The 87,129-nt window shown below is 67.8% G+C and carries 66 protein-coding genes (1 of these 66 only partly in view); 25 read left to right on the top strand and 41 right to left on the bottom strand.

The genetic code is table 11. From position 1 onward, the window contains the following. The 3 genes from G4D83_RS25160 to G4D83_RS45635 form a co-directional block, all read left to right on the top strand. A partial coding sequence (locus tag G4D83_RS25160; RefSeq protein ID WP_163867352.1) for a non-ribosomal peptide synthetase occupies positions 1–15,143 on the top strand: 15,143 nt, incomplete at its 5' end. 258 nt (positions 15,144–15,401) lie between these two features. Continuing rightward, positions 15,402–16,328 (top strand): CARDB domain-containing protein, encoded by a 927-nt coding sequence (locus G4D83_RS25155; RefSeq protein WP_163867351.1) that lies wholly within the window; start codon positions 15,402–15,404, stop codon positions 16,326–16,328. A gap of 437 nt (positions 16,329–16,765) precedes the next feature. Continuing rightward, positions 16,766–18,280, top strand: coding sequence for a polyadenylate binding domain-containing protein (locus G4D83_RS45635; RefSeq protein ID WP_205522707.1), 1,515 nt, complete (start codon positions 16,766–16,768; stop codon positions 18,278–18,280). A gap of 183 nt (positions 18,281–18,463) precedes the next feature. Here the strand turns inward: G4D83_RS45635 and G4D83_RS25145 are convergent, their stop codons facing one another. The 3 genes from G4D83_RS25145 to G4D83_RS25135 all read right to left on the bottom strand — a co-directional run bounded on the left by G4D83_RS25145 (position 18,464) and on the right by G4D83_RS25135 (position 21,178). After that, positions 18,464–19,789, bottom strand: coding sequence for a PQQ-dependent sugar dehydrogenase (locus G4D83_RS25145; protein ID WP_163867350.1), 1,326 nt, complete (start codon positions 19,787–19,789; stop codon positions 18,464–18,466). A gap of 193 nt (positions 19,790–19,982) precedes the next feature. Continuing rightward, positions 19,983–20,348 carry a hypothetical protein gene (locus G4D83_RS25140; RefSeq protein ID WP_163867349.1) on the bottom strand — a complete coding sequence of 122 codons (366 nt, stop codon included), beginning with the start codon at positions 20,346–20,348 and terminating at the stop codon, positions 19,983–19,985. A gap of 17 nt (positions 20,349–20,365) precedes the next feature. Next, positions 20,366–21,178 carry a DUF2092 domain-containing protein gene (locus G4D83_RS25135; protein ID WP_163867348.1) on the bottom strand — a complete coding sequence of 271 codons (813 nt, stop codon included), beginning with the start codon at positions 21,176–21,178 and terminating at the stop codon, positions 20,366–20,368. A gap of 424 nt (positions 21,179–21,602) precedes the next feature. On the opposite strand from G4D83_RS25135, the gene G4D83_RS25130 reads away from it, so the two are divergent. The 4 genes from G4D83_RS25130 to G4D83_RS25115 all read left to right on the top strand — a co-directional run bounded on the left by G4D83_RS25130 (position 21,603) and on the right by G4D83_RS25115 (position 26,959). Then, entirely contained in the window at positions 21,603–21,773 is a 171-nt protein-coding gene (locus tag G4D83_RS25130; protein ID WP_163867347.1) for a hypothetical protein, read from the top strand. Between the two features lie 146 nt (positions 21,774–21,919). Beyond that, the gene (locus G4D83_RS25125; RefSeq protein WP_163867346.1) at positions 21,920–23,086 is read left to right on the top strand and encodes an aminopeptidase; all 1,167 of its coding nucleotides are present in this window, start codon (positions 21,920–21,922) and stop codon (positions 23,084–23,086) included. Continuing rightward, positions 23,083–24,348 (top strand): MFS transporter, encoded by a 1,266-nt coding sequence (locus G4D83_RS25120; RefSeq protein WP_255203278.1) that lies wholly within the window; start codon positions 23,083–23,085, stop codon positions 24,346–24,348. Before G4D83_RS25125 ends, G4D83_RS25120 begins: the two co-directional genes overlap by 4 nt. 22 nt (positions 24,349–24,370) lie before the next feature. Beyond that, a complete protein-coding gene (locus tag G4D83_RS25115) occupies positions 24,371–26,959 on the top strand; it encodes a M16 family metallopeptidase (protein ID WP_163867344.1) in 2,589 nt (862 codons plus the stop codon). 67 nt (positions 26,960–27,026) lie between these two features. Here G4D83_RS25115 and G4D83_RS25110 read toward each other — a convergent pair whose 3' ends face one another. The 7 genes from G4D83_RS25110 to G4D83_RS25080 all read right to left on the bottom strand — a co-directional run bounded on the left by G4D83_RS25110 (position 27,027) and on the right by G4D83_RS25080 (position 33,485). Then, positions 27,027–28,415: an MATE family efflux transporter gene (locus G4D83_RS25110; RefSeq protein ID WP_163867343.1), complete on the bottom strand. Its 1,389-nt coding sequence runs from the start codon at positions 28,413–28,415 to the stop codon at positions 27,027–27,029. 156 nt (positions 28,416–28,571) lie between these two features. Further along, positions 28,572–29,390: a DedA family protein gene (locus G4D83_RS25105; RefSeq protein ID WP_163867342.1), complete on the bottom strand. Its 819-nt coding sequence runs from the start codon at positions 29,388–29,390 to the stop codon at positions 28,572–28,574. A 16-nt stretch (positions 29,391–29,406) separates the two neighbouring features. Beyond that, positions 29,407–30,426: a hypothetical protein gene (locus G4D83_RS25100; protein ID WP_163867341.1), complete on the bottom strand. Its 1,020-nt coding sequence runs from the start codon at positions 30,424–30,426 to the stop codon at positions 29,407–29,409. Between the two features lie 27 nt (positions 30,427–30,453). Continuing rightward, positions 30,454–30,924, bottom strand: a complete 471-nt coding sequence (locus G4D83_RS25095) for a cyclic nucleotide-binding domain-containing protein (RefSeq protein ID WP_163867340.1) — start codon at positions 30,922–30,924, stop codon at positions 30,454–30,456. A 37-nt stretch (positions 30,925–30,961) separates the two neighbouring features. Continuing rightward, positions 30,962–31,477: a gamma carbonic anhydrase family protein gene (locus tag G4D83_RS25090; RefSeq protein ID WP_163867339.1), complete on the bottom strand. Its 516-nt coding sequence runs from the start codon at positions 31,475–31,477 to the stop codon at positions 30,962–30,964. Between the two features lie 27 nt (positions 31,478–31,504). Next, on the bottom strand, positions 31,505–32,893 hold the full coding sequence (gene miaB / locus G4D83_RS25085; RefSeq protein ID WP_163867338.1) for a tRNA (N6-isopentenyl adenosine(37)-C2)-methylthiotransferase MiaB: 1,389 nt from the start codon (positions 32,891–32,893) through the stop codon (positions 31,505–31,507). Between the two features lie 73 nt (positions 32,894–32,966). Further along, entirely contained in the window at positions 32,967–33,485 is a 519-nt protein-coding gene (locus G4D83_RS25080) for a hypothetical protein (protein ID WP_163867337.1), read from the bottom strand. Positions 33,486–33,670: 185 nt separating this feature from the next. Here G4D83_RS25080 and G4D83_RS25075 point away from each other — a divergent pair, with 185 nt between their 5' ends. The 3 genes from G4D83_RS25075 to G4D83_RS25065 all read left to right on the top strand — a co-directional run bounded on the left by G4D83_RS25075 (position 33,671) and on the right by G4D83_RS25065 (position 36,296). After that, complete coding sequence (locus tag G4D83_RS25075; protein WP_163867336.1) at positions 33,671–34,300, top strand: glutathione S-transferase family protein; 630 nt, start codon at positions 33,671–33,673, stop codon at positions 34,298–34,300. Positions 34,301–34,479: 179 nt separating this feature from the next. Further along, positions 34,480–34,752, top strand: a complete 273-nt coding sequence (locus G4D83_RS25070; protein WP_163867335.1) for a hypothetical protein — start codon at positions 34,480–34,482, stop codon at positions 34,750–34,752. A gap of 227 nt (positions 34,753–34,979) precedes the next feature. Then, positions 34,980–36,296 carry a DUF1254 domain-containing protein gene (locus G4D83_RS25065; RefSeq protein ID WP_163867334.1) on the top strand — a complete coding sequence of 439 codons (1,317 nt, stop codon included), beginning with the start codon at positions 34,980–34,982 and terminating at the stop codon, positions 36,294–36,296. A 79-nt stretch (positions 36,297–36,375) separates the two neighbouring features. On the opposite strand, the gene G4D83_RS25060 is transcribed toward G4D83_RS25065, so the two are convergent. After that, the gene (locus G4D83_RS25060) at positions 36,376–36,681 is read right to left on the bottom strand and encodes a hypothetical protein (RefSeq protein WP_163867333.1); all 306 of its coding nucleotides are present in this window, start codon (positions 36,679–36,681) and stop codon (positions 36,376–36,378) included. Positions 36,682–36,952: 271 nt separating this feature from the next. On the opposite strand from G4D83_RS25060, the gene G4D83_RS25055 reads away from it, so the two are divergent. Then, on the top strand, positions 36,953–37,381 hold the full coding sequence (locus tag G4D83_RS25055) for a YciI family protein (protein ID WP_163867332.1): 429 nt from the start codon (positions 36,953–36,955) through the stop codon (positions 37,379–37,381). A 60-nt stretch (positions 37,382–37,441) separates the two neighbouring features. Here the strand turns inward: G4D83_RS25055 and G4D83_RS25050 are convergent, their stop codons facing one another. Beyond that, positions 37,442–39,634 (bottom strand): RCC1 domain-containing protein, encoded by a 2,193-nt coding sequence (locus tag G4D83_RS25050; RefSeq protein WP_163867331.1) that lies wholly within the window; start codon positions 39,632–39,634, stop codon positions 37,442–37,444. Positions 39,635–39,870: 236 nt separating this feature from the next. Further along, on the bottom strand, positions 39,871–40,788 hold the full coding sequence (locus G4D83_RS25045) for a cytochrome P450 (protein WP_240356560.1): 918 nt from the start codon (positions 40,786–40,788) through the stop codon (positions 39,871–39,873). 41 nt (positions 40,789–40,829) lie between these two features. Between G4D83_RS25045 and G4D83_RS25040 the strand changes: the two genes are divergently transcribed. Next, positions 40,830–41,777, top strand: coding sequence for a terpene synthase family protein (locus tag G4D83_RS25040; RefSeq protein ID WP_163867330.1), 948 nt, complete (start codon positions 40,830–40,832; stop codon positions 41,775–41,777). A gap of 141 nt (positions 41,778–41,918) precedes the next feature. Here the strand turns inward: G4D83_RS25040 and G4D83_RS25035 are convergent, their stop codons facing one another. After that, positions 41,919–44,087: a hypothetical protein gene (locus tag G4D83_RS25035; RefSeq protein WP_163867329.1), complete on the bottom strand. Its 2,169-nt coding sequence runs from the start codon at positions 44,085–44,087 to the stop codon at positions 41,919–41,921. Further along, complete coding sequence (locus G4D83_RS25030) at positions 44,087–44,446, bottom strand: hypothetical protein (RefSeq protein ID WP_163867328.1); 360 nt, start codon at positions 44,444–44,446, stop codon at positions 44,087–44,089. The genes G4D83_RS25035 and G4D83_RS25030 overlap by 1 nt, the downstream gene beginning before the upstream one ends. A 252-nt stretch (positions 44,447–44,698) precedes the next feature. Between G4D83_RS25030 and G4D83_RS25025 the strand changes: the two genes are divergently transcribed. Then, on the top strand, positions 44,699–45,796 hold the full coding sequence (locus G4D83_RS25025; RefSeq protein ID WP_163867327.1) for a helix-turn-helix transcriptional regulator: 1,098 nt from the start codon (positions 44,699–44,701) through the stop codon (positions 45,794–45,796). A 120-nt stretch (positions 45,797–45,916) separates the two neighbouring features. Here the strand turns inward: G4D83_RS25025 and G4D83_RS25020 are convergent, their stop codons facing one another. Further along, entirely contained in the window at positions 45,917–46,627 is a 711-nt protein-coding gene (locus tag G4D83_RS25020; RefSeq protein ID WP_240356558.1) for an iron-containing redox enzyme family protein, read from the bottom strand. Between the two features lie 79 nt (positions 46,628–46,706). Then, positions 46,707–47,519, bottom strand: a complete 813-nt coding sequence (locus tag G4D83_RS25015) for a GNAT family N-acetyltransferase (protein WP_163867325.1) — start codon at positions 47,517–47,519, stop codon at positions 46,707–46,709. A gap of 156 nt (positions 47,520–47,675) precedes the next feature. Here G4D83_RS25015 and G4D83_RS25010 point away from each other — a divergent pair, with 156 nt between their 5' ends. Together G4D83_RS25010 and G4D83_RS25005 are read left to right on the top strand one after the other, a co-directional pair. Next, positions 47,676–47,972: a hypothetical protein gene (locus tag G4D83_RS25010; RefSeq protein ID WP_163867324.1), complete on the top strand. Its 297-nt coding sequence runs from the start codon at positions 47,676–47,678 to the stop codon at positions 47,970–47,972. A gap of 256 nt (positions 47,973–48,228) precedes the next feature. After that, on the top strand, positions 48,229–49,638 hold the full coding sequence (locus tag G4D83_RS25005) for a hypothetical protein (RefSeq protein ID WP_163867323.1): 1,410 nt from the start codon (positions 48,229–48,231) through the stop codon (positions 49,636–49,638). Between the two features lie 108 nt (positions 49,639–49,746). On the opposite strand, the gene G4D83_RS25000 is transcribed toward G4D83_RS25005, so the two are convergent. Continuing rightward, on the bottom strand, positions 49,747–50,817 hold the full coding sequence (locus tag G4D83_RS25000; protein ID WP_163867322.1) for a hypothetical protein: 1,071 nt from the start codon (positions 50,815–50,817) through the stop codon (positions 49,747–49,749). 229 nt (positions 50,818–51,046) lie between these two features. Between G4D83_RS25000 and G4D83_RS24995 the strand changes: the two genes are divergently transcribed. Together G4D83_RS24995 and G4D83_RS24990 are read left to right on the top strand one after the other, a co-directional pair. Next, positions 51,047–53,728, top strand: coding sequence for an ELWxxDGT repeat protein (locus tag G4D83_RS24995; protein WP_163867321.1), 2,682 nt, complete (start codon positions 51,047–51,049; stop codon positions 53,726–53,728). Then, the gene (locus G4D83_RS24990) at positions 53,725–54,867 is read left to right on the top strand and encodes an alpha/beta hydrolase (RefSeq protein ID WP_163867320.1); all 1,143 of its coding nucleotides are present in this window, start codon (positions 53,725–53,727) and stop codon (positions 54,865–54,867) included. Before G4D83_RS24995 ends, G4D83_RS24990 begins: the two co-directional genes overlap by 4 nt. 124 nt (positions 54,868–54,991) lie before the next feature. On the opposite strand, the gene G4D83_RS24985 is transcribed toward G4D83_RS24990, so the two are convergent. Beyond that, a complete protein-coding gene (locus G4D83_RS24985) occupies positions 54,992–57,691 on the bottom strand; it encodes a phosphodiester glycosidase family protein (protein ID WP_163867319.1) in 2,700 nt (899 codons plus the stop codon). Between the two features lie 306 nt (positions 57,692–57,997). Between G4D83_RS24985 and G4D83_RS24980 the strand changes: the two genes are divergently transcribed. The 4 genes from G4D83_RS24980 (at position 57,998) to G4D83_RS24965 (ending at position 61,728) form a co-directional block, all read left to right on the top strand. Continuing rightward, positions 57,998–59,563 (top strand): carboxypeptidase-like regulatory domain-containing protein, encoded by a 1,566-nt coding sequence (locus G4D83_RS24980; RefSeq protein ID WP_163867318.1) that lies wholly within the window; start codon positions 57,998–58,000, stop codon positions 59,561–59,563. Between the two features lie 113 nt (positions 59,564–59,676). After that, positions 59,677–60,120, top strand: coding sequence for a hypothetical protein (locus G4D83_RS24975; RefSeq protein WP_163867317.1), 444 nt, complete (start codon positions 59,677–59,679; stop codon positions 60,118–60,120). A gap of 109 nt (positions 60,121–60,229) precedes the next feature. Further along, positions 60,230–61,246, top strand: a complete 1,017-nt coding sequence (locus tag G4D83_RS24970) for an alcohol dehydrogenase (RefSeq protein WP_163867316.1) — start codon at positions 60,230–60,232, stop codon at positions 61,244–61,246. 122 nt (positions 61,247–61,368) lie between these two features. Further along, positions 61,369–61,728: a DUF1428 domain-containing protein gene (locus tag G4D83_RS24965; protein WP_163867315.1), complete on the top strand. Its 360-nt coding sequence runs from the start codon at positions 61,369–61,371 to the stop codon at positions 61,726–61,728. A 103-nt stretch (positions 61,729–61,831) separates the two neighbouring features. On the opposite strand, the gene G4D83_RS24960 is transcribed toward G4D83_RS24965, so the two are convergent. The 6 genes from G4D83_RS24960 to G4D83_RS24935 form a co-directional block, all read right to left on the bottom strand. Then, complete coding sequence (locus tag G4D83_RS24960) at positions 61,832–63,229, bottom strand: VWA domain-containing protein (RefSeq protein WP_163867314.1); 1,398 nt, start codon at positions 63,227–63,229, stop codon at positions 61,832–61,834. Next, the gene (locus tag G4D83_RS24955) at positions 63,229–64,539 is read right to left on the bottom strand and encodes a class I SAM-dependent RNA methyltransferase (RefSeq protein ID WP_163867313.1); all 1,311 of its coding nucleotides are present in this window, start codon (positions 64,537–64,539) and stop codon (positions 63,229–63,231) included. The genes G4D83_RS24960 and G4D83_RS24955 overlap by 1 nt, the downstream gene beginning before the upstream one ends. Before the next feature lie 36 nt (positions 64,540–64,575). After that, positions 64,576–64,959, bottom strand: coding sequence for a TIGR02266 family protein (locus tag G4D83_RS24950; protein WP_163867312.1), 384 nt, complete (start codon positions 64,957–64,959; stop codon positions 64,576–64,578). A 68-nt stretch (positions 64,960–65,027) separates the two neighbouring features. Beyond that, positions 65,028–65,684, bottom strand: coding sequence for a CoA transferase subunit B (locus G4D83_RS24945; RefSeq protein WP_141644398.1), 657 nt, complete (start codon positions 65,682–65,684; stop codon positions 65,028–65,030). Positions 65,685–65,691: 7 nt separating this feature from the next. Next, positions 65,692–66,390, bottom strand: coding sequence for a CoA transferase subunit A (locus G4D83_RS24940; protein ID WP_163867311.1), 699 nt, complete (start codon positions 66,388–66,390; stop codon positions 65,692–65,694). A gap of 79 nt (positions 66,391–66,469) precedes the next feature. After that, positions 66,470–67,651 (bottom strand): thiolase family protein, encoded by a 1,182-nt coding sequence (locus G4D83_RS24935; RefSeq protein WP_163867310.1) that lies wholly within the window; start codon positions 67,649–67,651, stop codon positions 66,470–66,472. A 266-nt stretch (positions 67,652–67,917) separates the two neighbouring features. Between G4D83_RS24935 and G4D83_RS24930 the strand changes: the two genes are divergently transcribed. Both G4D83_RS24930 and G4D83_RS24925 read left to right on the top strand, forming a co-directional pair. Continuing rightward, entirely contained in the window at positions 67,918–68,496 is a 579-nt protein-coding gene (locus G4D83_RS24930) for a TetR/AcrR family transcriptional regulator (RefSeq protein WP_163867309.1), read from the top strand. Between the two features lie 2 nt (positions 68,497–68,498). Beyond that, positions 68,499–69,356: an N-acyl homoserine lactonase family protein gene (locus tag G4D83_RS24925; RefSeq protein ID WP_163867308.1), complete on the top strand. Its 858-nt coding sequence runs from the start codon at positions 68,499–68,501 to the stop codon at positions 69,354–69,356. 75 nt (positions 69,357–69,431) lie between these two features. Here G4D83_RS24925 and G4D83_RS24920 read toward each other — a convergent pair whose 3' ends face one another. Further along, positions 69,432–71,144, bottom strand: coding sequence for a 30S ribosomal protein S1 (locus G4D83_RS24920; protein ID WP_141644393.1), 1,713 nt, complete (start codon positions 71,142–71,144; stop codon positions 69,432–69,434). A gap of 690 nt (positions 71,145–71,834) precedes the next feature. Here G4D83_RS24920 and G4D83_RS24915 point away from each other — a divergent pair. Next, on the top strand, positions 71,835–74,033 hold the full coding sequence (locus G4D83_RS24915) for an HNH endonuclease family protein (RefSeq protein ID WP_163867307.1): 2,199 nt from the start codon (positions 71,835–71,837) through the stop codon (positions 74,031–74,033). Positions 74,034–74,054: 21 nt separating this feature from the next. Beyond that, positions 74,055–74,696 (top strand): hypothetical protein, encoded by a 642-nt coding sequence (locus G4D83_RS24910; RefSeq protein WP_163867306.1) that lies wholly within the window; start codon positions 74,055–74,057, stop codon positions 74,694–74,696. Between the two features lie 23 nt (positions 74,697–74,719). Here G4D83_RS24910 and G4D83_RS24905 read toward each other — a convergent pair whose 3' ends face one another. From G4D83_RS24905 to sppA, 15 genes are all read right to left on the bottom strand, one after another. After that, positions 74,720–75,754, bottom strand: coding sequence for an NADP-dependent oxidoreductase (locus G4D83_RS24905; protein ID WP_163867305.1), 1,035 nt, complete (start codon positions 75,752–75,754; stop codon positions 74,720–74,722). Positions 75,755–75,915: 161 nt separating this feature from the next. Continuing rightward, on the bottom strand, positions 75,916–76,512 hold the full coding sequence (locus G4D83_RS24900; RefSeq protein WP_163867304.1) for a TetR/AcrR family transcriptional regulator: 597 nt from the start codon (positions 76,510–76,512) through the stop codon (positions 75,916–75,918). Between the two features lie 52 nt (positions 76,513–76,564). Further along, positions 76,565–76,972, bottom strand: coding sequence for a hypothetical protein (locus G4D83_RS24895; protein ID WP_163867303.1), 408 nt, complete (start codon positions 76,970–76,972; stop codon positions 76,565–76,567). Positions 76,973–77,018: 46 nt separating this feature from the next. Next, entirely contained in the window at positions 77,019–78,164 is a 1,146-nt protein-coding gene (locus tag G4D83_RS24890) for an acyl-CoA dehydrogenase family protein (protein WP_163867302.1), read from the bottom strand. A gap of 10 nt (positions 78,165–78,174) precedes the next feature. Beyond that, on the bottom strand, positions 78,175–78,621 hold the full coding sequence (locus G4D83_RS24885; RefSeq protein ID WP_163867301.1) for an AgmX/PglI C-terminal domain-containing protein: 447 nt from the start codon (positions 78,619–78,621) through the stop codon (positions 78,175–78,177). Positions 78,622–78,626: 5 nt separating this feature from the next. Beyond that, positions 78,627–79,769, bottom strand: a complete 1,143-nt coding sequence (locus G4D83_RS24880) for an acyl-CoA dehydrogenase (protein ID WP_163867300.1) — start codon at positions 79,767–79,769, stop codon at positions 78,627–78,629. Next, positions 79,766–80,530, bottom strand: coding sequence for a hypothetical protein (locus G4D83_RS24875; RefSeq protein WP_240356554.1), 765 nt, complete (start codon positions 80,528–80,530; stop codon positions 79,766–79,768). Before G4D83_RS24875 ends, G4D83_RS24880 begins: the two co-directional genes overlap by 4 nt. A 1-nt stretch (position 80,531) precedes the next feature. Further along, positions 80,532–81,311 carry an enoyl-CoA hydratase/isomerase family protein gene (locus tag G4D83_RS24870; protein ID WP_163867299.1) on the bottom strand — a complete coding sequence of 260 codons (780 nt, stop codon included), beginning with the start codon at positions 81,309–81,311 and terminating at the stop codon, positions 80,532–80,534. A gap of 27 nt (positions 81,312–81,338) precedes the next feature. Next, positions 81,339–82,187 (bottom strand): 3-hydroxyacyl-CoA dehydrogenase family protein, encoded by an 849-nt coding sequence (locus tag G4D83_RS24865; RefSeq protein ID WP_046713803.1) that lies wholly within the window; start codon positions 82,185–82,187, stop codon positions 81,339–81,341. Between the two features lie 69 nt (positions 82,188–82,256). Next, a complete protein-coding gene (locus G4D83_RS24860) occupies positions 82,257–82,694 on the bottom strand; it encodes a hypothetical protein (protein ID WP_176438003.1) in 438 nt (145 codons plus the stop codon). Between the two features lie 2 nt (positions 82,695–82,696). Beyond that, positions 82,697–83,212 (bottom strand): hypothetical protein, encoded by a 516-nt coding sequence (locus tag G4D83_RS24855; protein WP_163867298.1) that lies wholly within the window; start codon positions 83,210–83,212, stop codon positions 82,697–82,699. A 21-nt stretch (positions 83,213–83,233) separates the two neighbouring features. Further along, positions 83,234–84,322 carry an Mrp/NBP35 family ATP-binding protein gene (locus G4D83_RS24850; protein ID WP_163867297.1) on the bottom strand — a complete coding sequence of 363 codons (1,089 nt, stop codon included), beginning with the start codon at positions 84,320–84,322 and terminating at the stop codon, positions 83,234–83,236. 205 nt (positions 84,323–84,527) lie between these two features. Then, positions 84,528–85,130 (bottom strand): hypothetical protein, encoded by a 603-nt coding sequence (locus tag G4D83_RS24845; protein ID WP_163867296.1) that lies wholly within the window; start codon positions 85,128–85,130, stop codon positions 84,528–84,530. A gap of 119 nt (positions 85,131–85,249) precedes the next feature. Further along, positions 85,250–86,575, bottom strand: a complete 1,326-nt coding sequence (locus tag G4D83_RS24840) for an AlbA family DNA-binding domain-containing protein (RefSeq protein ID WP_163867295.1) — start codon at positions 86,573–86,575, stop codon at positions 85,250–85,252. Positions 86,576–86,665: 90 nt separating this feature from the next. Continuing rightward, positions 86,666–87,129, bottom strand: the end of a protein-coding gene (sppA, locus tag G4D83_RS24835) for a signal peptide peptidase SppA (RefSeq protein WP_163867294.1). Its footprint extends 1,333 nt past the window's final position; the window shows 464 of its 1,797 coding nt (coding positions 1,334–1,797); the start codon falls outside the window, past its right edge; it ends in the stop codon at positions 86,666–86,668.

Below are 87,129 nucleotides of genomic sequence, written 5' to 3'. Positions count from 1 at the left end.
TCCTCAAGTCCGGCGCCGCCTACGTCCCCCTGGACCCGGCCTACCCCCGCGAGCGCCTCGCTGGAATGCTGGAGGACGCCGACGCTCCCGTCCTCGTCACCCACGAGCACCTCAAAGCCGTCCTCCCGCCTCACGCCTCTCGCGTGCTGTGCCTCGACTCCGACTCGGCCGCCCTCTCTCGCCAGCCCACCACGACTCCTCCGCCCCTGGCCGGCGCTGACTCCCTCGCCTACGTCATCTTCACCTCGGGCTCCACTGGCCGCCCCAAGGGCGCCATCAATGCCCACTCCGGCATCGTCAACCGCCTGCTGTGGATGCAGCAGCAGTACGAGTTGACGGCTTCAGACACCGTCCTTCAGAAGACTCCCTTCTCCTTCGACGTCTCCGTCTGGGAGTTCTTCTGGCCCCTCATCACTGGGGCGCGACTCGTCCTCGCGAAGCCCGGTGGACACCAGGACCCCGCCTACCTCGTCCGCCTCATCGCCGAGCAGCGCGTCTCCACCGCCCACTTCGTCCCCTCCATGCTCCGCGCCTTCCTGGAGGAGCCGGGCATTGAGAAGCTCTCCGGACTGCGTCGAGTCGTGTGCAGTGGTGAGGCCCTCACCGCCGACCTCGTAGCCCGGGCCCATGCGCGCCTGCCGGCTTCCGCCGAGGTCCACAACCTCTACGGCCCCACCGAGGCCGCCGTCGACGTCTCCTTCTTCCACTGCGCTCGCGGCTCCTCCCTCTCCTCCGTCCCCATCGGCAGGCCCGTCGCCAACACCCGCCTCTACGTCCTCGACTCCCACGGACAGCCCACTCCCATTGGCGTCCCAGGGGAGCTCTTCATCGGCGGCGTCCAGGTGGGCCTCGGCTACTGGCGCAGGCCCCAGCTCACCGCCGAGCGCTTCATCCCCGACGCCTTCTCCGACTCGCCCGAGGCTCGCCTCTACCGCACCGGGGACGTCGCTCGCTGGCTCCCCGACGGCACCCTGGAGTACCTCGGCCGCTCCGACTTCCAGGTGAAGCTGCGCGGCTTCCGCATCGAACTCGGTGACATCGAGGCCGCGCTCCTCTCTCACCCCTCCGTCCGTGACGCCGTCGTCCTTGTTCGCGAGGACTCTCCCGGTGACCAGCGCCTCGTCGCCTACGTCACTGGAGACGCGGAGCCGCTGAACGCGGCCCTGCTCAAGGCCCACCTCCAGCCGCGCCTGCCCGAGTACATGGTGCCCTCGGCCTTCACGCACCTGGGCGTGTTGCCGCTGTCGCCCAGCGGCAAGGTGGACCGCAAGGCGCTCCCCGCTCCGGAGGCTCCCGTCGCACAGCCCGGCCGGTACGTCGCGCCTCGGACGCCTCTTGAAGAGACCCTCGCCACCCTCTTCGCGCAGGTGCTCGGCATCGAGCGCATCGGGATTCACGAGGGATTCTTCGAGATGGGCGGCCACTCGCTGCTCGCCACGCAGGTGGTCGTCCGCGTCCGGGCCGCGCTCGGTCTGGAGCTTCCCCTGCGCACGCTGTTCGAGGCCCCCTCCGTGGCCGCGCTCGCGGCGCGACTGGATGCCCGTTCCCAGGGCTCCAAGCCCGGAGAGGAGCTACCGCCCCTGGTCCGCGTGGACCGCACGGGACGACTCCGGCTCTCCTTCGCGCAGCAGCGCCTCTGGCTCATCAGCCAGTTCGCCGGCGCGGTCAGCGCGTACAACATCCCGCTCGCCCTGAAGCTGGAGGGTGAGCTCGACCTCTCCGCGCTCCAGCGTGGCTTCGACGCGCTGATGGAGCGTCACGAGGCCATGCGCACCACGTTCCGCGTGGACAACGATGAACCCATCCAGGTCATCCACCCGCCCTTCCCGCTCCCGTTCCAGTTCGTCGACCTCACGTCCATCACCGACGCCGAGGCGCGCCAGACGGAGTCCGTGCGACTGGCCCTGGAAGAAGCGCGACGTCCGTTCGACCTGCTCAGCGGCCCCCTGGCCCGCGCGCTCCTGCTGAAGCTGGGCGAGTCCGAGCACGCGCTGGTGCTCAACATGCACCACATCGTCTCCGACGGTTGGTCCACGGGCGTCCTCGTCCGCGAGATGGCCGCGCTCTACGCGGCCTTCCATGCGGAGCGTCCGTCCCCGTTGCCCGAGCTGTCGGTGCAGTACGCCGACTACGCCGCATGGCAGCGCGCCTGGCTCCAGGGGCCGGTGCTGGAGAAGCAGGTCGGCTACTGGCGCGAGAAGCTCGCGGGCGCGCCGACGCACCTGGACCTGCCCACGGACAAACCCCGTCCACCGCAGCAGACCTTCCAGGGCGCCGCGGCGCTGATGCACCTGCCCCTCCCGCTCACGGAGGCGCTGGAGTCCTTCGCACGCCAGGAAGGTGCGACTCCGTTCATGGTGTTGCTCGCGGCGTTCCAGCTCGTCCTGCATCGGCACTCCGGTCAGGACGACATCGTGGTCGGCTCGCCCATCGCCGGCCGGCGGCTGACGGAGTCCGAGGACCTCATCGGCTACTTCGCGAACACCCTGGTGCTGCGCACGCGAATCCAGCCCCAGGCCACGTTCCGCGAGCTGCTGAAGCAGGTCCGGGACACGACGTTGGAGGCCTTCGAGCACCAGGACGTCCCCTTCGAGAAGCTGGTGGAGGAGCTTCACCCCGCGCGTGACGCCAGTCGCACGCCGCTGTTCCAGGTCTCCTTCACGCTGCACAACGCGCCCCTGCCGACCCTGTCCCTGCCAGGACTGTCGCTGCGGCCCATGGACCACCACCACGGCGTCATCCGCTTCGACCTGGAGCTGTCCTTCCACCGCGAGGAGACCGGCTTCCGGGGTGGCATCAACTACGCCACCGCCCTGTTCGACCCGGACACCGTGGAGGCGATGGCCAGCCACCTGCGAGTGCTGCTGGAAGAGGTCATCACCGCGCCGGAGTTGCCCCTCACCCAGGTCTCGATGCTCACGGCCGAGGAGCGTCGTCGCGTGTTGGTGGAGTGGAACGACACCGCCGTGCCCACGCCCCGGCCCGCGTCGATTCACGAGGGCTTCGCCCGACAGGTGGCGAGCACACCCGATGCCGTGGCCATCAAGTACGCCGCGGGGCAGCTCACCTATGCGGCGCTGGCCTCGCGAGCCCACCAGCTCGCCCACCATCTCCACGGCATGGGCGTTCGGCCCGGAGCGCGCGTGGGCCTGTGCGTGGAGCGCTCGCCCGAGCTCATCATCGGAATGCTCGGCATCCTTCAGGCTGGCGCGGCCTACGTACCGCTGGACCCCACCTATCCGGCCGAGCGCCTCACGCACATCGTCCGTGAAGCCGGCGTCAGCGTGCTCCTCACCCAGGAGCACATCGCGAACGAACTGCCCGAGCTGGGCTGCCTGCCTGTCCTCCTGGACGCGGAGTGGAGCCACATCGCGACGCGGCCGACGTCCGCGCTCGCGAGCACCGTGGGCGAGGAGCACCTGGCCTACGTGATGTTCACCTCGGGAAGCACGGGCACGCCCAAGGGCGTCTGCGTGCCCCACCGGGGCGTGCTGCGACTGGTGCAAGGCAACACGTTCATGCGCTTCGGTCCCCGGGAGGTCTTCCTCCAGCTCGCGCCCGTGGCGTTCGATGCCTCCACCCTGGAGATCTGGGGCGCGCTGCTCAACGGTGGCCGGCTGGTGCTCGCGCCGCCGAAGGCGCAGTCGCTCGAAGCGCTGGGGGCGCTGCTGAAGGACTCCGGCGTCACCGCGCTGTGGCTGACGGCGGCCCTGTTCGACCAGGTGGTGCAGCATCAGGGCGAGGCCCTGGCGGGCGTGCGACAGGTGCTCGCGGGCGGCGATGTACTGCCAGTGCAGCGAGTGAGAGAGCACCTCGCGCGGCTGTCTCCCGAGGCCGTGCTCATCAATGGCTACGGCCCCACGGAGAACACGACCTTCTCCGCCACGCACACGTTGAGGGCCGGGGACTCACCCGAGCGCTCGGTCCCCATCGGCCGACCCCTGTCGGCTTCGACGACGTACGTGCTGAACGAGACCTTCCAGCCCGTGCCGCCAGGAGTCCCGGGAGAGTTGTTCGTCGGAGGCGACGGCCTCGCCTGGGGTTACCTCAACCGCCCGGACCTGACGGCCGAGCGCTTCGTCCCGCATCCCTTCGCCACCACTCCGGGCGCGCGGCTGTACCGCACCGGAGACAAGGTGCGCTGGCGCGCGGACGGCATGTTGGAGTTCCTGGGCCGCGTCGACTTCCAGGTGAAGATTCGCGGCTTCCGCATCGAGCCCGGCGAGGTGGAGGAGACGCTGCGGCGCTTCGCCGGCATGCGAGAGGTCATCGTCGTGGCTCGCGAGGACGTCCCCGGTGACAAGCGGCTCGTCGCCTACGTCGTGCCGGAGGTCGCGGGCGTGGACCTGGCGGCGCTGAAGACCTTCGTCCAGCGCCAGCTCCCCGAGTACATGGTGCCCTCGGCGTTCGTCGAGCTGGCCGCCCTGCCCCTCTCGGCCAACGGCAAGGTGGACCGCAAGGCCCTGCCCCTGCCGGAGCAGCCCGTCACGACGGCCGAGGACGCGGCGCCGCGAAGCCCGCTGGAGGCGCGGCTCGCGGCCATCTGGGCGGAAGTCCTGCACCTCGACACCGTGGGCATCCACGATGACTTCTTCGAGCTGGGAGGCCACTCGCTCCTGGCGACGCAGGTGGTGTCGCGAATCCGCGCCACGCTGGGCGTGGAGCTCCCGCTGGGCGAGCTGTTCGGCGCGTCCACGGTGGCGACCCTGGCCGCGCGGCTCGGCTCGGCCACGGGAGTGAAGGCCCCCGCCCTCACGCGAGTGCCGCGCACCACGGACCTGCCGCTGTCGTTCGCCCAGCAGCGCCTGTGGTTCATCGACCAGCTCGAGCCCGGGTCCACGCTGTACAACAACCCGTTCCCGCTGCGCCTGGAGGGCACGCTGGATGAGCGCGCCCTCCGGCGCACCTTCGACGAGCTGGTCCGGCGCCACGAGTCGCTGCGCACCACGTTCCGCTCCGAGGCGGGACAGCCCGTCCAGAAGATCCACCCCGCGACCTTCGTGCCCGTGCAGAAGGTGGACCTGTCGCGCATCGACGAGGAGGACCTGCGCACCGCGGAGGCCTACCGGCTGGTGAACGAAGAGGCCCGTCGTCCATTCGACCTGGCCCGGGGCCCGCTGCTGCGGACGCTGCTGCTGAAGCTCCGGCCCCAGGAGCACATCCTGGTGCTCCACGTGCACCACATCGTCTCGGACGGCTGGTCGCTCGGCGTGTTCGTGCGCGAGCTGACGGCGCTGTACGAGGCCTTCCGTCGGGGCCTGCCATCGCCGCTGCCGGAGCTGTCCATCCAGTACGCGGACTACGCCGTGTGGCAGCGCTCGTGGCTGCGAGGCGACACGCTCAAGGCGCAGGTCGGATGGTGGAAGCAGCAGTTGGAGGGCGCGCCCTTCGCGCTGGACATGCCCACGGACAAGCCGCGTCCGGCCGTGTTCAATCACCGGGGCGCCGTCCTCGACGTGCGCATTCCGCTGAAGCTCTCCCAGGCGGTGGAGGCGCTGGCGAACAAGGAAGGCGCCACGCCTTTCATGGTGTTGCTGGCGACGTTCCAGACGTTGCTCTACCGGTACTCGGGGCAGGACGACATCCTCGTCGGCTCGCCCATCGCCAACCGCAACGTGGGAGATACGGAGGGGCTGATCGGCTTCTTCGTGAACACGATGGTGCTGCGCGCGAGCTTCGGCCCGAAGCAGTGCTTCCGCGAGATGCTGGCGCAGGTGCGCGACAGGACGCTGGGCGCGTACGAGCACCAGGGCGTCCCGTTCGAGAAGGTCGTCGAGGAGCTGACGCCTCAGCGCGACGCGAGCCGCACGCCGCTGTTCCAGGCCATGTTCACGCTCCAGAACGCGCCCCTGCCGGAGATCGTCCTGCCGGAGCTGTCCGTGTCGGCGGCGGACATCGACGACACGGGCCTCGCCATGTTCGAGCTGGGCTTGGACCTGTTCCGCGCCCCCGAGGGCTTCGGCGGAGCGTTCAGCTACAGCACCGACCTCTACGAGCGAGCGACCCTGGAGCGTTTCTCCGCGCACTTCCTGCTGCTGCTGCGCGCCATCATCGCGTCGCCGGAGACGCCGCTGGCGGAGCTGCCGTTGTTGCCACCGGAGGAGCGCCAGCAGTTGCTCCTGGAGTGGACGGGAGAGCGCGAGGACCTGCCCGCGGATGCGCGCATCCACGCGCTCATCGAGGCGCAGGTGGCCAGGACGCCGGACGCGACGGCGGTGGTATCGGGCGAGGACTCCGTCACCTATCGCGAGCTGGACGCCCGGGCCTCGCGACTGGCGCGGAGGCTGCGCGAGCTGGGTATCGGCCTGGAGGCGCGCGTCGCAGTGTGCATGGAGCGCTCGGTGGAGTTGCTGGTGTCGCTGCTGGGGGTGCTCAAGGCCGGCGGCGCCTACGTGCCGTTGGACCCGGAGTACCCGGCGGAGCGACTGGCCTTCATGTTGGAGGACAGCGGCGCGCGAGTCGTGGTGTCGCGCGGACTGGTGCGCGAGAAGCTGGGAGACGCGGCCGGGCGCATCTGGCTGGACGTGGACACGGTGCCTCGTGACGGTGACGTGGCTCCCCTCACCGTGGACGTGCCTCCAGAGGCGGCGGCGTACGTGCTGTACACGTCCGGCTCGACGGGGCGACCCAAGGGCGTGGTGGTGCAGCACCGCTCGCTGGTGAACTTCACGCAAGCGGCGTGGAAGACCTATCCCGTGGAGCCGGGCGACCGGATGCTCCAGTTCGCGTCCATCAGTTGGGACACGAGCGCGGAGGAGATCTACCCCTGCCTCACGCGAGGCGGGACGCTGGTGCTGCGCACCCCGGACATGCTGGACGCGCCGGAGGTGTTCCTCGCGAAGTGCGAGGCGGCGGGCGTGACGCAGCTCAACCTGCCCACGGCCTTCTGGCACGAAATCACCGCGAGCCTGGAGGAAGGCCGCGCCCACCTGCCGATCCAACTCAAGTGGGTGGTGATGGGTGGCGAGCGCGCGGCCCCCGAGCGGGTCGCCGCGTGGCGGCGCACCGTGGGCACGGCCATTCCCCTGCGCAACACCTACGGGTTGACCGAGGTGACGGCGGTGGCCACCGCTGTGGACCTGATGTCCATCGCGTCCTCCCAGGGCGCACAGGAAGTGCCCATCGGTCGGCCGCTGACGAACGTGACGACGTACGTGCTCGACAGTGCCTTCGTGCCCGCACCGACGGGCGTGGTGGGCGAGCTGTACATCGGCGGCGAGGGCGTCGCGCGGGGCTACCTGGGACGCGCGGACCTGACGGCGGAGCGCTTCATCCCCAGTCCCTTCGGACAGGGAGCGCGGATCTACCGCACGGGCGACAAGGCCCGCTGGAGACGGGACGGAGGCCTGGAGTACCTGGGCCGAGGCGACACGCAGGTGAAGCTGCGCGGCGTCCGCATCGAGCTGGGTGAAATCGAGGCCGCGCTCCGCGCTGTCCCGGAGGTCCGGGACGCGGTGGTGCAGGTGCGAGAGGACGTCCCCGGCGACAAGCGCCTGGTGGCGTATGTGGTGCCCGCCGGAGCGACACCGGAGGCGATGCCGGAACTGGACGTGCTGGCCCTGCATGACCACCTCCAGCGACACCTGCCCCCGTACATGGTGCCGGCGGCCTTCGTGCCGCTCGCGGTGCTGCCGCTCACGCCCAACGGCAAGGTGGACCGCAAGGCCCTGCCCGCGCCGGACGCGAACCTCCATCGCGTCACGCGAGAGTTCGAGCCGCCCGCGACGCCCACGGAGGAGCGACTGGCGGAGCTGTGGCGCGAGCTGCTGCGAGTCCCGACGGTGGGCCGCCGCGACAACTTCTTCGAGCTGGGAGGCCACTCGCTGATGGCCACGCGGCTGGTGGCGCGCGTCCGCGAGGACTTCAACGTGGAGCTGGGGCTGCGAGCGTTCTTCGAGGCCCCCACGCTGGCGGGACTCGCGGAGCGCCTCTCCGGAGCGACGTCGAGCACGTCCCTGCCCGAGCTGGGAAGACATCGCGGACAAGGCCCCGTGCCCCTGTCCTTCGCGCAACAGCGCCTGTGGTTCCTGGACCAGCTCCAGCCGGGCACGTCGCTCTACAACATGCCCGTGGCGCTGCGCCTGTCCGGACGCGTGGAGCACACCGCGTTCGGCCGGGCCGTGGATGAGCTGGTGCGCCGCCATGAGACGCTGCGAACCACGTTCCACGCGGTGGCGGGAGAGCCTCATCAAGTCATCCACCCCGCCCTGCCCGGAAACCTCCGGGTGGTGGACCTCACGAGCAGGTCCGCCGAGCAGCGGTCGGAAGAGACGACGCGGCTCGCGATGGAGGACGCGACGCTTCCGTTCGACCTCGCCTCGGGTCCGCTCATGCGCACCACGCTGGTGGTGCTGGAGCCGGACGAGCACGTGCTGCTCTTGTGCATGCACCACACCATCTCCGACGGCTGGTCCCAGACGGTGCTGGTGCGCGAGCTGGTCCAGCTCTACGAGACGTTCCGCCACGGCCTCCCATCGCCGCTGCCGGAGCTGCCGATGCAGTACGGGGACTACGCCCGCTGGCAGCGCGACTGGCTCCAGGGAGAGACGCTCCAGACGCAGCTCGACTGGTGGAAGGGACAACTGGCGGGAGCGCCCGGAACCATCGACCTGCTCACCGACAAGCCTCGCCCGGCGGTGCTCTCGCACCAGGGCGCGAGCGTTCCCCTGAACATGTCACGCGCGCTCAGCGACGCGCTGGAGGCCCTGGCGCGCCGTGAACGCGTCACGCCCTTCATGTTGTTGATGGCCGGGTTCCAGACGCTGTTGCACCGGTACTCGGGGCAGGACGACATCCTCGTCGGCTCGCTCATCGCGGGGCGACACCACGCCCGGACGGAGGGCCTCATCGGCTTCTTCGTCAACACGCTGGTGCTGCGCGCCCGCTTCGCGCCGGACCTCACGTTCCGGCGCCTGCTGGCCCAGGTCCGCGACATGACGCTCGGGGCCTACGAGCACCAGGACATCCCCTTCGAGCGCCTGGTGGAGGCGCTTCAGCCAACGCGTGACTTGAGCCGCACGCCGCTGTTCCAGTCCCTCTTCGTCTTGCAGAACACGCCGACCGCGGAGATGGCGCTGCCGGAGCTGACGCTGCGGAGCGTGGACGTGGAGCACACCGTGAGCCGCTTCGAGCTGGAGCTGGCCCTGGTCCGGTCGCCAGAGGGCTACATCGGAGGCCTCTCCTACAAGACGGAGCTGTTCGAGCGCTCGACCGTCGAGCGCCTCGGGGCACACCTGCTGCGCTTGCTGGAAGCGGCCGTCGCCGAAGCGGACGCGCCACTGTCCACCCTGTCGTTGATGACGGAGGCGGAGCGCCAGCGAGTCCTCGTCGAGTGGAATGACACCCGCGCGGCCTACCCCTCCGAAGCCACCCTGCCCCAGTTGTTCTCCGAGCAGGTCAAGCGGACGCCCGAGGCCATCGCCCTCCAGTTCGAGGGCCAGCGCCTCACCTACGCGGAGCTCGACGCACGCTCGAACCAGCTCGCTCGGCATCTGCTGTCCCTGGGGCTGGGTCAGGAGCCGCGCCTCGCCGTGTGCATCCCGCGCGGCCTTGAGCTTTACGTGGCGCTGCTCGGCATCCTCAAGGCGGGCGGCTGCTACGTCCCGCTCGACGCGGCCCATCCGCCGCGGCGAATCGCCTTCATGCTGGAGGACTCCAGCGTCGCCGGGGTCCTCACCGTGAGCGCGGTCCAGGGCGTGCTGCCCTCGGGCGCGTGGCCCGTGGTGGCGCTCGACACCGACGCGGTCCGCATCGCGAGCCAGTCCACGGAGCCGCTCTCCGTGCCGCTCGGCTCGGACAACCTCGCGTACGTCACGTACACGTCGGGCTCCACGGGAACGCCCAAGGGCGTGGCCATCACCCACCGGGGTGTGCTGCGCCTCGTCTTCGGCATGGGCTTCGCGTCCCGCGAACCGGGTGAGGTCATCCTCCAGGTGGCGCCGCTGACGTTCGACCCCACCGCGTTGGAGATCTGGAGCGCGCTGCTCACGGGTGCCCGGCTCGCCGTGTACCCGCCGAGCACCCCGGAGGTGACGGAGCTGGCCCGGGTCATCGACGAGCACCGTGTCACCACCGCGCTGCTGGCGACCGCCCTCTTCGACGTCATGCAGCAGCACGAGCCGGAGGCCCTGTCCCGACTGCCCCGGCTGTGGGTGGGTGGCGACGTGCTGCCCGTCCCCACGGCTCGCGAGCGGTTGGCGCGAGGGCTCGCGCTCACCAACGCGTACGGCCCCACGGAAGTCACCGTGGTGACGACGCAGCAGGCGCTGTCACCCGGCAAGGTCCAGGGCGACTCGGTCCCCATCGGCAGGCCCATTCCGAACACCCAGGTCTACGTCCTGGATGCATCGCTGCGGCCTGTCCCGGTGGGCGTGCCCGGAGAGCTGTTCATCGGAGGCCCTGGCCTCGCGCGGGGCTACCAGGGACGTCCGGCGCTCACCGCCGAGCGCTTCGTTCCGCATCCCTTCGCCACCATGCCGGGCGAGCGCCTCTACCGCACGGGAGACCGCGTGTGCTGGACGGAGGACGGCGCGCTGCGCTTCCTCGGACGCATCGACCTCCAGGTGAAGGTGCGCGGCTTCCGCATCGAGCTGGGAGAAGTCGAGTCCGCGCTGCGCACGCATCCCGAGGTGCGAGAGGCGGCCGTCATCGTCCGGGAAGACATGCCGGGCGACAAGCGCCTGGTCGCCTACGTCGTCACGACTGACGGCAAGGCCCCCACGGGCGAGGACCCGAGAGCGTGGCTGCGGCAGCGGCTGCCCGAGTACATGGTGCCCGCGCACGTCATGTACCTGTCCGCGCTGCCGCAGACGACGCACGGCAAGGTGGACCGCAAGGCCCTCCCGGTGCCGGACGCGTCGGGCTTCGACACGGGGCGGCCCCACGAGGCGCCCGCGACGCCCTTCGAGTCGAAACTGGCCGAGCTGTGGACGGAGCTGCTCCAGGTCCCCCGCGTGGGCCGTCACGACAGCTTCTTCGAGTTGGGTGGCCACTCGTTGATGGCGACGCGACTGGTGGCGCGCATCCGCGCGGACCTGGGACTGGAGCTGGGCGTCCGAGCCCTCTTCGAGTCCCCCACCCTGGCGGGCCTCGCGGAGCGGCTCCAGCAAGGGCTGTCCACGGAACACAAGCGGATGGTGCTGCCGCCGCTGGTGCCCGTGCCGCGCGAAGGGCCGCTGCCGCTGTCCTTCGCCCAGCAGCGACTGTGGTTCCTGGACCAGCTCCAGCCGGGACAGGCGCACTACAACATCCCCTGGGCGCTGAAGCTCCAGGGCGCGGTGAACCTGGCCTCGCTCCAGCAGGCCTTCGACGCGCTGGTGCGGCGTCACGAGTCACTGCGCACCACGTTCCGCATGGAAGGCGGCGAGCCACGACAGGTCATCCACCCGGCGGTGAGCCAGTCGTTCCACACGGTGGACCTGACGACGCTGTCTCCCGAGCAGCGTGAAGCCGAGGTGCTCCGCCTCTCCACGGAGGACGCGCTCCGGCCGTTCGACCTGGCCACGGGGCCCCTGCTGCGAGTCACCGTGCTGCACGTCACCGGGACGGAACACGTCCTGCTCGTGTGCATGCACCACATCGTCTCGGACGGCTGGTCCATGGGTGTGCTGGTGCGCGAGCTGACCCAGCTCTACGAGGCCTTCCAGCGAGGAGCCCCGTCGCCGTTGCCTGAGATGCCGGTGCAGTACGCGGACTACGCGGTGTGGCAGCGTGGCTGGCTCAAGGGTGAGGCCCTGAGCGAGCAGCTCGGGTGGTGGAAGCGTCACCTCGATGGCGTTGCCCCCGCGCTGGAGCTGCCCACGGACAGGCCCCGTCCAGCGGTCCTCTCGACGCAGGGCGGACTGGCGTCCTTGAGACTGTCTCCCGCGCTGAGCGATGCGGTGGACACGGCGACCCGGCAGGAGAAGGTCACCCCCTTCATGTTGTTGCTGGCCGCGTTCCAGGCCCTGCTCCAGCGGTACTCGGGGCAGGACGACGTGGTGGTCGGCTCGCCCATCGCGGGGCGGCGTCATGCACGGACGGAAGGCCTGCTGGGCGTGTTCATCAACACCCTGGCGCTGCGCGCGCGCTTCACGCCGGAGCTGACGTTCCGAGGCCTGCTGGCCCAGGTGCGTGACACCACACTGGGGGCCTACGAACATCAGGACCTCCCCTTCGAGCGATTGGTGGAGGAGCTGCAGCCCGCCAGGGACTTGGGCCGCACGCCCCTGTTCCAGGCCATGTTCGTGCTGCAGGACACGCCGACTCCGGAGCTCGCGCTGTCGGACCTGACACTCAAGAACGTGGACGTGGAGCACAGCTCGACCAAGTTCGAGCTCAACCTCCACATGACCCGCGCCGCCGACGGCTACCAGGGCGGACTCGCCTTCAGCACGGACTTGTTCGAACCGGCCACGGCCGAGCGCCTGCTGCATCACTTCCAGCACCTGCTGGAGCGCGCGCTCGCAACGCCGGATGCACCGCTGGCAACCCTCTCGTTGCTCACGGACGAAGAGCGGAAGCGACTGCTCCCGAATGCCGTCAACGAGACGGCCCGGCCGGGACTGCCCTTCCCTCGACTCTTCGAGCAACAGGCGGCGCGGACGCCCGAGGCCCCAGCGCTTCGTTGCGAGGACCAGGAGTGGAGCTACCGCCAGCTCGACCAGCGCGCCAACCAGCTCGCGCATCACCTGCGTGCGTTGGGCGCCGGGCCGGATGTGCCCGTGGCCCTGTGCCTGGAACGAGGTGTGGAAGTGGTCGCCGCGCTGCTCGCGGTCCACAAGGCGGGAGCAGCCTACGTCCCGCTGGAGCCGTCACAGCCCGCGGCGCGACTGCGCGGGCTGGTGGAGGAAGTGTCGGCGCCCATTGTCGTGACGGAGGCGCGCCACGCGGGCGCCTTCGACGGACTCGCGGTCCGGTGTGTGCGGATGGATGCGGACGCGGCGGTGCTCGCGAACGAGCCCCTTCATGCAACGGGAGTGGAGGCCGGTCCGGAACACCTGGCCTACGTGCTCTTCACGTCGGGCAGCACGGGGCGGCCCAAGGGTGTGGCGGTGCCGCATGGCCAGCTCATGAGCTACGTGCACGCGGCCATCGAGCGACTGCGGCTGACCGAGTGCGCGAGCTTCGCGATGGTCTCCACCTTCGCCGCCGACCTGGGCAACACGGTGTTGTTCCCCGCGCTCGTCACGGGTGGGCTGCTGCACGTGTTGACACAGGAGCGGGCGCGGAGTCCGGAGGGAGTGGCCGAGTACTTCCAGCGCCACGCGGTGGACTCCATGAAGGTCGTCCCGTCGCATCTGGCCGCGCTGCTCACGGCGCCGGAGCCCCGATGCGTGCTGCCACGCAAGCGACTGGTGCTGGGCGGAGAGTCGTCCTCGTGGGCGCTCTTGGAGAAGGTCCATGCGCTCGCGCCGGAGTGCGAGGTCTTCAATCACTACGGGCCGACGGAGACGACGGTGGGAGTCCTCGCGGGGCGGGTGGAGCTGCCGCCCGGTGACCATGCTCCCGCGCAGGTCCCGCTCGGTCGGGCCCTGGGACAGACGCGCCTGTACGTGCTCGACGCGGCCCTGCGACCCCTTCCCGTGGGGATGCCCGGCGAGCTGTACGTGGGAGGGCCCCAGGTGGCCCGAGGCTACTTCGGGCGTCCGGACCTGACGGCGGAGCGCTTCCTCGCGGACCCGTTCAGCACGGCGAGCGAGGCGCGCATGTACCGCACGGGAGACCGGGTGCGCTGGCTCGCGGATGGGCGCATGGAGTTCATCGGACGCATGGACTTCCAGGTGAAGGTGCGCGGCTTCCGGGTAGAACCCGGTGAGGTCGCCGCGGTGCTCCGCGAGCACGAGTCCCTGCGAGACGCCGTCGTGGTGGCACGAGACGATGGCGCGGGAGACCGGAGGCTCGTGGCCTACGTCGTGGCCTCCACGCCGTCCGCACCGGATGCGATGACGCTGAGGACATGGCTCCAGCAGCGCCTGCCCGAGTACATGGTGCCGTCCGCCTTCGTCGCCCTGCCCGCCCTGCCCCTGACGCTCAACGGCAAGGTGGACACGAGGGCCCTGCCAGAGCCGTCCCTCGACGCCACTGGAACGGAAGCCACGCTCCCGCCGAGGACATCGCTGGAGTTGAGGCTGGTGCGCATCTGGGAAGAGGTGCTCGGAGTCCGCGCCGTCGGAGTCCGCGCCAGCTTCTTCGAGCTGGGTGGCCACTCGCTGATGGCCGTGCGCCTCATGGCGGCGGTGAGCGAGGCGGTGGGCCGTCCGGTTCCGCTGGCCGCGCTCTTCCAAGCGCCCACTGTGGAGCAGCTCGCGGTGCTGCTCAGCGGCAACGCCCCGCTCACCCCGTCCACGCTGGTGCCCTTCGGTGCCCTGCGTCCGGATGGGAAGACGCCGTTCTTCTGCGTGCACCCGGTGGGAGGCAACGTCCTCGCCTACGCCGAGCTGGCCCGCCGACTCGGAGCGGACCGTCCCTTCATCGGCCTCCAGGCGCGAGGTGTGAATGGAGAGGCCACACCGCGAGGCTCCGTCGAGGAGATGGCGCGGGCCTACGTGGAGGCGATGCGTGAGGTCCAACCCTCGGGGCCCTATCTGCTGGGAGGCTGGTCGCTCGGCGGCGTCATCGCCTACGAGATGACCCAGCAGCTCCGCGCGCGGGGAGAACAGGTGGAGCTGCTCGCGCTCATCGACAGCTACGCCCCGGACGTGACGCGGGCCCAGGAGCCGTCGGAGCTGGACCGGTTGCAGATGGTCGGCCTGTTCGCGAGGGACTTGCTCGGGGCCTCGCTGACGAACCTGGAACTCGACTTCGAAGCGCTCGCCACGATGGAGCCGGACGCGGCCCTGGAGCACCTGCTCGCGGCGAGCACGCGCGCGGGAGTCCTGCCGCCCGGAACGGACCCCGAGCAACTGAAGGCACTGCTGCGGGTCTTCGAGGCGAACCTGGGTGCCGCGCGTCGCTACGTGGCGAAGCCCCTGTCCACGCGCGCGCTGCTGTTCAAGGCGACCGAACACGACGCGGACCTGCCCGCGGATGGAGGATGGTCCTCTCTCATCGGAGTGGGGCTGCGGCGGCTCGCAGTGCAGGGAGACCACTACGGCCTGCTGCGTGAGCCCGGCGTGCACACGCTGGCCGCGCAACTGAAGGAAGCGCTGAAGTCGTCGCGCTGAGCAGGAACGCGAGGTGGCTGCCGTGACGCGGACGAGAAGGTCCGACGCGGCAGCCACTCGCGCCGGCAGGACGTGCCCCCGGGAGCCTTGTCGCTCGGCTCCTAAGCGAGCGCGGCGCCTCCGGTGAAGACTCCCAGACCCGGGCACAAGCCCTGACAGACAAACTCCCCAAAGCCAATGTCAGTCAAAACTTCCACCAGCAAATACCAGACACCCGAGTCTTGATTTGTCAGAAATGGAAAGAATATCCTTTCCATCATGACCCAATCAAAAGCGCTGGCGGCATCGCTGCTTGCACTGTCCTTGTTCGCGGCAAGCCCGGCCCTGGCCCAGGTGCAGGTCCTCAGCATGACCGCGCCCACGACCATTCCCAATCCCTACAACATCTTCACGATCAACTACACATTGACTGGGAGCAAGTTTGGTCTGGCCACTGCCCAGATCAGGTTCTACCTCTCGACCACCCGGACGGGGACCGGCAGCCGGGTGCAGTTGCACTCGGGGCAGATCCTCCTCGGCTCCGCGGGTGGTGGGCTCTATCGCCCGCCGGCTGGAACCCAGTCGATCTCATTCATGCGCGCGACCGTGGACTTTGGCGCACAGCCGGTACTGGATGCCATTGCGGCGGGATGCCAGCCGGAGGGCTGGTTCATTCAGGCAGAGGTGGACTACGGCATCGTGCAGGGCGATGACACCCTGATTGGCACCACCAAGCCGCCTGACTTCACCTTCACGGGCGGAACGCTGAGCCCCGCGACGATCCAGCCTGGGGGGACCACGAACTTCTCGTTCGATCTGTACTCGCGGTGCCCCGCCAATTCGGCTTCGACTGTCGGCGTCTTCCTGGCTGATGCCAACTATCAACTGCTGAGCTACCTCGGCGGGATTCCCATCACCGCGGGTTCTGGAACCTGGTCCCTGCCCGCCACCCCTCTCACCTTCTCTCCCGCCATTGCCACGGGTTCCTACACAATCATCCTGCTGGCGGACGTGGATGGAGTGGTTCCCGAGAGCAACGAGAACAACAATGCCGGCGCTTTCTCCCTGGAGATCGTCCCCGCCCCGCTCTCCACCCTGGCCGACGACACCACCCCGCTGACGACGGACGTCGCGGTTCCCGTCGACACGGAAGTGCGAGCCGCCCACGGGGCCGCTGGAGTGGACGGCTACCTCCAGGCGCGCTGAGCGTCACCCCAGTCCAGGCCGCGCTCCCCAAGTGAATCGGTCCTTGGGGAGCGCGAACCCTGCCGTGCTGGGCGGGAACCTCTTCAGCGATGGGAGACCTTGAGCAGCCTGCCGTTGATGGTGGCGGTCAGCAGGTAGAGGGCACCTTCTCCGTCACGAGCATGTGCGCCGGGCAGAAAGGCGATGGCCCAGGGAGTCCTGAAGCCGGATGCAGTCTCGGGTCACGGGTGTGCGCCGTGCGCTGATGACTGGAGCCAGTCCCCTGATGACTGCAGTCATCGGCTGGGGGCCCGAGTGGAACGCTCTGCTCCAGTAAAGTCGCGGGGTTGCGGGTCCGGGATGGCTGGCATTCGCGCTGCAATGAGGGAGAGCACGGGCGAGACGACGAACTCCTCGCCGCGGCGGTCCCCCATCGCTTTCCTGAAACAGGTGATCCCATGGTCAAGCTCAAGCCCTCGTCCCTCTCCTCCCCGAAGCTGAACAAGAACCCGGCGGACTCCACCTCGGTCACCCCGCCGAAGAAGACGCCCTCCTCGGTTCCCACGCAGCAGGACGTGAAGTTCCGCAACCCCACGAATGCGCCCTCGCAGTCGCAGCGGCCGACGGATGGGTTCGATGGCAGGAACCCCGCGGCCGGCGGTCGTGGCACGCGCGCGCTGGATGCGCTCTCGAACGTGTCGGGGGCCGTCACGCCCGCGATGGAGACGTTCGCGAACGTGTCGGGGGCCGCCCTGCCCGCGATGCAGGCGTTCTCGCCCATGATGGGCGGAGGACTGCCCGCCATGGGAGGCGCGCTCTCGCCCATGATGGCCGGGGGCCAGCCCGCGATGCAGGCGTTCTCGCCCATGATGGGCGGAGGACTGCCGTCGATGGAGCAGTTCTCGCCCATGAACGCGCCCATGCCGAGGGGCCTGCCCTCGATGGACGGGCTCCCGCAGGATCTCGGGTTCCCCACCGCGCCGCCGATGATGACGCGGGACATGCTGGAGGGCATGCAGGTGCCCTCGCTGCCGGGCCCCGTCGACTTCGCGCCCCGTGGGCTGCCCTCGCAGCTCCAGGACTTCGCTCCGCTGCCGTCGCAGCTCCAGGACTTCGCTCCGCCGTCCTCGCTCCAGGGGCCCGTCAACCCCGCGCCGCGCGGGCTGCCCCCGCAGTTGAGGGACTTCGCGCCGGCCCGTGAGGCCACGCCACTCGCCGCGCCGCAGGCCGAGCCGGAGTCCTCGGGCATCCCGAGCGCCAATGACAAGCGCCCGGCCGGGGACAAGCGCTCGGCGGCGCAGATCGTCGACGACTCGCCCGCGCTGAAGAACCTGGGCCGTCAGAAGGACATCAAGTTCGACCAGCTCTGCAAGCAGACGGGCATCGACCCCAAGCTGGACCTGAAGGACGCGAAGCAGAACCCGGACGCGGTGTTCCGCCTGGCCAAGGTGCTGGAGTTCATCGACAGCGCGAAGGCGTCGAACGGTGGGGACCGGGACAGCAAGGTGAAGAACGGCCAGGGTGACGGCAACATCGAGGGCATCACGAAGAGCGGTGATGCGCGGCACGGCACCGAGGCCGGAATGGTGAAGGACTTCGCCGAGCAGGGTTACTCGTTCCTGGGCGAGCAGCAGCTTCCGACGACGAAGGACACGCACGTCAAGGCGGACGGGAGCAACAAGGACAACTTCCAGTGGGCCGCGGGTGAGGCGGGCAAGCACCTGTGGTTCCTGCCGGCGGTGAGCAACGTGCTGACGGGCATCGGCGACTCGGAGGGTGGCGTGAAGGGCGTCTTCGAGGGCGCGGCCAAGGGCTACGTCAACACGCTGAAGGGCGCCGCGGAGGGTGTCCTCGGGGCCGTCACGACGGGCCGAGTGAACCCGGCCTCGCTCCTGCTCGGTGGCGCGGCGGGCGCGCTGGCCAACACGGAGGCCGCTCCGCAGGTGGTGAAGGACATCGCCGGCATGCTGTGAGCTTGAATCGAAGTGGGTGACCCGAGCGGGGGAGCTGCTCGGTAGAGGGGCCCTCGGAGCAACCTTGCGGCGGCAGGGAAGCTCCGAGGGCTTTTCTATTCGACCGTTCCACCACGACAGGCCGCGCTCCCCAAGGACCCAGTCACTTGGGGAGCGCCAATCATGCCGTGGTGAGCGGGAACCTCAGCGCGGTGTGACCTTGAGCAGCTTGCCGTTGGTGGCGTCGGTCAGCAGGTAGAGGGCGCCATCGGGCCCCTGCACCACCTCGCGGATGCGCTCGGCGCGGTCCTTGAGCAGGTGCTCCTCGCCCACGACGAGGTCATTGCGCACCATGAGCCGCACCAGGGCCTGGCTGACCAGTCCTCCCACGAAGATGTCGTTGCGCCACTCGGGGAACAAGGTCCCCGTGTAGATGGCCATCCCCGAGGGGGCAATCACCGGGTCCCAGTAGTACACGGGCTGCTCCATGCCCGGGCCCTGGGGGCTGTCGTGGATCGGCGCGCCGCTGTACTCCTCGCCATACCCGATGGTGGGCCAGCCGTAGTCCTTGCCCTTCTCGGGCCGGTTGAGCTCGTCGCCCCCCTTTGGCCCCATCTCCACCGTCCACAGCCGGTTCTGGCTGTCGAGCGCCGCCGACAAGACATTGCGGTGGCCCACCGACCAGATTTCGGGCTTCGCGCCCGCGGTGTTCACGTATGGGTTGTCCTGGGGCACGGAGCCGTCGGGATTGATGCGGACCACCTTGCCGAAGTGGCTCTTCACGTCCCGCGCCTGCACCCGGCCCGCGAGGATGGAGCGCTCTCCGAGCGTGACGAACAGCTTGCCGTCGGGGGTGAACACCAGCCGTCCGCCCGAGTGCAGCGTCGACTCGAGCGTGGGCATCATGCGGAAGATGACCTGAACCTCCTCCACGCGAGGCTGCGCGCCATCCACGAGCTGCGCGCGCGCCACCGCCAGTCCGTTGCCGCCCGTGCGTGGCTCGGCATAGGTCCAGTAGATGAGTTTGCTTTGCGCGTAGTCGGGACCGACTTCCACGTCGAGCAACCCGCCCTGGCCACGGGCATCCACGGCGGGCAGCCCCGCGACGGCGGGCGACTTCGCGCCCTGCGGAGTGACGATGTAGAGCGAGCCGGTGGCCTTCTCCGTCACCAGCATGCGCTGGTCGGGCAGGAAGGCGATGGCCCAGGGGTTCCTGAAGCCGGATGCAATCTCAGTGACCTGGATTGCCGTCTGCGATTGGATGGCCGGGGCGCGTGTCTGCTGGGGGAAGGCCGGAGAGAACTCGGGCACGTTGGGCGGGCCCTGCGGAACGGGGGGGCCGCTGGGAAGAACGCCCGCGTCTTCGGGCGGGACACCCGCGTCTTCCGGCGGGACACCCGCGTCCTCCGGCGGGACACCCGCATCCTGCCGCGGGACGCCCGAGTCTGGGGGCGTCGGCGTGGGGTCGGGGTCATCGCTGCAACCGACGAGGAGGGCTGCGACGATGAGGGGCATCGACAGGACTCGCATGCGACTCTCTCCTGGGGGAATGAGGGGGAGGAGAAGTTGCTGTCATGCGTCCTGACGCGCAAGTCTCGTCGCGGGAAGGCCGCGATTCAGCCCGAGACCGTGCGGCGCCGGGCATCCGACGGTGGAAAGTTACGCTGCTCACGGCCCGTCCCGCCACCCGAGGGTTTCACTGCCCCCCTTCGCGAACTGGAGGTCACCTCGGCGGGTTCACCACGAGGTAGGAGACCTCGGTGCCGGAGTAGCGAGGCTGGTACCAGGTGCCTCCGCAGTTCTGGTACGTGACGCCGCCGACCACCGCCGTTGAACACGACGGAGGAAGCGAGCGAGTCACTGAGCCGATGGCAGCCGCGGTCGCCGTCACGGCGGCGGCCGTCGCCACCGGGTGATAGTTCCGGTCGACATCCACGTCGATGTCCCGGTGCACGTCGACATTCCGGTTGACGTTGTTGTTGACGTGGGTCGTCGTCGTGGTGCGGACCTCACGCGCCTCGGCGCTCCCGGCGAGCAGTCCGAAGCCGAGGACGACCGCGAGGGTCTTCAGGGTTGAAAAGGGGCTCATGGGTTCACGCTCCTTGCTCACGGGCTTCTTCCGGGATTCGACGGGCCTGTATCGAATTGAATCCGGTGGGAATCCTTCGGGGGGTTGAACGCAAACACGGCATTGTTGACATTGGGCTTCAGGTTCCAATCGAGGACCGCGACGTGCTGCGGCTGCGCGGGGTCCTGGGTATTCGTGATGACGAGCTTCCGGGGCAGGGGCTTGTCCCCCTTCTCGATCCACACCTGCCAGTCCACGCCTTGCTGCTTGAAGGCGTACTGCTCGGTCTCCACCCCGTCGATGGTCGCGGGACCCACGTCGATGGCCGACTGGATGTCCTTGATGCCGCTCTTGTCCGTCCCCCAGTAGAAGAGGTCGACCAGGGGAATCTCGACGTCGTAGCGATGCTCGGCGGTGGCGATGGTCTCCGCCAGCGTGGGAGGCGCATCGAACGAAGCGTAGTAGCCGCCCTTCGGACCGTTCACCGTGAAGGTCTTCCCGTCATAGAAGAGCTGGCGCTGCTTGCGGTCAGACTTGATGTCGACCCTGAGCTTGTCGGGGCGGCGCGCCCGAATCTCGGCTTCCGACGACAGTTGGATTTTCTGACCACTGACCAGGACCTCGTCCGTGGTCGTCTCCGCCGTAATCGCGAACGCAGGCAGGCTCCGCAGGAAGCCGCCCATCTTCTCCAAGGCCTTGATGGCCTGGGGGTCGACCGCGGGCGCCTTCTGCTCCCCCGCCGCTGCCTGCCCTGGCGCCGCGAGCGCGGGCGAGAGACCACTCACCAGTCCGCCCGCGCAGAGCGCCAGCGAAAGCAGCCGCTTCCTCGAGCCCATGTTTCGAAGCCCCATGCCGAACTCCTCCCCTATGGATGTCCAGAACTCATCTTCTTCATGAACTTGGAGATGCGTGGGGCATGAGCAAGTCCAGGCGGGCCTTGCTCACTTCAGGCAGCCACCCCTGGAGCAAGCCCCCGCCGCGCACGCCTGCCTACGGCCTCGTGATGCGGAAATCCCTATCACGGAAATCCGCTACGGCAGCGAGCATCGCCCAAACAAAGCACGACACACCTCGACAAATCACAATGGCACCATGTTCAGCCACGAACGGCGCAAGCGCGCCACGCCACTGAAGCTCAAGAACCCCAAGGCCGGACACTGTCCGAAATCCACAACAAGCAATGCGCTCACAACAGGGCGCATGGCCCGAAAAGACAATTGTGATAGCAATTAAGGGCGCCAATTCAGGCGTGACCGACATGCCGGGAGGTTGCACATGGAAAATTCGAACCGTGATGAGATCCTTGCGCAGACCCTGATGGAGATGCAGAGCGCGGAGCCGGAAGGCTTCGAGAATTCCGGGCTGAACTCATGCAACCAGAGCGGCGCCCATGTCGAACACACCATCGGCATGTGGGACATCTGGAGCACCGGACAGAATAACTGATCGTCCCTCCGCAGGACCTTGCACATACCTGTCCCAGGCACGGATGGTGGCCTGGGACAGGCGTAAGGATTGCGCAGTTCATTCGGCGTGAAGTGAACCATGGGCAATCTCAACCTGCTGCCGCAGCACGTCAAGGGAGTCGCGAGATGAGCAAAGTGGACGAGCGAGTCTGGGCTGGCATTGATGTCCTGCTTGGCGATTATGCGCGCCTCATGCCCGAGGACCAGGTCCTCGTGGCGTACACGCCCGAGAGTCGCGAGTCCGCCGCATGGATTGCCACGGCGTTGAGGATGCGTGGGATGGAGGCCTGCCTGTTGGGGATGCGGCCCCGGCCCCTCAAGGACGAGACGTTCGCGGAGCGGCTGGACGCGGCGCTTCCGCATCCCGAGCGCCTCCGAGGCAAGCTCATCCTCATCACCGTCGAGCGCGACTCGATGTCGCACATGCAAATCATCCGAGATGCCCTGATGCGCTACGACCTGGACAAGTGGCTGGTGGTCCGAATCATCAATGCCTCCCAGGAGTTCTTCATCAAGGCGCTGAACGTCAAATCCGGGACCCTGTCGGAAATCAATTCCGGCCTGCTGGACAGGTTCATGAAGGCGCGTGAACTGAGGGTGAAGACGCCCTCGGGAACAGACCTGCGCATCGGTCTCGACTCCGACCGGTACCGGTGGATCAGCAACCGCGGCGTGTGGCGGCCCGGGAGTTTCCTCATCCTTCCCGCGGGAGAGGTGGCTACATTTCCCAGCACGGTGGATGGGGTCCTGGTCGCGGACGGGGCCTTCAACGTCAACGCCATGACCCCAGTTGATGCACGCCTGGCCAAGAACCCCATCCGCATCCGCATCAAGGACGGCCAGGCCGTCGACCACGAGTGCAACAGTCCGGAAGTGAGCCGCCTGGTGGAGGCGGTCTTCGCCCAACCCCACTCCCGGCGTGTGGGCGAGGTGGGTTTTGGAACGAATGGCGGACTGGGCGACTTCATCCCCATGAACTCGCACCTCAACGAACGCCAGCCAGGCGTGCATCTTGGCTTTGGCCAGCACAACCAAAGCATCCATGTCATGGACTATTTCTCGCCCATCCACATGGACCTCATCTCCCCTGGAGGCCATGTCTGGGTGGATGATGATCCGGTGCCGCTGGACCTGCTGAAGCTCACCCCCTCGCAGTTGCCCCATCCCAGGTTGGTCTTCAACGAGGACATCGACGGAAACTGCTGCGGGTTGACCGGCGAAGATGAGCTGCGCGAGCTGTGCCCGCTGCCGGTGCGCGAGAAGGCCGTCCCCCGGACACAGCAGGCAGGATGAGCCTGGGCCCTCCGCCCGATCTCTGGCGCAACGCCCCCTTTCTGCGGCTTTGGGCGGCGCAGACGGTCTCCTTGTCGGGTTCAGCGGTGACGAAGGTGGCGCTGCCGCTCGTCGCGGTGACCCTCCTCAACCTCACGCCCCATCAGATGGGGTTGTTGCTGGCCGTGGAGATTGCTCCGACGTTGCTGCTGCGGCTCCCCGCGGCGGCATGGGCGGATGCGAGCTCGCGCCATGTGCCCGTCATGGCGGCGTGCAACCTGCTGAGCGGCCTGCTCATCACCGCCATTCCGGTGCTCTGGTGGATGGGCCTGCTGAGCTTCGGGGTGCTCCTGGGGACGGCCTTCTGCCTGACGTCTGTCAGCGCCATTGGTGGGATGTTCGCGGCCCCCCTCCTCTCGGCCGTGGTGGGAGATGGGCAGTTGGTGGAGGCCAACGGCCGGTTTGGCGTGACGCGCAATCTGGCCGACGTCTCGGGGCGCAGCCTGGGGGGCGTGCTGGTCTCCGTGCTCTCCGCGCCGGTGGCGCTGTTCGTGGATGCGGCCTCCTTCATGGTGGCCGCGGGCCTGACGATGGCCGTGCGTGTCCCCAGGAAGCCACGACATGACCTGGCGAGGGACACGGCGAGCGTGAAGGGGCTCACCCTGGGTTTCTCCTTGTTGCTCCAGCGGCCCTTCCTGGGCCTGGGGCTCGGCATCGTCGGGTATCTCTGTCTGGCCAACGGCGTGGTCTCCGCCTTGCTGGTCCTCTTCATGTCCGAGCACCTGGGCATGTCGCCGTCGCTCATCGGACCCATCCTGGGGGTGGGTTCCGTGGGGGGCATCATCGCCAGCCTCCTCGTGGGGGCCTTCCACCGTCGCCTGGGCGCCCAAAGGACCTTGGCGATGGCAGTGGCCACGCTCACCGGCTCGTTCGCGCTGCTGCCGCTGGCCCGGCCCGGGGCGCTGGGGCTGCTGGCCTGTCTGAACTACGAGTTGATGGGCAGCTTCGGCGCCTCGCTGCTCCTCATCACGCTCTTCGCGGAGGTCCCCCGGCAGGTCCCCTCCAATGCCCTCGCCCGCGTCATGGCCGTCGTCAGCCTGATGCCCGAGGTCTCGACGATGCTGGGCGCAATCCTGGGGGGAACGCTCGGGGCGTCTCTGGGCGTCCCCCGGACCTTCGCGGTGAGCTTCGTCTTCGCGCTGCTGTCGGGAACCGCGCTCGTGCTGGGGCTCGCGTGGCGTCGTCGCCTGGTGCTCAAGCGGCAGGCCATGGTGGGAGGTTAGGACCCTGACGGCACAAACCTACATGCTGGACAATGGGCTCACCGTCGTCTTCGAGCCACGACACACCACCCGCGCTGTCGCGTTCCAGGTCTGGGTCCGGGCTGGCAGCGCGGATGAGCGCCCTGACCAATTGGGCCTGGCCCACCTGCATGAACACATGCTCTTCAAGGGCACGGCGCGGCGGGCACCAGGGGAACTCGCCCGGGAGGTAGAAGCCCATGGCGGGCGAATCAACGCCTGGACGAGCTACGACCAGACCGTCTTCCATGTCGTCATCGCCAGCCGGTTCGCCCGGCTTGGGCTGGACATCCTCGCGGATGCGGTGCGCGGCTCCTCATTCGATGCGGGTGAGCTGGTGCGTGAAATCGAGGTGGTGTGCGAGGAGATCAAACGCAACGACGACCTTCCCGCGCGGCGTGCCTCGCGGCAGTTCTTCGAAGCGGCCTACGCTCAGCACCCCTACGGCCGCCCCGTGATTGGCACCGCCGCGAGCGTGCGCGGCTTCACCCGGGAGCAGGTGCTCGAATTCTACGCGCGGCACTACACCCCGCGGAATCTGGTGCTCAGCGTGGCGGGTGATTTCGACGAATCACAGCTGCGGGAATGGGTGGACGAGTTTTGGGGGGGTGACTGGGGCCAGCCCTGTTCGGAGCCGGTGCGGCGCCCCGTGGAGCCGGAGCGCACCGCGCCACGGGTGTGCCTGCGAGAAGATGGTGCGAAGGAGGCGTGGCTGCACCTGGGCTTCTCCATCCCGGACATCTCGCATCCGGACGTGCCGGCGCTGAACGTGCTCGCGCTGCTGACGGGACTGGGGGAGCGCTCGCGGGTCATCCGGGAGTGGAAACACAAACGGGGGCTCGTCAGGGCGTTGGAGTCCTCGGCCTACACACCGTTGGACCCTGGCCTCTTCTCCCTTCGGTTCACGCTCGCGCCAGACACGCTGGTGGAGGCGCTGGCGGAGGAACTGCGAGTGCTGGGCCGTCTGCGCGCGGAACTGGTGCCCACCGAGGAGCTGCTGCTGTTGCAGACCCACTTCGAAGCACGGGCCGTCCAACAGCGCGAGGAGGTGCAGGAGCTGGCGCGGCGGCTGGGCTACTACCAGTTCATGCAAGGAGGCCTGGAGGCGGAGGCGCGCTACCAGGAAGCCATCGCTCGGCTCACCCCGGAGCGTTTACAAGAGGTGGCGGAACACTATCTGCGCTTCGACCGGGCGATTCTCACCGGGCTTCTCCCCGAGCGTCGCGGTTTCCCTGCCGCGAAGGCGGAGACGTTGCTGATGCGGGCCGCGCGTGAATGCACCCCACTCGCACGCGCACCCGTCTCCCAGCTTGGGAAGCCAGCGCCGTCGACCCGACCCCTTCCCTGGAAAACGGCCGTGACGGCGCGAGCGGTGGTGGAGGCCCGGCTGCCGTCCGGGGCGCGGGTGTTGGTGCAGCAAACGCGTGCGGTGCCGCTCGTCGCGATGCGAGCAGCCTTCCCGGGTGGCGTGCGTTACGAGACCGCGGAGACCAACGGGCTGACAGCCCTGCTCTGCCGGTGCCTCACCCGTGGCACCGCCACTCGCGACGCGGAGGCCATTGCCCAGCAGATCACCACCATGGCGGGCTCGCTCCAAGGTGCTCAAGGGCGCAACCTGGTGGAGCTTCGCGGCGAGTTCCTGTCACGCCACTTCCAACCCGCGTTCCGACTCTTCGCGGACTGCCTGCGCGCCCCGCTGTTTTCCGAGCACGCGGTGACTCGCGAACGCGAGAACATGTCGAGGGAGCTGGGTGTTCGCGAGGGAAATCCCGAGGGACGGGTGTTCGATGCCCTCGCGAGCACCCTCTACCGCACGCATCCCTACCGGCTGCCGGTATTGGGAGCGCGAACCGCGGTGGAGCGGCTGGGGCCCGAAATGCTGCGCGCCTGGCACGCGGCATACATGACACCCGCGCAGATGGTGCTGAGCGTGGTGGGAGACGTATGTGCGGATGAGGTCCTGGCTCAGGCACACGAGCTCTTCGGTGAAGCCCCGGCAGGAATGGCCGCGCCACCTTCCGTGGCTCCAGAGGCGCTGCCCGAGTCGCCGCGCGAGCACAGGCAGGTGCTCGCGCGCGCATTGACCCATCTGGCGTTGGGATTCCATGGGGCACGAGTGACCGACTCATGGCGCCACCCCCTGAAGGTGCTCAGCACCCTGCTCTCGGGACAAGGCGGCCGGCTGTTTCATGAACTGCGCGACACGCGCGCCCTGGCCTACAGCGTGAACAGCCACAGCGTGGAAGGCGTGGACCCGGGCTACTTCGCCATCTCTTTGGGGACGAGCCCAGAGAAGGCGACATCCGCGCTGGCGGTCATCCGCTCCGAGCTTGAGCGGGTGAGGGACGAACGGGTGAGCGAGAAAGAGCTCGAGCGGGCGCACCAGCACCTCATCGGGGTCCATGAACTGGGGCTCCAGCGCAATGCGGCCCGCGCGGCGATGCTGGCAATGGATGGATGCCTCGGCGTCGGCCAGGAGAACTTCCAGCACTATGCGCAGCGGGTCTCCGAGGTCACGGCCGAGCACGTGCGTGACGTGGCCCAGCGAGTCATCGACTTCGAACGCAGCTCGCTGGCGATGATGGGGCCCTGACGCGCTCCGTCCCAGTCTTCTAGAGGCAAGGAGCCCATCCGCATCACGGAGGGCTCCTCGCACGGGCCTACGCGCTCACGACCGCCACGACAGCGGGAGCATCCACCGGGTCGACCAGGGACTTCTGCTCCCACGCCCTGCTCTTCCAGCGAATCCACATGGAGATGCCTCGCAGCCATTCATCGGCTGCAACCGCCAGCCACACGCCGGCGAGCCCCAGGTTCAGCTTGAAGACCAGCACGTACCCCAGGGGCAGGCTCATGCAGACCATGGACAAGAAGCCCATGTAGACGGTGAACGGAGCATCTCCCGCGGACCGCAGCGCGTTCACCAGCACCAGGTTGAAGGAGCGCCCCGTCTCCAACAGGAGCCCCAGGACGATGACCTGGGACGTGAGCCGGACGATGTCCCCGTCATGGGTGAACAACCCCACCAGCGGCGCGCGGACCAGGATGGCCACCACGTCCACGACGACGGTGATGGCCACGGCCCACTTCAGGCTCTGGAGCACGCGGCGGTACGCCTCGTCCGCCTGCCCCGCGCCCACCAGCCGGCCCACGATGATGGCCGTGCCCATGCCGACGGCGAGGCTGAACAGGAAGATGTATTGGGAAATCGCATTCGCGTACTGCCGAGAGGCCAGCGCCGTGGGCCCCAGGAACGTCACGTAGTACAGGAACACCGCCTGGCAGCACTGGTAAGTCCCCTGCTCCACGGCGGAGGGAACGCCCACCCGGAAGATCTTCCGGAGCGTGTCCCGGGTGAATGTCACGTAGTCACGCGCGCGCATCTTCACGTCCATCACCCGGTACAACAGCCAGGCGAACACGACGAGCGCCACCGCGCGACTGCCCACCGTGGAGATGGCCGCGCCGGCCACTTCCAGTCGAGGAAACCCGAGCATCCCGAAGATGAGCAGCGCATTGCCGCCCACGTGCAGCGCGTTCATCCCCAGCGCGATGAACATCGACTCGCGCGTGAAGCCATAGGTGCGAATCAGGCTGGAGCACACGTTGATGAGCGCCTGGAGGAAGATGAACCCTCCGGCGATTCCCATGTACGTCCGAGCATGCTCCAGCACGATTCCGTGCAGGTTCATCCGCGACAGCAGCGCATCCCCGAACAGCAGCAACCCCGCGCTGACCGTCACGCCGAGCAGCAGATTCAGGGTGATGGCCACCGCGGAGATGCGCGCGGCCTCCGCTGAGCGACGCGCGCCCAGGTACTGGGACACGACGACGGAGGCGCCGTTGCTCACCACCTCCATGATGAGGATGCAGATGAACAGGTACTGATTGACGACCCCCACTGCGGAGACCGCGTCGTCGGACACACCGCTGAGCATCAGCGTGTCCGCCGTGCCCATCGCCATGAAGAGGAGGAGCTCCAGGAAGATCGGCCAGGTCAGCCGAAACAACCCCATCCGGGTGGGGCCCTGCTCAATCGTGTCTGACATGGTTCGCCGCGCTGAACGCGGGCGAGGGACTAACAGCCGCCGCACCGCGTCGCCAGCCCCTTCGAACCTGCCTGCCACACACTCAACGAGCCTCGCGGCTCCTATGAGTTCAAATGACAGACCGACGCACGTGACGGACGCGTCACGCGCGCCCCCTCAGTGCTTCATCAGCTCGCGCGAGGAGGCCGTCACCGGCGACTTCTCGGAGGAGGTGGAGCTCACCTTGAACAGCGGCTCGGAACCACCCTTCACGTTGTTGCGAGCCGCGGTCGCCTCGGAGGAGGACTCGTCGGAGGAGGAGTTCGACGGAGTCGACACGGGCGTGAAGGGCGCCTCGCTGGCCTGGGCCTTCTTCGCCGCCGCGCGGCTGCGACGCCACAGGAAGTAGCCGATGGCGGCCACCGCGAGCACGCCCATGACGGCGTACTGGCCTTCCTTGAACTTGGAGATGAGCACGTCCAGTTCGCCACCGAAGTGGAAGCCGAGCCACACGAAGACGGGCGCGGACAGCAGCGCCGCCAGCCCATCCCAGAAGATGAACTGCCAGTAGGGCATGCCCACCGAGCCCGCGGTGAAGTACGTCACCGCGCGCACGCCCGGCATGAAGCGCGCGATGCAGACAATCTTCTGTCCGTGGCGCGTGAAGAGCCCTTCCACCCGGGCACGCTTCTCCGGCGTGACGATGCGCGCGAAGAAGCCCCCACCCTTGCCGTCACTGCCGCGCCCCAGCTTCCCGCCCAGCCGACGGCCGGCGAGGAAGATGAGGCTGTCACCCACGAGGATGCCGGCGAAGCCCACCGCCATCATCACCGGAAGGCTCGCGGCGCCCTTGTGCGCCAGGAAGCCACCCAGGATGAGCGAGATGTCCTCCGGCAACGGGACCCCCAGGCCACAGGCCACGAGGATGCCGAACACGGTGGCGTAGGCGATGAAGCCCTGTGAGTCGCCAAGCAGTTGGGTGAGAAGGTCTTGCACGCGTTGTCCCGTCCGTTCACTTCCGAGGGGCTTGCCAGGTCACCGCCCGAGCCAGCCCATCCAGCGCCCACACATCAACCGGGCGCGCGTCCTCAAAACTCCGCGACAGGGTCTTCAACCCGAAGTACCCCTCGCGACTGGCGTCCTCGTAGGCCCCCGCCGGTGCCCCCGTCGCCGTCAGGGCCAGCGCACGGCTCAGCAGCGCCACCCCATAGTCGTCGACCGTCCCCTCACCCGCCCCCCTCGCCCGCGCGTCCTTCAGCGCCGCCGCTCCGCCCGCCCAGCGAGCACCCAGGCGGCCGGCCAGGCGCGCGGACAACACCCCCCGCGCCAGCGCTCTCACCACGGGCTCGGCCTGGGGGGCTCGCGTCGCGGGCCCCACCACAATCACCCACCCATGCCCCGTGTCCACCGCTCGCACGCTTCCTTCGGATTCGAGCAGATTAACCACCACCCGAGGGGGCGGCTCACCTTCCCGTAGGCCCAGAAGTCGGGCCGCCTGTTGGAAGGGGGCATCCAGCAGGGGCAGCCAGGCGCGCTGCTCTGTCCGGAAGTCGGGCAGCGTCTCCGCCCGGAGCGCGGCCACCGGCCACTCGCGCTCCGCCCGGGCCAGGAGCGCCTCCAGCCCCACCAGCTCCCCGGCGGGACCTGGGACGTCGGGGCCGCCGAGGAGGCGCGCCAGGTAGACCTCCACGGGCTCCGGGTGCGCGGCGAAGAAGGCTCGCGCCGCCAGGAGGACTTCCGGGGGCGCCGTGGCCAGCCGCTCGCGGACGAGGGTGCGCGCGCGCCCGTAGCGGTAGGTGGGCACGGGGTGGGCCCGCTCCACGGGGCCCGCGTCGTAGCCCGCGCGGTTCAGCAGGGCGAACAGGGTGAAGACGCGAACATCCGCGCGCACTTCCACGCCGCCCGGGGTGTACTGGTTGGCGAACCAGTCGTCCTCGGAGGCGATGGAACCCTGGGAGGTCGACCCGGCGTACGCGGGGGCCGACGCATGGACCCCGAGCAGTAGGAGGACGGCCAGGTGGGGGGCGCGCATACCGGGCCCCACGCTACCACGGGCCTCTCAGGCGGCCGGAGCCTTTCCGATGAGGGTCCGAATCATGTCCCGGTTGTCTCGGGCCTTCTGGCCGAAGAAGCCGACGATGCCCATCAGCAGCTTCACGCAGGCCTGGGGCTTGGTGGCCAGGAGCTTCTGGAAGTCCGAGGAGCGAATCTCCAGCGCGGAGACATCCGTGACGGCGGTGGCGGTGCACAGCCGCTCGCCCTTCTGAACCAGCGCCAGCTCTCCCAGGGGCTCGCCGGTGCCCACTTCGCCCAGCGACACGTCCTCGCCCGAGGGATTCCGGGCGCTCAGACGCACCGTGCCCTCACCGACGATGAGGAGCGACTCCCCCGTCTTGCCCTCGGTGAAGAGCGCGGTGCCCTTCGGGAAGGCCCGGGGCACCGCCACGCCCGCGAAGATCTGGATGCCGGTGTCGGTGAAGCCCTTGAAGAGGGGGCACGCCTTGAGGGTGTTCGCAGGCACGAGAGCCATGGGGCGGGTCCTAACACGGCGCGCGAGGGCCGGCGAGTCAGCGGCTGGAGCGGTACTCGTTGGCCAGCTCCACATAGTGGTGGGCCGACATCAGGAGGAACTCGCGCTCCGCCTCCGTGAGCAGCCGCTTCACCTTGCCGGGTGAGCCCATCACCATGGAGCCGGGCGGCACCTTCGTCCCGGGCGTCAACAGCGTCCCCGCGCCGATGATGCAGTCATCCCCTACTTCCACCTCGTCCAGGAGGATGGAGCCCATCCCCACGAGCACGCGGTTGCCCACGGTACAGCCGTGCAGCACCACGTGATGCCCCACCGTCACGTCGTCGCCGATGAGGGTGCTCGACCTGCCTCCGGTGACGTGGAGCAGGGACAGGTCTTGAAGGTTGGTGCGCTGGCCCACGCGGATGGGATTCACGTCGCCGCGCAGCACCGTGTTGAGCCAGATGGAGGACCCCTCCCCCAGCTCCACGTCCCCCACCACCTGGGCGGAGTCATCCACGAAGCAGCTCGGGTGGATGCGGGGGGACACCCCGCGGAACGACCTCAGCGCCATGCGGACACCTCTTGCGTGCGCGAGCCCTCAGGCCTCGGCGACGACATGGAACGGCGAGACGGGCGGCGCCACGGGCAGCGGCTCCACGGTGGGGAGCTGCAGCACCGCGAGCTGCTTGCCGGAGAGCTGGTTGGGCGTGGAGCGGTCCACCTTCACCGTCACGAAGGCTCCGGTGGGCGCGTCGCCCTCGAAGTTGACGGTGCGGTTCTCCGGCGTGCGGCCGAAGCGCTTGGCGGCGTCGTAGCGCGAGTGGCCCTCCACCATCACCTCCACCACCGAGTCGACGAGGGCCGCGGTCGTCTCCGCGCTGATGCGGCGCTGCAGCTTCTGCAGGCGCTCCAGGCGGGCGATCTTCACCTCGTGCGGAATGGGGCCCCAGTCCTTCTCGCGCAGCGCCGCGCCCGTCTTGGGGCGGGGGCTGTAGATGAAGGAGAACTGGTTGTCGAAGCGGACCTCCTCGGTCAGCTTCATCGTCATCTCGAAGTCCTCCTCGGTCTCCCCGGGGAAGCCCACGATGATGTCGGTGGTGACGGCGATGCCCGGCCGCGCCTCGCGCAGCTTGTTGAGCCGCTCCATGTACTGCACCACGGTGTAGTCGCGGCGCATCATCTTCAGGATGCGGTCGCTCCCGCACTGCACGGGCAGGTGGAAGTGCGGAGCAATCTTGGGCTGCGTGCGGAACGCCTCAATCAGCTCGTCGGACAGGTCATGCGGGTGGCTGGTGGTGAAGCGCACGCGCTCGATGCCCGGCACCTCCGCGGTGCGCAGGAGCAGTTGGGCGAAGGACACGCCGCCCAGGTACGAGTTCACGTTCTGGCCGATGAGCGTCACCTCGCGCACGCCGACCTTCGCCAGCGAGTCCACCTCCAGGAGGACCTCCGGGAAGGCGCGGCTGACTTCACGGCCGCGCGTGTGCGGGACGACGCAGAACGAGCAGACGTTGTCGCAGCCCTTCATCACCGTGACGAACTCGGTGACCTTGCCGCGGGACGTCTCCGGGTCCGCGCGCGGGAAGACGTACTCCTCCGAGTCCACGAAGGCCGTCTCGACGACGCGCTCCCGATCCGCCTCCACGCGGCCGATGATGTCAGGCAGGCGGGCGATGTTGTCGGGGCCGAAGACGAAGTCCAGGTACGGCACCTTCTTGATGAGGCGGTCCTTCTCCTGCTGGGCCACGCAGCCGCCCACGCCGATGAGCGCGCCGCGACTGGCCTTCACCGGCTTGTAGCGGCCCAGGGCGGACAGCATCTTGTCCTCGGCCTTCTCGCGGATGGAGCAGGTGTTGAGGATGATGAGGTCCGCGTTTTCCGGCACCGGCGTCGGCTCGTAGGACATCTTCGCCAGCACCTCGCTCATGCGGAGCGAGTCGTTGACGTTCATCTGGCAGCCGAAGGTGTGGATGAAGTAGCGCTTCATTGGGATTCTCTGAGCAAGAACGTGCCCTTATGCGACGGCCGGGCACGGAAATCAACCGAAGCGGGGGCGGCGGTCATCCCTGGCTGAGCAGGCCGGTCATCCGGGTGTGGAGGTCCAGGAGGGAGGCCTCGCGTTCCCGGAGGAGCGCCAGGGTGGCCTCGCCATAGCGGCGGCCCAGGGCCACCGTCTCCCGCTCCTGCTTGCCCAGCTCGTCCCGGACGCGGGTGCGCAGCTCCTCCGACGTGTCCGAGGCTGCCTCGAGTTGACGCAGCTTGTCGTCCAGCCTCCGGGCGGTCCACCGGCGGCCACCGAAGGCGCGCAGCATGGCGATGCCCTGCTCCAGGGCCCGGGCCTCCAGGCCCGAGGCAGTCTGGGCCAGGGCGTGGGCACGGGCCAGGTTCTCCGCCCCCCGATCCGAGCCGGCATGGGACAGGAAGGCCTCCTGGTAGCGCACCAGGGCGTCGAGCAGGGCGCCGTCCACGGGCGGCATGGCCATGCGGAGGGTCCGGTCGTCCGCCGCGGAGAGGTTGATGCCCCTCTCGCGGTTGGGGACGTCCTGGTAGCCGTGGTCGTCGAAGAGTGAGGGGGCCATGGGACTCCTGGGGAAAGGCCAGGGATGTGTAACAGGGCCCGCCCCCTCACGGTAGGGCTCGCGGCTCCCCTCCCCACGGGGATTCCCATTCAAGGACAACACGGGGCCCGAACATACCTGACAGGCCGCTGTCACCCCGGGGAGGCAGGTTCGCTCCTCCTCTGCGCGGTCCAGGAGAACGCTCCATGAAGCTCTACTTCCACCCCTTGTCCGGAAACTCGCGCCGAGCCCTGCTCGTCGCCACCCACCTCGACGTCCCTCTCGAGCGCATCGTGGTGGACCTGCCAAAGGGCGAGCAGCGCGCGACGCCGCACCTGGGCCGCAATCCCAACGGGCTCGTTCCCGTCCTCGATGACGATGGATTCCTGCTCTGGGAGTCGCGCGCCATCATGCAGTACCTGGCCGAGATGACGCCGGGACAAACCCTGCTCCCCGCGGATGCGCGGGGGCGCGCTGACGTGACTCGCTGGCTCTTCTGGTGCTCGGGCCACATGGCGCAGGCATGCACCATCCTGGTCTTCGAGAACTTCGTGAAGGCGGTATCGGGCCGTGGGCCGCCGAACCCCGCCGAGGTCGCACGGGGCGAGGCGCTCTTCGCGCAGCACGCACGCGTCCTGGACGAGCACCTCGCGGGCAAGACGTGGGTCTCACAGGAACGCCTCACGCTCGCCGACTTTTCGTTGGCCGCGGCGTTTGCCCTCGCCGGACCGGCGCGCCTGCCACTCGGGGAGTATGCGAACCTCCGGACCTGGCTCGGCCGCGTGCAGGAGCTCGAGGCGTGGAAGCGCACCGCTCCGCAAATGCCGCCATCCTGAACGACGAGAGGGCGCGATGGCCAGACGGCGGGCACTTCATCCGATAAGCGATGCGGCGACAACGCCATCGACGCGCACCTCGTTGTTCTGTCCGCGATGCCTGCTAGCCTTTGCGCGCGGTCCTCATGCGTGCGGACCCGACAAGGAGCGTTCCGATGAAGGCGGCTTGGAGTGTCGCAATGGCCCTGACGGTGGGGCTCGTCGTGGGATGTGGTGCTGGTGCGATGGAGAAGGACCCCGGTGTGGAGGAGGCGCTCGCCACGTCGGAGTCCGAACTCGCCGTCTGTGGCGATGGGGTCTGCGAGCCCATCGAGCGACTGCGCTGTCCGGCGGACTGTCCTTCCGGCGAGTACTGCGGGAACAGGGCGTGCTGCCCTGGTGAAACGACACAGAACTGCCCCGAGGACTGCACCCAGGGAAACCCGGGCCAGTTCTGCTACCGATCATTCTGAGCCACCCCTCGCGAAGCGGCTTGCCGCGATGGCGAACCAGAACGACGACCGCTCGACGATGGGCGGTCTTCGTTACGGAGCGATGATCGTCCAAGCTGCCCTTGCTCCTCGAAGTATGGACTGACAGGATGCCCTGCCAAAGCAGGCGGCGTATTGACGTCGCTGGCAGGTTTGAGCTTGGGCTGTCGGCAACAGCCCCACCCCATCATTCCGAGTCCAAAAATACCATGGCACCTCTGCCTCTCGACGAAGCGCGGGCGTACGCGTACCAGGCCTTCATGTACGGTTACCCGCTGGCCGAGAACTACTCCATCCTGTGGCAGAGCACACTCGCCATCCAGCAGCAATTCAATACGTTCTACGGCAAGGCGCAGCTCACGACTCCCGCCGATACCACCGTCGTCACTCCCAACAATGACACGGCGTACTCGCAAGGCTGGCTTGACCTGGGCGCCGAGCCGCTCGTGCTGCAGGTGCCGGCGGTGCCCCAGGATCCACCGCGGTACTATAGTTTCCAGATCATCGATGCCTGCACCAACAACGTTGGCTACATCGGGACGTTGACGACCGGCGCGGCGGCGGGCAACTACGTGCTCGCGCCCCCCGGGATGGTGCCAGCCAGCGTCCCGAACGCAACGGTGATCCCTGTCCCGAGTCGCTACATCTTCCTGCTCGGGCGCACGCAGATGTTGGGTCCCAACGACGTCCCGGCGACCCAGGCGATCATGGATGAATACGCGCTGGTCCCGCTGTCCCGGTTCCTCGGCCAGCCAGCGCCCCCACCCGCGCCCGCGACGCCCTTCCTGCCGGTGGCCCCCTCGTTCCTCACGACACTGTCGTTCTTCCAGTACCTCAACCTGGCGCTGACCTTCCAGACGCCGCCGGCCGGGGATGCGCCGCTCCTCGAGCGCTTCGCGCGCATCGGCGTGGGGCCTGGCCTGCCCTTCAATCCGTCCACGCTCGATCCGGAACTGGCCGGTGCGCTCCAGCGCGGGATCCTCGAGGCCAGCAAGGCCATCACACACAAGGCCCAGGGGGGCGCGGTCGAGAACGGCTGGAACCTCCCGGAGGTGAACCTCCCCTACTTCGGCACGGACTGGTGGACCGACTATGACTTCCGGTCGCTGACGGCACGGGCGGGGATCTACGCGAACTCGCCCTCGGAGGCGATCTACTACCGCGCCTACCAGGACACGAACTCGCAGCCGCTCTCCGGCGCAAACCAGTACACGGTGACGTTCCCCGCCGGCCAGCTTCCCCCTGCCGCGGCCTTCTGGTCGTTGACCATGTACGGGGCGAATCAATTCCTGGTCCCCAACAGCATTGATCGTTACTCGCTCGGGACCCAGTCGAACCTGAGCGTCGCCGCCGACGGCTCCGTGACGATCTACATCCAGGCCAACGCCCCCACGGCCGCTGAGATGCCGAATTGGTTGCCCTCACCCCTGAGTGGCTCGTTCTACGTCGTGCTTCGCATCTACGGCCCGGAGAACACGTCCTACATCGCGCCGGGTCTGGCGCAGGTCGGCGGTTCCGGTTCGTGACGGTCGTCCTCCCGAGCGCCCATCGAGGGCGCTCGGGAGGGTGTGCCTCTGGTGACACCCAGGCGAGGTGGATGCCGCGTTACAAGGCCAGGGCGGGCAGACACTCCGTGATGGCGAGGAGGTTCACCCCACAGTTCACCAGACAGGGAACGAGGCTTGCCGCCGGAGCACTCGTCACACACAGCCCCACGCACGCACGTGCCGCCTGCGTCCCAGGGTTCAGACACGCGATGAACTCCTCGACCCCGGCAGCCTCGACGCCCGGAGCTTCAACAGGCGGCGCCTGCTCAGGAGTGGCGACCTCGCCGGCCGGTTCCATGGGGCCACAGCCCACGGCCGCCATCAACATGAACGCTCCAGCCAACCGCTTCATCGGATTCATCATGATGATACCTCCAGGTGTTGCATTGGAGAGCATCTCAGCTCAGCGGGTCACTCGATACCGGACTTCGGTACAAGGAGGCGTATCCATGGGGCGCCTGTCATTCCTTCATCTGAGATGAATCATCGGTGCGGGCCTCTTGCATGTATTCAGCGGTGGCTCCCTCCACCCGCATGCCCGCCCGCACATTTGATCGTGTCGAACCTCCGCACGGTCATTCGTCGTATGGAGGGATGGAGCCACGCCTCGCATCCCCACCCCAGGAGTCACCCGCATGCGCTTCATGCTCATCCCCCGCCCTTCCACGCCGGAGCCCACGCCCCAGGACGCCGCCTTCGACGAGGCAGTCTTCATCGCGCAGATGAAGTTCAACGAGGAGATGCACAAGGCCGGCGTGCTCATCGCCTCCGAGGGCCTCAGCCCGGCCCCAGGCGCGCACGTCGTCTTCAAGGACGGAAAGACCAGCGTGAGGGACGGCCCCTACGCGGAGACGAAGGAGCTCATCGGCGGCTTCTACGTGCTGGAGGTGGCGTCGAAGGAGGAGGCCATCGAATGGGCCCGTCGCTATCCGGGCGGCATGGGCAATGACGACGTGATGGAGGTCCGGCCCCTCACCGACACCGGGGACATCCCGCCGGAGCTGGTGGCGCTCATCGAGAAGGTAGCCCCCACCTGGAGCCGGACCTTCAAGAAGTCGCCGTGACGCGGCCTGCTGTCCATGAGCCACGGACAGCAGGACCCCAGGGTGCTGCCCGTCAGCGCGTCACGGCAACTGAGTGAGGCCGGGGACGAGCTTGTCGAGCGGCTCGCCATACCCCAACTGTCCATCCGAGTTGCTGCCCCAGGCCCACGCGGTGCCGTCCGGCAGGAGGGCCAGCATGTGCTCCCTGCCCGCGGCGAGGGCCATCACGCCCGTGGTGATTCCCTGGACGAGGACGGGGGCGAAGCGGGACGCCGTGGTGCCGTCACCGAGCTGTCCCCGTTGGTTGGAGCCGGCCGCCCACACGCGGCCGTCGGTGGTCGTCGCCATGCCCAGGCCGGGGCCGGAGACCACGTCGAGCAGTCCGGTGACACTCATGGGGACCGGGAGCAGGTCCTCGCTCTCGACACTGCCCATCCCGGCGCCTTGGTAATCCAGCCCCCAGGCCCATCCGCTGCCGTCGGACTTCACGGCCATGGCGTGAGAGTCGCCCACCGCGATGGCAATGACATCCGTGAGCGTCTGGACCTGGACGGGGGTGTGTCTGTTTTCAGTGGTGCCGTCGCCGAGCTGCCCATCCGCGTTCTGTCCCCAGGCCCACACGGTGCCGTCATGGCGGAGGGCGAGCGAGAGTCCGGTCGCGGAGATCACCTTCACGACGCCGTCCAGGTTCAGGACCTTGACGGGAGTCGCGCTGGCCTGGGTCGTGCCATCGCCCAGGTTGCCCGCGCCGTTCTGCCCCCAGGCCCAGACCGTCCCGTCATCGGCGCGCACCAGGGCGTGGCTCCAGCTCACGGAGATGGCGACGATGGACGGCAGCCCTTCCACCACTTGAGGGACATCCCGTCCCTGTCCCCATGCCCAGACCGAACCATCATGCCGCAACGCGAGCGAGGAGCCCCCTCCCGCGCTGATGGCGACGACGCCGTCGAGCTCCGGGACTCGAGCGGGAAGCGGCCGTGTCGTCCGCGTTCCATCACCCAGTTGCCCGGACTCGTTCTTCCCCCAGGCCCAGACCGTTCCATCATGGTGGAGCAGCAGTGAGTGCATGTCGCCCGCCGCCACGGAGAGCGCCCCCGTCAACCCACCCTGCACGGGCGCGGGAACCGCATTGAGCGTGACGACTCCGTTCGCGAGCTGGCCATCGCGGTTGTTGCCCCAGCCCCAGATGGAGCCATCCGAGCGCAGGGCCAGCACGTAATCATGGCCCGCGGCGACCGCCGAGACGCCCGTGAGCCCTGGCACCTGGCTGGGCGTCGAGCGGAACTGCTTGGTGCCGTCACCCATCTGGCCCGCCTCGTTGCCGCCCCAGCTCCACACCGTGCCATCGGCCTTGATGACCTTTCCGGAGGAGGCGCTGCTCATGACGATGTCGATACAACCCGTCAGTCCCTCGATTCGGGTCGGCGTGGTGACGAGCCCTCCGAGCAGTGCGTCCGAGCCCCAACCCCAGACACTCCCATCCGAACGGATGGCGAACACGCTGGAGGCTCCCGCCGACGCGGCGACGACCCCCGTCAGGCCAGGGACAGGGATGGGGACGGTGCTGTTGGAGAACGTGCCGTCACCGAGCTGTCCCGCGTGGTTCATGCCCCAGACCCACAGGGTGCCATCCGAGCGGATGGCGAGCGAGGTGTCAGCGCTCGTCGCGACGGCCACGATGCCGGACAGCCCCGGGAGCTGACGAGGCGTCGTGCGAGAGGTGGTCGTTCCATCTCCGAGCTGGCCACGGAAGTTGTCTCCCCAGGCCCAGACGGTGCCGTCGGTCTTCGTCGCGAGGGTGTGGTTGAAGCCCGCCGCCACGGAGTTGACCCCGCTGAGCCCTGGGACGAGGACTGGCGCGGCGCGGGTGCTCTGGGTGCCATCACCCAACTGCCCCCGCCCGTTGGCGCCCCAGGTCCAGACCGTGCCGTTGGAGCGGAGCGCGACGGAGTGGCTCCGGCCTGCCGCCACCGCCGTCACGGCCACCAATCCCTGGGCCTGGACGGGAGTCGAGCTGCTGATGAAGCCACCCGTGCCGAGCTGCCCTGACCTGTTGTCTCCCGCTGTCCACACCGTCCCATCCGAGCGGATGGCCAGGGAGTGCTGCACCCCCGTGGCGATGCGTGCCCGTGGCCGGGTCCGCGCCACCGCCAGGGACTGGAGTTCTTCTGTTTCCGACGACACGGCCGCGGGCTGACCACAACCCGCGCCCAGAATGAGTCCCACCAGCAAGGACAGGACTCCGCCCCACTTCGATACCGCATGGTTTTTCATGTGTGTTTGTCTCCGTGTGCTTCGGGGAGACCGACGCCGGGTGCGTCCATGGATTCAACACATGACAGACAATAAGCGCGATTCACACGCGGCGACCTCATGAGCAGCCATTGTGTGGCAGCCCGGCCACATCGAGTCACGGCGCCCGCACCTCGCGGTGTCTCCATTCAGCCTCGGTCCTCTCGGAGGCGCGCTGGGCACAGGGCTTGCCTTGCTGTCGGGATCCGCGTCGCGAGTCAGACTGGAAACAGCTCGACGGGCAGCGTCCGCGGTCCACGAGCGACAAGCGAGGGGAGCCAATCGATGCGCTCCGTCCGCACTTCCACCCGACCCACCTGGGAGACCCACTCCTCGAGGGCGACTCGCGCCTCCAGTCGCGCGAGCATCACCCCCAGGCAGAAGTGGGGGCCATGACCAAAGGTGAGGTGCGACGGCCCCTCGCGCCCCAGGATGAAGCGGTCCCCGTCCGGGAAGTACTTCTCATCGCGCGCCGCGGAGGCCAACGATACCAGGACCAGGCTTCCCCCGGGCACCTCCACTCCATCCACCATCGCGTCCTGAAGGCACACGCGCATCGTGGCCGCCGCGACGGGCTCGTAGCGCAGGGTCTCCTCGATGAAGCGGGGAATCAGCGCGCGATTCTCTCGCAGGCGGGGGAGCAGCTCCGGATGCATGGCGAACACCCGCGCGCTCTGGCTGATGAGGTGGGTCGTCGTCTCCAGACCCGCCAGGAACAGCATGAAGAGGAAGCCCATCAGCTCCCGCTCCGTCAGCACCTCCCCCTCCACCCGCGCGCCGAGGAGCTGGCTCGCCATGTCGTCCCCCGGCGACCGCCGCCGGTCGGCCAGCATCTCCTTGAAATACTGCTCCATCTCCTCGACGGTGCGACGGCACTCCTCCTTCCGCTGGGTGTCGTCGGGACGCACGGCGCTGAGGGACATGAGGTCGTGGGTCCAGCGCTTGAAGTGCTGCTCCAGGGAGGCGTCCAACCCGAGGATCCATCCCATGATGGTGGTGGGAATGGGCCTGGCGAAGGCGTCCACGAAGTCCACCCTCCTCTGCTCCATCATCCGGGCCACGAGTCCCCGGGCCACGGCGCGGATGCGCGGCTCGAACCGCGCCAGCGTCGCGGGCGTGAAGGCACGGCTGACCAGCGCCCGCAGTCGTCCGTGCGCGGGCGGGTCCAGGAAGAGGCATGACGATGCTGGGCTGGGCCAGCCAGCAGGGGCTCATCCTCACGGCGAAACATCGGGCCCGGGTGGAGCGGGCGAAGTATGCGTCATTCTCGGGCCGCAGCTTTCCCCATGCGGGGCCGGAGTTGCTCCAGGCCCTCACGGACTTCACCGCATGGCTGTTCATCATCGACGACCACGCCGTGGACCGGGTGGATCCGCTCAACGAAGCCACCCTGTCGCAGCTCACCGCCGTCCTGGACGTCCTCGACCTCGACGAGGCGAGCCCCGAGCCCGTCTTCGGGGAGCGGGCCTTGATGGACGTCTGCCGGCGCTTGAGAAGCCTCCTGTCCCCCGAGCACTTCGCGCGCTTCGCCCACGGCATCCGCATGTGGGCTGGCTCCGCGGGACTGCAGATCGTCGCGCAACTCCTGGGCAAGCCCCTCGCGATGCATCCCTACCGCGCGTTTCGCCGTCACACCGGGGGCGTGAATCCCTCCATGGCCCTCATCGACGCCGCCAACGCGGGGCCCTTGACGCCCGAGGAGTACAACCGCCCGTCAGTGGAGCGCCTCCGCCTGCACGTCAACAACATCGCCTCCTGGGCCAATGACCTGCACAGCCTCCACACCGAGGCGCGCGAGCCGGACCAGGGCCGGAACATGGCCATGATCCACGCGGCGCAGGGCCACTCCCTTCAAGAAGGCGCCAACTACACAGCGAGGCAGATCCACGCGGAGATCAGCGCATTCCAGGAAGAGGCGGCGGTGCTGGAGCGAGATGCGAGCAAGGAGCTGCGAGGATTCATCTCCGGCCTGCGTGATTGGCTGATCGGCTACCAGGACTGGGGGGACCACATCACCCACCGCTACCGGGCGGAGTACGCGGAGCAGGACGCCCATGAAGAGGACTCGCATCCCCCTGAATGCTTGGGAGTCGAAGGTGGGCGCGGCCCGCCACGCGGGGCGTAGGATGGGGCATGCCCTGTCCCAAATGACTCCTCCTGGCTGCCCTGGCATTCGCTTGCGTCGCCTCCGCGGCCAGCCCCGTTCCGCCGTGAGCGAGGAGCCCTGGGCATCCTGGCTCGGAGGCCCGCCGTGCGGATCCAGGGCTCAGGCGTAGAGGCCCGGGATCTCCTTCGGCGGCGGCAGGGCATCCGCCTCGACGACGGTTCCCGCCACGAGCCGTCGCTGATGGTCCAACCGGTAGAGCGCGAGCTTGAGCTGGTCGAGCTTGTCTTGCTTGATGAAGGTCTGTGCCTCGGTGAAGTAGTCGCCAACCTCGCTGGTTCCCGCCTGCGCTTTGTCCAGGAACGTGGCCAGTCGGTCGAGCTCATCGCCCGCCAGTCCGTTCTTCACCAGCAGCCCCGTGAGCGCCGCGAGCTTGGCCGGGGCATCGGATCCGGGAAGCGTCGCATAGGTCGTCGTCCCCAGCTTCACCGACAGGTGGGGCCGGCCGGCGTTCAGCAGCAGGCTCGCGGTGTTGGCGCCTTCAAACAGCACGGGAAGCTGGGAGTGGAGGACGAGCTGTCGGAACAGGGCCGTCGGCAACGCGCCGGCGGTGGTCACGAGGATGACCTTCACGGCCGCGTTCGCGAGCGCCCCTTGCAGTGACGCCAGGGACGTGGGGTCAGCCACATCCAGGTTGATGACGTGGGTGCCCACGACCTGCGCGGCGCCCTCCCCGAAGGCTGGGAGCTTGCACGGAACGACGGTGATGAGCTTCTTCTGAGCCGCCAGCCTCGCCAGCGCGGTCGCGAGGTTCTTTCCGACGGTGGCGGGAGCCGCCGCTTGATGCACGCCATAACCGATGTGGAGTCGAGCATCGCCGCGCTGCTTCGCCGCGAGGAGCGCCGTGAAGAAGCCACGAAGGTTCTCGCTCGCGAGGTTCGCGGTGTCCGCGTCTCCCAGCGCCGCGACGTCGTAGACGTAGGAGGCCTGCTCGGGCAGGCACAGCCTTTCGAAGGTGGCGTCGTCGCGTCGCAGGTGGCGCGTGGTCGGCTTCCAGAGGAAGGGCTGGAGGACGAACTGGTCGGTGACCTTCATCATGGCCGCGAGTTCGTTGAGCTTCGCCCGCTCTGGCTGGGGCAGGCTCACGCCGATGTCGAATGCCGGCAGGATGCCGATGCGATTCGCGCGCGCGTTGGCGGTGAAGTCCTCCTTGGTGGCGAGGCTCTGGGTCGCGGCTCGAACGTTGGCGAGGTTGGGTTCGAGCTTCCTCAGCCGCGCGGCCGGACTCACCTCCTCACAGCTCAGGACGGTGAGCTTGAGGGAGAGGTTTCCTCCCGTGGCGACCAGGATGGTCTTCTTTGCCACCTCGTTGGAGATGGACACCTTGTCGGGGGCGAGCGCGACGACCGAGGCGTGGTTGAGCATCCCCTTCAGGACGTACTTCAGATGGAGCTGGGTCGTCTGGAAGTGATTGACGTCATCCGCCGCGTCGGCGGCATCCTCGACATCCGTCGCCACCACGGCCTGCCTGGCACAGGGCCTCAGCAACCGGATGGTGGCACTCATGCCTGTCCCATCCAGGAAGTAGCCCTGTTTCTCCTCGCCACTGTCCTCGCGCGCCTTGACCTCGAGCAGGCCTTCGATGACGGCGGGGAGGTATGCCGCCCAGAAGGCCTTCCGGCTCGCCGGGGTGTTCTTGCTCGCGTCCGGCAGGTTCATCGCGATGGAGTGCTCGTACTTCTCGAACTCGGTCTGGCTGTTCGCCAGGACGCGCACGAGCGGCTTCGGGTCCGGCGTGGTGGCGGCGGTCCGCTCAATCCGGTCGATGGCGCGCAGCAGGTCGAGACACGCGGCCTGGTTGCCATTGTTCGCGCCGTCGTCGACGTAGATGCGGATGTCCGCATTCGACAGCACGGCCTTCACCCGGGGATCGAGGTCCTCGGGCGGGGTGACCCAGTTCGACGCGAGCGTGAGCTGGACCCGTGAGTTCTTGCCCGGCGTCATGGGCACCGCCGTCCAGGGCTCGACCTCCTCGTGGTAGAAGTATTGGCCTCCCGCCGGGAGCTGGAAGCCCACCTCGAAGGTCTGTGGGGCCACCATCGGTGCGAGCACACGCGCCCTTGGGACTCCGAACGTCACGCGGCCATGTTTGTCGGTATCGAAGGGGCCGACAGTCTTTGCGCCCAGCCGGAGGCTGACCTTGATGCCCGCGACGCCCCGGTGCAGGCAGCACTCGACGACACGCACCCGGATGTGGAGGAACTCCCCACATCGTTGCTCGATGCCCAGCTCGTCGGGGGGTTCGGGATTGACGATGTCGACCTTGAGCATCAGCGCGCCGCTTCTTCTTCGTCGAGCGCGCGCACCGCGGCGTCGACGAACCGCTGGACCCGCTCGGCGGGCTCCAGGTGGATGTCAGCCAGCGGTCTGGCGAAGGGAGCCGTCCAGGGGGGCGGGCCGTAGGCGGCGAACACCGCGGCGACGGCTTCGAGTGTCAACCGGTCCGTCGCACGGCGGCGCTCGGACCACTCGAGGGAAAGCGCGACACAGTCGTTGATTGGCTGGGACGGGAGCGCGAGGCGCGATGGCCACCGCGTGCGGATGTTCTCACCCACCTCTGCTGCCACCACGCGGCGGCGCTCCTCGCGAAACGCATCCATTTGCGCCGATCGGATTTGCAGCAGGTGCATGTTTGACCCACTCGATGAACATCATCCTGGAGGAAGATTTCATGTTGGGTATAGCTGGGAATGCGTGATGCCGTCGAGGGAGGTCCTCTCGGACTGCTGGCTCCTCGTTGAGCCTCCCTTGACGCGAAGACCCCAGGTCCGCCAGGGTTTTGCGTCAATACCCCCGTGGGGTGAGGGACAGAATTCCAGTCCAGACCTATAGACGGGGGCATCCTCGCACACCCCTCGGGGTTGCCTGACAAGGAGACGCGGATGTTCAATCCGATGGACTTCAACTCTCGCGAGCTCATGGTCCGGGACGATGTCATCGCGTCCCTCGGCAGCGAGCGGACCATTCCGCGAGTCCTTGAAGCGGCCCGAGCGCAGATGCTCGAGTTCGCCCAGGCCGACGCCATGGCCCTGTGCCTCATGCGCTTCTCCCCGTCGCCCGACTTCCGATGGCACGTCCCGGGCCACCCCATCCCCATTCTCGATGAGTATGCCCGCCTGGTCGACCATGACTTCCTCCGGGCCCCCATCATCGCCCGGCCCGAAGTGCCCATCTGCGACACGCAGCTCATCTCCCGCGGGGAGTACGAACGAACCCCCATCTACCAACGCAGCCTGGAGCTGGCGCTGCCGTTCGAACACCTCATGGCCGTCCTCGTGCCCATCCGCCCCGGCCTCGTCGGCGCCCTCGCGTTCTACCGGCACAAGCGGTCCCCGTTCACGGCCCAGAGCATCACCGCCGTCGCCAGCGTCACCAGGCACGTGGCGACCTCCCTGGGCAGATGCCAGGACTTCCAGGACCTGGCCACCCGCGCCCAATTGATTCAAGCGCTCTACCAGCGCGAGGACTCCGCCTACCTTGTCGTGGAGCCTCCCTCTCGCGAGGTGTTCCGCTCCCCGCACACCACCGCCCTGCTGGAGCGCTGGTTCACCCCTTCGGAGGTCGACGCCTCCGGGCTCCCTCACGTCCTCAAGGAGCGGCTGGACGCCCTGGTTCGGATGGACCCGGACTCGAGGCTCGGGAAGACCCTCTGGGTCGCCAACCATCCCGAGGGCTACCGCACGTGCCGGTTCGTCGAGATGCCCGCCGGTGACGACGGCCCCCGGCAATGGGCCCTCCTGTTGAGCGAGCTTCCCCACTCCATCCCCCTCCCCTTGCACATGCAGCGCGGACTCACAGACCGCGAACTCGAGATCGCGAGGGGCGTGCTCCGAAACTGGTCCAACGGACAGATCGCCGAGGATTTCGAGATCTCGGGGCAGACGGTGAAGACCCACGTGAGCAACCTCTTCAAGAAGCTGGGCGTCGACAATCGCGCCGACTTCCTCTACCAGGCAGCCCTCCTCAACAAGCCGGTGTGAGGCGGCCCGTGAGCCCTCGCGACGGGTGGAAAGCGCCGCGAGGGATTGCATGGGAAGGCGTCTCCCGAAAGCCAGGGTTCTTCGAACGGGAGTTTTCCCCCAGCGTGCATGCGCTGGTGTCTACCTCGCGAGGGACAGGCTGGAGGCGCCGTCCTCACGGAAGATGCACGGGTAGACGTTCCGCGCGACGCGAGCCGAGAAGAGGATCGCCTCCTGGTCCTCTGCCTCCGTCAGCCGCTCGAAGAGCCGCGCCATCTCCGCCACGTGGTCTCCGTCCAGGGCCCCGTGGCTGCGCAGGAACGTCACGGACTTGTGGATGTTGGGAATGGTGGACACCTTCTTCAGTTGCCTGGCCCACACGCCCGCCCGCGTCTGCGACAGGTACTCCAGCACGTACGCGGTCCCCAACGCCGCCGTCGGCACGCCCGCGCGGGACGTGAAGAAGTTCCACCCCGTATAGGCATCCACCGCAGGGCTCCGCGCCGCCGTCTCCACGGTCTCCTCCGAGCACCCCAGGTTCTTGAGGTCCGACAGCAGCCACCGGTCGTGCCCCCGCTCCTCCTCCCCCTTCTGGATGAGCAATCGCGCCAGCTCCGGGTGCCGGCCCTGCCGCTTCAGCCGCTCGCCCGCCTCGGCGAGGATCGGCGTGCTCCAGCGGGCGTAGTGATACGTCTGGATGAGGTAGTGGATGTAGCCCTCCTTGTCGAGGGTGCCCTCGAGGATGCGTCGGCCGTCGGACCGCGCATCCACCGCCGCCACCAGCCCTCGCGCCTCCACGTCCAGCGCCGCCAACCAATTCGTTCCCACGTGATTCTCCGCCTGTGTTTGCACGTACGTCTCCTGTCCGGTGCCCATGGGGCTCCCGGTCACTGCGTGTTGAAGGTGAAGGGAAGAGAGGAACCGTCCCGGCCTAGGCGGCGGGACTCACGCAGTGCTCCAGCGCGTGGAAGCGCGCCAGGGAGTCCGCGGGGATTTCATCGAGCGCCATGACGAGCGGCAGCGTGAACCACTGGAAATACGTGTCGTAGAGCGGCGCCGCGATGAAGCGCGCCCCCATCGTCCTGGCGAAGAGCGCGGGCGCCCGGGGCAGTCGCAGTCCGTCCAACAGCCCCAGCGCGGCCTGCGCCCGCTCCTCCGGCGTGTAGTAGGGATTGCGGGGATGCACCGGGGGGCGACACGGGTCGGACACAGCCACGCGCCAGCGCGGACTCAGCCAGCCCCGGCGGGCCGCCACCTGCCAGGAGAGGTGCGCGTCCTCGGGTGAGTCCGTCTCCAGATTCGCGGAGGCAATCCAGTGCGTCACCCCGCGCCGCCGGCTCTCCGAGTACATGCCCGCCTGCAGCCACGTGACGGCCTCCGAGCGCCGCCACTTCGGCAATACACAGAAGCGCGAAGGCTCCGCGAACACCCTTCCCGGCTGGAGCAGGCCCGAGAGGTCCACGCGCTGCTCCATCTCGAGCCCCACCTTCCCGCCCAGGTTCGCCGCCACCTCCGCGTTGGGCAACGCCACTCGCATCGTCGCCACCGGCTCGTCGCCCGCGTAGACGAGCACGTGCACCGTGGTGTCGAGCGTGTCGACACACGTCACCTCTCGACGAGACAGCGCGGACTGCTCGGGCAGCAATCCCAGTTCTCCGCCGAAGACAGCCCAGCGGATGCGAGCCACGGCATCGAGCTCCCGCTGGGTGGTGGCGACACGCCAGCGCCAGTGCCTGCACGTCATGGGTACTCTCCTGGTAGCGAGGCGGGCCTGTGTCTCGCCGCCCTCCCACGTACTTTCGTCGCAGGTGACGTGAGTTCGACGGAGGCTCTGTGTGAACAGGCGCACGGGCGACGAGGTGGTCGAGTGCACCCCGCCCCCTGGGGCGTTGAGGTAGTGATGGCCGAACACCCCCGTCGAGCCGAGCTCAACATCCAGTGGCCGGCCAATATTGAAGGGCTCAAGGCCGAAGCGGGCGACTACGCCGTCCTGACGGCCATGCACGTCAAGGCGCCCATTGATTTCCCCACGTACACGTGGCTCACGGGCTTCACGAGCACGGACTTCTCCTGGGCGATTCCGGCGGATCCCCAACCGCTTCCCCAGAACCCGAACAACCTCCCTCTCGCCGGGACGTTGAACAGTCCTTTCATCCGCCGTGGGCTCCTGCGACTCGGCGGAAGCGGCGTCGCATAGACGGCAATGGATTGACAAACCACCATCCGCACCGCGCTGTAGCGCCCCACGCCACGAGTCGGGCGGATTCGTGGCGGGACGGGCCACAACCCGCTGTCCACCCGCCAACACTCACCCCTCCCGTCGGGGCAGGGAGGTCCGTGAGCCTTCCGGGGAAAACCAAAACTCCATGGCACAGGCACAAGACCTGCTTTGACAGACATCACATCCGACAATCCCTGTCGGCCGTGCCTCCTGTCTCATAAGGGGTTTCCCCATGTCATATCGTCCTGTACGAGGTCTCCTCGACCTCGTCCTGCTACCGCTGCGCCCGCTGCCCCTGTCCGTGCTCGCGCTCGGAGGCCTGTTGCTGGCCCCGGTGGCCCGCGCCGCAGACCCCGACCCCGAGGCGGAGAAGGGGGCCCCGGCGACCATCACCGGCCTCTTCCTGGAGGGTGAGGGACTGAAGGTCCGCATCCAGTGGGCCGACAATCAAGAGCTTCCCTCCAGCCTCGTGCTCTCCTCCTATGGCAACAGGGACGAGCCGACGGACAGCGTGGGGGTGACGCCGGAGCCCGGCAAGGAGACGGAGATCGAGCTGACGGGCGCCTCCAAGGAGTTCTGGAAGGAGGGCTGGTCCCAGCGGCTGGTGCTCGAGGACAAGGCGAAGGGCGAGCCCATCCTCACCCAGCCCTACAACTTCAACCTTGATTGCCCCGAGGACAAGGAGTGCCAGGTCACCGTGGCGCCGGGCGCGGCGACCAGCGGTGACGTGCTGCACGTGAGCGAGGAGCTGGACGAGGCGCTCACCAAGGTCGCGGAATCCGCTGGCGAGGGCAAGGAGGTCGACCTGGTGGACGCGGTGGTGGCCATCAACCCCACCCTGCGTGGCCAGGCGATGGTCTACGGCCTGTCGCTCTCGCGGCTCCAGGTCCTGGCCCCCTGCAACTGCGTGTGGCAGGCCGTGTACTCGCAGAACCCCTCGGGCTCCGGGTACGGCGTCTACATCAACAACAGCGGAGGCATCGTCAGCGGAACGAATGGCCCCGGCGCCAAGCACGCGCTCACCGCCCTGGGCCGCAACGGCATCTCCCACGGGTTCTCCGGCCTCAGCCAGGTCAACCTCAAGCTGTCCTGCACGCGGTGGCTCATCGCCTATTACATCGAGTGGGTCGTCACCTGGCCGTGGGGCCCGCGCTTCCCCATCCTCGTCCCCCGCATGTTCATCGCCCCGTGCACCTCGAGCTGCAAGGTGCGCTTCGACCACCAGGGCCGCATCAGCGGCTCCACCTTCGCCGCCTACACGAGCCCCGGCTCGGCCACCGCGTACGAGCAGGGTTCCTATCGCGTGGACGGCACGTATCTGTTGAACACGTCCGCCAGCAACGGCGGGTTCTTCAATCAAATCAGTGGCATGTCCGTGCTCTCCAACGTCGGGAGCATCGGCCGGGTGGACTCCTACGGCTACGTGTATGCCTACTCCCCGGTCTTCCCCTACTTCGCCTCGGCGTCCGTCTCGAATGGCCACTCCATCGCCATCCACGGCAACTCCTCGTGCCCGTTCGGCCCCTTTGGCCACGCCGCCGTGTGGACCTACGGCACGTCGCAGGGGACGCCGCAGACCACCAGCCTGCGCAACTCCATCCGGGGCTTCTTCCTGGGCTTCGGCATCTGGACCAATCCCTGAGGCCTGACGCGCGGTGATGGCGCCCCGGAGGTCGGCCCCGAGCACACGGGCCGGCCCACCGGGGCGCCGTCGTCTTCAGCGGCCCGAGGCCTGGGGCTCACAAGGATTTCAACCCTTCAGCCACTCGACGAGCCGCGTGCGCTGCCGGCCCCTCAGGCTCGTCATGACCGACATCTGGTCGAGGCTCCACTCGGTCCGAAGCTGCTTCGCCGCCCGGGCCATCCACTCGGGGAACCGCGAGGGCGCGCAGGCCCCCAGCCCCAGCGTGTCGTTCTGGAGCCCCTCGCTGTCGAAGTCGAAGACCGACACGATTCTCCCGGGCACACCGTCCGGGCCCCAGGAGGACATGGAGAAGCGGAACCAGACCGGAGCCCGGCTGTCGACCGTCAGGTGACAGTGGTAACGATAGGTCATCGACTGCCCGTCCCCCTCCTCGCCGCCCGTCGCGTAGAGTCTGAACCAGAAGACCTCGGGCTCGCCGAACCCCAGTTCGCGCGCCAGCTCGAGCGCCGGTGAGCGGGCGCGGCGCGCCTGGAGCAGCGCCTCCATCCGCTCGAACAGCGCATCCAGGGCCGGTGTGGAGCGCGCGTGGGTCCGCAGGTCCTCCAGCCGGTCCAACTCCCACCCCTGGCTCCGCACCGCCCGCTCGACATGCGGGATGAGCGCATCGAGCGAGGCCTCGGACGCGTCGATGGTCAACACCGCCAGCATGTCCAGGGCCACCTCCTCACTGGCCACGACCACGGTCTGGATCGCCTGGAGCAGCACCGGGTTCTCCGCCAGCCCCTGGAGCTTCGCCTTGCGCTGCTTCGAGCCCCAGCCATACGTCACATCCAGGTCCAGCATCCCCTGGAGCGCCATCCGCCACGACCCACGCAGGGCCTCGTCCGAGCCCTCCCGGTCCACGCTCTCGCGCAGGAAGTAGACCGCCGGACGCACGTCGCCCGCGAGCCGCTCCAGCACCGCGCGGATGACCGGCGCGGGGAGCTGCTGACAGTGACGCCCGAAGGACCCGAGGTATGAGCGGTCTTCCGGAATGAGCCGCAGCACCGCCCCCGCGGCGAGCATCGGGTCCACGTCCTCCGGAAGCTTCTTGAGCGCCTTGATGAGGCGCTCCCAATCCGGATTCGACTCACCCAGCAGCGCGTGGAGGTCTTCCGGGGCACGTCGTCGACTCATGTGTCCAGCTCTACCAGAGTCTCACCCGCACCGCTGACAAACGCATGGCGCCCGCGACCCTGTCAATGACTCGTCACGGCGGCCCGCGGCACCCCCTACCACCCCCTCGCGTGCCGCGTCACTTCCCCATCACTAGACACGATTGTCGCGCTCATCCCACAACTAAATCGAAATGGAAATTCATCCCAGACGTCCCCTTCGTGCAATTCGACACGAGGGGGTACCATCCATGCGACGTCTGGTCGTCACCTCGCTGGCTCTGTTTCTTGGAGCCTGCGAATCAAACAACATCGATTCAGCGAGCGAAAAGCCACCTGAGACGCAACGGGCGGCGCTCACGATTCCCACCTTCACCCTGGTCAAGGACCTCAATGCGATGAGCCTGGGCCCCGCCCCCGGCTCGGTCGTGGCGGCCCACCAGCGCGTCTACTTCGGAGCCAATCACCCATCGGGAAGCGCGCTCTACAGCCTGGACCCGACGACGAGCGTGGCGACGCCCATCACCACCTTCCCCACCAGCACGGCGCCCACGCCCCAAGGCGTGTACAGACCCGCCGGCGGCACGGCGGACCTGCTGGTGTTCAGCGCCTTCGAGCCCGGCACGGGGATGGAGCTGTGGCTCTCGGATGGAACCGCCGCTGGCACCCGGCGGGTGGCGGACCTCAACCCGGGCCCGCTGTCGAGCAACGCGACGATGGTCGGGCAATTGGGTGACGCGCTCGTCTTCACCGCCATCCGGGGCAGCGACTTCCTCCTGTACCGAATGGACGCGCTGTTCCAGGTCACCCGGCTATCGAGCGAGCCGGTGACGGGACCCCCCGCGCTCCTCAACCAGCGCGTCCTCTTCGCCCAGTCCTCCGCCATCAACTCCGAGCCCTGGGTGAGCGACGGCACGGTGGCCGGCACCCAGCGCCTCAAGGACATCCATCCCACCGGCTCGTCGTCCCCCATCGGATTCACGGTCGTGGGCTCCCGCGCCATCTTCTTCGCCAACAACGGGACAGCGGGCGCGGAGCCCTGGAGCACCGACGGGACACCCGCCGGAACCTCGCTCCTCAAGGACATCCAGCCTGGCGCCAGCGGGTCGATGCCCTTCCTCGCGCAGTCACGCATCGCCAGCGTGGGCTCCACCGTCTTCTTCGCGGCGAACGATGGCGTGCATGGCGAGGAGCTATGGAAGACCGACGGCACCTCCACGGGCACCGTCCTGGTCAGCGACGCCGTTCCGGGCGCGACGGGCTCGGCCCCCACGGCATTCACGGGGACCCCTGGCCGGCTGTTCTACACCGCCAGCCAGAGCACCACGGGCGGTGAGCCGTGGACGTCCGACGGCACCTCGGCGGGGACGTTCATGCTCAAGGACATCCTTCCGGGAGCGAACCGGAGTGTCAGCGGCCGTTACGTCCCCTTCGGCGCGGGCGCGCTCTTCTTCGCCGACGACGGCATCCATGGTCGCGAGCCGTGGTTCTCCAACGGCCAACCCTCCGGCACCCAGTTGGTGAGCGACCTCTATCCGGGGAGCCGAGGGAGCGCGGACCTGCAGTTGCTATCGGTCGCGGGGGCTCGCGCCTACTTCGCCTGCACCACGCCCCTGGGCGTCAACGATCTGTGTGACACGGATGGGACGAGCGCGGGGACGCGCCGGCTGTCCCTGCCGGGTCCGGGCACCGCGCCCTCCGCGCCGACCTGGCTGGTCGCCACGCCCCAGGGCCGGGCGTTCTTCGCGGCCAGCGACGGCCTCACCGGCCGCGAGCTGTACGTCACCGACGGCACGCCCACGGGGACCCAACGATTGACGGACCTGTCCCCCGGTATCGCCGATGGCGTCACGGGGCAGATCTACGTGTTCGGCCAGAACGTCGTGTTCGCCGGCCGCACCCCGGAGCACGGCTCCGAGCTGTGGTTCTCCGACGGCACGCCACGGGGCACGCGAATGATCCGCGACATCCACCCCACGGCCGGCGTGGGCGCGTTGGATGGGATCGTCAGGACCTACGCCACCGTCCACGGCAACCACTTCTACTTCATCGCCAGCGACGGAGTGACGGGCAACGAGCTCTGGCGCACGGATGGAACCGAGAACGGAACGGAGCGCCTGACGGACGTGCTGCCAGGCCCGGCCCACAGCGCTGTCCCGGACCCGGCGCCCATCAGCTTCGGCGCCAGTCTCATCTTCACCGCACAGGACGCGCAGTTCGTCCGGTCGCTGTACTCCCTCGTTCCGGGGAGCCTCCCCGTCAGGCTCACCGCCCAGGGGCTGGGCGTCCTCAAGGCGATCCGGAATCAGAACAAGGTGTACTTCATCGCCTATCCGGTCTCGGGCACGGCAAGCACCGCGCCCGGCGGGCTGTGGTCGACCGACGGCACCCCTCAGGGCACGGTGTTCATCACCGGAGGCTCGTTCCGCGACCTCATCGCCACGGGAACGGAGGTGGCGCTCGCGGGCAGCGGCGTCCTCTACGCGTCCAATGGCACGCCAGGAAACCGCCGCCTCGTCTCGCTCGCGGGCCCGTCGAACCTGTATGACCCCGAGCCCCCCTTTGTGATGGTCGACGGCACGCTGACGTTCGTGGGCGGCAACGGGACGATGGGGGTGGGCCTGTGGCGCTCCGACCTCACGCGCCCCGGGACGACTCGCCTCTCGTCCAGCGCCACGCTGGACAGCTATGCGTGGGTGCACGCGGAGAAGGAGTACGTCTACTTCGTCGCCGACTCGGCCACGCAAGGACGAGAGCTCTGGATGTCGGACCTCACTGCGGCCAACACGCGCCTCGCCTACGACTTCGCGCCCGGGAAGCTCGACGGCTCACCCGGGCGTCCCATCCGCATCAACTCCACCCAACTGTTGCTGACCGCCAATGACGGCGCCCACGGCACCGAGCTGTGGCGCATCGACGAGGTGACCCCATGATTCCCTTCCTGACCCTGGCGCTGACCGCCACCCTCTCCAGCGTCTGCACGGGCGACCCGGCCCCTCCCGCGGGCACGGAGCTCACCGTCGTCAAGGTCCACTACCCGTTGTCCACGGGGGACGTCTGGATGCTCAAGAGCTCCCCGGGGTACGAGTGGATGCGGGACACCGAGGTGGCCGATCGGAGCACCGCCACGTTCTGCGCCTACGTCCCCACCACCACGGCCGCCGTCCAGGTGCGGGCGTACCGCGATGAGGTCGCCAGCAAGGGCGCGATGTACCCCGTCTCGCGAGGCAAGACGGTCCACATCTACCCCTACTTCTCGACGGACTCCGGGCAGCTGACGACGGTGTTCCCGGCGTTCCACTCCAACGCGCTCGACAACGACCGCACCATCTGGGCCTGGCTGCCCGCCGGCTACAGCGAGAACCCGCTGCGGCGGCACCCCGTCATCTACATGCATGACGGCTGCAACCTCTTCGACGCGGCCCTGTCCATCACCGGCGACGAGTGGGAGGTGGACGAGGCCGTGGACGCGGGCATCGCCAAGGGCGCGGTCGACGAGGTCATCGTCATCTTCGTCAACCGGACCGGACAGCGCATGGCCGAGTACGTCCCCGTCACGGACCCGTCCTACCCGGACGTCCCTGCGTTGGGCGACCTGTACGTGCGGATGTTGGTGGAGGAGCTGAAGCCGCGGATCGACGCCACGCTCCGCACCCGGACGGACGCCGCCAGCACGGGCATCATCGGCTCGTCGCTGGGCGGGCTCATCTCCGTCCACGCCGCGCTGCGCCACCCGCAGATCTTCGGCCGGGTGGGGGCGCTGTCGCCCTCCGTCTTCTGGGGCAACCGTTTCATCGCCAGCTCCGCCGCCGCCAGTCCGGCGCCGGGCGCCTCCACCCGGCTGTACATCGACGAGGGCAGCCAGGAGTCCAACATCTACGCGTTGGCCCTGGCGGACGCGTTCCGCTCCGTGGGCTACACCGACGGCACCACGCTGCGGTACGTGAACGAGGCGGGCGGCTACCACACCGAGCCCTCCTGGGCCCGGCGCATGCCAGGCGTCCTGCACTACCTGTTCCCCGGCCGCTCCAACACGGCGCGGGCCCCGAGTGAGCTGAGCTCGGAGCCCTAGCCAACGGGCGACATGGGCCTCAGGGGACCCGTGGCGCGACGCGACGCAGCGTCTCGCCCGGGAGGAGTGAGCCCCACCGCGCCCCCGGAGTGAGTCACACGGGGGCGCGGCGCGGTGCCGGGCCCTACTTGAATCCGAGGAAGGTGGGCACGGGGCGGAAGAACTTGAGTCCCGGGGCCTCGCTCCGCCCGTCGCTCGGCAACGTGGAGACGTGCTGCTGGGGCGCGTCATCCGGGGAGTAGACCAGTTGGGAGGAGCCGCCTCCGTCCAGCAGGAGGATGTCCCGCGCGCCCAGGGAGTACAGGTAGCTGGCCATCGCGAAGGTGGAGGCCCCGTTCGTTCCGTCCCGCACGCATCCGCCGGGGCTGTCGTCCATGAAGTCCCGGCCCGGGTTGACGACCGCGATGAACAGCATCTTGCCCGTGTCGTTCAAGCCCACGATGGTCCTGGGGCGTCCACACTCCGGGGTGATGTCGGAGGGCGGGCGGATGTATTTCTTGTCCTTGACGATTTGGAACCCCGAGACGGCCTGGCGGAACCGGCTCGCGTCTCCGCCCGTGAGGTCCGTGCGTATCTCCGCGGGCCGGTTGCGCTGCCGGGCCTCGCTGGTTGAATAGAACACCAGCGTCGCGAGCGCCTTGCCGAACAAGCTCCCCGAGGGAGAGGCGACCACCCCGTCGCTGATGGACAGGCCGAAGGCCTTCGTGCACAGGTCCACGTACGGGAGGTAACCCTCGGAGAGGTTGAAGAAGTTGGCGTTGATCATCAACTGGATGTCTGGATGCTGGTCCATCCAACTGCCAGTGCTCATCATGCCCGTCTCCGTCATCACCTCCGGGTCGTTGTACCCCACGGACCTGTAGATGCTCGGGTAGCCAGGAGGGCACCAGGCGGCGTCGGCGGCGGGGACGACCGGCTGCACCCGCGACAGGTTCACCCTGGCCGAATACCCCTGGGTGATGAGGGCTTCGCCCTGGTGCCTGTCGCTGAAGGACACCGGCGTGCAGCAGTTGATGGCGATGGGCACGCAGCGCGGCATCTGCCGCCCCTGGTAGACGACCTCCAACCCGTCGTTGCAGACGAGTCTCTCGACCAGACAGCTATTGGAGATGTCCGGGTCGCAGTTCGCGTCCCAGACGCTGGAGTAGCAGGGCTCCTGCTCCTCGCCGCCGCAGAAGGAGGCGCTCGTCGAGCGCCGGGAGGGGCTCTGGTGGGGCGCGCCCTCGCTGGTGTCCTGGAGCCCCAGGAACGCGCCATCCATCAGCGTCCCCGTCCCGCCGCCGTCCTCCCAGCGCACATAGCGGACCCCCTCGAATCCCGCTGAGAAAGCATGGGACAGCACCTCCCAGTCAGGCACACCCGAAACACACGCGGCCCACTGGGGCCCCGAGTCCCACGTGGCCAGCACCACCTGGGCATCATCCAGCAGCGTCACCTTGAGGGAGAATGGCGTCACGCAATCAGAAGGCTTGTACAACCCGGTGGCGTGAATGGTCCGCGCGGAGTCGAGCGCCTCCTCGGCGACTTCTTGCGCCAGCAGGTCCACCACCTGCGTGCGCCGCGCCTCGGTGCCCGTCGCCAGGAGGGCGAGGTTGCCGGCGATGCCGTCTCGCGCGGCCGCCGTCACCGAGGCCGAGCCCGCCACCGCGAGCTGCCAGCCCGTGAGGTCTCCGGTCTGCATGCCGGGGTTCACCAGGCGGTTGTCGCCGAAGACGACCACGGCGGCGTCGTCGAGGATGGCGCCGTAGTGGCCGCCCCAGTACTCCAGGTCCTTGCCGCCGTCCTCGAAGCGCACATAGCGGGCGCGCGGGCCATAGTCCGCGAAGACGTGGGAGAGCGTCACCCAGTCGTGGGGGCCCCAGGTGCACGGGCCCGTCAGGGTCCTCACGCCGGAGTCATACGAGGCGAGGACGGCCATGTTCTCATCGAGCACCTGCGCCTTGAGGAAGAAGGTGTCGGGGCAGTACGCCTGGGTGAAGCGTTCGGAGACGCGGATGAGGGGCTGCTTCGCGAGCGTCTCCGGGTCGAAGCCGTGGGCCCACAGGTCCACCAGCTGGTGGCGCGTGTTCCAGACGTATGAGGTGATGAAGTAGTCCTGCACGGGGTCATCCACCGCGAGCCAACCGGCGCCGCCATTGCCGTCCACCTGCCAGCCGCTCAGGTCTCCGGCCTCCGCGCCGCCGTTCTCCAGCAGGTTGGTGAACCAGGCGGCGTGGTTGTCGTCGAAGACGCGCAGGGACGCGTTGTCCATCGCCACGCCATAGTGGCCGCCCCAGAACTCGCTGTCCTTGCCGCCATCGGACCAGCGCACGTAGCGCACGCTGGGGCCGTAGTCGCGGAAGGTATGGGACACGACGTTCGCCTCGCCCAGGCCCGGCACGCACGGCCCCGTCGTGGTCCTCACGCCGGAGTCCCAGAACGTCACCACGTTCCAGTCCGCGTCCAACAGCTCCACCCGGATGCCGTAGGTGTCCGGGCAGTACACGTGGCGGAACTCCTCGCGGAGGGTGATGAGGGGCGCGGTGGCCATCGTCTCGGCGGTGAAGCCCTTCGTGTACAGGTCCACCACCTGCTCGCGGCTGTCCCAGAGGTACGACGTGCGGAAGACGAAGTCGCCTGGGGCGCCCGACACCGTCCATCCCGCGCCACCGCTGGCGGTAATCGTCCACCCGCTCAGGTCCCCTGTCTCGGCGTCCGGGTTCACCAGCAGGTTGGAGAAGAACGGCTGCTGCGCCTGGACCGGAGTGGCGAGCAACGAAGTCACGACGAGGAAGAGGCAGGGCCACGCGGAACGTGGCCACCACCCCGGGATGCGCGAGCGCATGCGGGAGCTCCTGATGAACGGTGGTGGGTGGAAACGGTCCGGAGGGCCGGCCAGACCAGGGCCGAGAGCGACTCCGCCAGCATGGGCCGAGCCCGTGTCACATGTAAACAACTTGAGACATGAGGCAGACCTGTGTCTGTTTTCACCCGGCCCGAGCGGGCGCCGTCATCCCGCCTGCCTCACGGCGGAGGACGCATCGACCGCGGGGAAGACCCCGGCGGCCGTGCCCAGAACGGCCCCGGGAATGGTAGTCTCATCTGTCTGGCCCAGGCCGCGCGGGTCCGAGGAGCATGGGAGGTCCACATCATGCGTGCAAAGGCTGGCTGGATCGCGACCGTGGGAGTCGTGACGGCCCTTGGAGTCGCCGTGCTGCTGCGCCAGGAGTTGACGGCGCGAATCCATCCGCCTCCTCCGGCGGTGCTCGCGCCCGTCTCCATCCAACGCCCCTCCGCGCCCGAGCCGCGTCCACCGTTGACGCCGCCCACGCGAGATGGGACGGGACTCGCCGAGGTCCGCGTCGTCTCCGCCCAGGACCAGCGGCCGCTCGCGGGAGCCATGGTCGCCATCATTCGCGAGCCCGTCGACCTGGCCAATCCCTTGGAGTCCGCGCTCACGGATGAGCAGGGCCTGGCCCGGTTCCCCACCGCCCTCCCCGGCCACTTCCACCTCTGCGCGCGTGGCGCGGGGCATGGCGAGGACTGCGAAGCAGACGTGGGCCTCGTCGCCGGAGGAACCATCACCGCCCACCTGGCGCTGCCTCCCGGCGCCACCATCACCGGACAGGTACGAAACCAGGATGGGACGCCCGCCCAGGGGGTGCGCTTGATGGCCAAGGGCGAACGCTCGGTCGATAAGTGGATGCCCACCCAGGCCATCACCGACGCTCAAGGCCACTACCGCCTGGATGGCGTTTCGCCAGGCCTCGTCTACATCCATCCCTTCGTTCCCGAGGGGCAAGGTGTGAGTCGCGACCTCGAGGTCAAGGCGGGAGAAGAGGCTCGGCTGGACATCCAGCTCGCGGGCTTCTCCACCGTGACAGTCCAACCCTTGCGCAGCCACAATCGCCGCTGGTCCCGGTTCAAGAAGTCCCAAAACGTGGATGTCATCGAAGCCGTCTCCGTCACCGTGCAGTTGCGGCGGCAGGACGATGGCACTTGGACTGGCAACGTCGAGGCGGGAAGCCACGTCGCGAGCTTGAGCGGCGTCCACGGTTGGACGACCCTCCACGGCGGGAAGAAGGTGGAGCTGACCGCCGGAGTCCCGCTGTCCATCGAGCTTCCGTATGACTCGAACATCCACGGGCCCGATATCGTGCCACCCCATCCTCCGGTGCCGCACTACTTCGAGCTGGCGGGCCATGTCCTCATGCCGGACGGCACGCCCGCGAAGGGGGCACGCATCTCCGTGATGAAGCCCACCGAGCACTGGAGAAACCGCAGTCAAAGTCCTCGCCATTACAGCCAGATCCGCTTCGAGGGTTCGGCCTTCGTGGTGAATCCCGTCATGGGGACGCAGACCCTCCATGCGTGGCTCGAGGACGGCCGCGCCGGCAAAGTCACCGTCACGGCCACCGAGGGCCAGAGGGTGGTCGCGGACATCCGCCTGGAGAACACCGGCGCCGTCGTCGGCGGCGTCGACGTCACCCTCGAGGGGCCGTATATCGTGGGCCCGATCGTGATCGTCGACGACTGGCACTTCCACCCCATGTCCTTCCGGGAGTGGGACGGGCGCTTCATCGTGGCGGGCCTTCTGCCGGGAGAGCACTTCCTGACGATGGAGGGAAAGCTCGACAAGCGCCCCTTCGTCATCGAGGCCGGGGCTCGCACGGACCTGGGGCACCTCAAGGCGGACACGCTGGCCCAGCCCCCCTGACGCGCGCGAAGCCCTCGCGTCGGGTCACCCGCGAGGCGAAGACTTTCTCTGCGTGCTCCACCTTGGGTCCATCCTCTTGAGGCAATTCTGAGATCACCTCTAGTGTTCCAGGGATGAACCCTGACGCTCCCCTGCTTCGTCGTATCGTCCGTGGCAGTGCGGTGTATGACCTGGTCGTTACCCTTCCGTTCGCGACACCGTGGACAGCGGACGCGGTGCTTTCGCTGATGCGTCAGGTGCATCAGGCACTGGCGCTGGGCGGTGAGCCCATGCCGTCGTTCGCGCCCATGCCGCTGTTCTTCACCTCCCTCTTCGGCGTCCTCGCGGTGCTGTGGGCGGGGGTCCGCATCATCCAGCCGACGGTGTTCCACGGCATCGTGGACACGCTGGGCCGTGCGGTGGTCGCCTTGTGGATGATCCTGGCGCTCTCGCAGGGGGCGACGCAGGTGCTCATCGCGTTCCTCGTGATGGAGTTGGCGGGGATGTTCGCGCAGGGCAGTGTCCTCCTGGGGGCCAGGACGAGGCTCGAGGGGGTGGTCACCGCGACGGCCCGTTGAACGGGAACGTCCTGCCGCGGACGCCGGTCCATTCCAACGGGACTGTCGTCTTCACTCTGGGGCCTGCCTATATTCACTCGCGTTCTTCACACCGATGGAGGCAGGCGCGATGGCCAGGAAGATGAAGGCGGTGCAGGTGAAGCAGTCGAAGGGGCCGCTCGAGGTCGTGGAGCGGGACGTACCCGAGCCCGGCCCCGGACAGGTGCTCATCGCCGTGGACGCATGTGGCGTCTGCCACAGCGATGCCATCGTCAAGGAGGGGTGGATGCCCCTGCAGTACCCGCGGGTGCCCGGCCATGAGGTGGTGGGCCGCATCGACAAGGTGGGTCCCGGGGTGACGGCCTGGAAGGCAGGACAACACGTCGGTGTGGGCTGGCACGGAGGTCACTGTGGCCAGTGCTCCGCGTGCCGTGTGGGCGACTTCGTCACCTGTGAGTTCCAGCAGATCTGCGGCATCAGCTACGACGGTGGCTATGCCGAATACATGCTGGCGCCGCAGGAAGCGCTGGCCCGCGTCCCGGACGGCATGAAGTCCGAGGACGCCGCGCCGCTCTTGTGCGCGGGCGTGACGACGTTCAACTCGCTGCGGAACATGGGCGCGAAGCCGGGCTCGCTGGTGGCGGTGCAAGGTATTGGTGGCCTGGGACACCTGGCCATCCAGTTCTCGCGCAAGCTGGGCTACCGCACCGTGGCCATCTCGCGAGGGGCGGACAAGCAGAAGCTGGCCACGGAGCTGGGCGCCCACGACTACATCGACACGGAGAAGGGACCCGTGGGCAAGGCACTCCAAGCGATGGGCGGCGCGCGTGTCATCATGATGACCGCGTCGAGCAGCAGCCTCGCGGCGGACATGATTGGCGGCCTGGGTCGCGACGGCGTCCTGCTGCTCCTGGGCGCGGGCTCGGAGCCCATCCCCGTCACCAGCCTTCAGCTCATCATGAAGCGCCAGCGCGTCCAGGGCTGGCCCAGCGGCATTCCCCAGGACTCGCAGGACACCATGGACTTCAGCGCGCTCACGGGCGTGCGCTCCCAGAATGAGGTGTTTCCCATGGAGCGCGCTGGCGAGGCCTACGAGCGAATGATGAGCAACCACGCCCGCTTCAGAGTGGTGCTCAAGATGCGATGAGCGGTGCACTCGCCCCTCGGAGGTCCGCCAGGCAATCGCTTCGTGTCGATCCCCGCACCGCCCAATCGTCGCGCTCTTGAAGGCGCCCTGCCGGCGTCCTCTCATTCCCAGAGGAGCATCCCATGTCCTACATCGATGGTTTCGTCATCGCCGTGCCGACCGCGAACAAGGAGAAGTTCATCGCACATGCCCGCAAGGGCGACCCCGTCTTCATCGAGTGCGGTGCCCTCCGAGTGATCGAGTGCTGGGGAGACGACGTGCCGAGCGGCAAGCTCACCGACTTCCGCAGGGCCGTGCAGGCCAAGGATGATGAGACGGTGGTCTTCTCGTGGATTGAATGGCCCGACAAGGCCGCGCGCGACGCTGGCATGGAGAAGATGATGAAGGACCCACGCATGAGCCCCGAGGAGAACCCGATGCCCTTCGACGGCGCGCGGATGATCTACGGCGGCTTCGCGCCGGTGGTGATGCTGGACAAGTAGCTCGCTGGCGCGGGTCCAATACGGCGTATTCCAGGGGTGAAGCTGCCGGCCTCGGCGGCTTCACCTTCGTGTACGCGAAGGGCTCGTCCTATCCGCAAGAGGCTCAAGCCGGAACGAGCTGGTCCGCGATGCGAGCCAGGTCGGAGATGGACGTCACGACCACGGCCTGGTGACAGTGCTTCTCGTAAGTGAGCATCTCGCTGTCACCGATGCCCCAGTTGCCGCGCTCCTCGGGGCAGATCCACAGCACGCGCTTCGCCTTGCGGCGCAAGTCCTTCAGCGCCCAGACGTTGTTGGCGTTGTAGTTGTTGCGCCCGTCCCCGATGATCATGACGGTGGTGCGCCGGGTGATGCTGCCCAGGTGGTCCCGGGTGAAGTCCGCCAGCGCGCGGCCATAGTTCGAGTTGGCGCTCAGGGACACCGTCTTCCCCGCCGTCGCCATGTCGATGGCCTCGTCCACGTCGAGGTCCTTGAAGTACTGCGTCACCTCGCCCACGTCGGACACGAAGACGAACGAGCGCACCCGCACGAACAGCGACTGCATCGTGTGCATGAACAGCAACATCATCCGCGCCGCGTTGCGGACGGAGTCCGACACATCACACAGCACCACCAGCTCCGGGCGCTCCGGCCGGCGGCGCCGGAACTGGGGCAGCATGGGCACCCCACCCCATGTCATGTTCTTGCGCAGCGTGCGGCGGACATTGAGCGCCCCCTTGCGGTGCGAGCGCTGCCGACGAATCAGTCGACTGCGCAGCTTCTCCGCCAGCGTGCGCACGGCGGACTGCATCTGGTCCACCTCCGCCTGGGTGAGCAGGTGCAGCGGCTTGTCCTGCACCGTGTCGGTGCGACGCCGGATGCGAGCCTCCGCCTGACGCTTCACCTCCTGGCGCGCGGCGTCTTCAATCTTCCGCATCGCCGCGGCGACATGGCGGGACACAATCTCCACGCCCTCGGGAGACAGGCCGCGCGCGTGCAGCTCGTCCTCCAGCGACTTCATGTCGGAGCGCGCCCGCTCCATACCCGCGCCCGCCAGCATGCGCCGCGCGAAGAAGCCCGCCTGGAGCGGACTCTCCAGCTTCGACAAATCCAACTGGAGCGAGGCCATCCGGAAGATCTGCGCCAGCCGCGCCCGGTCTCCCTCCAGCACCGCCTGCGCGAGCGGAGACATCTCCGGCAGCAGGAGGTTCATCTGGTAGATGACCATCTTCAGCGTGTCCCCCTCCAGGTAGCCCTCTTCCTGGAGCTGCGCGGCCAGGGACTTGTCGATGGCCTCGAACGTCGCCGCCGCGCCGGAGAAGAAGAAGTCGAAAGCGCGGTTGAACGTGTCCACGTCCAGTTCGCGCTTCACCAGCGTCGTCCGCATCACCGCGCGGAACAGGGCCCGGTCCACCAGCCCCACCTCGGCGGTGGCCCGCAGTGCGTCCTGCACCTCGGAGGTGCTCACGCGCACGCCGTTCTGTCGGAGCACCTCGGCGAACTCGACGATGCGCGCGTCCATCAGCTTCCCTTCCCCGTGCCCGGCCGCTCGAAGGACATCACGGCCTCCACGTGGTGCGTCTGGGGGAACATGTCCACCACCTGGAGCGCCTGCGGCTTGTAGCCCGCCTCCACCAACCCCGCCGCGTCGCGCGCGAGCGAGGCCGGGTCACACGCCACGTACACCACCCGGCGGATGCCCAGTGCCACCATCCACTTCGCCAGGCCCGGAGCCCCCGCGCGCGGCGGGTCCGCCAGGCACACGTCGAAGCGCCGGCTCTCGGACGCCAGCCCGTCGCACACCTTGCGCGCATCCCCCTGCACGAAGCGCACGTTGCCCACGCCCGCCTCGCGAGCACTGCGCAGAGCCAGTTCCACGCCCACCGGGGACGACTCTACGCCCAGCACCGACGCGGCTCCAGCCGCCAGCGGGAAGGTGAAGTTGCCGTTGCCCGAGTACAGCTCCAGCACGGAGTCCTCGTCCCGCGCCGCCAGCTCGAAGATGGCCGAAGTGACGAGCCCCACGTTGGCCTCCGCGTGCGCCTGCGCGAACGAATCCGGCCGCAGGTACAGCGGCACCTCCGGTCGCAGCGGCGAGTACGAGCGCAGCGCCGGCTTGCCCAGCACCCGGGGCGAGCCCTCCTTCGGCACCAGCACCGCGCCCTCCAGTCGCAGCGCCCGCACGGCGGCCTCCGCGGCCTCCACGTGCCGCGCCGTCACCTGCCCCGTCAGGTTCACCGCGAACGCGGCCTTGTCCCCCTCCGCGAGCAGGAGCACCTCCTCGGTGTCCTTCGCCAAGGGCTTGAGCAGCGGCGCCAGCTTCCCCGGCAGCGCCGTCAGCACGGGCGTGAGGGCACCGCACTCGGACACCGCGAGCCGCTCGTGGCTGCGCCGGCTGAAGTAGCCCAGCGCTCCCTTCCCCGCCGGATGCAGCACCGTGCGTCGGCGATAGCCCCAGTCCCGAGGCGCCACCAGGAGCGGCCGGACGGTGAAGTCCTCGCGCCTCAGGTGGCCCAGGTGCTCCAGGGTGGAGAGGACGATCTCCTGCTTCGCGCTCCGCTGCGCGGACTCGGCCAGGCCCAGCCAGTCACAGCCGCCGCACTCGCCGGCCAGGGAACACGGGGCCACGCGGCGGTCCGGCCCGGGGGAGACCACCTCACGCAACAGGCCGCGCAGCACCCGCCCCTGGGACTCCAGGTGGACGCGCACGGTGTCGCCGGGGAAGGCGCCAGGGATGAAGACGGTGCGCCCCTGCCAGGAAGCCACGCCTTCGCCAAGCTGGCCGAGGCGGTCGATCGTCAGTGAAACGGGAGTCTCAGGGAGGGGCAGCATGCAGGCGCTCGGTGGGGGCGCCCGCGCGGGCCGCCGTTACTTCCGGGTCGCTTCCGACGGGAGCTCCGAGCGCAACCGCTCCACGAACTCCCCGATGCGCGACCGCTTGTCTTCGTCAACGTCCAGGAACTCCACCGCCATCCCCGGCAACTGCGAGGGGGCGGCGCCGAGCGCGTTGGTGCGCGTCACCCGGCCCTTCAGCTCCACCGGGAAGTGCGCTCCCGGCAGTGTCACCAGCAGCTTCACCACCGTGTCCACCGGCAGGGGCTTGTCGGTGTTGATGTAGAGGCCGCCCTTGGAAAGGTTGACGGCCCAGTCCGTCACGAAGCCGGCCACGCTGCGGTAGGCCACCGGCAGCTCGTATTCGACTCGCGGCGCGCGGTGGTCGATGGGGTTCAACTTCTCCGAGGTGTCGGCCATGAAAGGGGCTCCGCCGGGGAAGTCGTCCATACCACCCTCCCCCAGCGGCGCACCTTAGCCTTGAGCGCTCAGACTTTCATCTCGCGCACGTCCGGCGCGATTTTCAGCTTCGGCTCGGTGAGCTTCTGGACCAGCTCCACCGTCACGCCCGGGGCCAGCTCCCGCAGGACGAGCCCCTCCGGCGTCACGTCCAGGAACGCATGGTCCGTGACGATGTGGTGCACGCACTTCAGGCCCGTCAGGGGCAGCGAGCACTTCTTGAGGATCTTCGGCTGACCCTCCTTGTTCGCGTGCTCCATGGCCACGTAGATGCGCTTGGCCCCCACGGCCAGGTCCATGGCGCCTCCCATGCCCTTGACCATCTTCCCGGGAATCATCCAGTTGGCCAGGTCCCCCTCTTCGGAGACCTCCATGGCGCCCAGCACGGCCATGTCGATGTGGCCGCCCCGAATCATCCCGAACGACAGGGCCGAGTCGAAGAACGCGGCGCCCTTCACCGTCGTCACCGTCTCCTTGCCCGCGTTGATGAGGTCCGGGTCTTCCTTGCCCGCCTCGGGATACGGCCCGATGCCCAGCAGGCCGTTCTCCGACTGGAGCACCACCTCCACCCCCTCGGGGATGTAGTTGGGGACCAGCGTGGGGATGCCGATGCCCAGGTTCACATAGAAGCCGTCCCGCAGCTCCAGGGCGATGCGCTTCGCGAGTTGTTCACGAGTCAGTGGCATGGGGTCCTCAGGCCGTCTTGCGGACGGTGCGCCGCTCAATCCACTTCTGGAGGTTCTTCGCCTGGACGATGCGCTTCACGAAGATGCTCGGGAGGTGCACCTGGTCCGGGTCCAACTCGCCGGGCTGAACAATCTCCTCCGCCTCGACGATGGTGACCTTGGCCGCCATGCACATCATCGGGGAGAAGTTGCGCGCCGTCTTGTTGAAGATGAGGTTGCCGTGGGTGTCCGCCTTCGCCGCGTGGATGATGGCGAAGTCCGCCTTCAACGGCGTCTCCAGGACGTGCAGCCGGCCGTCGATGATGCGCGACTCCTTGCCCTCGGCCACCTGCGTCCCCGCGCCCGTGGGCGTGAAGAAGCCACCGATGCCGCAGCCGCCCGCGCGGATGCGCTCGGCCAGGGTTCCCTGCGGGTTCAGCTCCACCTCCAGCTCGCCGGAGAGGTACTGCCGCTCGAACTCCTTGTTCTCTCCCACGTAGCTCGACACCATCCGCTTGACCTGCTTGTTCTGGAGCAGGATGCCCAGGCCGAGCTCGGTGGTGCCGCAGTTGTTGGAGATGATGGTGAGGTTCTTCACGCCCTTGCGGTGAAGCGCCTCGATGAGATTCTCAGGATTGCCACACAACCCGAAGCCGCCGCTCATCAGCGTGCAGCCATCCGGGATGTCGGCGACCGCCTCGTCCGCGCTCGCGTAGACCTTGTTCATTCGCCCTCCCGATAACGGAAACGGGGTGAAGGCCACCAAGGCCCCCACCCCGTCCCTCTCCCCGCGGGGAGAGGGTTGACTACCGCTCCACCATCAGCGCGATGCCCTCGCCGCCGCCGATGCACAGCGACGCGACGCCCCGCTTCTTGTCCTGGTCCTTCATCGTCTGCAGCAGCGTCACCAGCACGCGCGCACCGGAAGCGCCGATGGGGTGACCGAGCACCACCCCGCCACCGCGCACGTTCACCTTCGCCGGATCCAACCCGAGGATCTTGTTGTTCGCGAGCGACACCACCGCGAACGCCTCGTTGATCTCCCACAGGTCCACGTCCGCCACGCTCACGCCCTTCTTCTTCAGGAGCGTGTTGATGGCGTCCGCCGGGGCAATCGTGAACTCCACCGGCTTGCGCGCGGCCTGCGCGTAACCGGTGATGCGGCCCAGAATCGTGCGGCCCTCGGCCTTCGCCTTCTCCTCGCTCATCAGCACCAGCGCCGCGGCGCCGTCGTTGATGGAGGACGCGTTGGCGGCCGTCACCGTGCCGTCCTTCTTGAACACCGGCTTGAGGCCCGGAATCTTGTCCGGCTTGGCGTTGCGCGGGCCCTCGTCCTCGGAGACCGTCGTCACCTCGTCCGGCTTCTTGCCGGGGATCTGCACGGGGACGATCTCGGCGGCGAACAGGCCTTCCTTCTGGGCGTGAATCGCGCGGCGGGTGGACTCCAGCGCGAACTCGTCCTGCTGCGCGCGGCTGATGCCCTGCGACGTGGCGCACTCCTCGGCGCACAGGCCCATGTGGACGTTGCCATACACGTCCCAGAGACCGTCGAGGATCATCGCGTCCTTGAACTCCACGTTGCCCATGCGAGCGCCACCGCGCATCGTGTGGCTCACGTAGGGCGAGTTGCTCATGGACTCCATGCCGCCGGCGACGACGACGTCCGCCTCACCCAGGGCAATGGCCTGCGCGCCCGCGATGACGGCCTTGAGGCCGGAGCCACAGACCTTGTTCAGCGTGGTGGCGGGAACTCCCTCGGGGAGGCCGGCGAAGATGGTGGCCTGACGGGCAGGCGCCTGGCCGACACCCGCCTGGAGCACACAGCCCATGATGACTTCCTGGACACTCTCGGGCTTCACGCCCGCGCGCTCCAGCGCGGCCTTGATGGCCACCGCGCCCAGCTGCGGCGCCGTCAGCTTGGCGAGCGCTCCCTGAAAGGCGCCGATAGGGGTACGGGCCGCGCCCACGATGACGACGTCACGAGCCATGAAAACTGCCTCCTCTTGAGGATGTACGGATGTCCTTCGATAACAGCGGCGGTGGCCCTTATCACCGGGCGTTCCCCGGAGTTCAAGCGTCCTCGCTCGCCGTCCGGACATGAGCGTCCACTGCTCGCGACGCACCGCGAAACCGCCCCCAACCGCGCGAAGTTCCTCCTCCTTCCGGACACCCACCACCCGACCAGTCGGTCGCTCGCGCCACGCTCGTGGCCCGTATTTGACCTTGAGGTACAAAACGACCTAACACCCCGGGCATGGCACGTCCGAGGAAGTTCCAGGCCGAGGCGGCGGTGGCGAAGGCGATGGAGGTCTTCTGGGAGAAGGGCTACGCGGCGGCGTCTCCCCAGGAGCTGGGGGAGCGGATGGGGCTGGGTCGGGGCAGCCTCTACAACGCGTTCGAGAGCAAGCAGGGCCTCTTCGAGTGCGTGCTGCGCCACTACCACACGCACGAGGCGCCCAAGCTGCTCGCGTTCCTGACGCGGCCCGGCCCCATCAAGGCGCGCCTGCGGGCCCTGTTCCTCGCGGTCATCGAGATTGACGTCGCGGACCCCGAGCGCCGGGGATGTCTGGCCATCAACACCGCGATTGAACTGGCGGGACGCGACGCGGGCGCGGCCCGGCTCGCGGCGCGGATGTTCGAGCAGACCGAAGCCGCCTTCCTGTCGCTCCTCGAGGAGGGCCAGCGCACCGGCGAGGTCGACGCCGCGCGTGACGCGAGAGAGCTCGCGAGCTTCCTCCTCAACAACCTCACCGGCCTCCGCGTGCTCGGAAAGACGGCGGAGGACACCACCCGTCTCACCCGCATCGTCGATGCCCTCATGAGGTCCTTCTAGTCATGCGCGTCTCGCCCGCCCTCCTCCTCTCCCTGCTGTCCTTCGCCGGTGGCTGCGCGCACCAGGCGACGACGTCCAATCCCTCCTCGCCTCCAGCGCTGCGCCTCTACGCGCTGGATTGCGGACGCATCGACATCCACGACATGGGGTTCTTCACGGACGGGAGTCATCCCAATGGCCAGAAGGGAGAGATGTCCGTCCCCTGCTTCCTCATCCGCCATCCCCAGGGCGCGCTGCTCTGGGACACCGGGCTGGATGACGTCATCTCCCGGAGCCCGGACGGCGTGACGGATGCGGTGGGCTTTCGCGTCCACGTCCAGAAGACGCTGCACGCGCAGCTCGCCCGACTGGGCCTGAAGCCCTCGGACGTGCGCTACGTGGGCTTCTCCCATCTGCACGCGGACCATGCCGGCAACGCCAATGCCTTCACCGGCTCCACGTGGCTGCTCCAGCGCAAGGAGCTGGCGTGGGCCACCGCGACGCCCGCGCCGCCGGGCGTGGACCCGACGAAGTTCTCCACGTGGCGCGAGGCGAAGGTGGAGCCGCTCGATGGAGATCGCGACGTCTTCGGCGACGGCAGCGTGCGAATCCTCTCCACGCCGGGACATACGCCGGGCCACCAGTCGCTGCAGGTGAACCTCCCTCGGACGGGGACCGTCGTCCTGTCGGGGGACCTCTGCCACACGCGAGAGAACTGGGAGCGCCATGTCGTGCCTGGCTTCAACACCAGCCGCGAGCAAACCCTCTCATCCATCGACCATGTGGAGACGCTGGTGAAGGACGCCAAGGGCCGCTTCATCGTCCAGCACGCGCCCGAGGACTTCCGCGCGCTGCCCTCGTTCCCTGGCTACCTGGAGTAGGCGTCTGGAACGGCAACGGCCGGGCCCCCTTTCGGGAACCCGGCCGTCACGCCGTGAGGCGATGCTGAGCGAAGACTACTTCTTCGTCAGCTTGCCCATCACGTCGCCGAGGCGCGCCTTGGAGCCTTCCGCCTGCTTGCGGAGGTACTCGCGGTAGTCGTCGCCTTCGCCGATCAGCGCCTTCATGGACAGGGCGACCTTCCGGTCCGGCGTGTTGATGTCGATGATCTTCACCTCGACATCCTGCGCCTCCTGCACCACGTCACGCGGGTTCTCGACACGCTCCTCCTTCAGCTCGGAGACGTGGACGAGACCCTCGATGCCCGGCTCGATCTCCACGAACGCGCCGAAGTCGGTGACCTTGGTGACCTTGCCCTTCACGCGGCTGCCGACAGGCAGGCGCTCGGACAGCGTCTCCCAGGGGTCCGGCTGGAGCTGCTTGATGCCCAGGCTGAACCGCTCGTTCTCGACGTCGATGTTGAGGACCACCGCCTCGACCTCGTCGCCCTTCTTGAACATCTCGCCCGGGTGCTTGATGCGCTGGGTCCAGGAGATATCGGACACGTGCACCAGGCCGTCCACGCCCTCCTCGACGCCGACGAACACGCCGAAGTCGGTGACGTTGCGGATCTGACCCTTGATGACGGAGCCGATCGGGTACTTGTCCTCGAGCAGCGTCCAGGGGTTCTGCTCGATCTGCTTCATGCCCAGCGCGATGCGCTTGGCCTTGGGATCGATATCCAGGACGACGGCCTCCACCTCCTGGCCGACCTCCAGGATCTTGGACGGGTGCTTGAGGCGCTTGGTCCAGGACATCTCGGACACGTGGACGAGACCCTCGACGCCCTGCTCGATCTCGATGAACGCGCCGTAGTCGGTGATCGACACGACCTTGCCCTTGACGCGGGTGCCGACCGGGTACTTCTCGTCGGCGCGGTGCCACGGGTCCTCCTGGATCTGCTTCAGGCCCAGGCTGACGCGCTCCTGCGTCGGGTCGAACTTGAGGACAACGACGCGGACCTCGTCGCCCACATTGAACATCTCGCTGGGGTGACCGATGCGGCCCCAGGACATGTCCGTGATGTGGAGCAGGCCGTCGATGCCGCCCAGGTCGATGAAGGCGCCGTAGTCCGTGAGGTTCTTGACGACACCCTTGAGGACCGCACCCTCCTTCAGGTTCTTGAGGGTCTCCTTCTTCATCTCCTCGCGCTGCTTCTCGAGGAGGACCCGGCGCGACAGGACGATGTTGCCGCGCTTCTTGTTGAACTTGATGACCTTGAACTCGAATTCCTTCGAGATGTACTGGTCAAGGTTGCGCACGGGCCGGATATCCACCTGGCTGCCGGGCAGGAACGCCTTCACGCCGATGTCGACGGAGAGGCCTCCCTTCACGCGACCCACGATGGTGCCCTTGACGATCTCATCGCGCTCACAGGCGGCGCTGATCTCGTCCCAGATGCGCATCTTGTCGGCCTTCTCCTTGGAGAGGACGACCATGCCGGTGTCGTTCTCGCGGCTCTCCAGGAGGACCTCAACGGGGTCGCCCGCCTTGACGGAGACCTCTCCGCGAGGATTGGTGAACTCGGAGATCGGGACCTGACCCTCGGACTTGTAGCCGATGTCGACGATCGCGAAGTCCTTCGTCACCTGCACCACGGTGCCCTTGACGATCTCCCCTTCCTTCAGGATGCCGTCGCCACCGCGCTGCTTGAGCGACTCTTCGAACATCGCCGCGAAGTTTTCTTCCCCGGCGTCAGTCTCGACCTGCTGGTTCACGTTCTGCTGCATGGAAATGGAAGTCCTTTGATACGGCACAGCTGCCCCCTGATTTGAGGAACGCGGGCCCATGCGGGGCGCAACGAGAGTCCGCGGACGTCCCCACCTCTGGGGACTTTTGAATGGTGCTGAATGAAGCCGCGCACCCTAGACACCGGTTATTCCGGTAGTCAAGCGAGCACGTGCCCCATGTGCTGTTCGGTGGATGCGATCACCCGGAACTGTCAAGACCCGGGATAGCCATCCGCACCCATCTTTCTAAGAACGCTCGCCCACCTTCGCAGCCCTCCCGCTTCAGAGGACCCCGCGAGCGTCCGCTTCGCCTGTTCGGCCAGCGAGCGCGACAACCTACTCGAAAAATCCACTGAAATGCGACCCACATCGTGCGGCCGCGTTCCGCTCGTGGGTCGAGGTCCACGAGTCCAGTGCCCGGCATGAGTCATGGGGGAGGTGCGCCCGGGGGGGTGGACTGTTCCCACATGTCGGCGGCCGCGGGCCTCTTCCTTCCCTTCCTGTCTGGGATTCCCTGAGCAAGGCATTGGCCGCGTCGAGCGCGCACGCCCGTGCGTCCGCGAGGGACGCGAATCACCCACATGGCCAGGGGCGCTGTCCTCTGGAGCCAGTCCCCCACCCTTCCGGGCATGAGCGCTGCACTGGGGCCGTCCCCGTCAGCCCACCTCTCATCGGCCAGGACGCGACTTCATGATTCGGATCGACAAGGGCGGTGCGCCCGGAGGCGCCCGGGAGAAGTGCGCGGAAATCACCCAGGAGCTCCGGGACATCTACGCGCAGCTGGAGGGCCAGTACCGGGCCAGGACGGGCAAGGGGCCCGTCGCCTTCGACAAGGAGGCCATCGTCGAAGAGCTGCTCGGCCCTCGACCCACGAAGGCCCAGAAGCAGCGCCTGCTGGGCAAGCTGGGGCTGGTGAAGTTCGGCGAAGAGTTGGTGGAGGTGATGAACGAGCGGCTCCTCGACGAGCAGGTGCTCCATCAGCTCCAGGGAGACTGGAGGGCGCGCTTCGGCGCGTACCTGGACGGCTTCCATGCCGTGGCGCTGGAGGCCCGGAAGGTCTGGGACGCGAAGCTGTCCGGCATGTCACCGGAGGCCCGCCACCAGCTCCTCGGCGTCATCCGCCCGCTCTACCAGCAGTCCGTGCTGACCTCCGGGCGTCCCTGGCTGAGCGCGCCCGCCATCAACGCGCTGGAGCTGCCCTGGTTCGCGCCACAGGAGCTCGCGGGGTGGACCTTCCCTCCGGCGTTGAACTCGATGTCCCTGGATTTCAAGGTAGGGGCCGTCGCGGCCCACCAGGCGCAGGTGGCCGACTTCCGGGAGCGCTGCCGGACTTCGGAGGCCTTGCGCAAGTACACGTCGCTGGCGTGGATGTGCGGCACGCCGGACGGCCTTCCCGCCGAGGGGGCCTTGTGGGGCTTCGCCTTCGACTTCCACGCCGGCTACCTCAAGAAGGGCAAGCACCCTCCCCGGGACATGGGGGACGCGGACCTTCGCGCCATGGCGACGGCGCCCGAGCCCGTGCGTGGCGCGCTCGCCTACTACGCGTTGTCGGTGCGCCTCATGGGGGACCTCATCGACGAGAAGATGGCGGGTGCCTGGAAGACCGTCACCCGGCCGCTCATCGGCTTCAAGTCGGAGATCTTCAGCAGCGACTACTACTCCGGACACGGCATCAAGGAGGCGCTGCTCAACTCGCACCACGGCAAGTGCGCCTTCTGCGAGTCCAAGGTGAAGTACCTGGCGCACGGGGACGTGGAGCACTTCCGCCCCAAGGCGGGCTACGAGCAGGGATATGGCTTCAACCTGGATGGGTATTTCTGGGAGGCCTACGCCTGGGAGAACCTCTACTACTCGTGCCAGGTCTGCAATCAGATCCACAAGGGGAACAAGTTCCCCGTCCTGCTGAATGACCAGCTCGTGGAGGTGCGCTCCACCGCGACCCGCAAGGTGTCCGAGGAGCGCTCCGTGCTCATCGACCCGGGCCTCGAGGACCCCCGGCTGGCGGTGCGCTTCAACGTGTGGACGGGCGAGGCCTATCCCTACGACTTGCTGCGCTGGTTCCTGGACACGCGCAAGGGCCGGCAGGACGCGGACGAGTTCGCCTGGAGCGAGCCCAAGGCGATTCCGTCCATGCAGGGGCGGTACGAGGTGAAGGTCCACCCGACGAACAAGTCGTTCGTGGTGACGGGCAACGGGCACGAGATGTTCCAGGTGGTGCACCAGGCGCCGCCGGTGGCGCTGCGGGGAGTCCGCACCATCCAGATACTGGGGCTCAACCGGCCGGAGCTGGTGCTCCAGCGCGTGTCCCACCTGCGCCACCTGCGCGGCGTGTTCTGGGCCTTCCTCGTCGAGCAGTCGGAGAGCGCGGCGGCCCGGGCGGCGCTGGACGATTCGCGCAGGCCCTCCGCCGAGTTCAGCTCGCTCGCCATCGACGCGTGGGAGACGTGGGGCCGCGAGGTGACCCGGGTCAAGGCCCAGGTGTCCCAGCAGCAGGTCAACCCGATGAACGTAGGCCTCGCCGTGGACGCGTGGCTTGCCCAGTACACGGCGCTGATGCGGCAGCAGCCCGTGTACGCGGACACACCGGACGAGAGCTGGGAGATGAGCGACGCCATCATGTACCACGTCGGTCCGCACCAGGTGAACGCGGACGAGCGCGGGCTGGTCTACCTCAAGGGCGACGAGGAGTTGGAGAAGTCCGCGGGCTGGTACCTGGGGATTCCCGAGGAGGACCACGGGCTCAAGGTCCACTTCTACGACGAGGATGACGACGAAATCGAGCAGATGACGCTGAAGCAGATCATCGACGCCAAGCAGGCCTGGCGCAGCTTCAACAAGGCGACGTCGGTCCTCGTGAAGGGCCCCTTCAAACAGAAGCTGGGCTTCTGACCCCGCGCGAGGTGGATGGACATGGCGGAAGACAAGGTCCGGGTCGCCGAGGCGGGTGATTCGGTGGAGAGCATCGCGTCCGAGCACGGGCACATCTGGCAGACATTGTGGGAGCACCCTCGCAATCAGGCGCTGCGCGAGCTGCGTGGGAATCCTCACACGCTCCTGCCAGGAGACGAGGTCTTCGTTCCGGCGCTGCGCCAGCGGATGAAGCAGGTCCTCACGGGGCGAAAGCACACCTTTGTGCGCAAGGGCATTCCCTCCAAGCTGCACCTGGTGCTGCGCGTGGGGAGCGAGGTGTTGAAGGACACGCCCTATGCGCTGGAGGTGGACGGGGTCATCCTGAAGGGACGCAGCGGTGCGGACGGGAGCATCGTGCACTCGGTGTCGCCCACGGCGGCGACGGGGATGCTTCGGATTGGAGAGGGCTTCGCGTCGCGCCTCATCCCCATCTCATTGCGGCACCTGCACCCGCTGGACACGGTGAGCGGTGTCCAGGGGCGACTGAAGAACGTGGGCTATCCCGTGGATGAGGTGAGCGGCGAGCTGGATGGACCGACGCAGGCGGCGCTCCAGAAGTTCCGGGCGGACCAGCAATTGCCCTCGGGGACGGGCATCGATGATTCGCTGAGGTCCGCGCTCCAGCGGGTGTATGGGCATTAGGGTGACAAGGGGCCCACGGCGCGTCAGACGTCGGAGACGCGCACCACGAGCTTGCCGAAGTTGCCGCCCTCCAACATGCGGATGAGCGCCGCCGGCGCGTTCTCCAGCCCATCGACGCGGTCCTCTCGCAGCTTCACGCGGCCGTCGGCGACCCACGCGTCCATGTCGCGACGGAAGGCGTCGTAGCGGTCACCGTAGTGGTCGAGGATGATGAGGCCCTGCATGCGGATGCGCTTCTGCTGCAACACCGCCAGCACCTGCGGCAACCGATTCGGGCCCGGTGACGTGTCGCCGTTGTAGCTGGAGATGGTCCCGCACAGCGGCACGCGAGCCCAGTGATTGAGCAACGGCACCACCGCCTCGAACACCTCACCACCGACGTTCTCGAAGTAGACGTCGATGCCGCGCGGGCAGGCGGCGGCGAGTCGCTCGGCCAGCCTCGGCTCGCGGCGGTCGAGGCACACGTCGAAGCCCAGCTCCTCGACGGCGTAACGGCACTTGTCCGTGCCCCCGGCGATGCCCACCACCCTCGCGCCCTTCAATCTGGCGATCTGCCCCACCACCGCCCCCACGGCCCCCGTCGCCGCGGCGACGACCACCGTCTCTCCTGGCTTGGGCTCGCCAATGTCCAGCAAGCCCACGTGGGCGGTGAACGCGGGCATGCCGAGCACGCCCAGGGCCAGTGACGGCTGCTTCATCTCACCGAGCGGGACCAGGTCCTGCCCATCCGACAACGCGTAGTCCTGCCAGCCGGAGTTGCCCAGCACCAGGTCCCCGACCTGGAAGCGCGGATGCCTGGAGGAGACGACCCGGTCGACCGTGCCGCCCACCATGGGTTCACCGACCCGCACCGACGACGCGGCATACGCCGGGGGGACATCGTTCATCATCGGGCGCATGTACGGGTCCAGCGACAGGTACAGGGTGCGCAGCAGCACCTGTCCTTCCCCCGGAGCGGGGACGTCGGCTTCTTCGAGACGGAAGTCCCGCGATGTCGGCATGCCGTGAGGACGCGCGGCGAGGACGACACGACGATTGCGGGTATCGCTTTGAGGCATGGGTGCTGACTCCAGGGGTGTGGCGAGAAAACGTTCAGCGCACCCTGTCCCGGCAAGCCGTGAGCGAGCGCGCACGAGCCACTCACGGTGTGCCACCGCGAGCAGCTCGGCCGACGAAAAAGAAGGTGACGAAGCGAAGACGCGTCTTCGACGCGGACGCGTTATGCGAGTCCCAGCAACCGCCGTGTACCAACCATGGCCGTGTCCAGCGGCGTGCGGTCGCGGGAAATCTTGGCCAGCAGCCCCGCGCCCAGCCAGGACTGGTAGAGAGTGATTGCGACCGCCCGCGTGTCCAGCGGAGCCGTCAGCGAACCGTCCTCCCTCCCTGCATCAAGACAGCGCGACAGTCTGTCGATGATGCCCTGAGTCCCGCGCTCCAGCGCCGCGCGCATGCTCCCGGACAAGTCACAGACCTCCGCGCCGAGCTTCACCACGAGACATCGGCCCCGGGCCTCTTCGTCGAGCTGAGAGGCAAGCCAGTCCTGGAAGTACCCCAGCAGGCGCTGCGCGGACGTGCCCGGCACCGCCAGCAACACCTCCATCCTCGCCAGGTAGTCCGCGAAGTACGTCTCCAGCACCGCCTCGCCGAAGGCCTCCTTCGAGTCGAAGTAGTAATAGAACGAGCCCTTCGGGACCTTCGCCGCCGCCAGCACCTCCGCCAGGCCCACCGCGGTGAAGCCCTTGCTCGCGAACAACGGATGGGCCGCATCGATGATGTGCCGACGGGCATCCTGCTGGGGGGCCGCGCTCACGCTCATGGCCCTTTGCTAACGACCAGTAGACCGGTCGTCTAGTCGATTCGTGGCAAGTTCAGGGAGTCTTCCAATCCCCGTAGCAGCCCACGAGCCCACACGAAGGACACCGGCATCCCACATAGAACCAGCGGACGTCCGTGCTGCCTTCGTAGAACGCGGACCCCACGGTGAGCTCGAAGCGAGTTCCCCCACAAGGGCACTCGCATTCCCCCAGCTCCGCGTCGTCGAGGTACTCGGCGCTGTCCCCCACGGGAATCTGATGCTGGCACGTCGGGCACGTCTGGACGGCCGCGCCCTCGTCATCATCGAGCAACAACTCCAGCACCTCGGAGCCACAGGGGCACCGCAGGTCTTCCATCCGCGCGATGGGGTACTTGTTCTTCTCGCTGTAGCCCGCCAGGAAGGTCCTGAGGTCCGCGCGCGAGTCGCCGTACGAGTAACGTCCCTTCCGCTTCAGCCCCATGGGTCCACTCCTCCCTGGCCGCGAAGCGGAAGAACGAAGCCTCGCCTCAGCCCAGCAGTTTGAAGCTCTCGCGGGCAATCACCATCCGCTGCACCTCGCTGGTGCCCTCGTAGATGGTCTGCACGCGCGCGTCGCGGAAGTACCGCTCCACCGGGAACTCGTCGATGTAGCCGTAGCCACCGTGAAGCTGCACGGCCTTGTCACAGACGCGATTGCTCGTCTCGCTGGCGAACAGCTTCGCCATCGACGCCTCGCGGGTGAACGGCTGCTTCTGGTCCTTCATGTACGCCGCGCGCAGCGTCAGCAGCTCCGCCGCGTCGATCTGCGTCTTCATGTCGGCAATCATGAAGCGCGGCCCCTGGAACTCGCCAATCGCCTGACCGAACGCCTTGCGGTCCTTCACATAGGACACGGTGGCCTCCAGCGCCGCGCGAGCCACGCCACACGCCTGCGAGGCGATGCCGATGCGCCCGCCATCCAGCGCGACCATCGCCAGCCGGAACCCCTGCCCTTCCGAGCCCAGCAGGTTCTCCGCCGGAATCACGCAGTCCTCGAACGTCAGCGCGACGGTGTTCGACGAGCGCAGCCCCATCTTGTCCTCGTGGCGACCGATGATGAGACCCTTCGTCCCACCCTCCACGATGAAGCACGACAGGCCCTTGTTGCCGGCCGGCGACGTGCGCGCCCACACCACCATCACGCCCGCGTACGCGCCGGACGTAATCCACTGCTTGCTGCCGTTGATGACCCACGAGTCGCCACGGCGGACCGCGGACGTCATCAGCGCGCCCGGGTCGGAGCCCGCGTGCGGCTCGGAGAGCGCGAACGAACCCGCCACGGCCTCACCCGACGTCAGCCGCGTCACGTACTTCTCGCGCTGCGCCTCGGTGCCGAACGCGTTGATCAGCTCCGCGCACATGTTCGTCACGGCCATCGCCACGGACGTGGACGCATCCGCCGCGGCCATCTCCATCATCGCCAGCGCGTAGGACACGGCGCCCGCTTCCGAGCCGCCGTACTTCGCCGGGATGTTCACGCCCAGCAGCCCCAGCTCGCCCAGCTCCTTGAAGATTTCGGTGGGAAAGCGCTCCTGGCGGTCCAGTTCGCGGGCGAGCGGCGCCACGCGCTCCCGCGCGAACTTGCGGGCCGTCTCGCGAATCAGCGTCTGCGTCTCGGTCAGCTCGAGGTTCACGTCGGTCGTCCTACTCGATGGCCTTGAGGTTGAACGGATACTCGATGGGGTGGTCGGCGCCGTCCGGAGGCTTGGGGAACGTCATGGACGACAACACGGCCACCACGCAGTCATGAAGGTTCGGGTCCTTCAGCGTGCTGCCCTTGCGCACCTTCGCGCCCTTCACCAGACCATTGGCGTCGATGGTGAAGGACGTGAGCAGCTTGCCCTCCGCCTTCTTGTTCTTCTCCGCCATGTGGTCCTCGTAGCACTCCTGGATCCGCCCCTGGTTGTACGTGACGACCTGGCGGATGGAGTCCGGAGTGAACGGCAGGCGGGCCACGTCCGGCGCGTCGCTCTTCGCGGGCACCTTCGTGGTGGGGGCCGGCTTCCCGCCCTCGGGCTTCTTCGCTGGAACGCTCTCCGCGAACGCGGCGGTCGAGACCAGAATCAGAACGGGAAGCAGTGCCCTCTTCATGGTGCCTACTCCTTCAGGACGTTGGCGGAGATGACGATGCGCTGAATCTCGCTCGTCCCCTCGTAGATCTCGGTGATGCGCGCGTCACGCACGTGGCGCTCGGCGTCCATCTCCTTGCTGTAGCCCATGCCGCCGTGCACCTGGAGGGCCTTGTTCGCCACGCGGCTGGCCATCTCGCTGGCGTACAGCTTCGCCATCGCGCTCTCCGCGCTGTGGCGCACGCCCTTGTCCTTGAGCAGCGCCGCGCGCCACACCAGCAGGCGGGCCGCGTCGATCTCCATCGCCATGTCGGCGATCATGAACTGGATGGCCTGGTGCTCGCGGATGGGCTTGCCGAAGGACTTGCGCTCACCCGAGTAGCGAACGGCCTCCTCGTACGCCGCGCGGGCGATGCCCAGCGCCTGCGAGGCAATGCCAATGCGGCCACCGTCGAGCGTGGACATGGCGACCTTGAAGCCCTCGCCCTCCTTGCCCAGGATGTTCTTGGCCGGCACGCGCATGTCCTCGAAGAACATGGAGCAGGACCAGGCGGCGCTGATGCCCATCTTCTTGTCGGGCTCGGCGCGGGTGAAGCCGGGGGTGTTGGTGGGCACCAGGAAGGCGGTGATGCCCTTGTTGCCCGCCTCCTTGTTCGTCATCGTGAACAGGACGATGGCGTCGGCCTTGGGGCCGTTGGTGATCCAGTTCTTGGAGCCGTTGATGACGAACTCGTCACCCCGGCGCACCGCGACGGTCTGCTGGGCGGCGGCGTCGCTGCCGGCCTCGGGCTCCGTCAAACCGAAGCAGCCGAGCTTGTCGCCCCGGGCGAACGGCGCGAGGAACTCTTCCTTCTGGGCCTCGGTGCCAAACTTCGACACCGGGTCGCAATAGAGCGAGTTGTTCACGCTCATGATGACGCCGGTGGAGGCACAGCCTCGGCTGATCTCCTCCATGGCGAGCGCGTAGCAGACGTTGTCCAGACCGGCGCCGCCGTACTTCTCGGAGACGGCCACGCCGAGCAGCGACAGCTCGGCGAGCTTCTTCACCGCATCCGTAGGCCAGGTGTGGTGTTCATCCCACTTCCGGGCGTTGGGGGTCAGTTCCTTGGCGGCGAACTCGCGGCACATCCGCTGGATCTCGCGCTGGACATCGGTCAGCTCGAAGTTCATGAGGGCTCCATATTACGGGGGGTGCTCCCAGGGAATAGCGAAGACGCTCCGCCAGGCCCCAAGCGAGGGTTGCCGTGCCGATTAGCCGACGACCGCCCGCCGGGCCCCCTGGAATCCAGGGGTGAGCCCAGGAACATGTTCAGTGGCACCGTGACGTCCAGGGAGAGGTCCATCCGCGTCCCCTCCCCCGTCCAGGCCCGGCGAAGCACCACGGACACCGTCCAGGGCTTCGTATTCGGACCGCGTTCAATCAAGTCGTAGGTGAGGCCCAGGCCCGCCAGCCCGCCCGAGCCATCCTGGCCCCACAGCCCCGCCCCTTCCGCGAGCACGCCCAGGCGAGCGCTGTCCGGAAACGCATACACCCGTGCCCCCGCGAGCAGCCGGTAGGCCGCGGGCGCAAGTCGCACCTGGGGCTCCACGAAGGGCGACAGGATGAGGGTGGGCCCGGGGATGTCCCACGCCGGGAAGGCCCACGGGTGGATGGGCCAGGACAAGACCCAGTGCTCTCGCGAGCCCTGTCCCCACTGGTAGCGGACATCGGGGATGAACGGCTCCAGGAAGCAGCCCGTGTAGATGCACAGCGAGCGCTTCCAGGAGACCAGTGCCGGAGCCCGTCCAGATTCGTCGTCCGGAGCTTGCGGAGCCTGGGGCTCGGCTTCGGGCGCGGGTTCAGAGACAGGCTCGGAGACAGGCGCGGAGCGGGCCGGCGTCGCGGCCAGGAGAACCGTGAGGAGACTCCCGACCGCGAGCGCGTGATTCACGTCACTTGCCGGTGAAGACGGCGGGACGCTTCTCGAGGAACGCCTTCATGCCCTCGCGCTGGTCCTCCGAGCCGAACAGCTCCGCGAAGCCCTGACGCTCCAGCGTGTTGGCCTCGCCCAGATCCTTGTCCGCGCCCTGCTCGATGACGCGCTTGGCCGTGGAGATGGCCAGCGGACTGTTCTTGAGCATCTTCGCGGCGACGGAGCGGCAGTGCGCGAGCAGCTCGGCGGCCGGCAGCACCTCCAGCACCAGGCCGATCTCCTTCGCCTTCGCCGCGTCGATGCGTCCACCCGTGAAGATGAGCTCCTTCGCGCGGGCACGTCCCACGATGCGGGTGAGGCGCTGGGTGCCGCCGAAGCCGGGGATGACGCCCAGGCCCACTTCGGGGAGGCCGAGCTGGGCCTTCTCGGAGGCGTAGATGAAGTCACACGCCAGGGCCAGCTCGCAGCCACCGCCGAGCGCGAAGCCATTCACCGCCGCGATGGTGGGGATGGCCAGCGACTCCAGCAGTGCGAAGGCGCGGTGTCCCAGCTCGGCGAACTTCTGGGCCTCGGGGTGCTCGGCGATGGAAGACATCTCCGCGATGTCGGCGCCCGCGACGAAGGCCTTCTCGCCCCCGCCGGTGACGATGAGCACACGCGTGTCGGCGCCGAGCGACTTCACCGCCGCCTCGAACTCCTGCAGCGTCTTGTTGTTGAGCGCGTTGAGCGCCTTGGGACGGTCGATGGTGAGGGTGGCGACCGCGCCGTCGTGCTCCAGCCGGATGTTCTCGTAGGTCATGTTCGAGGCTCCTCGGGAGGGTGGTGCCTAGTACTTGTAGAAGCCGCGACCGCTCTTCTTGCCGTACCAGCCGGCGTCGACGTACTGGCGCAGCAGCGGGCACGGGCGGTACTTCGAGTCACCCAGGCCCTTGTGCAGCACCTCGGCGATGTAGAGCACCGTGTCCAGGCCGATGAAGTCAGCGAGCTGGAGCGGGCCCATGGGCTGGTTGGTGCCCAGCTTCATCGCGGTGTCGATGTCCTCCGCGGAACCCAGGCCCTCCATCAGCGCGTAGCAGGCCTCGTTCAGCATCGGGATGAGGATGCGGTTGACGATGAAGCCCGGGAAGTCCTTCGAGACCACCGTCGTCTTGCCCATGCGCTCGGAGAGCGCGCGCGTGGTGGCATAGGTCTCATCCGACGTGGCGGCGCCACGGATGAGCTCCACCAACTGCATCACCGGCACGGGGTTCATGAAGTGCATGCCGATGACGAACTCGGGGCGCTTCGTGGACGCGGCGATGCGGGTGATGGGGATGGACGAGGTGTTGGTGGCGAGGATGCCGCCCGGCCGGACGACGGCGTCCAGGTCCTGGAAGATGCGGCGCTTGAGGTCCTCGTTCTCCGTCACGGCTTCAATGGCGAAGTCGACGTCCTTCGCCTCGGTGACGTTGGTGAGGGTGGCGAGATTGGCCTCGGCGGCCTGCTGCTTCGCGGCGTCGAGCTTGCCCTTCTCCACCAGCTTCTTCAGGCCCGCGCGGATGCGGTCAGCGCCCTTGGCGAGACCTTCCTTGGACACGTCCGCCAGCGTGACGCGCAGACCCGCCTGCAATGCCACCTGCGCGATTCCCGCGCCCATCTGCCCGGCGCCGACGACGACGATGTGCTCCGTTGCCATGGTGCTCTCGAACCCCTCGGTCGGAATGTGAATGACGTGGTGCGCCCATAGCCCACGCCCCCAGGGCGGTCAACGAGTCGCGGCTGGCAACTGGAGCCGGCGAACGATGTAGCGCTCCTCCCCCACCGTGAGCGGCTCCTCGACGCGCACCCGCTCCTCTCGGCCCGCGAGCTTCACGAAGAACAGCGTCCGGAAGGAACCCTCGGGCAGGTCCACCTTGAAGCTCAACTCCGGAGGCGCGCCGGTGTCTCCGAAGTAGCGCTCCTCGCGCTTGAGGACCGCGCCCTCCGGGTCCATCACCTGGAGGTCCAGCGCACGCGCCTGACTCCAGCCGTCGCCATCGGGTTGGATGACCAGCTCCCGCTCGGGGATGCCGGTGATCTGCCAGATGTAGATGCCCAGGCCGACGGCCAGGAGCAGGGGCAGCCGCTTCGCCAGCGGGGACGAGCGCCAGCCCTTGCGCACGGGGGCTGGCGGGGTTGTTTCGGAAGGAGGCGTGTCCGCCACCACTACTCCTTCTTGGAACGCTTGGAGCCGGGGCGGCGGGCGTTGAGCTCGGAGATGACGACGCGCGCGGTGGGGGCGGCGGTCTTCTCCTTCTTGGGTCGAGGCTCGGGGCTCTCGGGCTCGTCGGAGCCCATCTTCTCGGCCTTGTCCGGCGGGACGAGTCGGACCTGGGCCTTGATCTCCAGCGTCATGCCGGAGACGAGCTTGAGGAACTCGTCGCGCAGCTTCTCGGACTGGAGGAAGCGGCGGAGCTCTTCGGTGACAGCGCCGGTGACTTCGTCCTTGGTCTTCTCCGCCTGGGAGAGGATGAAGCCGAGGGCTTCCTTGGGGAGCTTGAGCTGTCCCGCCAGGTTGCGGATGCCCTCCTCGGTCATGAAGAGGGCGCCCAGGCCGGCGACGGCCATGCGACGGACGAACTCCGGAACGAAGCCCGCGGGACCGGAGCGGCCCTCACGGCCGGAACGGTCCTCGTCGATCAACGGGTCGTCGGGGTAGTCGTCATTGCCGGCTGGGGGCATGCAGCGTCTCCTGGGTGGATGTCAGCGGGCCTGCACCACCGGCAGCGGCATGCTCTTGGCGCCCTGCGCGGACACTCGACCCGCGATGTTGCGAGCGACCTCCTGGAAGGCCTTGGCCTCCAGGCTGTCCTTGGCGCCGATGACCACCGGTACGCCCGAGTCTCCCGACACACGCACCTTCAAGTCCAGCGGAACCTCTCCGAGGAAGGGAATGCCGAACATCTCCGCGGCCTTGCGGCCCCCGCCGTGGTTGAAGATGGGGGTGACGTGCGAGCAGTTCGGGCAGACGAACTGGGACATGTTCTCCACGATTCCCAGCACGGGGATGTGGACCTTGTCGAACATCTGCTTGGCGCGGACGACGTCGGCCAGGGCCACGTCCTGCGGCGTCGTGACGAGCACGGCCCCGGCGGCGCGGATGGACTGGGACAGCGACAGGGCCACGTCACCGGTGCCCGGGGGCAGGTCGAGCACGAGGTAGTCGAGCTCACCCCAGTTCACGTCGCGCACGAGCTGCATCAGGGCGCCGTGGAGCATGGGGCCGCGCCAGATGAGGGCCTGGTCGGCCTCCACGAGGAAGCCGATGGACATGACCTTCATGCCGTGGGCGATGAGCGGATCCAGCGACTTGCCATCGGGGCTGACGGGCTTCTTGTCGCCCAGGCCCGTCATGAGGGGGATGGAGGGGCCGTAGAAGTCGGCGTCGAGCAGGCCGACCTTGGCGCCGTGCTGCGCGAGGGCGGCGGCCAGGTTGACGGCGACGGTGCTCTTGCCCACCCCGCCCTTTCCGGCGCCGACGAGGATGATGTTCTTCACCTTGGGGAGCAGGCCGCCGGGGGGCGGAGCGCCGCCGCCGGAGGCTCGGACCTGGGCGCCCCACTCGATGTCGAAGGACTTCAGGCCCGGGACGGCCTTGAGCGCGGCTTCCGAGTCGGCCTGGATCTTCGCCTTCATGGGGCAGGCAGGCGTGGTGAGTTCAATCTTGAGTTTGACGGTGTCGCCGCTGACGCGGATGTCCTTCACCATCCCCGCCTTCACCAGATCCACGTGCAGCTCGGGATCGATCACCTTGGACATCGCCGCGAGGATGCTGGCCTCGGAAACGCTCATCGGGACACCTGAAACCTTTGGAAAACGGGCGCTTGGGGCGCCCCTCAGCGGGCGCGGAACATGCCAGCCCCGGGGGGACTGTCAACGTCGTTTAACGCGGGGTGGACCTGGACGCACCCTGACGACGGCCTGGAGGGCTGGAGGGTGTTGGCGGGCTGAAGGTGTCCATCAGGGACGCTGACGCTGTGTCGAGAGGCCCGAGGCCCTATTCGAGCGCTGAGACCCGGTATTCGCCGTCTTCGAGGACGAGGAGGACGGCCCGCTCGTCGCCGAGGGGGAAGACGGCCTCACCGGCGCCGACCCGGACGTGCGTGTTGAGCGCGAGCCGGGCGCGGCGCAGGCGCTCCTTGGCGAGGGGCTCGTGCTCGAAGTCCTCTCGGAGTCGCTCGGGGGTGTAGCGGGCACGCAAGGGCGCGGCAAGCAGGCTCCAGGCCGTCTTCCAGTCCTTGGCGTCCGAGGCGTCCAGGAAGCGGCGGAGGGCGGCTCGGGGAACGTCGGCCGGGCGGGCTTCGACGACGCGCCAGTCCTCACCGGTGCGAGCCAGGGTGAGGGAGGGAGCACGGGCTTCGAGGACGGCGGCGCCGGCACGGACGGCTGCGGCGCGCTCGCGGCGGGTCGTCTCATCGGAGTAGCGCTCCAGGAAGGCGACCTGCCCTTCCGGGCCATCGGTGGTGAGGGCGTAGGCGTCCTGGAGGCGGCCTTCGTCCAGCGCGCGGGCGTAGGACTCCGCGACGGAGACGGGCTCCCGCGACGTGGTGGCACAGGCCGGGGCCAGGAGGAGGCTACCGATGAGGACGGTCCGCTTCATGGGGCGCGGAAGGTAGCACGGGGACGTGCCAGGAAGACGCGCCCTCAGGAGAAGTCGAGCCGGTAAGACACCATCAAAGGCATCTACAGAAAATCACGACGGCGTAGAAAAGATGGCAGCTACTGAACCGCAACGATCTCTGCTTCCACAATCTCACCGTCACGCGAATAGGGAATTTCGGATGAAGAGATCCCGAAGATTCCATAGATCGACTCAAGAGCCCGAAACGCGTCCTTGGCAGCATTTCCTGTCGCTTGAAATTGCTCGAGCATGTTGTCCACGGAAGCCGGAGCACCATCCGACCAGTGGTCGGCATTGTGCCGGCCAGGATTGAGCAGGACGCCTCCTTGCCTGCTCTGTAGCCCCTCGGTCACTATTCGAAACGTCCAAACTCCATGCGAAACCCGGGGAATTAGCGCGGCATATACGAATCGAAAAAATTCCAGGGTAAACTCAACCAGCACCAATGGATTCAATCGCATTGGCGACGACGCATCTGTGCGTGCTCGGTTAAGATACCATCCGAGAAAATCGGCTTCTGCGTATGCTCCAACCGTAAAAAGCCCATCGCGGTCGAGTGAGATACACCTACGTGGATCTTCGAGATACGCCAGACCTCCATTTCGCGTCTCAAGACTCCCCAACTGCCTGAGGTTGAATCCCATAGTTCGTAACGATTTTGGCCTTGCAAGTGCTCCACGGAGGCCGTCTTCTCCGTGAACATTGAGCAATGGGCCGGTTCTTTCCGAAGCGGGAGGAAGCGCCTGTAGAAAGTAAGTTGCGACGTTGCTCCACTTCATTTCACGAGTGAGCGTCCGTATATGTTCTTCCGCACGCTGAACAAGGCTCGCATGTTGCCGGGATTCTCGCTCGACCTGCGCCGCCTCTTCAACCTGGCGGGTTCCCTGCATTCGATGGTGTAGAGTTTCAGCCCGCATCCAGCTTGTGCGGTCCCCTACGCGCATTGGAACACCAAGCGCAATGACAGGCAAATCCTCTGCTCCCGACATACTCCTCAACACGAAGGGCTTACTGCTTCCTCTTTGCGATGGAATTTCAATAAGGAGCAGCCCATCCGAGACGGCGCGTGACTCTGGATACCATCTCATCCGAAGTCCCTGGACATCCGGGTACAGCTTCTCAAGCAGGATGCCGTTGTATCTGTCTGAGTTGACCAGTTTCTTTGGAATGGCCGTCACAGATGTTGCTTTTTCCTGGAGCTCATTCGGGTCTTTTGTGGCCTTGACGCCGATGAGGATGCATCCACCTGTGGCATTGGCGAATGCGGCAATATCTTTTACATATTCCCAACGACCTTTATCGGAATCAAGAAGGTAGGGCTCTTTCTTGAAGTCAAGCCACTCGCTCTCTGGTGTTCCGAGCAGTCGTTCAAAATCATTTGCATCAAGCGCAGCCACCAACTCTTCTCGTGAATGTACAGGCATGCGTAGAGCCTCCCAAACTTCGATCCACTTGGCAGGTGCGCCTCTCCCAGCGCGATGCTGAACATGGGCTTCTGGGGTGCCCTCGATCGGTCAGCGCTCGTTCTCTCCCACCTCGCCACGGGTCTCACGCGACAAATCGCGCAGCCACGCGCCCCACCGCGTCTCATCGGCCAGCGAAGCCAACACCTCCTGCTCCTGCCCGGCCAGATTCCAGGACACGGAACACAGCGAGTACGTCTGGGGTTGTGCCGCGCCCGTCAACAACCGCAGCACCGACATCCGCCGCTCCGCCGCCCCATACGTCTTCAGCTCGAAGTCCCCAGGCGCGACCTTCGCCAGCGACAGCGCATACCGGCACGCCTCCTCGAACCCGCCAATCCTGTCCACCAGGCCCACGTCCTTCGCGCGCAGCCCCGAGTACACCCGGCCCTCCGCGAGCGCGTGGATTTCCTCCTTCGTCCGCCCCCGCGCCTTCGCCACGTGTCCCAAGAAGGACTGGTACATCTCCTCGATGTCCGCCTCCAGCGCCGCCCGCTCCCCATCCGTGAATCCCC

Source organism: Myxococcus eversor (assembly GCF_010894455.1).
Taxonomy (GTDB): domain Bacteria; phylum Myxococcota; class Myxococcia; order Myxococcales; family Myxococcaceae; genus Myxococcus; species Myxococcus eversor.
This window is presented reverse-complemented; position numbering and strand designations above follow the sequence as displayed.

Coding starts and splice junctions, on each gene's coding strand:
- G4D83_RS25155 (WP_163867351.1), top strand. CDS start 15,402: ATGACCCAATCAAAAGCGCTGGCGGCATCGCTGCTTGCACTGTCCTTG.
- G4D83_RS45635 (WP_205522707.1), top strand. CDS start 16,766: ATGGTCAAGCTCAAGCCCTCGTCCCTCTCCTCCCCGAAGCTGAACAAG.
- G4D83_RS25145 (WP_163867350.1), bottom strand. CDS start 19,789: ATGCGAGTCCTGTCGATGCCCCTCATCGTCGCAGCCCTCCTCGTCGGT.
- G4D83_RS25140 (WP_163867349.1), bottom strand. CDS start 20,348: ATGAGCCCCTTTTCAACCCTGAAGACCCTCGCGGTCGTCCTCGGCTTC.
- G4D83_RS25135 (WP_163867348.1), bottom strand. CDS start 21,178: ATGGGGCTTCGAAACATGGGCTCGAGGAAGCGGCTGCTTTCGCTGGCG.
- G4D83_RS25130 (WP_163867347.1), top strand. CDS start 21,603: ATGGAAAATTCGAACCGTGATGAGATCCTTGCGCAGACCCTGATGGAG.
- G4D83_RS25125 (WP_163867346.1), top strand. CDS start 21,920: ATGAGCAAAGTGGACGAGCGAGTCTGGGCTGGCATTGATGTCCTGCTT.
- G4D83_RS25120 (WP_255203278.1), top strand. CDS start 23,083: ATGAGCCTGGGCCCTCCGCCCGATCTCTGGCGCAACGCCCCCTTTCTG.
- G4D83_RS25115 (WP_163867344.1), top strand. CDS start 24,371: ATGCTGGACAATGGGCTCACCGTCGTCTTCGAGCCACGACACACCACC.
- G4D83_RS25110 (WP_163867343.1), bottom strand. CDS start 28,415: ATGTCAGACACGATTGAGCAGGGCCCCACCCGGATGGGGTTGTTTCGG.
- G4D83_RS25100 (WP_163867341.1), bottom strand. CDS start 30,426: ATGCGCGCCCCCCACCTGGCCGTCCTCCTACTGCTCGGGGTCCATGCG.
- G4D83_RS25095 (WP_163867340.1), bottom strand. CDS start 30,924: ATGGCTCTCGTGCCTGCGAACACCCTCAAGGCGTGCCCCCTCTTCAAG.
- G4D83_RS25090 (WP_163867339.1), bottom strand. CDS start 31,477: ATGGCGCTGAGGTCGTTCCGCGGGGTGTCCCCCCGCATCCACCCGAGC.
- miaB (WP_163867338.1), bottom strand. CDS start 32,893: ATGAAGCGCTACTTCATCCACACCTTCGGCTGCCAGATGAACGTCAAC.
- G4D83_RS25080 (WP_163867337.1), bottom strand. CDS start 33,485: ATGGCCCCCTCACTCTTCGACGACCACGGCTACCAGGACGTCCCCAAC.
- G4D83_RS25075 (WP_163867336.1), top strand. CDS start 33,671: ATGAAGCTCTACTTCCACCCCTTGTCCGGAAACTCGCGCCGAGCCCTG.
- G4D83_RS25070 (WP_163867335.1), top strand. CDS start 34,480: ATGGCCCTGACGGTGGGGCTCGTCGTGGGATGTGGTGCTGGTGCGATG.
- G4D83_RS25065 (WP_163867334.1), top strand. CDS start 34,980: ATGGCACCTCTGCCTCTCGACGAAGCGCGGGCGTACGCGTACCAGGCC.
- G4D83_RS25060 (WP_163867333.1), bottom strand. CDS start 36,681: ATGATGAATCCGATGAAGCGGTTGGCTGGAGCGTTCATGTTGATGGCG.
- G4D83_RS25055 (WP_163867332.1), top strand. CDS start 36,953: ATGCGCTTCATGCTCATCCCCCGCCCTTCCACGCCGGAGCCCACGCCC.
- G4D83_RS25050 (WP_163867331.1), bottom strand. CDS start 39,634: ATGAAAAACCATGCGGTATCGAAGTGGGGCGGAGTCCTGTCCTTGCTG.
- G4D83_RS25040 (WP_163867330.1), top strand. CDS start 40,830: ATGACGATGCTGGGCTGGGCCAGCCAGCAGGGGCTCATCCTCACGGCG.
- G4D83_RS25035 (WP_163867329.1), bottom strand. CDS start 44,087: ATGCTCAAGGTCGACATCGTCAATCCCGAACCCCCCGACGAGCTGGGC.
- G4D83_RS25030 (WP_163867328.1), bottom strand. CDS start 44,446: ATGCACCTGCTGCAAATCCGATCGGCGCAAATGGATGCGTTTCGCGAG.
- G4D83_RS25025 (WP_163867327.1), top strand. CDS start 44,699: ATGTTCAATCCGATGGACTTCAACTCTCGCGAGCTCATGGTCCGGGAC.
- G4D83_RS25015 (WP_163867325.1), bottom strand. CDS start 47,519: ATGACGTGCAGGCACTGGCGCTGGCGTGTCGCCACCACCCAGCGGGAG.
- G4D83_RS25010 (WP_163867324.1), top strand. CDS start 47,676: ATGGCCGAACACCCCCGTCGAGCCGAGCTCAACATCCAGTGGCCGGCC.
- G4D83_RS25005 (WP_163867323.1), top strand. CDS start 48,229: ATGTCATATCGTCCTGTACGAGGTCTCCTCGACCTCGTCCTGCTACCG.
- G4D83_RS25000 (WP_163867322.1), bottom strand. CDS start 50,817: ATGAGTCGACGACGTGCCCCGGAAGACCTCCACGCGCTGCTGGGTGAG.
- G4D83_RS24995 (WP_163867321.1), top strand. CDS start 51,047: ATGCGACGTCTGGTCGTCACCTCGCTGGCTCTGTTTCTTGGAGCCTGC.
- G4D83_RS24990 (WP_163867320.1), top strand. CDS start 53,725: ATGATTCCCTTCCTGACCCTGGCGCTGACCGCCACCCTCTCCAGCGTC.
- G4D83_RS24985 (WP_163867319.1), bottom strand. CDS start 57,691: ATGCGCTCGCGCATCCCGGGGTGGTGGCCACGTTCCGCGTGGCCCTGC.
- G4D83_RS24980 (WP_163867318.1), top strand. CDS start 57,998: ATGCGTGCAAAGGCTGGCTGGATCGCGACCGTGGGAGTCGTGACGGCC.
- G4D83_RS24975 (WP_163867317.1), top strand. CDS start 59,677: ATGAACCCTGACGCTCCCCTGCTTCGTCGTATCGTCCGTGGCAGTGCG.
- G4D83_RS24970 (WP_163867316.1), top strand. CDS start 60,230: ATGGCCAGGAAGATGAAGGCGGTGCAGGTGAAGCAGTCGAAGGGGCCG.
- G4D83_RS24965 (WP_163867315.1), top strand. CDS start 61,369: ATGTCCTACATCGATGGTTTCGTCATCGCCGTGCCGACCGCGAACAAG.
- G4D83_RS24960 (WP_163867314.1), bottom strand. CDS start 63,229: ATGGACGCGCGCATCGTCGAGTTCGCCGAGGTGCTCCGACAGAACGGC.
- G4D83_RS24955 (WP_163867313.1), bottom strand. CDS start 64,539: ATGCTGCCCCTCCCTGAGACTCCCGTTTCACTGACGATCGACCGCCTC.
- G4D83_RS24950 (WP_163867312.1), bottom strand. CDS start 64,959: ATGGCCGACACCTCGGAGAAGTTGAACCCCATCGACCACCGCGCGCCG.
- G4D83_RS24945 (WP_141644398.1), bottom strand. CDS start 65,684: ATGCCACTGACTCGTGAACAACTCGCGAAGCGCATCGCCCTGGAGCTG.
- G4D83_RS24940 (WP_163867311.1), bottom strand. CDS start 66,390: ATGAACAAGGTCTACGCGAGCGCGGACGAGGCGGTCGCCGACATCCCG.
- G4D83_RS24935 (WP_163867310.1), bottom strand. CDS start 67,651: ATGGCTCGTGACGTCGTCATCGTGGGCGCGGCCCGTACCCCTATCGGC.
- G4D83_RS24930 (WP_163867309.1), top strand. CDS start 67,918: ATGGCACGTCCGAGGAAGTTCCAGGCCGAGGCGGCGGTGGCGAAGGCG.
- G4D83_RS24925 (WP_163867308.1), top strand. CDS start 68,499: ATGCGCGTCTCGCCCGCCCTCCTCCTCTCCCTGCTGTCCTTCGCCGGT.
- G4D83_RS24920 (WP_141644393.1), bottom strand. CDS start 71,144: ATGCAGCAGAACGTGAACCAGCAGGTCGAGACTGACGCCGGGGAAGAA.
- G4D83_RS24915 (WP_163867307.1), top strand. CDS start 71,835: ATGATTCGGATCGACAAGGGCGGTGCGCCCGGAGGCGCCCGGGAGAAG.
- G4D83_RS24910 (WP_163867306.1), top strand. CDS start 74,055: ATGGCGGAAGACAAGGTCCGGGTCGCCGAGGCGGGTGATTCGGTGGAG.
- G4D83_RS24905 (WP_163867305.1), bottom strand. CDS start 75,754: ATGCCTCAAAGCGATACCCGCAATCGTCGTGTCGTCCTCGCCGCGCGT.
- G4D83_RS24900 (WP_163867304.1), bottom strand. CDS start 76,512: ATGAGCGTGAGCGCGGCCCCCCAGCAGGATGCCCGTCGGCACATCATC.
- G4D83_RS24895 (WP_163867303.1), bottom strand. CDS start 76,972: ATGGGGCTGAAGCGGAAGGGACGTTACTCGTACGGCGACTCGCGCGCG.
- G4D83_RS24885 (WP_163867301.1), bottom strand. CDS start 78,621: ATGAAGAGGGCACTGCTTCCCGTTCTGATTCTGGTCTCGACCGCCGCG.
- G4D83_RS24880 (WP_163867300.1), bottom strand. CDS start 79,769: ATGAACTTCGAGCTGACCGATGTCCAGCGCGAGATCCAGCGGATGTGC.
- G4D83_RS24870 (WP_163867299.1), bottom strand. CDS start 81,311: ATGACCTACGAGAACATCCGGCTGGAGCACGACGGCGCGGTCGCCACC.
- G4D83_RS24865 (WP_046713803.1), bottom strand. CDS start 82,187: ATGGCAACGGAGCACATCGTCGTCGTCGGCGCCGGGCAGATGGGCGCG.
- G4D83_RS24855 (WP_163867298.1), bottom strand. CDS start 83,212: ATGCCCCCAGCCGGCAATGACGACTACCCCGACGACCCGTTGATCGAC.
- G4D83_RS24850 (WP_163867297.1), bottom strand. CDS start 84,322: ATGAGCGTTTCCGAGGCCAGCATCCTCGCGGCGATGTCCAAGGTGATC.
- G4D83_RS24845 (WP_163867296.1), bottom strand. CDS start 85,130: ATGAAGCGGACCGTCCTCATCGGTAGCCTCCTCCTGGCCCCGGCCTGT.
- G4D83_RS24840 (WP_163867295.1), bottom strand. CDS start 86,575: ATGCCTGTACATTCACGAGAAGAGTTGGTGGCTGCGCTTGATGCAAAT.